122 protein-coding genes and 2 pseudogenes (2 of these 124 running past the window's edge) are annotated in these 115343 nt (G+C 47.2%); 94 read left to right on the forward strand and 30 right to left on the reverse strand.

The window, feature by feature from the left end; all coding sequences use genetic code 11:
- Both G9F50_RS01100 and G9F50_RS01105 read left to right on the forward strand, forming a co-directional pair.
- Window positions 1–994 carry the 3' portion of a purine/pyrimidine permease gene (locus G9F50_RS01100; protein ID WP_098081873.1) on the forward strand. 326 nt of this gene lie to the left of the window's left edge, so the window shows 994 of its 1320 coding nt (coding positions 327–1320); the start codon falls outside the window, past its left edge; it ends in the stop codon at window positions 992–994.
- Between the two features lie 63 nt (window positions 995–1057).
- On the forward strand, window positions 1058–1429 hold the full coding sequence (locus G9F50_RS01105) for a DUF423 domain-containing protein (protein WP_003150969.1): 372 nt from the start codon (window positions 1058–1060) through the stop codon (window positions 1427–1429).
- A 46-nt stretch (window positions 1430–1475) separates the two neighbouring features.
- Here the strand turns inward: G9F50_RS01105 and gerQ are convergent, their stop codons facing one another.
- Complete coding sequence (gene gerQ, locus G9F50_RS01110; RefSeq protein ID WP_007614539.1) at window positions 1476–2021, reverse strand: spore coat protein GerQ; 546 nt, start codon at window positions 2019–2021, stop codon at window positions 1476–1478.
- 280 nt (window positions 2022–2301) lie between these two features.
- Here gerQ and G9F50_RS01115 point away from each other — a divergent pair, with 280 nt between their 5' ends.
- From G9F50_RS01115 to G9F50_RS01190, 16 genes are all read left to right on the forward strand, one after another.
- Window positions 2302–3072 (forward strand): glycosyltransferase family 2 protein, encoded by a 771-nt coding sequence (locus tag G9F50_RS01115; RefSeq protein WP_003150972.1) that lies wholly within the window; start codon window positions 2302–2304, stop codon window positions 3070–3072.
- A 4-nt stretch (window positions 3073–3076) separates the two neighbouring features.
- Window positions 3077–4501, forward strand: coding sequence for a capsular polysaccharide export protein, LipB/KpsS family (locus tag G9F50_RS01120; protein WP_165406484.1), 1425 nt, complete (start codon window positions 3077–3079; stop codon window positions 4499–4501).
- Between the two features lie 22 nt (window positions 4502–4523).
- Window positions 4524–5693 carry a DegT/DnrJ/EryC1/StrS family aminotransferase gene (locus tag G9F50_RS01125; RefSeq protein ID WP_098081872.1) on the forward strand — a complete coding sequence of 390 codons (1170 nt, stop codon included), beginning with the start codon at window positions 4524–4526 and terminating at the stop codon, window positions 5691–5693.
- Window positions 5694–6557, forward strand: coding sequence for a GNAT family N-acetyltransferase (locus tag G9F50_RS01130; RefSeq protein WP_098081871.1), 864 nt, complete (start codon window positions 5694–5696; stop codon window positions 6555–6557).
- The gene (locus tag G9F50_RS01135; RefSeq protein WP_060562396.1) at window positions 6557–7678 is read left to right on the forward strand and encodes an N-acetylneuraminate synthase family protein; all 1122 of its coding nucleotides are present in this window, start codon (window positions 6557–6559) and stop codon (window positions 7676–7678) included. The genes G9F50_RS01130 and G9F50_RS01135 overlap by 1 nt, the downstream gene beginning before the upstream one ends.
- Entirely contained in the window at window positions 7671–8411 is a 741-nt protein-coding gene (locus G9F50_RS01140) for a cytidylyltransferase domain-containing protein (protein ID WP_165406485.1), read from the forward strand. The genes G9F50_RS01135 and G9F50_RS01140 overlap by 8 nt, the downstream gene beginning before the upstream one ends.
- Window position 8412: 1 nt before the next feature.
- Window positions 8413–9417: a PseG/SpsG family protein gene (locus G9F50_RS01145; protein ID WP_098081869.1), complete on the forward strand. Its 1005-nt coding sequence runs from the start codon at window positions 8413–8415 to the stop codon at window positions 9415–9417.
- 27 nt (window positions 9418–9444) lie between these two features.
- On the forward strand, window positions 9445–10182 hold the full coding sequence (locus tag G9F50_RS01150; RefSeq protein WP_060562399.1) for a sugar phosphate nucleotidyltransferase: 738 nt from the start codon (window positions 9445–9447) through the stop codon (window positions 10180–10182).
- A gap of 2 nt (window positions 10183–10184) precedes the next feature.
- A complete protein-coding gene (gene rfbB, locus G9F50_RS01155) occupies window positions 10185–11132 on the forward strand; it encodes a dTDP-glucose 4,6-dehydratase (protein ID WP_007407684.1) in 948 nt (315 codons plus the stop codon).
- Between the two features lie 20 nt (window positions 11133–11152).
- Window positions 11153–12001 (forward strand): dTDP-4-dehydrorhamnose reductase, encoded by an 849-nt coding sequence (rfbD, locus tag G9F50_RS01160; RefSeq protein WP_012118721.1) that lies wholly within the window; start codon window positions 11153–11155, stop codon window positions 11999–12001.
- The gene (locus tag G9F50_RS01165; RefSeq protein ID WP_003150986.1) at window positions 11998–12453 is read left to right on the forward strand and encodes a dTDP-4-dehydrorhamnose 3,5-epimerase family protein; all 456 of its coding nucleotides are present in this window, start codon (window positions 11998–12000) and stop codon (window positions 12451–12453) included. Before rfbD ends, G9F50_RS01165 begins: the two co-directional genes overlap by 4 nt.
- Before the next feature lie 215 nt (window positions 12454–12668).
- Window positions 12669–13130 (forward strand): biofilm surface layer hydrophobin BslB, encoded by a 462-nt coding sequence (gene bslB / locus G9F50_RS01170; RefSeq protein ID WP_060562400.1) that lies wholly within the window; start codon window positions 12669–12671, stop codon window positions 13128–13130.
- Window positions 13131–13315: 185 nt separating this feature from the next.
- A complete protein-coding gene (locus G9F50_RS01175) occupies window positions 13316–14602 on the forward strand; it encodes a Glu/Leu/Phe/Val family dehydrogenase (protein WP_060562401.1) in 1287 nt (428 codons plus the stop codon).
- A 207-nt stretch (window positions 14603–14809) separates the two neighbouring features.
- Window positions 14810–16357, forward strand: a complete 1548-nt coding sequence (gene pruA, locus G9F50_RS01180; RefSeq protein ID WP_015240796.1) for an L-glutamate gamma-semialdehyde dehydrogenase — start codon at window positions 14810–14812, stop codon at window positions 16355–16357.
- Window positions 16358–16428: 71 nt separating this feature from the next.
- Window positions 16429–18111 (forward strand): M20 family metallopeptidase, encoded by a 1683-nt coding sequence (locus tag G9F50_RS01185; protein WP_060562402.1) that lies wholly within the window; start codon window positions 16429–16431, stop codon window positions 18109–18111.
- Window positions 18112–18135: 24 nt separating this feature from the next.
- Entirely contained in the window at window positions 18136–19554 is a 1419-nt protein-coding gene (locus tag G9F50_RS01190; RefSeq protein ID WP_012118711.1) for an amino acid permease, read from the forward strand.
- A gap of 32 nt (window positions 19555–19586) precedes the next feature.
- Here G9F50_RS01190 and G9F50_RS01195 read toward each other — a convergent pair whose 3' ends face one another.
- Complete coding sequence (locus tag G9F50_RS01195) at window positions 19587–20789, reverse strand: multidrug effflux MFS transporter (protein ID WP_060562404.1); 1203 nt, start codon at window positions 20787–20789, stop codon at window positions 19587–19589.
- Between the two features lie 222 nt (window positions 20790–21011).
- Between G9F50_RS01195 and G9F50_RS01200 the strand changes: the two genes are divergently transcribed.
- The 7 genes from G9F50_RS01200 (at window position 21012) to G9F50_RS01230 (ending at window position 28309) form a co-directional block, all read left to right on the forward strand.
- Window positions 21012–22250: an MFS transporter gene (locus tag G9F50_RS01200; RefSeq protein WP_060562405.1), complete on the forward strand. Its 1239-nt coding sequence runs from the start codon at window positions 21012–21014 to the stop codon at window positions 22248–22250.
- A 160-nt stretch (window positions 22251–22410) separates the two neighbouring features.
- On the forward strand, window positions 22411–23025 hold the full coding sequence (locus G9F50_RS01205) for a bacilysin biosynthesis protein BacA (RefSeq protein WP_015418458.1): 615 nt from the start codon (window positions 22411–22413) through the stop codon (window positions 23023–23025).
- Window positions 23015–23725 (forward strand): 3-((4R)-4-hydroxycyclohexa-1,5-dien-1-yl)-2-oxopropanoate isomerase, encoded by a 711-nt coding sequence (bacB, locus tag G9F50_RS01210; RefSeq protein WP_003151000.1) that lies wholly within the window; start codon window positions 23015–23017, stop codon window positions 23723–23725. Before G9F50_RS01205 ends, bacB begins: the two co-directional genes overlap by 11 nt.
- Entirely contained in the window at window positions 23722–24483 is a 762-nt protein-coding gene (bacC, locus tag G9F50_RS01215; protein ID WP_060562406.1) for a dihydroanticapsin 7-dehydrogenase, read from the forward strand. The genes bacB and bacC overlap by 4 nt, the downstream gene beginning before the upstream one ends.
- A 17-nt stretch (window positions 24484–24500) precedes the next feature.
- The gene (gene bacD / locus G9F50_RS01220) at window positions 24501–25919 is read left to right on the forward strand and encodes an alanine--anticapsin ligase (protein ID WP_007407672.1); all 1419 of its coding nucleotides are present in this window, start codon (window positions 24501–24503) and stop codon (window positions 25917–25919) included.
- Entirely contained in the window at window positions 25916–27097 is a 1182-nt protein-coding gene (gene bacE / locus G9F50_RS01225) for a bacilysin exporter BacE (RefSeq protein WP_060562407.1), read from the forward strand. Before bacD ends, bacE begins: the two co-directional genes overlap by 4 nt.
- A 12-nt stretch (window positions 27098–27109) precedes the next feature.
- Window positions 27110–28309: a transaminase BacF gene (locus G9F50_RS01230; RefSeq protein ID WP_060562408.1), complete on the forward strand. Its 1200-nt coding sequence runs from the start codon at window positions 27110–27112 to the stop codon at window positions 28307–28309.
- A 16-nt stretch (window positions 28310–28325) separates the two neighbouring features.
- On the opposite strand, the gene bacG is transcribed toward G9F50_RS01230, so the two are convergent.
- Entirely contained in the window at window positions 28326–29105 is a 780-nt protein-coding gene (gene bacG, locus G9F50_RS01235) for an NADPH-dependent reductase BacG (protein ID WP_025649393.1), read from the reverse strand.
- A gap of 119 nt (window positions 29106–29224) precedes the next feature.
- A complete protein-coding gene (hemQ, locus tag G9F50_RS01240) occupies window positions 29225–29989 on the reverse strand; it encodes a hydrogen peroxide-dependent heme synthase (RefSeq protein ID WP_003151011.1) in 765 nt (254 codons plus the stop codon).
- 262 nt (window positions 29990–30251) lie between these two features.
- Here hemQ and pta point away from each other — a divergent pair, with 262 nt between their 5' ends.
- A complete protein-coding gene (gene pta, locus G9F50_RS01245; protein WP_003151012.1) occupies window positions 30252–31223 on the forward strand; it encodes a phosphate acetyltransferase in 972 nt (323 codons plus the stop codon).
- A gap of 36 nt (window positions 31224–31259) precedes the next feature.
- Here the strand turns inward: pta and G9F50_RS01250 are convergent, their stop codons facing one another.
- Entirely contained in the window at window positions 31260–32237 is a 978-nt protein-coding gene (locus G9F50_RS01250; RefSeq protein ID WP_060562409.1) for a YeiH family protein, read from the reverse strand.
- 115 nt (window positions 32238–32352) lie between these two features.
- Here G9F50_RS01250 and cysL point away from each other — a divergent pair, with 115 nt between their 5' ends.
- The 6 genes from cysL to G9F50_RS01280 all read left to right on the forward strand — a co-directional run bounded on the left by cysL (window position 32353) and on the right by G9F50_RS01280 (window position 37060).
- Window positions 32353–33252 (forward strand): cysJI operon transcriptional regulator CysL, encoded by a 900-nt coding sequence (gene cysL, locus G9F50_RS01255; RefSeq protein WP_007407666.1) that lies wholly within the window; start codon window positions 32353–32355, stop codon window positions 33250–33252.
- Between the two features lie 46 nt (window positions 33253–33298).
- Complete coding sequence (lipL, locus tag G9F50_RS01260) at window positions 33299–34162, forward strand: octanoyl-[GcvH]:protein N-octanoyltransferase (protein ID WP_007407665.1); 864 nt, start codon at window positions 33299–33301, stop codon at window positions 34160–34162.
- A gap of 153 nt (window positions 34163–34315) precedes the next feature.
- Window positions 34316–34495, forward strand: a complete 180-nt coding sequence (locus G9F50_RS01265) for a hypothetical protein (protein WP_003151018.1) — start codon at window positions 34316–34318, stop codon at window positions 34493–34495.
- 48 nt (window positions 34496–34543) lie between these two features.
- Complete coding sequence (locus G9F50_RS01270; protein WP_060562410.1) at window positions 34544–35467, forward strand: DUF6895 family protein; 924 nt, start codon at window positions 34544–34546, stop codon at window positions 35465–35467.
- Window positions 35436–36233 carry a hypothetical protein gene (locus G9F50_RS01275; RefSeq protein WP_060562411.1) on the forward strand — a complete coding sequence of 266 codons (798 nt, stop codon included), beginning with the start codon at window positions 35436–35438 and terminating at the stop codon, window positions 36231–36233. Before G9F50_RS01270 ends, G9F50_RS01275 begins: the two co-directional genes overlap by 32 nt.
- Window positions 36224–37060, forward strand: coding sequence for a hypothetical protein (locus G9F50_RS01280; protein WP_060562412.1), 837 nt, complete (start codon window positions 36224–36226; stop codon window positions 37058–37060). The genes G9F50_RS01275 and G9F50_RS01280 overlap by 10 nt, the downstream gene beginning before the upstream one ends.
- Here G9F50_RS01280 and G9F50_RS01285 read toward each other — a convergent pair.
- The 5 genes from G9F50_RS01285 to G9F50_RS01305 all read right to left on the reverse strand — a co-directional run bounded on the left by G9F50_RS01285 (window position 37050) and on the right by G9F50_RS01305 (window position 40922).
- Window positions 37050–38003: an ABC transporter permease gene (locus G9F50_RS01285; protein WP_015418450.1), complete on the reverse strand. Its 954-nt coding sequence runs from the start codon at window positions 38001–38003 to the stop codon at window positions 37050–37052. The two genes, G9F50_RS01280 and G9F50_RS01285, sit on opposite strands and share 11 nt — an antisense overlap.
- On the reverse strand, window positions 38000–38920 hold the full coding sequence (locus G9F50_RS01290; RefSeq protein ID WP_060562413.1) for an ATP-binding cassette domain-containing protein: 921 nt from the start codon (window positions 38918–38920) through the stop codon (window positions 38000–38002). Before G9F50_RS01290 ends, G9F50_RS01285 begins: the two co-directional genes overlap by 4 nt.
- A gap of 97 nt (window positions 38921–39017) precedes the next feature.
- Window positions 39018–39572 carry an HAAS signaling domain-containing protein gene (locus G9F50_RS01295; RefSeq protein WP_165406486.1) on the reverse strand — a complete coding sequence of 185 codons (555 nt, stop codon included), beginning with the start codon at window positions 39570–39572 and terminating at the stop codon, window positions 39018–39020.
- Window positions 39573–39887, reverse strand: a complete 315-nt coding sequence (locus tag G9F50_RS01300) for a PadR family transcriptional regulator (RefSeq protein WP_007614461.1) — start codon at window positions 39885–39887, stop codon at window positions 39573–39575.
- A 261-nt stretch (window positions 39888–40148) separates the two neighbouring features.
- Window positions 40149–40922 (reverse strand): RsfA family transcriptional regulator, encoded by a 774-nt coding sequence (locus G9F50_RS01305; RefSeq protein ID WP_060562414.1) that lies wholly within the window; start codon window positions 40920–40922, stop codon window positions 40149–40151.
- A gap of 202 nt (window positions 40923–41124) precedes the next feature.
- Here G9F50_RS01305 and G9F50_RS01310 point away from each other — a divergent pair, with 202 nt between their 5' ends.
- From G9F50_RS01310 to G9F50_RS01320, 3 genes are all read left to right on the forward strand, one after another.
- Window positions 41125–41349, forward strand: coding sequence for a YuzB family protein (locus G9F50_RS01310; RefSeq protein WP_003151034.1), 225 nt, complete (start codon window positions 41125–41127; stop codon window positions 41347–41349).
- A 159-nt stretch (window positions 41350–41508) separates the two neighbouring features.
- Window positions 41509–42810 carry an HD domain-containing protein gene (locus G9F50_RS01315; protein ID WP_003151035.1) on the forward strand — a complete coding sequence of 434 codons (1302 nt, stop codon included), beginning with the start codon at window positions 41509–41511 and terminating at the stop codon, window positions 42808–42810.
- A gap of 39 nt (window positions 42811–42849) precedes the next feature.
- Window positions 42850–43350 carry a YwgA family protein gene (locus G9F50_RS01320; protein WP_007407653.1) on the forward strand — a complete coding sequence of 167 codons (501 nt, stop codon included), beginning with the start codon at window positions 42850–42852 and terminating at the stop codon, window positions 43348–43350.
- A 64-nt stretch (window positions 43351–43414) separates the two neighbouring features.
- Here G9F50_RS01320 and G9F50_RS01325 read toward each other — a convergent pair whose 3' ends face one another.
- A complete protein-coding gene (locus G9F50_RS01325; RefSeq protein ID WP_032865071.1) occupies window positions 43415–44794 on the reverse strand; it encodes an amino acid permease in 1380 nt (459 codons plus the stop codon).
- 385 nt (window positions 44795–45179) lie between these two features.
- Between G9F50_RS01325 and G9F50_RS01330 the strand changes: the two genes are divergently transcribed.
- The gene (locus G9F50_RS01330; protein ID WP_007407650.1) at window positions 45180–45599 is read left to right on the forward strand and encodes a MarR family winged helix-turn-helix transcriptional regulator; all 420 of its coding nucleotides are present in this window, start codon (window positions 45180–45182) and stop codon (window positions 45597–45599) included.
- Window positions 45600–45636: 37 nt separating this feature from the next.
- Here G9F50_RS01330 and G9F50_RS01335 read toward each other — a convergent pair whose 3' ends face one another.
- Window positions 45637–45825 carry a 2-hydroxymuconate tautomerase gene (locus G9F50_RS01335; RefSeq protein WP_003151042.1) on the reverse strand — a complete coding sequence of 63 codons (189 nt, stop codon included), beginning with the start codon at window positions 45823–45825 and terminating at the stop codon, window positions 45637–45639.
- A 105-nt stretch (window positions 45826–45930) separates the two neighbouring features.
- Here G9F50_RS01335 and G9F50_RS01340 point away from each other — a divergent pair, with 105 nt between their 5' ends.
- From G9F50_RS01340 to G9F50_RS01350, 3 genes are all read left to right on the forward strand, one after another.
- On the forward strand, window positions 45931–46590 hold the full coding sequence (locus tag G9F50_RS01340) for a site-2 protease family protein (protein ID WP_060562415.1): 660 nt from the start codon (window positions 45931–45933) through the stop codon (window positions 46588–46590).
- A 12-nt stretch (window positions 46591–46602) separates the two neighbouring features.
- The gene (locus tag G9F50_RS01345) at window positions 46603–47121 is read left to right on the forward strand and encodes a YwhD family protein (protein WP_007614452.1); all 519 of its coding nucleotides are present in this window, start codon (window positions 46603–46605) and stop codon (window positions 47119–47121) included.
- A 142-nt stretch (window positions 47122–47263) separates the two neighbouring features.
- The gene (locus G9F50_RS01350) at window positions 47264–47695 is read left to right on the forward strand and encodes a hypothetical protein (RefSeq protein WP_060562416.1); all 432 of its coding nucleotides are present in this window, start codon (window positions 47264–47266) and stop codon (window positions 47693–47695) included.
- 24 nt (window positions 47696–47719) lie between these two features.
- Here G9F50_RS01350 and G9F50_RS01355 read toward each other — a convergent pair whose 3' ends face one another.
- Entirely contained in the window at window positions 47720–49792 is a 2073-nt protein-coding gene (locus G9F50_RS01355; protein WP_060562417.1) for a transglycosylase domain-containing protein, read from the reverse strand.
- A gap of 199 nt (window positions 49793–49991) precedes the next feature.
- On the opposite strand from G9F50_RS01355, the gene speE reads away from it, so the two are divergent.
- From speE to G9F50_RS01370, 3 genes are all read left to right on the forward strand, one after another.
- Window positions 49992–50822 carry a spermidine synthase gene (gene speE / locus G9F50_RS01360; protein WP_003151052.1) on the forward strand — a complete coding sequence of 277 codons (831 nt, stop codon included), beginning with the start codon at window positions 49992–49994 and terminating at the stop codon, window positions 50820–50822.
- A gap of 58 nt (window positions 50823–50880) precedes the next feature.
- Window positions 50881–51753, forward strand: coding sequence for an agmatinase (gene speB, locus G9F50_RS01365; RefSeq protein WP_007614448.1), 873 nt, complete (start codon window positions 50881–50883; stop codon window positions 51751–51753).
- Window positions 51754–51918: 165 nt separating this feature from the next.
- Complete coding sequence (locus G9F50_RS01370) at window positions 51919–52137, forward strand: helix-turn-helix transcriptional regulator (RefSeq protein ID WP_003151056.1); 219 nt, start codon at window positions 51919–51921, stop codon at window positions 52135–52137.
- Window positions 52138–52727: 590 nt separating this feature from the next.
- On the opposite strand, the gene G9F50_RS01380 is transcribed toward G9F50_RS01370, so the two are convergent.
- From G9F50_RS01380 to G9F50_RS01410, 7 genes are all read right to left on the reverse strand, one after another.
- Window positions 52728–53240: a stage II sporulation protein M gene (locus G9F50_RS01380; protein ID WP_031378560.1), complete on the reverse strand. Its 513-nt coding sequence runs from the start codon at window positions 53238–53240 to the stop codon at window positions 52728–52730.
- A gap of 43 nt (window positions 53241–53283) precedes the next feature.
- A complete protein-coding gene (locus G9F50_RS01385; RefSeq protein ID WP_007407643.1) occupies window positions 53284–53565 on the reverse strand; it encodes a hypothetical protein in 282 nt (93 codons plus the stop codon).
- A gap of 186 nt (window positions 53566–53751) precedes the next feature.
- Window positions 53752–53937, reverse strand: coding sequence for a DUF4177 domain-containing protein (locus G9F50_RS01390; protein WP_007407642.1), 186 nt, complete (start codon window positions 53935–53937; stop codon window positions 53752–53754).
- Between the two features lie 34 nt (window positions 53938–53971).
- Window positions 53972–54175 (reverse strand): hypothetical protein, encoded by a 204-nt coding sequence (locus tag G9F50_RS01395; protein WP_007407641.1) that lies wholly within the window; start codon window positions 54173–54175, stop codon window positions 53972–53974.
- Between the two features lie 13 nt (window positions 54176–54188).
- Entirely contained in the window at window positions 54189–54392 is a 204-nt protein-coding gene (locus G9F50_RS01400) for a helix-turn-helix transcriptional regulator (RefSeq protein WP_007407640.1), read from the reverse strand.
- Between the two features lie 197 nt (window positions 54393–54589).
- A complete protein-coding gene (locus tag G9F50_RS01405; protein ID WP_015240778.1) occupies window positions 54590–54709 on the reverse strand; it encodes a PhrC/PhrF family phosphatase-inhibitory pheromone in 120 nt (39 codons plus the stop codon).
- Entirely contained in the window at window positions 54693–55838 is a 1146-nt protein-coding gene (locus G9F50_RS01410) for a response regulator aspartate phosphatase (protein ID WP_007407638.1), read from the reverse strand. Before G9F50_RS01410 ends, G9F50_RS01405 begins: the two co-directional genes overlap by 17 nt.
- A gap of 230 nt (window positions 55839–56068) precedes the next feature.
- Between G9F50_RS01410 and G9F50_RS01415 the strand changes: the two genes are divergently transcribed.
- The gene (locus tag G9F50_RS01415; RefSeq protein WP_060562418.1) at window positions 56069–57424 is read left to right on the forward strand and encodes a YncE family protein; all 1356 of its coding nucleotides are present in this window, start codon (window positions 56069–56071) and stop codon (window positions 57422–57424) included.
- 39 nt (window positions 57425–57463) lie between these two features.
- On the forward strand, window positions 57464–58840 hold the full coding sequence (locus G9F50_RS01420) for a YncE family protein (RefSeq protein ID WP_060562419.1): 1377 nt from the start codon (window positions 57464–57466) through the stop codon (window positions 58838–58840).
- A gap of 6 nt (window positions 58841–58846) precedes the next feature.
- Here the strand turns inward: G9F50_RS01420 and G9F50_RS01425 are convergent.
- Window positions 58847–59359: pseudogene (locus G9F50_RS01425) on the reverse strand (bacteriocin biosynthesis protein AlbG); the annotation flags it as partial.
- Between the two features lie 153 nt (window positions 59360–59512).
- Between G9F50_RS01425 and G9F50_RS01430 the strand changes: the two are divergent.
- From G9F50_RS01430 to G9F50_RS01445, 4 genes are all read left to right on the forward strand, one after another.
- Entirely contained in the window at window positions 59513–59941 is a 429-nt protein-coding gene (locus tag G9F50_RS01430; protein ID WP_060562420.1) for a YwiB family protein, read from the forward strand.
- Complete coding sequence (gene argS, locus G9F50_RS01435; RefSeq protein WP_007407633.1) at window positions 59938–61608, forward strand: arginine--tRNA ligase; 1671 nt, start codon at window positions 59938–59940, stop codon at window positions 61606–61608. Before G9F50_RS01430 ends, argS begins: the two co-directional genes overlap by 4 nt.
- 133 nt (window positions 61609–61741) lie before the next feature.
- Complete coding sequence (gene narK, locus G9F50_RS01440; protein ID WP_007407632.1) at window positions 61742–62932, forward strand: nitrate transporter NarK; 1191 nt, start codon at window positions 61742–61744, stop codon at window positions 62930–62932.
- 97 nt (window positions 62933–63029) lie between these two features.
- Window positions 63030–63746, forward strand: a complete 717-nt coding sequence (locus tag G9F50_RS01445; RefSeq protein WP_007407631.1) for a fumarate/nitrate reduction transcriptional regulator Fnr — start codon at window positions 63030–63032, stop codon at window positions 63744–63746.
- Between the two features lie 32 nt (window positions 63747–63778).
- Here G9F50_RS01445 and G9F50_RS01450 read toward each other — a convergent pair whose 3' ends face one another.
- A complete protein-coding gene (locus tag G9F50_RS01450) occupies window positions 63779–64498 on the reverse strand; it encodes a YwiC-like family protein (protein ID WP_060562421.1) in 720 nt (239 codons plus the stop codon).
- 142 nt (window positions 64499–64640) lie between these two features.
- Here G9F50_RS01450 and G9F50_RS01455 point away from each other — a divergent pair, with 142 nt between their 5' ends.
- The 8 genes from G9F50_RS01455 (at window position 64641) to G9F50_RS01490 (ending at window position 75861) form a co-directional block, all read left to right on the forward strand.
- A complete protein-coding gene (locus G9F50_RS01455) occupies window positions 64641–65117 on the forward strand; it encodes a cyclic nucleotide-binding domain-containing protein (protein WP_007407629.1) in 477 nt (158 codons plus the stop codon).
- A gap of 178 nt (window positions 65118–65295) precedes the next feature.
- Window positions 65296–68982, forward strand: coding sequence for a nitrate reductase subunit alpha (locus G9F50_RS01460; RefSeq protein ID WP_060562422.1), 3687 nt, complete (start codon window positions 65296–65298; stop codon window positions 68980–68982).
- On the forward strand, window positions 68972–70435 hold the full coding sequence (gene narH / locus G9F50_RS01465; protein ID WP_060562423.1) for a nitrate reductase subunit beta: 1464 nt from the start codon (window positions 68972–68974) through the stop codon (window positions 70433–70435). The genes G9F50_RS01460 and narH overlap by 11 nt, the downstream gene beginning before the upstream one ends.
- Before the next feature lie 25 nt (window positions 70436–70460).
- The gene (narJ, locus tag G9F50_RS01470) at window positions 70461–71018 is read left to right on the forward strand and encodes a nitrate reductase molybdenum cofactor assembly chaperone (protein ID WP_060562424.1); all 558 of its coding nucleotides are present in this window, start codon (window positions 70461–70463) and stop codon (window positions 71016–71018) included.
- A complete protein-coding gene (narI, locus tag G9F50_RS01475) occupies window positions 71015–71686 on the forward strand; it encodes a respiratory nitrate reductase subunit gamma (RefSeq protein WP_060562425.1) in 672 nt (223 codons plus the stop codon). Before narJ ends, narI begins: the two co-directional genes overlap by 4 nt.
- Window positions 71687–71825: 139 nt before the next feature.
- Window positions 71826–72455, forward strand: coding sequence for a YitT family protein (locus G9F50_RS01480; RefSeq protein ID WP_060562426.1), 630 nt, complete (start codon window positions 71826–71828; stop codon window positions 72453–72455).
- 95 nt (window positions 72456–72550) lie between these two features.
- A complete protein-coding gene (gene cls / locus G9F50_RS01485) occupies window positions 72551–74053 on the forward strand; it encodes a cardiolipin synthase (protein WP_060562427.1) in 1503 nt (500 codons plus the stop codon).
- An 80-nt stretch (window positions 74054–74133) separates the two neighbouring features.
- Window positions 74134–75861 (forward strand): ABC transporter ATP-binding protein, encoded by a 1728-nt coding sequence (locus G9F50_RS01490; protein ID WP_060562428.1) that lies wholly within the window; start codon window positions 74134–74136, stop codon window positions 75859–75861.
- Window positions 75862–75929: 68 nt separating this feature from the next.
- Here G9F50_RS01490 and G9F50_RS01495 read toward each other — a convergent pair whose 3' ends face one another.
- From G9F50_RS01495 to cls (G9F50_RS01505), 3 genes are all read right to left on the reverse strand, one after another.
- Window positions 75930–76202, reverse strand: coding sequence for a hypothetical protein (locus G9F50_RS01495; protein WP_003151087.1), 273 nt, complete (start codon window positions 76200–76202; stop codon window positions 75930–75932).
- 68 nt (window positions 76203–76270) lie between these two features.
- Window positions 76271–77233: a UV DNA damage repair endonuclease UvsE gene (uvsE, locus tag G9F50_RS01500; RefSeq protein ID WP_060562429.1), complete on the reverse strand. Its 963-nt coding sequence runs from the start codon at window positions 77231–77233 to the stop codon at window positions 76271–76273.
- Window positions 77234–77245: 12 nt separating this feature from the next.
- Window positions 77246–78445 carry a cardiolipin synthase gene (gene cls / locus G9F50_RS01505; protein ID WP_020954350.1) on the reverse strand — a complete coding sequence of 400 codons (1200 nt, stop codon included), beginning with the start codon at window positions 78443–78445 and terminating at the stop codon, window positions 77246–77248.
- Window positions 78446–78583: 138 nt separating this feature from the next.
- On the opposite strand from cls (G9F50_RS01505), the gene G9F50_RS01510 reads away from it, so the two are divergent.
- The 3 genes from G9F50_RS01510 (at window position 78584) to pyrG (ending at window position 83295) form a co-directional block, all read left to right on the forward strand.
- A complete protein-coding gene (locus G9F50_RS01510; RefSeq protein WP_060562430.1) occupies window positions 78584–80692 on the forward strand; it encodes a (Fe-S)-binding protein in 2109 nt (702 codons plus the stop codon).
- 227 nt (window positions 80693–80919) lie between these two features.
- Window positions 80920–81447 carry a DNA-directed RNA polymerase subunit delta gene (rpoE, locus tag G9F50_RS01515; protein WP_007407616.1) on the forward strand — a complete coding sequence of 176 codons (528 nt, stop codon included), beginning with the start codon at window positions 80920–80922 and terminating at the stop codon, window positions 81445–81447.
- Window positions 81448–81687: 240 nt separating this feature from the next.
- Complete coding sequence (pyrG, locus tag G9F50_RS01520; RefSeq protein WP_003151098.1) at window positions 81688–83295, forward strand: glutamine hydrolyzing CTP synthase; 1608 nt, start codon at window positions 81688–81690, stop codon at window positions 83293–83295.
- Window positions 83296–83342: 47 nt separating this feature from the next.
- Here pyrG and G9F50_RS01525 read toward each other — a convergent pair whose 3' ends face one another.
- A complete protein-coding gene (locus G9F50_RS01525) occupies window positions 83343–83864 on the reverse strand; it encodes a DUF2529 domain-containing protein (protein ID WP_007407614.1) in 522 nt (173 codons plus the stop codon).
- Window positions 83865–84028: 164 nt separating this feature from the next.
- On the opposite strand from G9F50_RS01525, the gene spo0F reads away from it, so the two are divergent.
- From spo0F to G9F50_RS01575, 11 genes and pseudogenes are all read left to right on the forward strand, one after another.
- Window positions 84029–84403 (forward strand): sporulation initiation phosphotransferase Spo0F, encoded by a 375-nt coding sequence (gene spo0F / locus G9F50_RS01530; protein ID WP_012118670.1) that lies wholly within the window; start codon window positions 84029–84031, stop codon window positions 84401–84403.
- Between the two features lie 175 nt (window positions 84404–84578).
- The gene (locus G9F50_RS01535) at window positions 84579–85436 is read left to right on the forward strand and encodes a class II fructose-bisphosphate aldolase (protein ID WP_003151102.1); all 858 of its coding nucleotides are present in this window, start codon (window positions 84579–84581) and stop codon (window positions 85434–85436) included.
- Window positions 85437–85554: 118 nt separating this feature from the next.
- On the forward strand, window positions 85555–86193 hold the full coding sequence (fsa, locus tag G9F50_RS01540; RefSeq protein ID WP_007407613.1) for a fructose-6-phosphate aldolase: 639 nt from the start codon (window positions 85555–85557) through the stop codon (window positions 86191–86193).
- 310 nt (window positions 86194–86503) lie between these two features.
- Complete coding sequence (locus G9F50_RS01545) at window positions 86504–87793, forward strand: UDP-N-acetylglucosamine 1-carboxyvinyltransferase (RefSeq protein WP_060562431.1); 1290 nt, start codon at window positions 86504–86506, stop codon at window positions 87791–87793.
- Window positions 87794–87826: 33 nt separating this feature from the next.
- On the forward strand, window positions 87827–88792 hold the full coding sequence (gene glpX, locus G9F50_RS01550) for a class II fructose-bisphosphatase (protein ID WP_003151105.1): 966 nt from the start codon (window positions 87827–87829) through the stop codon (window positions 88790–88792).
- 201 nt (window positions 88793–88993) lie between these two features.
- Window positions 88994–89202 (forward strand): annotated as a pseudogene (locus tag G9F50_RS20745) (hypothetical protein).
- Entirely contained in the window at window positions 89199–90485 is a 1287-nt protein-coding gene (gene rho, locus G9F50_RS01555) for a transcription termination factor Rho (protein WP_003151107.1), read from the forward strand. Before G9F50_RS20745 ends, rho begins: the two are co-directional and overlap by 4 nt.
- A gap of 121 nt (window positions 90486–90606) precedes the next feature.
- Window positions 90607–90807, forward strand: coding sequence for a 50S ribosomal protein L31 (gene rpmE / locus G9F50_RS01560; protein ID WP_003151132.1), 201 nt, complete (start codon window positions 90607–90609; stop codon window positions 90805–90807).
- An 84-nt stretch (window positions 90808–90891) separates the two neighbouring features.
- A complete protein-coding gene (locus tag G9F50_RS01565; RefSeq protein ID WP_038464350.1) occupies window positions 90892–91482 on the forward strand; it encodes a thymidine kinase in 591 nt (196 codons plus the stop codon).
- 276 nt (window positions 91483–91758) lie between these two features.
- The gene (gene malS / locus G9F50_RS01570; protein ID WP_039253498.1) at window positions 91759–93456 is read left to right on the forward strand and encodes an oxaloacetate-decarboxylating malate dehydrogenase; all 1698 of its coding nucleotides are present in this window, start codon (window positions 91759–91761) and stop codon (window positions 93454–93456) included.
- An 85-nt stretch (window positions 93457–93541) separates the two neighbouring features.
- Window positions 93542–94498, forward strand: a complete 957-nt coding sequence (locus G9F50_RS01575; protein ID WP_060562433.1) for an AEC family transporter — start codon at window positions 93542–93544, stop codon at window positions 94496–94498.
- A 33-nt stretch (window positions 94499–94531) separates the two neighbouring features.
- On the opposite strand, the gene racA is transcribed toward G9F50_RS01575, so the two are convergent.
- Window positions 94532–95095 carry a chromosome-anchoring protein RacA gene (gene racA, locus G9F50_RS01580; RefSeq protein WP_021494805.1) on the reverse strand — a complete coding sequence of 188 codons (564 nt, stop codon included), beginning with the start codon at window positions 95093–95095 and terminating at the stop codon, window positions 94532–94534.
- A gap of 110 nt (window positions 95096–95205) precedes the next feature.
- The gene (gene gloA2 / locus G9F50_RS01585; RefSeq protein ID WP_007614387.1) at window positions 95206–95589 is read right to left on the reverse strand and encodes an SMU1112c/YaeR family gloxylase I-like metalloprotein; all 384 of its coding nucleotides are present in this window, start codon (window positions 95587–95589) and stop codon (window positions 95206–95208) included.
- A gap of 111 nt (window positions 95590–95700) precedes the next feature.
- Here gloA2 and prfA point away from each other — a divergent pair, with 111 nt between their 5' ends.
- From prfA to G9F50_RS01600, 3 genes are all read left to right on the forward strand, one after another.
- A complete protein-coding gene (gene prfA / locus G9F50_RS01590) occupies window positions 95701–96771 on the forward strand; it encodes a peptide chain release factor 1 (protein WP_003151139.1) in 1071 nt (356 codons plus the stop codon).
- A 1-nt stretch (window position 96772) separates the two neighbouring features.
- On the forward strand, window positions 96773–97633 hold the full coding sequence (prmC, locus tag G9F50_RS01595; RefSeq protein WP_060562434.1) for a peptide chain release factor N(5)-glutamine methyltransferase: 861 nt from the start codon (window positions 96773–96775) through the stop codon (window positions 97631–97633).
- A 70-nt stretch (window positions 97634–97703) separates the two neighbouring features.
- Window positions 97704–97982: a DUF5316 family protein gene (locus tag G9F50_RS01600; protein ID WP_060562578.1), complete on the forward strand. Its 279-nt coding sequence runs from the start codon at window positions 97704–97706 to the stop codon at window positions 97980–97982.
- Here G9F50_RS01600 and G9F50_RS01605 read toward each other — a convergent pair.
- A complete protein-coding gene (locus G9F50_RS01605; protein WP_003151143.1) occupies window positions 97969–98343 on the reverse strand; it encodes a UPF0715 family protein in 375 nt (124 codons plus the stop codon). The genes G9F50_RS01600 and G9F50_RS01605 overlap by 14 nt on opposite strands.
- Window positions 98344–98503: 160 nt before the next feature.
- Here G9F50_RS01605 and spoIIR point away from each other — a divergent pair, with 160 nt between their 5' ends.
- From spoIIR to G9F50_RS01695, 18 genes are all read left to right on the forward strand, one after another.
- A complete protein-coding gene (gene spoIIR, locus G9F50_RS01610; RefSeq protein WP_045209129.1) occupies window positions 98504–99184 on the forward strand; it encodes a stage II sporulation protein R in 681 nt (226 codons plus the stop codon).
- Between the two features lie 70 nt (window positions 99185–99254).
- Window positions 99255–99698, forward strand: a complete 444-nt coding sequence (locus G9F50_RS01615; RefSeq protein ID WP_060562435.1) for a GNAT family N-acetyltransferase — start codon at window positions 99255–99257, stop codon at window positions 99696–99698.
- A gap of 156 nt (window positions 99699–99854) precedes the next feature.
- Window positions 99855–100895, forward strand: a complete 1041-nt coding sequence (locus G9F50_RS01620) for an L-threonylcarbamoyladenylate synthase (protein ID WP_060562436.1) — start codon at window positions 99855–99857, stop codon at window positions 100893–100895.
- A gap of 67 nt (window positions 100896–100962) precedes the next feature.
- Window positions 100963–101520 (forward strand): manganese efflux pump MntP, encoded by a 558-nt coding sequence (locus G9F50_RS01625; protein ID WP_003151147.1) that lies wholly within the window; start codon window positions 100963–100965, stop codon window positions 101518–101520.
- A 73-nt stretch (window positions 101521–101593) separates the two neighbouring features.
- Window positions 101594–102049 (forward strand): low molecular weight protein arginine phosphatase, encoded by a 456-nt coding sequence (locus G9F50_RS01630; RefSeq protein WP_029325731.1) that lies wholly within the window; start codon window positions 101594–101596, stop codon window positions 102047–102049.
- Window positions 102050–102182: 133 nt separating this feature from the next.
- Window positions 102183–102632, forward strand: a complete 450-nt coding sequence (gene rpiB, locus G9F50_RS01635; protein WP_003151149.1) for a ribose 5-phosphate isomerase B — start codon at window positions 102183–102185, stop codon at window positions 102630–102632.
- 13 nt (window positions 102633–102645) lie between these two features.
- Window positions 102646–103188 carry a TIGR01440 family protein gene (locus G9F50_RS01640; protein ID WP_007407598.1) on the forward strand — a complete coding sequence of 181 codons (543 nt, stop codon included), beginning with the start codon at window positions 102646–102648 and terminating at the stop codon, window positions 103186–103188.
- Window positions 103189–103335: 147 nt separating this feature from the next.
- Window positions 103336–104583 carry a serine hydroxymethyltransferase gene (gene glyA, locus G9F50_RS01645; protein ID WP_015240756.1) on the forward strand — a complete coding sequence of 416 codons (1248 nt, stop codon included), beginning with the start codon at window positions 103336–103338 and terminating at the stop codon, window positions 104581–104583.
- Between the two features lie 134 nt (window positions 104584–104717).
- A complete protein-coding gene (upp, locus tag G9F50_RS01650) occupies window positions 104718–105347 on the forward strand; it encodes a uracil phosphoribosyltransferase (RefSeq protein ID WP_003151154.1) in 630 nt (209 codons plus the stop codon).
- Window positions 105348–105768: 421 nt separating this feature from the next.
- Entirely contained in the window at window positions 105769–106152 is a 384-nt protein-coding gene (gene atpI, locus G9F50_RS01655; protein ID WP_003151155.1) for an ATP synthase subunit I, read from the forward strand.
- A gap of 7 nt (window positions 106153–106159) precedes the next feature.
- On the forward strand, window positions 106160–106894 hold the full coding sequence (gene atpB, locus G9F50_RS01660) for a F0F1 ATP synthase subunit A (RefSeq protein WP_014419099.1): 735 nt from the start codon (window positions 106160–106162) through the stop codon (window positions 106892–106894).
- A 45-nt stretch (window positions 106895–106939) separates the two neighbouring features.
- A complete protein-coding gene (gene atpE / locus G9F50_RS01665; protein ID WP_003151167.1) occupies window positions 106940–107152 on the forward strand; it encodes a F0F1 ATP synthase subunit C in 213 nt (70 codons plus the stop codon).
- 142 nt (window positions 107153–107294) lie between these two features.
- Window positions 107295–107807: a F0F1 ATP synthase subunit B gene (atpF, locus tag G9F50_RS01670; RefSeq protein ID WP_003151168.1), complete on the forward strand. Its 513-nt coding sequence runs from the start codon at window positions 107295–107297 to the stop codon at window positions 107805–107807.
- A complete protein-coding gene (locus G9F50_RS01675) occupies window positions 107804–108349 on the forward strand; it encodes a F0F1 ATP synthase subunit delta (RefSeq protein ID WP_003151169.1) in 546 nt (181 codons plus the stop codon). The genes atpF and G9F50_RS01675 overlap by 4 nt, the downstream gene beginning before the upstream one ends.
- A gap of 16 nt (window positions 108350–108365) precedes the next feature.
- Window positions 108366–109874 (forward strand): F0F1 ATP synthase subunit alpha, encoded by a 1509-nt coding sequence (gene atpA / locus G9F50_RS01680; RefSeq protein ID WP_003151170.1) that lies wholly within the window; start codon window positions 108366–108368, stop codon window positions 109872–109874.
- 75 nt (window positions 109875–109949) lie between these two features.
- The gene (gene atpG / locus G9F50_RS01685; protein WP_003151172.1) at window positions 109950–110813 is read left to right on the forward strand and encodes an ATP synthase F1 subunit gamma; all 864 of its coding nucleotides are present in this window, start codon (window positions 109950–109952) and stop codon (window positions 110811–110813) included.
- Window positions 110814–110838: 25 nt separating this feature from the next.
- Complete coding sequence (gene atpD / locus G9F50_RS01690) at window positions 110839–112260, forward strand: F0F1 ATP synthase subunit beta (RefSeq protein WP_003151173.1); 1422 nt, start codon at window positions 110839–110841, stop codon at window positions 112258–112260.
- 23 nt (window positions 112261–112283) lie between these two features.
- Window positions 112284–112682 carry a F0F1 ATP synthase subunit epsilon gene (locus G9F50_RS01695; protein WP_003151176.1) on the forward strand — a complete coding sequence of 133 codons (399 nt, stop codon included), beginning with the start codon at window positions 112284–112286 and terminating at the stop codon, window positions 112680–112682.
- Window positions 112683–112726: 44 nt separating this feature from the next.
- Here the strand turns inward: G9F50_RS01695 and G9F50_RS01700 are convergent, their stop codons facing one another.
- A complete protein-coding gene (locus tag G9F50_RS01700) occupies window positions 112727–113197 on the reverse strand; it encodes a hypothetical protein (RefSeq protein WP_060562437.1) in 471 nt (156 codons plus the stop codon).
- Between the two features lie 172 nt (window positions 113198–113369).
- Between G9F50_RS01700 and G9F50_RS01705 the strand changes: the two genes are divergently transcribed.
- The 3 genes from G9F50_RS01705 to murA all read left to right on the forward strand — a co-directional run.
- Entirely contained in the window at window positions 113370–113600 is a 231-nt protein-coding gene (locus tag G9F50_RS01705) for a DUF1146 family protein (protein WP_007614366.1), read from the forward strand.
- Between the two features lie 141 nt (window positions 113601–113741).
- Window positions 113742–114482, forward strand: a complete 741-nt coding sequence (locus G9F50_RS01710) for a YwmB family TATA-box binding protein (protein WP_060562438.1) — start codon at window positions 113742–113744, stop codon at window positions 114480–114482.
- Window positions 114483–114515: 33 nt separating this feature from the next.
- Window positions 114516–115343, forward strand: the 5' portion of a protein-coding gene (gene murA, locus G9F50_RS01715; protein ID WP_007614362.1) for a UDP-N-acetylglucosamine 1-carboxyvinyltransferase. Its footprint extends 483 nt past the window's final position; the window shows 828 of its 1311 coding nt (coding positions 1–828); its start codon is at window positions 114516–114518; the stop codon falls past the right edge of the window.

Genomic DNA, 115343 nt, shown 5'->3' on the forward strand with positions numbered 1-115343 from the left:
GTTCAGCCTTTTTAAAGTGATTGAACGGCTGGCCGTGCTGTTTACGCCGGTTGTGACCGGTGTGTATCTGCTGCTGTTGGTCATGCAGCTGAGTCAGCCGATTGTGAAAGGCCTTTTGGGCATCGGCTATTTAAAAAACAGCGTCGACGGCCTTGTATTCGGGCTCGCCATGGTTGTGACGGCGGCGATGTTCATCATGTCCCGATCGAATGTTACGTTCTTAAGACAGTATGCGATTCTCCTTTCGCTTGCCGGCGGATGGATCTTATTCGCCGTCTTCGGCGCTGCCAAACCGATTCAAATACCGGACCGCGTGATTCAGCTGCCGGCTCTTTTTCCGTTTGGAAAACCCGTGTTTGACAGCGGCCTGATTATTACATCACTCTTCATTACCGTGCTTTTGATTGTCAACATGCTCGCGAGCATCCGGGTTGTAGAAGCGGCGGTGAAAAAATTCGGCGGCACCGTCGGGAAGCGGCGTGAGCGTCCGGCTGGGTTTGCGGCTTCGATCAGCCACCTTTTGAGCGGACTGTCAGGGGGCATTGCGCCTGTGCCGATTTCAGGGGCGGCCGGTTTTATTGAGACGACGAAGCTTCCTTCGAAAAAGCCGTTTCTTTTGGGAAGTGTATTTGTCGTGATCATCAGTATGATCCCGCTATTTATGAATGCGTTTGCGAGTCTGCCCTCACCGGTCGGCTTTGCGGTAAACTTCGTCGTTTTCTCCACAATGGCGGGTCTTGCCTTTACGGAGTTTGACTCTTATGAGAAAGCGGAGCAAAAACGAATCCGCTCCATTATCGGTCTGGCGCTCCTGACGGGGGTCGGCGTAATGTTTGTGCCGGAGAGCGCGTTATCGGGGATGCATCCGATCCTGATTTCGCTCTTAAGCAACGGTCTTGTGCTCGGGACGCTGCTGGCGATAGCGATTGACCGAATCCAGCTTATCAAAAAGAAAAAATCCGACAATCTCGTGTCATCGGACGGCGGACGTTGAATTTTGCCGATGTTGGGTTATGATTGAATTGGAAACTTTAAAGAAAAGGCGGGAGAAAAATAGATGAAAGTGTTTATTATTCTTGGTGCGATTAACGCTTTATTGGCCGTGGCGCTGGGCGCTTTCGGCGCGCATGGGCTTGAAGGGAAAATCCCCGATAAATATTTGCAGGTGTGGCACACAGGCGTGCAATATCATATGTATCACGCGCTCGGTCTTCTGGCTGTCGCGTTTTTGGCCGAAAAGCTTTCTGGCGCAGGCAGTGTTTCTGTTGCGGGCTGGCTGATGTTTGCGGGCATCGTTCTGTTTTCAGGAAGCCTGTACGTATTGAGCGTGACGCAGATTTCCATTCTCGGCGCGATTACACCGCTCGGCGGCGTGGCGTTTATCATCTCTTGGATTATGATTATCGTCGCGGCCGTCAAATATTTATAAAGAAAAAAAGCCAATCCTCTGTCAAGTGAGCGATTGGCTTTTTGATTTATCTCGGAGAATAAGAAGACATGGAGTACGGATAAGTATAAGCGATTTCCTCATCAAACGTGATGTAATCAAGGTAAATGGTCAGAAGCAGATAGCGGGTGCCCGTTTTCGGATCGCTGATGATGATATGGTCACGTCCCGCCGCCTGAATCACACCGCGGAAAATCTTTGAATTCCATTCTTTGCTGTTTTCAAATGTCATATAAATCGTCGCCGTTTTGCCCCGGTTCAACCGCAGAATATTTTCAATGTATGACTCTTCAATCGGCAGCATGCCGGGAACGTTTTGTGACGATGATGGACCTGACGGAATCTGAAAGCTGCCGCCGCCCTGCTGCTGCGGCTGGCCGGGGAACCCCCCGCCGAAGCTCTGCTGGCCTTGCTGCATCGGCATTGTCATTTGCTGCTGCATCGGCATCATTTGTGATCCTTGGCCCTGAGGCTGCGGATAAGGATTAGGCCCGAGCTGCGGCTGGTATCCTTGCATATCCATTCCCATCCCCATCCCCTGCATTTGCTGATATTGATTCTTTTTCGGTTTCATATTGTTCCTCCTTTGATGAAAACCTCTTGATGCTGAAACCTCCTGACAAGTATCAGACAGCCGACAGAGCGGCTGCTGTTTTTATCTATTCCACCATATGAGCCCAAAGAAAGATTTATGCGAAAAAAGAAAATACGCTCCAATGAGTCCGGACATCAGAGCCAGCTTTTTTTGTGCGCGCAATGCTGACTTTTCACATAATAGTCTGTATTCCTAGCGCATCTTCCGCATAAGGAACATATGATAGCGGTAGTTTCAGGTGCGAAAAGGGGGTGACGAGTTGCCTAAAGTGTCAGTGATCATGACGAGCTATAACAAAAGTGACTATGTGGCCCGCTCTATTAAAAGTATTCTGTCTCAGACGTTTACGGACTTTGAGCTGTTCATTATGGATGACAACTCAAATGAAGCGACATTGGCGGAAATACGTCCTTTTCTCACGGATGACCGCGTCCGGTTTTATCAAAGCGATGTATCGGGCGTCAAAGAAAGAACGGAAAAAACACGCTACGCCGCCTTGATTAATCAGGCAATAGAAATGGCGGAGGGCGAGTACGTGACGTATGCGACCGACGACAACACGTATGTGCCGGAACGGCTTGAGAAAATGGTGAAAGAGCTTGATGAAGACCCGGAAAAAGCCGTCGTGTATTCAAGTTCCAAAACCTATCATCTGAATCAGCGGAAAGAGACGGTGAAGGAGACGGCCAGGCCCGCCGAACGGATCGTGTGGAACGCGCCGTGCGCCATTGACCATTGTTCGGTCATGCACCGGTTTTCCGTGCTGGAACAGGTCAAATCGGCATTCGGTTCCTATTGGGATGAAAGCCCGGCGTTTTACCGGATTGGTGACGCCCGTTTCTTCTGGAGAGTGAATCATTTTTATCCGTTTTACCCGATTTCTGAGGAGCTTGATATCAATTATATTACCGATCAATCCATCCATTATCAGCTTTTCGCGGCGGAGAAAAACGAGTTTGTGAACAGCCTTCCGCAGCAGACCACGTGCCGGGAGCTGAGGGAATCATTAAAAAAGCTTGGAAAGGGGTGAGGGCTTGTCGGCATACTTAGCGAATTATTGGGTGCTGTACCGGCAGTATATTGACCTTTTTCAGTCACTTCGCTACAAAGACATCCCGCTCGCATTGATCAGTAATTTTTATCAATATATCAGTCCGGCGCTTCGGGAGAGCATGGAGCAGAACCCAGAGCTTTTCGGTCCGGCTGATCAGCATATTCCTGAAGCCGGTATACAGCCATATTATGATCAAAAAAGGCAAAACATTAAGAAAACAGATGAGAAACCGGTAAACGGAAAAGTCATTCTGCATTTCGATCATCTTCGGTTCACCGAGGGAAACTACCGGCAGTTTGATCCGGCAAAAACAGCGGTACTGGCCAGATGGAGTCTGCCTGACCATTACGGGCTGTCCGTTATCTGCAAATTGGAGCTGACGGGAATGGGGCAAAAAGGGAACCCCGTCCCTTATATTGAAAAAGCCCATTCCATTTTGAAAGAGCTTCACAGCCATCCCGCTTTCGGAAACAGAGAATTTCAGGAACGTTTGTATAAAGACATTCCGTTATTTATTGAAGCGATTGACGCCATTGATATTTTGTTTACGGCCGAAAAGATTTCCGCCGTTGTAGTCGGCACGACGGAGGATATTTACAGCCGTGTGCTGGCGCTGATGTCCGCGAAAAAAAACGCCGTCAGCATCTGTCTTCAGCACGGAGCGCTCATGGGAGATGAAGCGTTTCTGCCCGTATTTACGGACTATCAGGCCGTATTCGGGGCTTATGAAGCGGAGTGGTATAAAGCAAAAGGCTGCAGGGATGAACAAATCATCATCACGGGGCATCCCCGTTTCGACGAGATTTTCTCAAGAGAGCCGATAGATCAAGACACGTTTTACCGCAAACTTTCTTTTCTCCCGTCACAGCGGACGGTGCTGATCGCCACGCAGCCGTTTTCTGATGAATTTTATACGGGAGTGCTTGAAGAGCTTGCCGGCCAAAAGAACATGCAGCTCATTATTAAACCGCATCCGTGGGAAATCGGCAAAAACAAGCTGGATGCTTACAATCAGGTGCTGCGGAAATATAAAGCAGGCAAAATCATCAAAAAAGAGATGGAGCTGTATGATATTCTCCCGTATGTTGACGCTGCGGTGACACAGACATCAACGGTCGGTCTTGAAGCGATGCTGTTTCAAAAGCCCGTGCTGATCGGAAAATCAGCGGGAACCCGCAGATACCCTTATTATCACTCACTTGGAGAATTTGTCTTTGAGGACCCGCAGGCACTCGCTCAGGAATTAATCCGGATATGCGAAAGCCCCGCAGAATATCAAAAAGCGGAACAGGCGCGCCGTGCTTTTGTCGCCGCGAACTACCCGGTTCAGGATTCGCTTGCCGCTTTATGCCAAGTGCTTCAGGAAAAAACCGGAGTCAGCTTCAGACGGGTTGACCCTTCATAAAAAAGATAGGAGCGCAAAGAAAATGGTGCAAAAAAGATCAGCTTTTCTTCCCTATTCATTGCCCATGATCGGGAAGGACGAAATTCAGGAGGTTATTGATACGCTTGAATCGGGCTGGCTTTCAAGGGGACCGAAAGTAGAGGCGTTTGAAAAAGCCTTTGCCGCCTGGACGGGGGCAAAGCACGCGATCGCGCTGAACTCATGTACCGCCGCTTTGTTTTTGGCCCTGAAAGCGAAAGGGATCGGTCCCGGCGACGAGGTCATCACGTCTGCCGTGACGTTCAGTTCAACAGCCAATACAATCGTGCACACAGGCGCCGTTCCGGTGTTTGTTGACATCGATCCGCTTACGCTGAATGCGGACCCTGAAAAAATTGAGGCGGCCGTCACCCCGCGGACAAAGGCGATTGTACCCGTTCATTTCGCCGGCCAGTCGTGTGATATGGATCAGATTCTGGCCATTGCCGAAAAGCATCAGTTATTTGTCTTAGAGGATGCCGCACATGCCGTGTATACCACGTATAAACAGAAAATGATCGGATCAATCGGCGATGCGACGGCATTCAGCTTCTACGCGACAAAAAACCTGGCAACCGGTGAAGGCGGCATGCTGACGACGGACGATGACGGGCTTGCCGATCAGATCAGGGTGCTCAGCCTTCACGGCATGAGCAAAGGCGCGTGGAACCGCTATTCTTCAAACGGAAGCTGGTACTACGAGGTCGAAACGCCCGGCTATAAAATGAATATGTTTGATCTTCAGGCAGCGCTTGGGCTTCATCAGCTGAAACGGATTGACAGCATGCAGCAAAGAAGAGCCGACATTGCGAGCCGCTACCAGGACGCCTTCAGACACATGAAAGGGCTGACCATCCCGCATGTCAGTGATGACGGGCGGCATGCATGGCATCTGTATGTTCTTCAAATAGAGGAGCAGGAGGCCGGGGTCAGCCGGAACGATCTGATTTCCGCTTTAAAAGACCAATATAATATCGGCACAAGTGTTCATTTTATTCCGGTTCCGTTCCATCCGTATTATCAAAAAACGTACGGGTATAAGGAAACTGACTTTCCGGCCGCGGCAGCGTATTATCACCGCACCGTGTCACTCCCTCTTTATCCGTCAATGACAGATGACGACGTTGAATACGTCATTGCAGCCGTTACGGATATCGTCAAAGGGGCTGATTAGGTGTACAGACTGAGGGAAAATCTTGCGCAGGACATGATTCATACCTTCCTGCATCAGAAGGGCATCCAGCCGGAAGCCTATGAATCGTCGCTCTGTTTATTGGAAGAAAACAGCCTTCAAGGCGTGATTTTATATGAAAACTCTTCGTGGGAAAGTCAATTGTTTCGAAAAAATATCATCAATGTGAAGCTTGCAGCCGCAAACAGCGCCGGACAGCTCAAAAGGCTGTTTCAGGAATTTTACGCGGCAAGGCGGGCGGCAGGCACTGATTTTATATTTATTAAAATACCGGCTGAAGACATCGGCGCGATGCAGGTCGTTCAGCAGCTTCCGAACGCTTATTTTGTAGGGAGTCTGCTCAAGCTCGTCAGTCCTGTGCGTGTATATAACAGCTCGCCGCCGTTTGAGATTAGGGAAGCCGGACCCGGCGACACCGAAGCGATCAGCCGGCTGGCCCGCGACGCCTTTACAAAAAGCAGGTATTATCAAGACCCCCATCTCAGCTATGAAAGTGCAAACCGCCTGTTTGAAGAGTGGGCGCGGAATAACGCGGAAGGCAGAGCTTCGTTACAATTCGCCGCCACATATAAGGGAGAGACTGTGGGCTTTGTTCAGGGGCTGTCTAAAGGCGATGAATTCGTCCTTGATCTGATGGCGGTAAAGCCGGGCTTTGAAGGAAAAGGAGCGGGATTCCATTTAGCGGCGCACGTGATTGAACAATCATTGCGCTTTCAGCATAAGACTGTATCAGCGGGAACGCAGCTCCACAATGTAAGAGCCATCCGCCTGTATGAAAGAATGGGATTTAAAGCGGATGCGTCCTATTACTACTATCATGTGTGGCCCGGGAAGGAGGCGGACTGATGGCATCATGCCAAATCGGAACGAAGTCAATCGGCGAAGGTTCGCCCGTATTCATCATCGCCGAAGCCGGAATTAATCATGACGGAAAACTGAGCCAGGCGTTTGAATTGATAGATGCGGCCAGTGAGGCCGGCGCGGACGCGGTCAAGTTCCAAATGTTTCAGGCTGACAAAATGTATCAGAAAGACCCCGGCTTGTACAAAACCGCTGCGGGAAAAAACGTCTCTATTTTTTCTTTGGTGCAATCAATGGAAATGCCCGCTGAGTGGATCGAACCGCTGCTTGAATATTGTAAGAAAAAAGGCGTGCTGTTTTTAAGCACGGTCTGTGACGAAGGCTCTGCCGACTTACTGTATGCGACTTCCCCTTCAGCCTTTAAAATCGCCTCCTACGAGCTGAATCATCTGCCGTTATTGAAATATGTCGCGGGGCTGAAGACACCGATTATCTTTTCCACCGCGGGTGCTGATATTTCAGATATTCAGGAGGCTTATCAAACCATTACCGGCGAGGGGAACACAGAAATTGCGATCATGCATTGTGTGGCGAAATATCCCGCGCCGCCTGAATACAGCAATCTGAGCGTTATTCCCATGCTTGCCGCCGCATTCCCGGATGCAGTGATCGGTTTCTCCGATCACAGCGCCCATCCGTATGATGTGCCGTGCGCGGCTGTCAGGCTCGGAGCGAAACTGATTGAAAAGCATTTTACGATCGATAAAAACCTGCCCGGTGCTGATCACTCCTTCGCCCTCAATCCGGATGAATTAAAAGAAATGGTTGCGGCGATCCGCTCAGTTGAAGCGGAGCTGCGGCAGGGGCATCACGCTCCGGTGCCGGAAGTGCTGTCGGGAAGTTCCCATAAAACGACGACACCGATTGAAGGGGATATCAGAAGGTTCGCTTACAGAGGCATTTTTTCAACAGCGCCGATTCAAAAAGGCGAATGTTTTACGGCGGAAAACCTTGCCGTCCTTCGTCCCGGCCAAAAACCGCAGGGGCTTCATCCGAGATATTTTGAACTTTTAACTGACGGGACGCGTGCGGTCAGGGATATCCCCGCTGACACGGGCATCACTTGGGATGACCTTTTGACGAAAGGCAGCCCATATGATGACTGACATTTTGTTTATCATTCAGGCGCGGATGGGAAGCGGGCGTCTTCCCGGCAAAGTGCTGAAACCGATCGGCGGGTATACGATCCTCGATATGATTGTCAAAAGGGTTCGGCAAAGCGCGTATTATGATCAATCGCGGGATAATCTGATCGTCGCCGCGTCTGACAGCAAGACCGACGACATTCTGTCTGCGCACTGCCTCAGCAAGAACTACCGTGTGCACCGCGGCAGCGAGCAGCGCGTGCTTGACCGGTTTGCACAAGTCATCGAACGAGTAAAACCGGACATCGCAGTCAGACTGACGGGGGATAACCCGTTTGTCGACCCTTCGCTGCTTGATTTTCTGATTCAATCGCATTTAGATCAGCACGCAGACTACACGTATATCTGCGGTACACCGCTCGGCATCGGCGGCGAGGCGGTAAACGCGCGACTTTTAACGGAGATCAATGCCGACAAAACGCTGGCGGACAAATACCAGGAGCATGTCACGCTTTTAATAAGAGAATCTCCTGAGAAGTACCGGCTTCTCTTTCCTGAGCCTCCGCAGGAACTCCGGGCTCCTCACTTGCGGATGACCGTCGATACCGAAGAGGACTACAGGCTGGCCCGCGAGCTGTACGTAAAAGCGGGCTCGCGTCCTGATATTCCGGCAAAAGAATTGATCCATCTGCTGAATAGTGATCCGGAGCTCAGGGCCATTAATCAAATGATCCGGCAAAAAGAGGCTGATTAGCATGCGGGTTTTGATTTTCGCGGACGGAGGCCGTGACATCGGCATGGGGCACGCGGTCCGGATGAAGCTGCTTGCCGGTGCCATTAAGAACAATTGCTCAATAACGTTCTACACAAATAAAGAGGCTTCTTCTTATCTGTCTTCTGATCAATGGGAAGTGATCATCAAGCCTGACAAGGGACAGAAGGAATTTATTGTCCGGGAAATAAACAGGCAGGCTCCTGACCTTCTCATATTCGACCTGCTCGATATGCCGTGTGACTGGTTAGAGGAAGTCAAAAAGCATTCATTGGCACGCATCGTCTTATTTGAAGAAAAACGGGAACATGTCATTCATTTATGCGATGCCGTTATAAACGGCATTTACGGAGGGCTGAAAAGCCGGACGGTCCAAATGGGCAGCGCCGCGGTATATGAAGGCCCGGAATATATGATTCTTCATCCGGGTTTTGAAAAAGCAAAGCAGCTCTATCAGTTGAGAAAAGAATGCCGGACCATATTGGTCTCGTTAGGAGGAAGCGACCCGAAGAAGCTTGTCTTTAAAGTGATGGAAGCATGCCGCCGCATCCCCGATATTCAGCGAAAACGAGTGATCATCGTCATGGGCGGCGCCGCGCCTCATGCTGACGACGTGCGCGCGCATCTTACACAAATGCCTTATGCCGAGATGGTAAGGCAGACAAATGACATGGCCGCGCTTCTCACGAGGGCTGATATGGCCGTCGTGTCCGGCGGGATCACTTTATATGAAACCATTTGTACAGGTGTGCCCTGCATCGTACTTTCTCAAGTGGAGCATCAAACTGAGACGGCGGAAAAATTCGCCGCACGGGGGGCCGCCGTTCATCTCGGCCTTGGTGAATGCATATCAGCGGACGTTCTCGCGCGGCATATGTCTGACATGGCCGCTGATTATCCGATGCGGACCGGACTTCATCAAAACGGAAAGCCGCTGGTTGACGGCAGGGGCATCAAACGGGCGGCGGCGATTCTTTATGATTTGTGATAAAACCACACGTAAGGAAGTGTTCATGTGAAAGGTGTTATCTTAGCCGGAGGCACCGGCTCACGCCTTATGCCGCTGACAAAAGCGGTCAATAAGCATTTACTCCCTGTCGGTCCATATCCGATGATTTACTGGTCGGTCATGAAGCTGGAAGAAGCGGGGATTACGGATATCTTGCTGATTACGCAAAAAGAATATATTCCGCAATTTCATAAACTTCTCGAAACCGGAGAAGAGCTCGGCGTCTCAATCACATATCAGGTTCAGCCAGCCGCATCCGGCATTTCCGACGGTTTATCATACGCAAAGCGATTTACAGGTAGCGATCCGTTCGTTTTGCTTTTGGGAGATAATATTTTTGAAGATTCATTAAAACCTTATACGGAGCGTTTCGCAAAGCAGGGAAAAGGAGCGAAAGTGCTGCTGAAAGAAGTGGACGACCCGGAGCGCTTCGGCATCGCCGAGATTGATGAGGAAAACAAACGGATCAAGTCGATCATTGAAAAGCCGGAGCAGCCGCCGACCAGACTATGCGTCACAGGGATCTACATGTACGACGCAGAAGTGTTTTCCTATATTGAACAAATTTCCCCTTCAAAACGCGGCGAACTGGAAATTACGGATGTCAATAATTTATACATTGAACACAGTGAGCTGACGTATGATGTGTTAACGGGCTGGTGGGTGGATGCGGGTACGCATGAATCGCTCTACCTCGCCGGAAGCCTGGCGCATCAGGCATTACAGAAAGGACAGGAGCATTAATCATGCCAAAATCATATTTAATTACAGGGGGCGCCGGATTTATCGGCCTTACCTTTACAAAGATGATGCTGAAAGAAACGGACGCGCAGATTACCGTCCTGGATAATCTCACGTATGCAAGCAGGCCGCTTGAAATAGAAGCTTTAAAAAAGAACGGCCGTTTCCGTTTTATCAAAGGTGACATTTCTGAAAAAGAGGACATTGACAAAGTCTTTTCCCAAATGTATGACGCTGTCATTCATTTTGCGGCTGAATCCCATGTGGACAGAAGCATAAATCAGGCAGAGCCGTTTATCACAACAAATGTGATGGGCACATACCGACTGGCGGACGCGGTGTTACAGGGAAAAGCCGGCAGGCTGATTCACATTTCCACAGATGAGGTGTACGGAGATTTGGCGCCGGATGATCCCGCTTTTACGGAGACGACGCCGCTTTCTCCGAACAATCCGTATTCCGCCAGTAAGGCAAGCTCAGACCTGCTCGTCATGTCTTACGTGAGAACCCATAAGCTTCCTGCCATCATTACAAGATGCAGCAACAATTACGGGCCGTACCAGCATCACGAGAAAATGATTCCGACCATTATCAGGCATGCCGTAAACGGCACGCCGGTTCCGCTGTACGGCGACGGGATGCAGATCAGAGACTGGCTGTTTGCCGAAGATCATTGCCGCGCCATTAAGCTCGTGCTGGAAAAAGGAACACTCGGTGACATTTACAATATCGGCGGAGGAAATGAACGGACGAATAAAGAGCTTGCGTCATTTATCATGAAGGAGCTCGGTGTCGAGGAACGGTTTGCTCATGTCGAAGACAGAAAAGGGCATGACCGCCGTTACGCCATCAATGCTTCAAAGCTGAAAAATGAGCTGGGATGGCGGCAGGACGTCACATTTGAAGAAGGAATGAGAAGAACCATTCGCTGGTATACAGACAGCCAAGACTAATCGGAAAGAAGGGGATCCGATTGACGAAGGTATTAGTAACCGGAGCGGCCGGCCAGCTGGGGCGGGAGTTATGCCGCCAGCTGAAGCAGGAAGGGTATGAAGTGATCGCCTTGACAAAAGCGATGATGAACATATCCGACCAGCGTTCGGTGCGGCACTCGTTCAGCCATTACAAGCCGGATATCGTCGTCAATACGGCGGCATACACCTCCGTTGACAAATGTGAAACGGAGCTCGACAAAGCGTATTTAATAAACGGAATCGGCGCTTATTATGCCGCGCTTGAGGCTGAAAACACCGGCGCGAAATTCATTCACATCAGCACCGATTACGTCTTCAGCGGCAAAGGAACACGGCCATACCAGACCGATGATCCCGCAGATCCGGGCACGATTTATGGAAAAAGCAAAAAACTCGGCGAAGAACTGATCCGGTTAACGGGGAAAAACCACACCATTATCAGAACATCGTGGGTGTACGGCAGCGGCGGGCACAACTTTGTCAATACGATGCTGAAACTTGCGGATACACATGATCAGGTGCGTGTCGTTAACGATCAAGTCGGAGCGCCGACGTACACAAAAGATTTAGCCGAAACGGTGATCGGTCTGTTTGACAGGCCGCCGGGCTTATACCATGCCGCAAACAGCGGAGTGTGCAGCTGGTATGAATTTGCCAAGGCTATTTTTGAAGAAAGCGGCAGAACCGCCGCCGTGCTGCCCGTCACGACGGAGGAATACGGAAATGAGACGCCGCGCCCCGCTTACTCGGTGTTGAGTCTTGAGTCGATTGAACGGCAGGGGCTCGGGATGAGGCATTGGCGGGAAGCGCTGCATGATTATTTACAAAGGGAGGGACAGTGCAAGTGATCGAAGGCGTAAAAATCAAAAAGCTGATCAAACACAGCGATGACCGGGGTTTTTTCTCAGAACTCGTCCGTGACGATGAACATCTCTTAGAGCGTTTCGGGCAGGCTTCCTGGTCCAAAAGCTATCCCGGCGTCATTAAAGCATTTCACTATCATGAGAAACAGGATGACCTATGGTTTTTTCCGACGGGCCACGCCCAGGTCGTGCTGCATGACCTTCGCGAAGAGTCTGCAACCAAGGGAGAAACGGATGTCTACTACATGGGAGAAGACAATCCGATGCTCCTTCTCATTCCCAAAGGCGTCGCACACGGGTACAGAGTGCTGGGTGAAACCCCGCTGACCATTATTTATTTCACGACAATGTCCTACAATCCGGATCAGCCTGACGAAAAAAGAATCCCGTGGAATGATGACACCATCGGATTTGACTGGCAGACGGCTCACCGATAGCGCACAAGACGAAGACAGCGGATGTCTTCGTTTTTTGTGCTGATTCATCTCGTGAAAAATAAATGATTGAATATTCCAAAAAATAATTTACTTCCATGGATAAAGGTGGTAGATTATTCTCAGGAAAAGAGAAACCCAATTCGCGAATGGAACCATCAGACACGCTTTTCCGGCAGAGGACGCTCTGAATCCCATATGATCTGGAGGAATTCATGATGTTAAAAAGAAAATTATTTTCGGCCTTTCTCATCAGTGCTGCGGTATTTTCATCTGTGTTCTTGCCATCTTTTCATGCGAACGCCCAATCTGCCGTTATTGAAGCGAAAACCGTCAATAGTACGAAAGAATACGCGACGTCTGATATTGAAGTCACATACAAGCCGAATGCGCTGCTTGCCGTCGGCGCCGTTGAATTTCAATTTCCTGACGGGTTCAACGCCACTGTGAGAGACTCTGTAAACGGAAGAACACTGAAAGAAACGCAAATTCTCAACTACGGAAAAACGGTCAGACTTCCGCTTACCCTTGACTTATTGGGCGCGTCTGAATACAATCTCGTCCTAGTGCGTAAAAACCTTCCGCGCGCGGGCGCGTATACAATTAAAGGCGATTACGTAAACGGTTTGGGGGCCGGCAGTCTTTATGCCGAAACAAAGCTGGTTATTGACCCGCGTTAATCGGGGATGAAAGAGGCTGACCACAGCCTCTTTTTTTATACACAAAAACCTGGCATGAATCTTGCATATAAAAAAGGGCGTAACGACAATGTGAAAGGGATTGATGGGTTTTGGTGTAAAAGCGCTTACATTTTGTTCTGCCGGTAATTGAAGCTTACACGTAAAATACGATGAGGTGATAAAACATGTCAGCCAACCCGCTTTCTAAAAGCAATCAGAAAGATGAAGAAAAAGAAGTTCTTAATTTGTTCTTGTCAACACAATCGATCATAAAAGAGGCCCTGCGCAAACTGGGCTATCCTGACAATATGTATGAACTGATGAAAGAGCCGATGCGGCTTTTAACCGTCCGCATCCCTGTCAAAATGGACAATGGCTCAGTACAGGTTTTCACGGGCTACCGCTCACAGCATAATGACGCAGTCGGCCCGACAAAAGGGGGCGTGCGGTTTCATCCGGAAGTCAGTGAAGAAGAGGTTAAGGCGCTTTCCATCTGGATGACTTTAAAATGCGGCATCACAAATCTTCCTTACGGGGGCGGAAAAGGCGGCATCATCTGTGATCCGCGGACGATGTCATTCGGAGAGCTGGAACGGCTGAGCCGCGGATATGTGCGTGCGATCAGCCAGATCGTCGGTCCGACAAAGGATATTCCGGCTCCCGACGTATATACCAACTCGCAGATTATGGCATGGATGATGGACGAATACAGCCGCCTGAGAGAATTTGATTCACCGGGATTCATTACGGGCAAACCGATCGTTCTCGGCGGTTCACAGGGGCGGGAGACGGCGACCGCGCAAGGCGTCACGATTTGTATTGAGGAAGCCGTTAAGAAAAAAGGGATTCCATTGGAAAATGCGCGGATCATCATTCAGGGGTTCGGAAATGCGGGGAGCTTTCTCGCTAAATTTATGCATGACGCCGGCGCCAAGGTGATCGGCATCTCAGACGCCCACGGCGCTTTGTATGACCCTGACGGCCTTGACATTGATTACCTGCTGGATAAGCGGGACAGCTTCGGCACGGTGACGAATCTCTTCTCGGATGTCATAACGAACAGGGAGCTGCTGGAAAAGGACTGTGATATTCTCGTGCCCGCCGCAATCTCCAATCAGATTACGGCTGAAAACGCCCATCACATTAAAGCCTCAATCATTGTGGAGGCGGCGAACGGGCCGACAACGATAGACGCCACGAAAATCCTGAATGAAAGAGGCGTGCTTCTCGTGCCGGATATTTTGGCAAGCGCCGGCGGCGTGACGGTGTCTTATTTTGAATGGGTGCAAAATAATCAAGGCTTTTACTGGTCTGAGGAGGAAGTCGCCGGAAAACTGCGCAGCGTCATGGTGAATTCGTTTGAATCCATTTATCAGACAGCGCATATCCACAAAGTCGATATGCGTTTGGCCGCCTATATGACGGGCATCAGAAAGTCGGCTGAAGCGGCCCGGTTCCGCGGCTGGGTATAAGTGTTATCCGCAAAGAGATTTTGCATCAGTTATATAGCGGATCGCAAAATTTCTTTGCGTTTTCAGATTGCAGCTGACAGATTCGGACAAGCTTCGTCCGCTTTCGGCAAAGATTTTCTTATTTTTATCACAAATTGCTATGCTGGTATGCTTCTTGCATCATCATAAAGCGTGAGCACACATTACAAAATACGGGGAGGAATTCTAATGACAGTTTCATACGCACACGAACCATTTACAAATTTTCAGGAAGAGACAAATAAACAATCGTTTCAGGAAGCGCTGGCTTATGTGAATTCACAGCTCGGCAAGCATTACCCGCTTATCATCAACGGTGAAGCGATTGAAACGGATAAAAAGATCATTTCCGTCAATCCGGCAGATAAAAAAGAAGTGATCGGTTCTGTATCGGCCGCCGGAAAAGAACTTGCGGAAAAGGCCATGCAGGCTGCGCTGCAGGCATTTCAAACATGGAAAAAAGTACGGCCGGAACACCGCGCGAATGTGCTGTTTAAAGCGGCGGCGATCATCCGCAGAAGAAAGCACGAATTCTCCGCGTATCTAGTGAAAGAAGCGGGAAAACCGTGGAAGGAAGCGGATGCGGATACGGCGGAAGCGATCGACTTTTTAGAGTATTACGCCCGTCAGATGCTGAAACTGAAAGACGGTTCCCCTGTAAAGAGCCGTGACGGAGAATATAACCAGTATCACTATGAGCCGCTTGGGGTGGGAATCGTCATTTCTCCATTCAACTTCCCGCTTGCGATCATGGCGGGAACGGCGGCGGCAGCCATCGTAACAGGCAACACGATACTGCTGAAACCGGCGGATGCGGCGCCTGTCGTGGCGGCGAAATTCGTTGAAGTGATGAAAGAAGCGGGCCTGCCGGACGGCGTGCTCCAATTCATACCGGGCGACGGAGGAGAAATCGGCGACTATCTGGTTGAGCATCCGAAGACGAGATTTGTGTCGTTTACAGGCTCCCGCGCGGTCGGATGCCGCATCTATGAACGCGCCGCAAAAGTACAGCCGGGCCAAAAGTGGCTGAAACGGGTCATTGCCGAAATGGGAGGGAAAGATACGGTGCTTGTAGACAGAGATGCTGATCTTGATCTTGCCGCTTCCTCAATCGTGTATTCCGCCTTCGGATTCTCAGGCCAAAAATGTTCAGCCGGTTCCCGTGCGGTCATCCATCAGGACGTCTATGATGAAGTTGTTGAAAAAGCCGTCGCTTTAACAAAATCACTCACCGTCGGAAGTCCGGAAGATTTTGATACATACATGGGGCCAGTTATCCACGAAGCATCTTATAATAAAGTCATGAATTATATCGAAATCGGCAAAACAGAAGGAAAACTCCTGACGGGAGGCGAAGGTGATGATTCAAAAGGATACTTTATTCAGCCGACCATTTTTGCGGATGTTGATGAAAACGCCCGCCTGATGCAGGAGGAAATTTTCGGGCCGGTCGTCGCGATCTCAAAAGCCCGTGATTTCGACCATATGCTTGAGATTGCCAATAATACCGATTACGGACTGACGGGCGCTCTGTTATCGAAAACCCGCGCGCACATTGAACGCGCCCGCGAAGATTTTCACGTCGGGAATCTATACTTCAACCGCGGCTGTACGGGAGCGATTGTCGGATACCAGCCGTTCGGCGGCTTCAATATGTCAGGAACCGATTCAAAAGCCGGAGGACCTGACTATCTGATTCTTCATATGCAGGCAAAAACAACGTCTGAAGCCTATTAATCTTTCGGAAATAGCGCGATGAAAAAGAGAGTCGCGCTATTTTCTCTATATGAGGGTAAGGAGGATGGAACATGTATCAGCAGCTCAGCAAAATGCTTCCGGAGGAGAAAATAGAAGCCATTACGAAATCACTGGTGGCGTTAAACAGCATCAACGGCACATTGGGAGAAGGAAAAAAAGCCGACTATATCAAAGATATGATCAAGAGCTTTCCCTACTTTCAGGAGAATCCGTCACATGTGTGGGAGCAGGCGATTCCTGAGGACCCTTACGGCCGCAAAAATATTTTCGCATTTATTGAGGGAAACGGCGAAAGCCTGAATACGGTCATTTATCACGCTCATCTTGATACGGTCGGCATCGAGGATTTCGGCCCTTTAAAAGATATCGCTTTTGATTCCGACCGTCTCGCGGAGTATTTCTCAAACTATGAATTTGATCGGGATGTGCAGCGGGACGCCCGCTCAGGCGAGTGGATGTTCGGAAGGGGTTCGGTTGATATGCAGAGCGGTATTGCCGTTCATCTCGCCAATCTGCTTCACTTTTCTGAACGGCGCGATCAGCTGCCGGGCCATATTCTGTTCATGGCAAACCCCGATGAAGAAAGCCAGCATTCCGGCATTTTAACCGGCATTTCTGAATTAAAACGGCTGAAACAAGAAAAGCAGCTTCGTTATTTAGCAGCGATTAATAACGATTTTATCACCCCGCTGTATGAGGGTGACACGACAAGGTACATCTACACGGGCGCGGCAGGGAAGCTTTTGCCTTGCTTTGCGATTTACGGGCGGGAGGTGCATGTCGGTGATACGCTGTCCGGCATCGACCCGAATTTGATCGCGTCAGAAATCACCAGAAGAATTCACAACAATATTCATATGGCGGAAAACATTGAAGGGGAGCTTGTGCTTCCGCCGACCTGCCTGTACCAGCGTGACAACAAGGAAGCGTATAACGTGCAGACCGCCGTCAGCAGCTATGTCTATTTTAATTATTTTATTTACGAGAAAACCGCCAAAGAAGTCATGGATCAGCTGACCGCCGTGGCTGACGAAGCCTGCAAAGAGACAGAACGAAAATTATCTGATTATTACGACGAATACTGTGAGAGAACGAGCCTGCCGAAAAAAGAGATGTCATGGAACGTTCAAGTGTACAGTCTGGAAGATTACCTGAAAAGGCTGAGAAGCCGCGGGATAGACCCTGCACAGTGTATCGGGCAGGCATTTAAAACATATGAACATCTTGAACTGCGGATGAGATGCTTTAAAGCCGTCGAGGAACTGCAAAAACTCGATCCTGAGCAGGGAGCTAAAGTCATTATTTTCTATGCGCCGCCTTACCTTCCGCACAATTATCTGAAAGAAGAGAGCACACGGGACCGGCTTTTGCAGCATGTCATTCAAGAAGCGGTCGATAAAACAGCGGCGTCAACCGGAGAAACATTCGCCTTTAAAAAGTTTTTCCCTTATTTAGCGGACGGAAGCTTTTTATCGCTGCATGAAACAGACGAGGAGGTCTCCGCCTTTACCGATAATTTTCCGGGCTGGGATGTCATCGGGACGATTCCTTTTAAAGAAATCAGGGAATTGAATATTCCGTCGGTCAATATAGGGGTATACGGAAAGGACGGCCATAAATGGACGGAACGCGTGTACAAGCCGTACACATTCCATGTGCTGCCGGAACTCATTCAGCAGACGACAATGCACCTTTTGCACAGCTACCGATTAGACATACGCACAAATGGCTGACATAACGGAATAAGGGGGATGTATATGCAGGGAGATACCAATCAAACTGAATTGCAGCGCACGATGAAGGGCCGGCATTTGTTTATGATCGCTCTCGGCGGCGTGATCGGGACGGGGCTTTTTCTGGGCTCCGGTTTTACGATCAGTGAAGCGGGACCGATCGGCGCGATATTGGCTTATGTGATCGGCGGATTTTTAATGTATCTGGTGATGCTTTGTTTGGGGGAGCTCGCGGTCGCCATGCCGGTTGCAGGATCATTTCAGGCGTATGCGGCAAAGTTTCTCGGGCCGTCGACGGGTTTTACGATCGGATGGATGTACGCATTCAGCTGGGCCAATACAGTGGGGCTTGAACTGACGTCGGCGGGGATTTTAATGCAGCGGTGGTTTCCGGCCGTTCCGATTTGGGTGTGGTGCCTGGTATTCGGCGTCGTCATTTTTTCCATTAACGCGCTGTCTGCGCGGAGTTTTGCGGAAATGGAATTTTGGTTTTCCAGCATTAAGGTCATGGCCATTGTATTGTTTATTATTCTCGGCTGCGCTGCGGTATTCGGCTTTGTCGGTTTTAACGGCGGGCAGACGGCTCCGTATCTGTCAAACTTTACGACGGACAAAGGGCTTTTCCCGAACGGTGCCCAAGCCGTGCTGTTTACCCTTGTCATGGTGAATTTTTCATTCCAGGGTACCGAGCTGGTCGGAATCGCCTCGGGAGAAAGCGAAAATCCGGAAAAGACGCTTCCCCGCTCAATCCGAAACGTCATATGGCGGACGCTGTTTTTCTTCGTGCTGGCGATGTTTGTTCTCGTGTCCATTTTGCCGTACCAAACGGCAGGCGTCATCGAAAGCCCGTTTGTGGCTGTGCTGGATAAAATCGGCGTTCCCTATGCGGCTGATATCATGAACTTTGTCATTCTGACCGCCATGCTGTCGGTGGCGAATTCCGGGCTGTACGCTTCGTCCAGAATGATGTGGTCCCTATCAAAAACTAAGATGGGCCCCGCTTCCTTAACGAAACTGACGAAAAAAGGCGTGCCTCTGAAAGCTCTTTCCATCACCATCGCTATCTCCGGTTTATCCCTGCTGACAAGTGTATTCGCGGCTGAAACGGTGTATGTGTGGCTCATTTCCATCTCCGGTATGATTACCGTCGTCGCGTGGATGTCAATCTGCGCTTCACAATTCGTTTTCCGGAGACGCTTTCTCGCTGAAGGAGGAAATCTGAAAGACCTGGCATTTAAAACGCCTCTTTATCCGATCGTGCCGATTCTCGGATTTTCGGTTTACGGTCTTATCTTAATCAGTCTCATCTTTATCCCCGACCAGCGTATCGGTCTGTACTGCGGCGTCCCGCTGATGATCATCTGTTACGCGTATTATCACTTCGGTATCAAAAAACGCTTGAAGCGTGAGCCGGCTTCTTCGGAAAAAGGCGCTGCCGGATAAGAAAAAAAGCCCTCCGCAAAAAGCGGCGGGCTTTACTTTGTTTTTCGTTTGGCCGACAGCACATAGGATAGAACGGCACAGAACTGAAAACCGAAAATGCTGACGGCCATCGGCCAGGCATTTTCTTCTCCGGCAATACCGACCAGGGGAGCGGCAGCCGCACCGCCGATAAAGGGCAGGAGTCCGAGAAGAGCCGCAGCGCTTCCCGCGCCTTTCTCCTGTTTCTGCATAGCCAGAGAAAACCCCGTCGTCGTGACGATCCCGACAGAAGAAACAATGATGAATAAAGAAATGCAGACCGCCGTCAGGCCTAAACCAAACGCAAGTGATAAAAGCAAAGCGATGCTTCCGATGACGGCGATCAACAGCCCGGAGACAAACAGCTTCCGTTCATCATGTGTTTTGGCCATCCGTCCGGTGATTTGGGTTGCGCATATGATTCCCGCACCGTTTACGGCGAACAGCAGGCTGAACATTTGCGCCGATACGCCGTAGATGTTTTGCAGTACAAACGGCGACCCGGCAATATATGCGAACATGCCGGTCATCACAAATGCCTGGCTGAGCGCAAATCCCATAAACATCCGGTCGCCAAGCAGGCCCCGAAACGTCATCAGCGTCTCCCGGAGTCCGCCGCTTGTCCGCTTTTCCGGCGGGAGTGATTCAGGCAACGCGGTAAGCACGGCGGCAGAAATGATACAGCCGATCACCGCCAGCACGACAAATACGATTTTCCAGCCGGTGAACTGAAGGATAAATCCCCCTGTAATCGGCGCTAAAATCGGCGCCGCCCCATTGACGAGCATCAGTAATGAGAAAAAAGCCGTCAATTCTTTTCCGGAATACATATCGCGTGCGGACGCCCGTGCGATGACGATTCCGGCCGCCCCGGTGAATCCTTGAATAAACCTCATGACAATTAAAAACGAAACAGAAGGGCTGAAGGCGCATAATAAAGAAGACAGCGTATAAAGCAGCAATGACAGAATGAGCGGCTTCCGGCGCCCGATCATATCACTGAGCGGCCCGACAACGATCTGCCCGACCGCCAGCCCCAAAAGACAAAACGTCAGGCTCAGCTGCGCAAGTGACGCTGTCGTATGAAGATCGGCCGCCACTTCAGGCAAAGCGGGCAGATACATATCGAGCGAAAGCGGCCCGAATGAAGCGAGCGTTCCGAGAATCAGTACCATGCCGAGGCCTGCGCGGGCGGCCTTTGAATCAGCGTTATTCATTCCATGACCCCCATCTTAACAAATGATTCTATCACTATAGCATAACCGGACGGCGTATTTTATATCATTTATTGAATACAAACTAAATATTTTATTTAAAATCTGAATGTAAATAAAAACTTGGAATTAGTTTTCATGTGAAATGTAAAATGAAATATAAGGATGCTAAACTATAAAACAACAAAAGGTAGAAAAGTTTTACGGAAGAGGTGTTCAAAGAGAATGAACAGCAAACAAACCGATCACATCGAAACGAAACGCCGATTTCCGATATGTCTCGCGCTTGCTTTGACATTAGGCGTATTTGCCGCCGGTTCTGAAGAGCTGGTGATTTCTCCGCTGCTTCCGGATTTAGCGCGGGCTTTCAGCTCGGATGTCAGTGTGCTGGCGCTTTCCATCAGTATTTACGGATTGATGATTTTTATCGGTGCGCCGCTTCTCGTTCCGCTGGGAGATAAATATTCCCGGGAGCTCAGCCTGATGGCGGGGCTGCTTATATTTACGGCCGGCACGGTGATCTGCGCGCTGGCGCACAATCTCTTTTTCTTCTTTCTGGGCAGGGCGCTTTCCGGGCTTGCGGCGGGTGCGTTTGTGCCGACAGCTTATGCGGTGGTCGGCGACCGTGTACCTTATGCGTACCGCGGCAAGGTGATGGGTCTGATCGTGTCAAGCTGGTCGCTCGCTTTGATTTTCGGCGTTCCGATCGGCTCTTTTATCGGCGGTGTTTTGAATTGGCGGTGGACGTTTTGGATTTTCGCCATGATGTCTGTCCTCGTTGCTTCGCTCATTTTCATTGAGGCGCGCCGCAGCACGGCGGATGGGGATAAAATAGAAGAGGAAAACGGACGGCAGGCAGGCACTTTCCGGGATGCGCTGAAGGTGCCCCGTGTCCCTGTATACCTCACGATCACTTTTTGCAACATGATCGGTTTTTACGGCATGTATTCCTTTCTCGGCACCTATCTTCACCGCGTGCTGCCGGGGGGGAATACAGCTTCAGGGCTGCTGATCATGGTGTACGGAATCGGTTTTTCCATGAGCGTGTTCACCGGAAAAATCGCAGATAAGGCGGGGAAAATGCGCTCTTTGATCGCGGCATTGGCCGTGATCAGCATATGGCTTTCCTGTCTCGCCTATGCGCCGTCATCAATGCCGTTTTTGGTCATCGGGTTATTCGTCTGGGGATTGATGCAAAGCCTGACGGTGACCTTGCTCAGCACCATTTTAAGTGATTGCTCACAGAGCCGCCGGGGCAAAATCATGGCATTTTACAGTCTGGCGTCCAATTTGGCCGTCACCTTGGGTTCTGCTGTCATGGGTCCGGTCTATGTCGGATACGGATATGCAGCTGTCGGATTTATTTGTGCGGCCGTCACCCTCATCGGCTTTGTCCTCAGCGTTTTCGCATACAGAAGGTATGGGAAATATGAGCAACAGGCCGACCAATCATTGTATCGGTAAAATAAAGTTTCTATAATTTTACAAATGTTAATTTTAACACCCTATGTCATAGGGTGTTTTCTAATATATAGGAATAATTATCAATATTTTCAAATAATATTGACAGCTTGAACATCTATGGATAATATTTACTTAAAATTTAACAGATTGGTTGGTGCTCATGATTATATTGGATAATAGCATTCAAACGAAAAGCAAGGCTTATTCAATATCTAAACTGATTACGATCAACACGCTCGGTCCTGAAGGGACAAGCAGTGAGTACGCAGCAAAAAACTTCATCACCAATTTCACCCTTCTCCAAGGGGTGAACAGCAAATTATCACTGCATGATACATTTGAATCGTGCATTGAAAAAACGCTTCAAAGTCCGCTGGAATACACAATTGTGCCTCACGCGTATGACGGCATTAAGCACTTCTACATGAGACCGGATCTGCAGCTTCTGCAAATTTTCAGGTGCGACACCCCGATGTACGGCCTGGCTGTCCGGCCCGGTTTTGAATATACGGATGACATGCTTGATCAGACTGTCATCGTATCCCACCCGTCTCCTATCAATTTGATTAAGTATTTTACCCGTAAAGATGTCACGTTTGATCTGGTGAACTCAACGAGCGCAGCCGCGAAAAGAGTGAAGGACGGTTTGTCCGACATCGCGCTGACAAATGAGCTGGCCAGACAAAAGTACGGCCTTCACTTTGTCAAAACATTTAAAAGCATTCCCATGAGCTGGTCATTATTCGGAAAAGGAGAGATTCATGATGAAAACTGAACAAGATTTGCAGGAACTTTATTTCCCGACGCCTAAATTAATAGAATGGGATAACGGAGTAAGACAATATTCGTCCGTCAGAGGAGATACGGAAGTTCTGCTTTCTTACGTTCCGCCGCATACAAACGTGGAACCGCATCAGCATAAGGAAGTCCAAATCGGCCTTGTCGTTTCCGGCGAGCTGTCCATGACTGTCGGAGATGTCACAAGAAAGATGACAGCGCTGGAATCAGCCTATATCGCGCCTCCTAATGTGCCTCACGGCGCAAGAAATGAGACGGATCAAGAAGTGATCGCCATTGATATTAAACGCCTGAAAGCCGGTGAAACCTACACAAGCCCTGAAGATTATTTTTTGAATATTTTTAAAACGAGAGACTTATTGCCCGGTATGGAAGTCACGTTCTTCGTGGAAGACTGGGTGGAAATCATGCTTGCCAACATTCCGGGCAACGGGGGAGAAATGCCGTTCCATAAACACCGCAATGAACAGATCGGCATCTGCATCGGCGGCGGCTATGATATGACCATTGAAGGCTGCAAAGTGGATATGACATTCGGTACAGCTTATTTCTGCGATCCGAGAGAAGATCACGGCGCCATCAACAGATTTGAAAAAGATTCAAAATCAGTCAATATCTTTTTCCCTCCGCGCTATAACAGAGCAAAAGCGAAAAAATTAGAGGCGAAAGAGTCATGAACCTGACGGATAAAACCGTCCTCATCACAGGGGGCGCATCAGGCATCGGTTATGCCGCGGTTCAGGCGTTTCTGAATCAGCAGGCGAATGTGGTCGTCGCGGATATTGATGAGGCGCAGGGAGAAGCGATGATCAGGAAAGAAAACAATGACAGGCTGCATTTTGTGCAGACGGATATTACAGATGAGCCGGCATGTCAAAACGCCATCCGGTCAGCGGCGGACAAGTTCGGCGGATTGGACGTGTTAATCAATAACGCCGGCATCGAAATTGTCGCCCCGATTCATGAGATGGAGCTGAGCGATTGGAACAAGGTGCTCAACGTCAATCTGACGGGCATGTTTCTTATGAGCAAGCACGCGCTCAAGTATATGCTCAAAAGCGGCAAGGGCAACATCATTAACACGTGCTCCGTCGGAGGAGTCGTTGCATGGCCCGACATTCCCGCATATAACGCATCTAAAGGCGGCGTATTGCAGCTGACGCGTTCGATGGCCGTCGATTACGCCAAACACAACATCCGCGTCAATTGCGTGTGCCCGGGAATCATTGACACACCTTTGAATGAAAAGTCGTTCCTTGAAAACAACGAAGGCACGCTTGAAGAAATCAAAAAAGAAAAAGCGAAAGTCAATCCGCTGCTGAGACTCGGCAAGCCTGAAGAAATAGCGAATGTCTTGATGTTTCTCGCCTCGGATTTATCAAGCTATATGACCGGAAGCGCGATCACCGCAGACGGTGGATACACCGCACAATAGAGAAGGAGTGTTTACATATGGAGAGAAAAACAGTATTGGTTATCGCTGACCTTGGGGGATGCCCGCCGCATATGTTTTACAAAAGCGCAGCCGAAAAATACAACCTCGTCAGCTTTATTCCGAGACCTTTTGCAATTACAGCCTCTCATGCGGCATTAATTGAAAAATACTCGGTCGCGGTCATAAAAGATAAAGACTATTTTAAGAGTCTGGCTGATTTTGAGCATCCCGATTCGATTTACTGGGCTCATGAAGATCATGACAAACCTGAGGAAGAAGTAGTCGAAGAAATCGTCAAGGTGGCCGGCATGTTCGCGGTTGACGCCATTACGACCAACAATGAACTGTTTATCGCTCCGATGGCAAAAGCGTGTGAACGTCTCGGCCTGCGGGGAGCGGGCGTACAGGCCGCTGAAAATGCCAGAGATAAAAACAAAATGAGAGCCGCCTTCAACCGGGCCGGCGTCAAGTCTATCAAAAACAAACGGGTGACGACGCTGGAAGATTTCCGCGCCGCACTTCAGGAAATCGGAACGCCGCTCATTCTGAAGCCTACATATCTGGCGAGCTCCATCGGCGTGACGCTTATCAAAGAGAGGGAAACGGCCGAAGCCGAATTTAACAGAGTCAATGAATACCTGAAGTCGATCAACGTACCGAAAGCGGTCACGTTTGAAGCGCCGTTTATCGCGGAAGAATTTTTGCAGGGCGAGTATGACGACTGGTACGAAACAAGCGGTTATTCCGACTATATCAGCATAGAAGGCATCATGGCCGACGGAGAATACTTCCCTGTCGCAATTCATGATAAAACACCGCAAATCGGATTCACGGAGACATCGCATATTACGCCGTCCATCCTGGATGATGACGCGAAGCGGAAAATCGTCGAAGCAGCCAAAAAGGCGAATGAAGGACTCGGCCTCGAAAACTGCGCAACCCATACAGAGATTAAATTAATGAAAAACCGGGAAGCCGGACTGATTGAATCAGCGGCACGATTTGCGGGCTGGAACATGATTCCGAATATTAAAAAGGTCTTCGGCGTCGATATGGCGCAGCTGTTATTGGATGTTCTCTGTTTCGGAAAAGAAGCCGATCTGCCGAAAGGATTATTGGAGCAGGAGCCATGCTATGTCGCCGACTGCCACTTGTATCCTCAGCATTTCAAAGAGAACGGCCAGCTGCCTGAGACGGCTGTCGATTTCGTCATTGAAAGCATTGACATTCCCGACGGCGTCTTAAAGGGAGACACCGAAATCGTTTCTTTCTCGGCGGCCGAGGCGGGTACATCTGTGGATCTGCGGCTGTTCGAAGCGTTCAACAGCATTGCGGCGTTCGAGCTGAAAGGAAGCAATTCGGGTGACGTGGCCGAATCAATCAAACAAATTCAGCAGCAGGCGAAGCTGACTGCAAAGTATGCGTTACCGGTATGAAACAGCTGAAACCGAACTCTAAGTATTTGCTTTTCGGGCAGGCGCTTTCGTTTATGGGAGACTATTGCGTTCTCCCGGCTCTGCTCATTTTGTCTACATACTATCACGACTACTGGGTGACGTCCGGCGTCATCGCGGTCCGCAGTATTCCGATGGTGTTTCAGCCGTTTTTAGGCGTGCTCGTGGACCGGCTCGACAGGGTGAAAATCATGCTGTGGACGGATGTGATCAGAGGCGTCATCTTTTTGGGGCTGACATTTCTCCCGAAAGGCGAATATCCGCTGCTTTTTCTGGCGCTGCTGTTTGTTTCTTACGGAAGCGGCGTGTTTTTTAACCCGGCACGTCTCGCGGTCATGTCGTCTTTAGAAGCGGATATTAAAAATATCAACACTTTGTTTGCAAAAGCCACGACGATTTCGATTATTGTCGGCGCTGCAGCCGGCGGACTTTTTCTGTTAGGCGGTTCTGTGGAGCTTGCCGTCGCGTTTAACGGGGTGACCTATCTTGTCTCCGCGTTTTTCATCAGCCGCATTAAGCTTCAATACGTGCCGATTCAGTCAGAAAACGTAAGGGAAGCTTTTCAGTCGTTTAAAGAAGGCCTGAAGGAAATCAAAACAAATGCTTTTGTGTTAAACGCCATGTTCACGATGATTACGATGGCGCTTTTGTGGGGTGTCGTCTACAGCTATTTCCCGATTGTCAGCCGCTTTTTAGGCGACGGGGAAATAGGAAATTTCATCCTGACGTTCTGTATCGGCTTCGGCGGCTTTATCGGCGCCGCTCTTGTCAGCAAATGGGGCTTTAACAACAATAAAGGGCTGATGTATTTTACAGTGTTATCGATCGTCTCGCTTGCGCTGTTTTTGTTTACCCCGATTTTCGCCGTGTCAGTCATTGCCGCCATTCTTTTCTTTATCGCAATGGAATACGGTGAGGTGCTGGCGAAGGTCAAAGTTCAGGAGAACGCGGCGAACCAGATTCAGGGCCGGATTTTTTCGGTGGCGGAGGCCTCCATCGGATTGTGCATCGCCGTCGGTTCCATGCTGATCAACATTGTAGACGCGGCAGTCATCATGGCGTTTATCGTCCTTTTGGTCAGCGGGCTGTACCTGCATACAAAACTGGTCAATAAATCCTTTTCAGAACGGAATAACGAATCAGAGCAAATTCATTTATAAGGAGCCTTTCAGATGGAAATCATACCGTCCGACGTCATCAAGACACTTCCGAAACAGGAATTTTCGCTCGTTTTTCAAAAGGTAAAAGAGTTGGAGAAAACGGGAGCCCAGATCATTAATCTCGGGCAGGGGAATCCCGATCTCCCCACACCGCCGCATATCGTTGAAACATTGCGGGAGGCTGCGCTGAATCCTTCGTATCACGGATACGGCCCGTTCAGAGGCTATCCGTTTCTGAAAGAAGCCATCGCGGAATTTTATGAGAGAGAGTACGGGGTATCGGTCAATCCGGAGACAGAAGTCGCGCTGTTCGGCGGAGGGAAAGCTGGTTTGTACGTTTTGACGCAATGCCTGCTGAATCCCGGCGATATCGCCTTAGTCCCGAACCCCGGCTACCCTGAGTATTTATCGGGCATTACAATGGCCAGAGCGGAGCTGCATGAGATGCCGCTTCATCCGGAAAACGGCTATTTGCCGGATTTTGAGCGGATTGATCCCGCCATCCTGAAAAAAGCCAAGCTGATGTTTTTGAATTACCCGAATAACCCGACGGGCGCGACTGCGGATCAGGCGTTTTATGAAAAAGCGGCAGCGTTTGCAAAAAAACATGACATCCACCTTATTCACGATTTTGCATACGGCGCGTTCGAATTTGATCAGAACCCGGCCAGCTTTCTTCAGGCGAAAGAAGCGAAAACGGTCGGCGCGGAGCTTTATTCATTTTCGAAAACCTTCAATATGGCAGGCTGGAGAATGGCATTTGCCGTGGGGAATGAGAAAATCATTCAGGCGGTCAATGAGTTTCAGGATCACGTCTTCGTCGGCATGTTCGGCGGCCTTCAGCAGGCGGCAGCGGCGGCGCTGTCAGGAAATCCTGAGCATACGGAGCGTCTGAAGCGCACATATAAAGAACGGATTGATTTTTTCACGGCGTTATGTGAAAAGGAATTAGGCTGGAGCATTGAAAAACCGAAAGGGACTTTTTATGTCTGGGCTGAAATTCCGAATGAATTCGATTCTTCACACCAGTTTTCGGACTATCTGCTGGAGCATGCCCATGTTGTCGTGACGCCCGGCGAGATTTTCGGCAGCGGCGGAAAGCGTTATGTCAGAATATCAATGGTGGCAAAACAGGGCGATTTAAGGGAATTCGTGCTGCGGATTCAAAAGCTAGGTTTGTCCTTTCCTTCATTACAAGAAACATCCCGCTGAGAGCGGGATGTTTTTATTATATGCTTTTCATGCTGCCGCCGTCGGCTGACACTTGCTGCCCGGTAATATAAGAGGCTTCTTCAGAGGCAAGAAAGGCAGCCAGCGCCGCGGTTTCTTCCGCAGTTCCGACACGCTTCATCGGGACGCCTGAGGCAATCCGTTCTTCCGCTTCCGCTTTAGAAATGCCGTTTTGCTTCATGACATTCTTCACGAATTGGTGATAACGGTCTGTGGCGATAAATCCGGGATTCAGACAGTTGACAGTAATGTGAAAAGGCGCAAGCTGAATGGCGATGTTTTTGCTGGCATTAATTAAAGCGGCGTTCATCATGCTGTTGGTAAACATATTGGCGCCGGGTTCTTTCCATAGGTTTCCGACGATATTAATGATTCTGCCGAATTCGTGCTGTTTCATGATCGCTGCGGCCGTTTTCATAGAGTCGATATAGGCGATCGTTTTATTCGTAAAGGTATTTGTCATATCCTCTATATCGCAGTTTTCAAAGGTATCCGGCGAGCCGCCCGGAATGTTGTTGATCAATACATCAAGCCGTCCGCATTGTGATCTGATCTCTTCAAAAATGCCGGCTCTCGCCTTCTGGTCCGACATATCGCCGGCCAGAACGGTGACGCCCGCATCCGGATGTTTGGCGAGGATCTCTTCTTTTACGGATTCGATATTTTCGGGAACTCGTGAATTAATGACGGTATGAAAGCCATTGTCCGCCAGTTTCAGAGCGATCGCTTTGCCGATCCCCTGACTGGCTCCCATAATAAATGCGGTTCGTTTTGACAACTGTCTGCACCCCTTTACCAAAATGGAATCTCCTTTACATCGTAAAAAAAAATGATAAAAATAGCAAATTTTATTTAAATTCTGACAAAGAAAAAACCCGCCGGACAGGCGGGTGGGTGTTACACGTGCAAAAACTTCGGAAGCGTGTCGAGAGACAAGCGGTTTCCGACAAAAAATGAACCGAATTCGCCGTAGCGCGCGCTGACTTCATCAAAGCGCATTTCATAAACAAGTTTTTTGAACTGAAGCACATCATCGCTGAAGAGCGTGACGCCCCATTCGTAATCGTCAAAACCGACAGATCCCGTGATAATCTGTTTGACTTTGCCGGCATAGCTCCGTCCGATCAAGCCGTGGCTTCTCATCAGGTTTCTGCGTTCATCCATAGAAAGCATGTACCAGTTGTCATTGCCGCTTCTTCTTTTATCCATCGGATAGAAGCAGACGTATTTCGCTTCGGGCAGCTCAGGATACAGGCGGGCGCGGACATGCGGATTTTCATACGGATCGCCTTCTCCGCTTGCCAGGTAGTTGCTCAGCTCAACCACGGACACGTAAGAATAAGCCGGGATTGTAAATTCAGCAAGCTTTGATTTGTTAAATTCAAGCTCGATTTCGTTCAGCTCTTCCATTGTCGGGCGAAGAATCATCAGCATGAAATCAGCTTTCTGTCCGACGATGCTGTAGATGGTTTGCGAGCCTTTGCCTTCTTTTTGGGCGACGCCCCATTTTTCAAGCAGTCCCGTAAATTCGTGAATAATCGACAGGCGCTCATCGCTGGATAACATCTTCCATGACGTCCAGTCCATTGTGCGGAAATCGTGAAGCGCGTACCAGCCGTCAAGCGTTTGGGCGGCTTCGTTCGTTTTTTGCTGCTCACTCATGTATCTTCACTCCTATATCTTTTCATTACATTGATGCCTTCACTATATCACAGTTTAACCGTTTCGGCTGTGGAGAAACCTTGAATAATCCGAAGCCTTGTGTCAGAAACTAAGCCGTGAAACAAACCGTCAATTAAATTAGTTAGAAAAATAAGATTTCTTTTTGAAAGCGCTATAATAGAAGTTGGTTATTTGAATTTAGCTGGAAGAAGAGTATGCTGTAAAAGTAAGCGTTTTTTGTCAACATAGAGGAGGGAATATCGTGGCAGATTTATTTACAAAAGTACAAGAAAAAGTCGCAGGAAAAGATGTGAAAATCGTATTTCCTGAAGGGTTGGACGAACGTATCCTGGTTGCGGTCAACAACTTGGCGGGCAACAAGGTATTAAAGCCGATCGTGGTCGGCAATAAAGAAGACATTCAAGCAAAAGCGAAAGAATTAAATCTTACGCTTGACGGCGTGGACATTTTTGACCCGCATACATATGAAGGCATGGAAGAACTCGTTCAGGCTTTCGTAGAACGCCGCAAAGGCAAAGCGACGGAAGAACAGGCCCGCAAAGCTTTGCTGGACGAAAACTATTTCGGCACGATGCTTGTGTACAAAGGTCTCGCAGACGGACTTGTCAGCGGAGCTGCACATTCTACAGCCGATACGGTGCGCCCTGCACTGCAAATCATTAAAACAAAAGAAGGCGTGAAAAAAACATCAGGCGTCTTCATCATGGCCCGCGGTGACGAGCAGTATGTGTTCGCTGATTGTGCGATCAACATTGCTCCTGACAGCCAGGACCTTGCCGAAATCGCCATTGAAAGCGCCAATACGGCTCAAATGTTTGACATTGACCCGCGCGTTGCCATGCTCAGTTTCTCTACAAAAGGATCGGCGAAATCAGACGAGACGGACAAAGTGGCTGAAGCCGTGAAAATTGCGAAGGAAAAAGCGCCTGAGCTTACGCTTGACGGCGAATTCCAATTCGACGCTGCATTTGTGCCGTCTGTCGCGGAGAAAAAAGCGCCGGACTCCGACATTAAAGGAGACGCGAATGTATTTGTATTCCCAAGCCTTGAAGCAGGAAACATCGGCTACAAAATCGCTCAGCGCTTAGGCGGCTTTGAAGCGGTCGGACCGATTCTGCAAGGATTGAATATGCCTGTAAACGATCTTTCCAGAGGATGTAATGCGGAAGACGTCTACAATCTTGCGTTAATTACGGCTGCTCAAGCGCTGTAATCCGCAAAAGCCGGCCTTTACGAGGTCCGGCTTTTTTTATAGAAAGAATGTCACTGCGGCCCAGCCGAACAGGGACAAACAGAGAGAACCGATCAAGCCTGCTGCGAGCGCCCGCCAGCCGCTATGACGAAACGCCGATATATGGACTTTCAAACCGAGACCCGCCATCGCCATGCCGATTAAAACATAAGACACTTGAACAAGAAACGCGGAAAACGAAGCTGAAATAACGCCTGATGTATGGATGGCGCTCATTCCGAGAAATCCGAAGATAAACCAAGGGATGGGGAGCGAAGCGGCAGAAGCCGTCTTTGACTTTCCGCTGCGGCGCGCCCGCATTCCGAGCATGAATGCGGCCGGGATGAGCAGCGCGACCCGGGTCAGTTTGACGATCACCGCCATCTCGACTGCTGCTTTTCCTCCGGCGCTGCCGGCCGCCGCCGCATGCGCCACCTCGTGAAGCGTTGCCCCGCAAAAGGCTCCGTAAACCGCAGGAGAAAAGCCCAATCCATGATAAGCAAGAGAATATACAACAGTAAAAACGGTTCCTAATAACGAAACGGCGGCCGCGCTGATGGCGGCTGCATTTTCATTTGATCTGATCTGCGGCGCGATCGCGGCAATGGCAGCCGCCCCGCAGATCGCTGTGCCGCAGGCGGTCAGCGTGCTGAGTGTCTGATCTATACGGAACAGCCGGGACAGTCCGTATACAACGGCACCCGCAAACATCATACAGCAAACGGCAATTGCAAATACGTGCCAGCCCGCATGATAGATATCCGCCAGATTCAGTCTCATGCCAAGCAGGATGATGCCTGCTTTCAGCAAGTATTTGCTTGAGAACGCGATCCCCGGCTCTAATGCCGCCCGCTGTCCGAATACGGCGCGCCAGAGCATGCCGATCAGCATTGCAAGGACAAGCATTCCGAACATATGAAAAAACGGCAGGCGGCTGACATAGAAAGCCGCAAACGCAATTCCTGCGGTAACTGAAACACCTTTTACCATCTTCATCTCAGTCACTTCCCATTATCTTGATAACTCCACTTTACTGCGGTCTTAATCATTAGTAAAATATATTTATATGATCTAAACAATTAGGAAAAATAATAATTAGGGGCGATGCTTTTTGTATTATGGGGAACTGAAAACATTCATTGCCGTCGTGGAAGAAAAAAACTTTACAAAGGCGGCGCAGAAGCTGATGATTTCTCAGCCGAGCGTCAGCCTTCACATTAAAAACCTGGAGAAAGAATTTCAAACCGCCTTGCTGAACCGCTCTCCGAAGCACTTTACGACTACACCGACGGGGGACATTCTCTATCAGCGCGCCAAGCAGATGGTCTTTTTGTACGAACAGGCGAAATCCGAAATTTACGCCCATCATCATTATGTCAAAGGGAAGCTCAAAATCGCCGCGAGCTTTACCATCGGCGAATATATTCTGCCGCCGCTTCTCGCAAAGCTTCATAACGAGTATCCCGAGCTGAACCTGGACGTCATGATCGGAAACACGGAGGAGGTCAGCGAAGCGGTTCGGATGCTTCAAGCCGATATCGGATTAATTGAAGGGCATACGGGGAAAAACGAGCTGGACATTCAGCCGTTTATGGAGGATGAATTGTGCATTGCCGCACCGAACGGACACCCGCTCGCCGGCAGAAAAAACATCCCGGCTGCCGAATTGCAAAATCAAGCGTGGGTGACGAGGGAGAAGGGTTCGGGAACGAGGGAATATTTAGACCACGTCCTTCAATCAAACGGACTGCGGCCGAAATCCATGATGACGATCAGCAGCAACCAGGGCGTCAAAGAAGCCGTGATCAGCGGAATGGGTCTTTCCGTTCTGTCAAAAAGCGTGCTGCAAAAGGATCTGCTTCACGGCAGCATTTCCGTGCTTGAGATAAAAGGATTCTCCTTAAAACGGAAACTGTCTATCATCCAATCTTCCATTATGGAGAACACAAAAAACAAAGAAATCTTCATCGCTCTTTTGAAAAGCCAATTTCAATCATCACAAGCGGAGTGATATAATAAATGCATGGAAAGCCTATGACGAAAGGGATTTAATATAGATGGGAAAGCAACCGATTGATTTACTGATGCAGCCGAGCTGGAGAATCATTGACCAATCCAGCCTCGGCCCTTATTTTGATGCGAAGCAGTCATTCGCAATGGATGATACGCTGTGCGCCTCCGTAGGCAAAGGGGAATCGCCTGCGACGGCACGCTCTTGGGTGCACCACCGGACGATCGTGCTCGGCATTCAGGACACACGCCTGCCGTTTTTAGAGGACGGCGTGAAATTGCTGGAGGACGAAGGCTATCGTGTCATTGTCCGCAATTCCGGAGGCCTCGCCGTCGTACTGGACGAAGGCGTATTGAATATCTCGCTTATTTTTGAAGACGAGAAAAAAGGCATCGACATCGACAGAGGCTACGAGGCGATGACAGAGCTGGTGCGGCGGATGCTGCGTCCGCACCATGCCGAAATTGAAGCATATGAAATTAAAGGATCGTACTGTCCGGGCAGCTATGATCTTAGCATCGGCGGCCGAAAATTCGCGGGAATTTCACAAAGACGCCTGCGGGGCGGAACCGCGGTTCAGATTTACCTCTGCGCCGATAAAAGCGGAAGCGAACGCGCCGATCTGATCAGACGTTTCTATCAAGCCGCTTTAAAAGACAAAAGCAACGATACAAAAGGCGTATATCCCGATATCCGGCCCGAAACGATGGCTTCATTAAGCGAATTGCTGCAAACGGACATTACCGTGCAGGACTTAATGCTGGCGCTTTTGACTGAACTGAAGGAACTTAGCGGACGCCTGTATGCAGCCGGATTATCGCCGGAAGAGGAAATGGTATTTGAAAAAAATCTGACCCGAATGCTGGAACGGAATGAGAAGGTGTTCGGCACGCAGGAAAGCTTGGACTAAGTCCGGGCTTTTTTTGTTTTTTGGTAATTATATACTATTTAGTTATAGTGAAAAAGAATCGTTATATCAAAACTAGTTTACATTATATACCTTATTTGATTAATATATTTATGTAGGTTCCAAATAATTCTATAAACTGAAGGAGATGGAGATATGAACTTTAAAAAAATAAAAGAAGAAAAAAGAATCACGATCCCGACACATTTGTTAGCCGGAGATGCGGAACAATCAGGCAATTCTTTCGCTTGGAGCGGCTGGGTGCTTGTAGTGCCGAGCCAAGAAGACAATCAAAACCCGAATTTGAATTTCTCTGATTTAGCCGCTCAAAAGTAGGATAATCACTGTTTGGAGCCTACACATCTGAGACGAGGCGGTGAGAGTGTGACACAAGAGTATATAAGAGAAATCAAGCGGGGAGCACTGTCATGGATTGTTAAAAATATACATTATTTTGATATGAATCATAAAGTAGCGAATGATTTCAGGTGGCGCCTTAAAACATTTATAGAACTCATTTTTCTTACCAATTACCTGATCAGAAATCAGGCAGATGATAAGGAAGTTGCTGTTTTAACGGAGTTTATTACAGAAAGGCTCCGTAATGATCAGCTTGAAGAATTTATTCATTTTGATCCGGACGGTCTCGCCGGATTGGCTATTGCGGGTGAATTTCTTACCTTGACTGATCATCCGTCACGGGCTTCAGTGATATGGGAGCTGGAAAAATTCACGGCAGCGCGTTTTGATTGCAGCCTTGCTAAAGTTCCCTTTCGGAAAATGGATCTGAAGTACAGTCTGCAAAGAGCAGGCGTAACCTCAGAAATAACGGATTTTTCTGACTTATATCACTACACAGCAGCTGGTCAGGATATCCCAAATACATATATGACGGATCATGATGCGTACAGCATCACTCATACGATTTTTTATATAACAGACATGGGATGTTCTTCGCTTACGGATAAAGAGTATCATCTGCCGTCCTTAAAAGAAAAGGTCCTGAAATTTCTCGGGATCTATATCTGTCTTGAGAATTTAGATATTACCAGTGAATTATTGATGTGCAGCTCTTTTTTACATATCAACATGGATAAGGACAACCATAAACCGCTCTATGAAGCAGCCTGGAATAAAATCTATCAGGGCCGAATGAAAGAGGGGAATGTCCCGAGCATCACCTATCAACATAAATCCGGTTTGACAGGTGAACAGCGAAGAGAAGATGTGTTCAAACATTGCTATCATACAACACTTGTCGCCGCTGGTGCCGCGCATGCCTGTCTTAGAGCAGAAAGGAACGATTAACTTGAATAGATTAGCTGAAGAGACAGACCAATTTTTATTATCTTTTGCTGAACAATCGCTTCCGGATCAAAAGAGCATTCAGCTGTTTGCCGGCTTCTGCAAGTACTACAGGAAGACGAGCCATTCTTCCGCTGTAAAAGAACATACTGAAAGGATTGCCTCCGCTTTCGTTGATAAGTCATGCTGGGAAGATCTGTTTCACTGTAACACGGCCATTGTCAATGAGTTGATTTATATCTATTTAACGGCAAAAGCTTATAAAAAGAAGCAGGGAATGGATTCGGATGATCAGGTCATACGTCACGGATTGCAAAACGGCTATCTTATAAAAAAAGAATGGCCTTATTTTAAATACGCCGAATTCGTCGGTTTGCTGAGCGAGCTGGGAATGTCAACTGACCATGAAAAAGTGCGCTTTTACAAGAATTCGATGTTTCAGCCTTTGCTCCATGACGCATGGAAAAGAACAGCTGAAAACGAGCTGGAGTTTGTCGAGTACTGTCTTCTTCATTTGAATGAGGGAGAGCATCTGCTTCATCCCGGCTTGAAGGCGTCCATTCAAAAATGGCTTGTGTTTTGTCTCGGCAGCCGAAAAATGAAACAGCTGTGCAATATGTTATTTATCCAATCGTGTATCGATCCATTTTTTTATGGCTGTCAAGCGGCTCTTCATCATATAAATAACGAGAATCCATCCATTCATTGTGCTCCGGCTCTTCTGCCGGCGATTGAGATTCTGAATCTGGAGTGTGGAACATGCAGATAGTCAAGGAACATTTTAATATAAAAAAAACAGAAGAATGGCTGCTGGGTTTTTGGAAGAACATTCAGCTGCAGCCGGAAGAAATGGAAGCAGATGATCTCATGCACCTGTTTTGCGGTTTAGCGGCATGTCATCATGTTGAAAGCAGAAAGGATACAGAAGAAGTTATTCTATTCCTAGACCGTTATTTCGGAGAAAAAACACACGAATGCCATCCGGTCCTGTTCGCGTATGCGTATCATGTGTACCGCAGGATAGATGCCGCAAAAAGCATCTTTTTTCATAACGGACTTGAACAAATGGCCCGCGGTTTACAAGAGGAACTGAAATCAGAGTCCTCCTCTATGATCCTCATGGTGTTAGGGGCTTATTTTGGGGCGGTGACTCCGGAAGAACTGATCGTGTTCTTAGAAACCGGGATGAAACGTGAGGCCGATTTGCTCATGGCACCGGGCAGCATCCAGCAAGAACAGGCGGATGCCCTTTATGCCGTCACTTATTTGCAAATGAATGAATTGCAGCCTTTTCTCACGGAATGGTACAAAACATCAGACTTTGCTTTTTCAGGTGTAATGTTAGCCGAGTGCAGAAAGTATCACATTGACGCCGTTGCAAAATACACTGCCATTATGAAATTTCTCCAATTCGATGAGGCGCTTTTTATACGGGAAGGGCGGGAATTTCTACGCTTTCAGCAGCGAAGCAGCGGGAGCTTCGGTTATTTGAATCCGTTAGCGATGGACCAAGGGGCGGTCAGCGGCAAATTGCTGGACCGTCAGTATTTCCTGCCGTCCGCTCATTATGCCGCCGCCTCTCTGTCTATGCTGTAATGTCTCTCTTTTGAAAGACGGAAAAAGAAATCAATAAACATATAAGAAAGTAGATCGCTATAACCGTCACGGAATAGGGGATGTTTAACGTTGAAATCGCATCACCCGCACTTTTATTTACATAAGCAACGAGATTTAAATGCGGAAAGAGCGTAAATTTATACCACGTAAATTGGGCAAGCAAATCAGTTCCGCCCAATATACTGCCGGCAAACAGCAGTAAAATCGATAAGCAAAGGGAGAGCGCCTGGCTTTTGCACAATACTGACAAAGTGAACGCAATGGTGACAATGCTTATAATTGATATGAAACGCAAAAGCAGAATGATTCCGGATGCTTTGATTGAACTGATGGTATACAGACTGTCATTTAAATGAGTATAGACGAGCGGATATGAAGCATTGGAAAAACCGAATAACACGCCGCCGATCAGCAAACAGCTCACACAGTAAAATAAGTAAATCATACCGGTAAACAGAAGGGAGGCCAGAAATTTCGATGTTAAAATCCGCCATCTTCGGTTCGGGCTTGTAGCGATAAACTTAATCGTTCCAAGGGCAAACTCTTTAGAAACAATCCCGCTGACGGTTAAAATCGCGGTTAAGCTTACGAAAATCTCAAGCCCGTTTGAAGTAACCGTGCCGAAAAACCTCCAGCCGTTCCATTCATAGGGGTTGATGTTATGCTCCAAATAATAGTCTTTATTTTTAACATCAGCAGAATAATAAACGCCTGTCGTTTCAGCCGGTTTATCAATTTCTTCCTGTTTTTTTTCGGCGAGAAGCCGTTCTTTCCAATTGTTATCCGAGGAAGCATCTAACTCATGATTCATAATAAGGCCGGCCAGCAAAACGATGAGAAACAGGAAAAAAAGAGATAAAAGTGTGCCTTTTTTTCGGGTTATTTTTATGAATTCGTTCTGCGCCAGATGAAATATGCTCATACCGCGTCCTCCTGATCTGTAATCATCATGTATTTCTCTTCCAATGACAAAGTTCTTGCAGAAACGCGGGAAATCAGAATCTCTTTCTCTGCCAAAGATTTAATGACATACGGGATGGTATCTTCTTCCGCTTCCAATTCAATGATGCGGCTGTCTTTTTGCTGTACTTGAAGAATACCGTCCTGCTCTAATATTTCTTTCGCCCTTGCCGGATGATCGACTGTGACGGTAAACAGTTTTTTCTGAGAAAGGTCATGTCTGTTCTTCATGTCTTCAATTCCTAAAATCCGTCCCTTTTTAATATAGGCAACCCTATCGCAAATCTCCTCCATTTCCGACAATAAATGGCTTGATAATAAAATAGAAACCCCTTGCTTCGATAAATCGGAAAGAATGGTGCGCAATTCTTTCATTCCTTTAGGATCGAGGCCGTTCATCGGTTCATCCAGAATTAATAATCCGGGATTGTGAAGAAGAGAATAAGCGAGCCCCAAGCGCTGTTTCATGCCTAATGAGAAATGTTTCACTTTTTTGCGGGCAGCCTGCTCTAGTCCGACTTTTGCAAGGGTATTCATAAGGTCATCCGTTCGCAGCGAGGTGCTGCGCAGTTTAGTAAAATATTTTAGGTTTTGCAAAGCGGTCATATTCGGATACATATCCGGGCCTTCAATGATAACCCCGATATGTCTCATAAAATATTCAAAGTCGCTGTCCGGTCTGCCTCTGAATGAAATGGCTCCTTCTGTTTTTTTAATAAGCTGTACGATCATTCTGAAAATAGTGGTTTTCCCTGAGCCGTTCGGCCCTAAAAGGCCGAAAATCTCGCCTTTTCTCACATCGAAAGAAATTGACTGTACAATAGGGGTATGATTGATTGTTTTAGAGACATCTTTTAATATCAGGGCTGGTTCAGTCATGATATTTGCACACCTTCCTTATGATTTAGGGTAAAAGCCGTCAAAACCGAAGAACATGCTTCCGATCAGGCCGGCAGCGATTAAAATGAGAGCAATGCTATACCACATTTTTCGATTCAATGGTTTCCCTCCTTACAACGCTGACATTCCATTTGAAATAGCGCAAAAAGATGCGGAATATCAGTTTCGAAAGATCAAATCCGGCCATAAACACCGCCATACCCGCTCCAAGGACCATACATCCGTTAAAAATGGCTGTTATAATCGGCACTTTTACGAGGAGAAAGAATGATCCGGTCATCAGCATCAGGCCGATCGCCATCAAACTTAACACCGCAACAGAGGCAAAAAGAAACGGTGTCAGCATAAACATGAAGTTGAACATGCCCATCCCCAGCATCAGGCCGAATGCTTTGAAAAAGGAGCGCCATGTTTTCTGCTCCTCGGCATCACTGATGAAAATATCCGCTTTTAAGGCGCGCGCAAGTGTTTTGGGGTTTCCTAAATTGCCGGCGATTTGTTCATCGCTTTTTCCTTCAGCGCCGCCCATTTGGAATATTTCGCTAATATCGGCGAGTATCTCTTTTTGCTCAAGTTCCGGCAGATCTTTTATTTCCCGCCGGAGATGTTTTAAATATTGGTCTTTACACATTCATTTTCCCTCCTTAATGATGCTGTTCACTTTTTCGGACAGGTCAAGCCATTCCGATTTTAATGTTTGATGATAAAAGGCGCCTTCTTCTGTTACTTTGTAATATTTGCGTGATGGGCCTTGATCGGATGCTGCTGTATACGTTTTTAGGTAGTTATTTTTTGTGAGTCTTCGTAATATGGGGTAGATGGTGCCCTCCGATACAGGGAACGTTTCACTTATGATCTTGATTAATTCATAACCATATAAATCTTCATAAAGAAGCAGGGACAACACACAAAGTTCCAACGCTCCTTTTCGTAATTGGCTACTCATTTACTATCATTCCCATCATATCTAATAATTGTATTCTCTATACAGTGTATTGCACAGTAGCTAATCGATCAATAATTCCCAAGAACCATTTGGGATGAGGAATTGAATCTTTATGCTTATGTGCGGGCGGGGACCGAGATGCGCAGCCCTTGCGGGAAGAAGGCCTCCTGAACAATGTTTACATTAATATAGATCAGGATGCGCGTCATTGACAAATGGCAAAAACCCCTTTTTCCATGACAAGGAAAGGGGTTTTTTGAGTTATTCGGCCATTTTTTCTAAATTGCCGTTCCGGTCCATTTTGAAGGACGGAGAGGCATGTTCGTCGTCTTCAAATAAAACTAGTTTTCTGGCTCTGTTCATAATTTTTACCAAGGTTTCGTAGTCTTCCTGAATGGTTTTTTGATCTTTTTCAAGCTTTTCGACGGCCGCTTCCAGCTGCTCGGTTTTAGACTGAAGTTCTTGGTTTTCCCGTTTTAAACGGTCATTTTCCATTTGCAGGGCGGAAGTTTGCTTTCCGCCGCCTTCATAGCTCTGCAGAAATTGAATGACGTCTGCCATTGTGAGCTCCGCCTTTTGGCTCGGCTGCTGAGGCGCCAGCAAATGTGATAAACTAGCTAACTCTTCCTTGAAGCTTTCATCGACATAAGGCATATGTTCGCCGGACATGACGGCTTGCCGATCCTCTTTTGGCGCTTCCGTTTGAACCGTCTCTTCGGCTGCGGTTTCCTGCATGATGTCCGCATCCGGCGCAGGCGGCTGATATAATAGTTTCTTCTTGGCCGGCTGGCCGTTTCCGAGCGCGCGCATCCGCTGTTTCCGCTGTTTTTTGGCAAGCTGAAGCGCTTTTTCGTATTGATGGCGCACGACGGCATTCCACCTGAATCCGCACGCTGCCGACGTTCTGTTTAATTTATCGCCTACCTCTTCAAAGGCGTTCAGCTGCGTGCTTCCTTCCCGGACGTGCCGGAGCACGGTTTCCGCAAGCAGCAGGTCGTTTTCCTCCGACCAGGCGTCCTGTCTTTGTTTTGTCAATGTTCTCAACCCCCAATATCTTTGATGGTATTAGAATGTCCAGATTGGAAAATATTTATACAAATTGGCTGAAAGAATGAGAGATACGCAGAGCCTTGCAGGATAAGATGAATCCTTGTACAATGAGATGTGATGTGATTTTTTTCGTTTTTAAAATTAAGTTTTAACATAGAGGAACATTGAATGAAGGGAAGCGTACATCATGGCTAATGAATTCCGAGTGTGTGATGATTGCCAGGCCACCAATATTAAGACTTTGCTGCCGCGTTTGAAAGAAGCTGACCCGGATGCAAAAGTGGAGGTCGGATGTCAGTCATATTGCGGGCCCGGACGCAAAAAATCGTTTGCTTTCGTAAACAACCGCCCGCTGTCGGCGCCGACTGAGGACGAGCTGATTGAGAAAGTGAAAAAGAAGATCAAAAAGTAAATGTGTATTTTACGACAGCCTCGCCCGATGGGTCAGGCTTTTTTGCTTCAAAAAATCAATGACGGAAAACTGGAACAAAACGCCGGACAAATTCAAGGATGTTTTCAAATTACAGAGCCGATATAATAGAATCACGGCTAAAAAAAAGAGGGAATGACGATGGCGTATCCAAACGGAAAATTATCAGAAGAAAAAGTGTTTAAAGATCCCGTTCACCGCTATGTTCATGTGCGGGACAAGCTGATCTGGGATTTGATCGGCACCCGTGAATTTCAGCGGCTGCGCCGGATCAAACAGCTCGGTACGACGTATTTGACGTTTCACGGCGCGGAACACAGCCGTTTTAACCATTCTCTCGGCGTCTATGAGATTGTCAGACGAATGGTTGATGATGTTTTTAAAGGGCGTCCTGAATGGGATGACAATGAACGCGAACTCTGTCTCAGCGCCGCGCTTTTGCACGATTTGGGACATGGGCCGTTTTCGCATTCCTTTGAAAAGGTTTTTCATCTGGATCATGAAGACTATACGAGGGAAATCATTCTCGGCGACACCGAGGTGAATCAGGTTCTCAGAAAGGCGGGACCGGGATTTCCGCAGGATGTTGCCGAAGTCATTGCCAAAACATACAAAAACAAACAGGTGGTCAGCCTGATTTCGAGCCAGATCGATGCCGACAGGATGGATTACCTGCAGCGGGACGCATACTATACGGGCGTCAGCTACGGACATTTTGATATGGAACGGATTTTAAGGGTGATGCGTCCGCGAGAGGATCAGATCGTCATTAAGCAAAGCGGCATGCACGCTGTCGAAGACTATATTATGAGCCGCTATCAAATGTACTGGCAGGTGTATTTTCATCCCGTGACGAGAAGCGCTGAAGTCATTTTGACGAAAATTCTCCACCGTGCGAAGCAGCTCCATGAAGAAGGGTATATCTTCACTCATGCTCCCGTTCATTTTTATTCCATTTTTGAAGGGAAGCTGACGCTTGCGGATTATCTAAAGCTTGATGAAGCCATCATTTTATATTATTTCCAGGCTTGGGAGGAAGAAGAGGACCCGATTCTGTCCGACTTGTGCCGCCGCTTCATTAACCGCCAGCTGTTTCAATATGCCGAATTTAACCCCAATGAGGAAATGTCGGCTTATTTTGAACTGACCGCTCTGTTTAAAGAGGCGGGAATTGATCCCAATTACTATTTAGTGGTCGATTCTTCATCGGATCTGCCGTATGATTTTTACCGGCCGGGTGAAGAGGAAGAGCGTCTGCCGATTCACCTGTTAACGCAGAACGGCCAGATCAAAGAGCTGTCCAGGCAGTCCGCCATTGTCGAATCCATTTCGGGCAAACGCCGGACGGACCATAAGCTCTACTATCCGATGGACCTCATTTGCGACGATTCAGAAAACCCTGAAGCAAAATTAAAAATCCGGCAGCTGCTGGGACTGACATAGAAGGATTTTGGTAAAGAAGGAAAAGGAGATGTCGGGAATTTGTTGAAAGAACATGCAAAACTGATGAAGGTGTTCTCGGATTCTGGAGAAATCATCGGGCGGAAAAAGCTGCAGAAAATCATTTATATCGCGAAGAAAATGCAGTATCCTTTCTACGAAAAATATGATTTTCATTTTTACGGCCCGTATTCCGAAGAACTGACGCTTCGAATTGAAGAGCTGTGCAATCTTGGGTTTCTGGATGAGGTGAAGGAAAAAAAGGGCGGCTACTTTCAATACCGGTACTCGCTGACGGAGACGGGAGCCGAGTTTTTACATCATGCGGAGCTTACGATGCCGGATATGAAGAAGTACATCGACAGCGTCAACAGCCGCTCATCCCGGTTTCTGGAGCTGGTGTCTACGATTTTGTATTTTGACGGCCTTGAAGCTGAGGAAAAGAAAGAGAAAGTGTTTACGATAAAAAGCAAACAGAAATATACGGATGAAGAATATGATGAGGCGCTTCACTACATAGAAGAGCTGAAACACATTTGTTAAAGGCGATGGCTTTCGTCTTTTTTGATGAAAAAACCAGGCCGCGATAAAGCGGGCCTGGTTTTGTTTATTGTCTCAATTTGCTGTGCTTGTACGAATATAAAAAGTAAACGATCACGCCGATGATCAGCCAGACGGCAAAATAAAGCCACGTTTTCAGCGGCAGATTGACCATTAAAAACAAACAGCAGATAATGGCCAAAATCGGCAGTACGGGTACAAAAGGCACTTTAAATCCCCGAGGCAGATCCTTATGGGTGCGGCGCAGAATCAGCACGGACAGACTGACCATGGCGAATGTCAATAATGCGCCGATGTTTGAGAGATCTGACAGCTCTTTCAGATCAACAAAACCCGCGATGCAGGCGCTGATCAGTCCGATCAGCCACGTATTAAAGATCGGCGCTCCCGATTTCTTTCCGACAATGGTAAAGACTTTCGGCAGCATTCCGTCTCTTGCCATCGCAAAAGATATACGGGTCGCCGCATAGGTATGGGCGAGAACGACGGCCATCAGTCCGATCACCGCACCGGCAGCGATAACGCCCGCCACCGCGTTTTGTCCGACAGACTGCAGCACATAAGACATGGCTTCCGGCACATTAAGCTGTGAATACGGAACCATCCCCGTCATGACAAGACAGACGATGACGTATACCAATGTACAAATCACCAGTGAACCGATAATACCGATCGGCAGGTTGCGCTGCGGTTTTTTGACTTCTTCAGCCGAAGCGGAAATCGCGTCAAATCCGAGAAACGCAAAAAAGACGGCAGAAGCCCCCGTAATGACGCCTTTGATTCCAAAAGGCATAAAAGGATGCCAATTGCCCGGCTTTACAAAAAAGCTTCCTGTGATGATAAACAGCAAAACAATTCCGATTTTTACGAGAACCATTATATTATTAAAGGTTTTGCTCTCTTTGGAGCCGCGTGACAGAACGACGGCAATTAATAGAGTAATGATGATGGCAGGAAGGTTGACGATGCCCCCCTGGCTCGGCACGTGCAGCAGACTGTCCGGCAAAGGCATGCCGATTTCGGCTAACAGATTATTAAAATAACTTGACCAGCCGCTTGCCACCGCCGACGCCGTCACCATATAAACGGATAAGAGCGTCCAGCCCATTAAATGGCCGACAATTTCTCCCATGGTGGTATAAGAGTAAATATAGGCGCTTCCGTAAACCGGGAGAACAGAAGCGATTTCGGCGTAACATAATGCTGCAAGGCTGCAGACAACGGCTGCAATGATAAAAGAAAAGATTACGGAAGGTCCGGCGTTTTTCGCGGCCGTAATGCCTGTAAGAACCATGACGCCCGTCCCGATGACGGCGCCGATGCCCAGTAAAGTTAAATCAAATCCACCCATCGTTTTGGCAGTCTGCCTGTTTCTGCTTTGTTCAAGCAGCTGGGTGATGTCTTTTTTTTGTAGGATATTCCGCAACACGCATCCCTCCATCCAAAAGCAAAAGCCAAGAGGGGCTCTTTGGCTTTTACCCGTGTCACATCTTCTGTGTAATCGACAATCCTGTGTTCTGTTTCCCCGTCTGTTCCGTTTCTTTTCCAGTCATATTGTCTGCCGCATCCGATCAGATTATCCTTTCCGTCAAACGCAGTCACCCTTAATGATTTTACCTGAATCATGTCTATAAAACCAGCATTGCATAAAAGGGATGGGTGAAAAAGCAGGAGATAATAGTCTGTATAAGGCAGGATAAAAGTTGCGGGCTTTCCGGCCGAAATTTTGACTTTCCCCGCGAGGTATCAGTAAAATGTAATAAAAAACAATCAAATGATGATGGATGCATCTTGAAATGGGGAGTTTCTGCATGGAGCATGATATATTGCAAGCAAATGTACTGGATTACGCGCTCACGAAATATTTAAAGAGCACGAAAAAGCTTGATGAGGCGACAATTCCGAAGAGTATAAACAATATCAGAGGATTTATTCTTAGGATTATTTACCGGCACGGCACGTGCACGATTAAAGATATATTGCAGGAAGTCACATTATCGCCTTCCGCCACGACAACCGCTCTGAATCACTTAGAAAAAGAGGGTTTCGTGGAAAGGTCGAGAAATAACGAAGACCGGCGCACGGTATGGATGACGCTTTCCGAATCGGGAAAAATGGCGGCCATGCAAATGATTGAAAACCGGCAGATGCTCATTGACGAGCTGTTCGAAGCATTGACAGAGGAAGAAAAGAATACCTTTTTCAGCCTCGTTGAAAAAGTAATGAAATAAGCCGGCCTGACATAGCAGCGCCGGCCATTATCAAGGATTACTCCGTATCGCTGATCCGTTTGCCGGCGACGGCGTAATGATCCTTTCTCATTTCTTCAATCATGACAATGATCTTTTCTTCGGCTGCGCCTGTCGTTTCTTTTACGGCTTCTGTCACTTTTTCAACCAGATTCCGTTTTTGTTCATCTGTGCGGCCTTCAAGCATTTTAACGGTTACGAGCGGCATGGTGCTGATCCTCCTTTATCGTTTCCTCACTTTGGAAGAGAGGTCACTTATAGTATACTGAATGAAGGACAATCTTGCATTTTTTAAAAAAGGGGATTTTTACATTTGGACAGATTTTTATATTATCCGCTGGAGCTTATGCCCTATGTCGTGATTACGCTGATTGTGGCATTTACGATGCATGAACTGGCGCACGCGTATGTCGCGTATCGGTTCGGAGACGATACCGCGGCGAGACAGGGCAGATTAACGCTCAATCCGATTAAACATCTTGATGTTTTCGGAACGATTCTAATTTTGGTCGCGGGTTTCGGCTGGGCCCGTCCGGTGCCGGTGAACCGCCGCGCCTTTAAAAGACCGCGGCTGGCGGGAGTGCTGGTTTCCGTCGCCGGGCCTGTAAGCAACCTGTTTCTTGCCTTTATCGGTTTCTTTTTGCTAGTGTTGATGCATGCTTACGGAATGGAGCTGCTTTCTGCATTCAGCATGGGGCTTGACCGCTTTTTCTCTATTTGGATTCAGCTGAATCTCGCGCTGTGTTTATTCAACCTGCTGCCGCTTCCTCCGCTTGACGGCTACCGGATTATTGAGGATCTCGTGCCGCCGCGGGTGCGCGCCAAAATGACTCAGTTTGAGAGCTACGGGATTATCGTGTTTCTCGTGCTGTTTGTGACACCGGTCGGCTCCTATGTCGTGTGGCCGCTGTTAAGCGAGGGGAGAGACTGGATTCTCAAGGTATTTGCCATTATATTTCAACCGCTTTTGTAGGAGGGTATTTTCATGGAAGAAAAAAAGAAGAAAACAATCGGATTTAATATTATTAAAAGTGATCCGACTGACGGACATGGCGGTTTTGGCGCCGGGGCGCTGAGCCTTGACAATATTTCTCCGGTATTTGTCGATGTGGAAGAGAAGGAAGCCTTCGTTGATATCGGCGCCATGCATGCCCGCAGTGTCGTTGAAAAAGGCATCAAATTCCTGCCGAACAAAGATGAAGTGCCGAACGGAAAACCGTACTGGCTCGTGTGGGTCACCATCGACAGAAAAGAAGAAGGCCCTTATTACGCGGGTGTGACGGCTTGTGAAATGACCGTGGACAGAAGTATCCGCAGAGGCTATAAGTCATTGCCGGAGCATGTGAATTTAATGGATAAATCAATGAAGCGCTGCATTATCGTGGACAAAATGGACGCCAGCTCAAAGCAGGTGCTTGCTGAATTTCTGCAGAAACATGACCAAGGGCTCTGGGAACGTTCATCCGATGAATTGAAAACAGGTCTGCTTCCGAAAGAAAAATAATTGTGAACTTTTTGTGAACTTTATAAATATTTGCACTATTTTGCAATTGTACTGAGTAAACTGTTGATACAGAATCAGGACATGGAAAGTCCCGAGCCGAACCAAGACTCGGGGTTTTTCATGTTTACGCGGAGGTTTCATCATGTTCACCGTCTTTGAAATCGGGCCATGGGTCATTGAAGCAGATGCGGAGGAAACGAGAAAACAATATGAAAAATCATGGCCTGATCCCTGCGATTGCGGGAGCTGCCGGAACTTTTCCGAGGCGGTGAATCTCCTTCCCGCCGAGAAAACAAGATTGTTTACGCAGTTTGGGATTCGTCCGGCTGTCTGTCACGACTTGGGGGAGCATGGAAAGGAAAACGGCCTGCATCATTATGCGGGCAGCTATCCGATTGTCGGCAGGCTTAGGGAAGGCTGGCCGAAGTTTCATATCGAGAGGGCGGGAGAGATCCGCTTTTCGTTTTCATTGCCGAGTACAACATTTTTTATACCGAAGGGTTTTCCTGACCCTATTATCCATCTCGACTTTTCAATCTTGCTCCCGTGGGTGCTTGAGGAAGACGCGGATTAAAGCCCGGCGCGCAATGCACCGGGCTCAGTCTTTTTTGCCGAGCCACTTATCCCACCACTTTTTGCGCGGAGCTTCTTTGCGGGCGGGGGCGTGTTCCTTTTCTTTTTTAGAAGGTTCCGGTCCGTAGCACACATCCGCGGGCTCAGTGCCTGCGATGAAATACGTATAATGCTTTGCGGCGCAGCCGGGTCCCGAAGTGTAGCCGGAAGCGGGATCGATATAGACGCCCGTGACGCCCTTCGGCGGTTTAAGCGCTATTTCCGGTTCTCCTTCGAGCGCCTTCTCCATAAAGTCCGCCCAAATCGTCTTCGCATAGCTTTTTTCCTCTACTGAATCAATCGTGCTGCTTTTGTCATAGCCTGTCCATACACCGGCGGCAAGAGCCGGGTTAAAGCCGATCATCCAGCTGTCTGCGCTCGTCGTGCCTGATTTACCGCCATAGGTTCGTGTCAGCCGGTCAGAAATGGTGCGTCCCGTGACGGAAGTATAGCCGTTTAAATCCTGATCAAACATGCCCGTCATCATGCTCGCCGTCACAAAAGCGGCTTTCTTATCAAGCGTCTGCTGATGTCCGCGCGGCTGTTCATACAAGATGTTGCCGGCGGTATCCGTCACTTTTGTGATAAAGGAAGGGGTGATTTGTTTTCCTCCGTTTGCGAGCATCGCGTAGGCATTTACCATCTCAATCGGGCGCACGGGTTCAGTTCCGAGCGCCAGAGACGGAAGGGGCTTTAAATGTTCGCTGATGCCGAATTCCTTTGCCGCCGACACGAGCTTATTCATGCCGAGAAAGAGATGGGTCTTCACGGCATAAATGTTGTCTGATAACGCAAGCGCCTGAAGCAGCGTAATCGGTTTATTGGCGTAGTAGCCGTTGTAATTGCTTGGAGAATAAGTATCTCCGTTGTCGTCAATCTGGAACTCTGTGGCTTCACTTTTCATCAGCGTGACCGGTGTAAAGCCGCTTTGAATCGCTTTGTAGTACAAAAGCGGCTTGATCGTGGAAGCCGGCTGCCGTTTCGCCTGTGTCGCCCGGTCAAACGGGCTTTTTTCGTAGTCACGTCCGCCGAGAAGCGCAAGCACGCGCCCTGTTGCCGGATCAATCGCGGAAAAGCCGACCTGAATGTCAGAGCCGGTACGGATCGTATGTGCCACAGTGTTTTCCGCAATCCGCTGCATGCGCTTATCAAGCGTCGTATAAACACGCAATCCGCTCGTTGCCAGCTGTTCGCGCGTCATGCCGAGCTTTTTCTCGAGTTCTTTCATCGCATCATCGTAAAAATAAGGCGCCGTTTTCGCCGCGGTTCTGTTTTTCAGCGGCTGATAGGCAAGCGGCGTTTTCTTAAGCCTTTCCGCCTTTTCTTTTGAGATCATTTTTTGGCCGATCATCAGTCGGAGAATGATTTCCTGGCGCTGTTTGGCCTTCTTTTCGCTGACATATGGCGAATAGCCGGACGGGCCTTTCGGTATGCCCGCCAAAAGCACGGCTTCCGCATCGTTCAGATCTTTGGCGTGTTTGCCGAAATACAGGCGCGAGGCGGCTTCAATTCCATATGCGCCGTGGCCGTAATATATCGTATTTACATAACCTTCTAAAATCTCGTTTTTAGAATAGTTCTGTTCAAGGCGGATCGTGTAAAATGCTTCGTTCCATTTTCGTTTCCAAGTTTTATCGTGCTCAAGGTAGAGATTTCTCGCGTATTGCTGGGTGATGGTGCTTGCGCCCTGAACCTTGGCCATTGCCTTTATGTCAGCCAGCGCGGCGGCGGCCATCCGCCGGTAATCAAAACCGTGGTGATTGTAAAAGTTTTGATCCTCCACCGCTATGGCGGCCTGCACCGCTATCGGATTGATATCTTTTAACCGGACCCAGTAGCGCTTTTCCCCGAAATCGGTCTCACCCAGCTTTGAGCCGTCATTTGCATAAAGAATCGTAGACTGAGGAACCCGGACGGAGGGGGCCCCCTGCCATTTCGCTGCAAGAAGAACGGATGTGAAGCAGACGCCGGCCAGCATTCCGCCGATCAGTGTCAGAAAGATGCAGGCGCGGATGATTTTGAATGTGATTCTGAGCTGTTTTCCAGATACTTTATCCACTTTTGGGGACCCCCTTTTTCATGATTCTATTATTATGTGAAAAAAGGGGGTTTTTTAAACATATCAAACCGGACACTTCTTTACTTTTTCCCCTCCATCCTCTATACTTTTTCCTTAGGTGAAAATGAGATTTTAACCGGAATAAAAGCGTTACAGACGCTTACAATAAATGAAATAAGCCTTGAAAGGGAGATGACAATTGAGCGAGCTTTGGTATACGGAGAAGCAGACGAAGAATTTCGGCATTACATTAAAGGTGAAACAAACATTACATACGGAACAGACGGAATTTCAGCATCTGGAAATGGTGGAGACAGAAGAATTCGGCAACATGCTGTTCTTAGACGGAATGGTCATGACTTCTGAAAAAGACGAATTTGTCTATCATGAAATGGTTGCGCACGTCCCGTTATTTACGCACCCGAATCCGGAAAACGTCCTCGTTGTCGGCGGCGGAGACGGCGGTGTCATCAGAGAGATTCTGAAGCACCCAAGCGTAAAAAAAGCGACGCTTGTCGACATTGACGGCAAGGTTATTGAATACTCTAAAAAATTCCTTCCGTCCATTGCGGGCAAGCTTGATGATCCGCGCGTCGACGTGAGAGTCGATGACGGTTTCATGCACATCGCGAAATCAGAGAATGAGTATGACGTCATCATGGTTGATTCAACAGAACCGGTCGGACCGGCCGTCAATCTGTTCTCAAAAGGCTTCTATGCCGGAATTTCCAAGGCGTTAAAAGAAGACGGCATCTTCGTCGCGCAGACGGACAACCCGTGGTTTACACCGGAACTGATTACAAACGTACAGCGTGACGTGAAAGAAATCTTCCCGATCACCCGCCTGTATACGGCTAATATCCCGACGTACCCGAGCGGCTTGTGGACATTTACGATCGGTTCTAAAAAGTACGATCCGCTTGAAGTGGAGGACAGCCGTTTCTTTGACATCGACACGAAATATTACACGAAAGAGCTTCACAAAGCGGCATTTGTTCTTCCGAAATTTGTGAGCGACTTAATCAAATAAAAACGTACGGCGCAGGAGCGAATCTTGCGCTTTTTTACAGGAAAGCGAGGGTTTTATCATGAGGTTTGATGAAGCATATTCAGGAAAAGTATTTATCGCAAGCCGCCCCGACTGGAAAGAGGCGGACGCCATCCTTTACGGCATGCCGATGGATTGGACGGTCAGCTACCGTCCGGGTTCACGATTCGGCCCGGGGAGAATCCGCGAGGTGTCTATCGGTCTTGAAGAATACAGCCCGTATCTCGACCGTGACTTGGCTGATTTGAATTTCTTTGACGCCGGCGACATTCCGCTTCCGTTCGGCAATCCGCAAAGAAGCCTTGATATGATTGAAGAATACGTGGACAGCATTTTAGAAAAAGGAAAGTTCCCGCTCGGCATGGGAGGGGAGCACCTTGTATCATGGCCTGTCATAAAAGCCATGTATAAGAAATTTCCGGACCTTGCCATCATTCATTTTGACGCGCACACCGACCTGCGCACGGATTATGAAGGCGAACCGCTTTCCCACTCTACTCCGATCCGCAAAGCGGCCGAGCTCATCGGGCCGCAAAACGTATTTTCATTCGGCATCCGTTCCGGAATGAAGGAAGAATTTGAATGGGCGAAAGAAAACGGCATGCACATTTCTAAGTTTGAAGTGCTTGAGCCGCTGAAAAAAGTGCTGCCGCAGCTTGCGGGACGCCCTGTTTATGTCACGATCGATATCGACGTTCTTGATCCCGCTCATGCGCCGGGAACGGGCACGGTTGACGCAGGAGGCATCACGTCTAAAGAATTGCTCGCGTCCATCCATGAAATCGCGCGCTCAGAAGTCAACGTAAAAGGCGCTGACCTCGTAGAAGTTGCGCCGGTCTATGACCACTCAGAACAAACCGCAAACACGGCAAGCAAGATGATTCGTGAAATGCTGCTTGGGTTTGTGAAATAAAAGAATTTCCCCCGCTTGAAACATGCGGGGGATTTTTATATTGTATATAAACTACTTAGAAGTTAGTAAAAGCTATATTATTTTACTATTAATAATTGATGTTATTGATAAAAATTATATAATAGGGTATTATTTAGTAAATACATTTTTAGAAAGGAAGTTAGAATGAAAACAGCAGTAGAAAATGAATTGGAATTAAAAAAGATTGAAATTTCAGTAATTAAACTGATAATTGCTGAAAAACCTAATAAAGAGATCGCTAAGTCATTAAACTACTCGCAGCGTAATGTCGAATATATCATAGCCGGTCTCTGTAAAAAGTGGAATGTGAGTACTAGAGTCGGTATTGTTTCGGAAGCATATAAAAGGAATTGTATACAGTGAACGAAATGAAAGAAAAACCCCTATTGAGGGGGTTTATTTATATATGCTAAAAAAACATTCTATACAGGAATGCCGTAAAAATAAAAACTGAGATTGTCAGGTAGTTCAAATTTGTTCTCCATTTCAGAAGAATAAACAAAAGAAATAAGTATGCAATATTGAACAAATCAAAGATAGAAAAAATCAAATGATTACTTGTGAAAAATAAACTAGTGTTTGGATGTTCTGCGAAAATGTTTTTGAATGATATAAGAAAAAACTTAATTGCGACCGGGATGTTAGAAAACATAAATAGGGAATAAAAGGTTTTAATCTTAATTTGAGCGCCAAGAAAATTTATAATGAGAAATAATACAAATCCTTCAAAAATCACCCCGAACATTAAAAGAAACAGTGCGGCTATCGCGATGATATAATCTAAATGTTTTACTTGCTCAACAACTTGTATAGGGATGTTTTTGGGAATTAAACTTTTCATAAAAGGTAATAGGGAACTTAAATAAAAAGCTAACCCGATAATATAAAACAAAAATGAGGACAAAAAATTAATGTTTCGGTCCTTAAATGAAGATAATTCAATTTGCATAATCCTAAGAGACTCCTTTTATAAAGATAGGTGTAAGAAATGTTTCTAACATAGCTGCTATCATTAAACCGAGAAATATAATACCAATATATTTAAAAGTGAATTTTAAATTTATTTTGAGGAGTAATAAATCCAAAGTTAATTTCATTCCTACAGAAGCTGCAAGAAGCAATACCGGGACTTCAATTATTCCATGGGGTATAACAAGCAGTAAAAGGTTTAAATTGTCTTTGATGTTTCCTATGGCATTTCCTAAAATGAATCCATTAATAATTAAAACTGCAATCGTGCCAAGTGACAGCGTCAACGGGCCTAAAAAAACAAGCAGACTCGCTACTTTAATATTATTAAAGAAAATCTGAAAAAAATCCGGACGGATATTTCGATTTAGATTATTTACATTTGAAGCGGGATCTGTATAAAAATATGCTGTAAATAAAGCAATTAAAAATAAGATCAGACAGAGTATGTACAATTTGACTAAAACGTTCTTTTTAAACAAAGTATTTTCATCCAATCGTTTAAGGGACTGCCAGGGATATTGAATTTAATGTTTTATATTAAGCTGCTGCTGTACTTGCTGCAGCCAATTGTTCTAAAACGGCTAATGGCAAGCCTGCACCAAGAGATCCTAAAACAGTAATGATAGCCAGGACTGAACCCGTTGCAGTGATAGCACTGACAATCCAACTAGGAGCTATTATTCCAGCTCTGTTTAAAATATCGATGACATCCATGCTTAAATGATTATGTTTTATACTGAAAAGAGCGAGAACAATGATTCCTGATGCTACTAATGTAAAAATCGCTTTACTATTTTGTGTTTTTAAAAGTAGACTCATTTTTTCCTCCAATTTTTTCAATATCCCCAGCAAGTTAAATAATAAAATATATTGGAAGCTATTTGAATTGCGGATTTCCGAAAAAAATAGTTAAGAGGTGAAATCCGTTAAGGTATCTGCTGGCTTATTTCAGTACAAAGAAAGCCGGACCATATGTATGATCCGGCTTTCTTTGTACTGAAACATTTATACTTTTTTTTCAAGAATAATATCAAAATAATCGGCTGCCCCATAACCTGAAATAGGAGGAGCAAATATTTGAACCAGCTTCCATCCTTGCTGCGAATACTTTTCAATAATTTCTTTATAGTCTTCTTTAGGCTTTCCTTTCCATCGGTTTACTTCTACTTTTATAAACTTATATTCGTACATTGCTGTATAATCCTCCGGAAGTGTATTGGAATTGTTACCTTGTTTTTCGATTATGATAAACTTGAATCCATAAATAGAGCGCGCAGCCTATTAAAAGTATTGGAAATTGCCATCCTGTATTTCCGTTTTTAAAATAATCTATTAATGACCATATCAGTAAAGCGACAGTATAAAAACTAAATGCTATTCTGGCGGCTATACCCGATTGGTGTTTTTGCATCTCATCCATTTTCTTCATAAGAACCGCTCCCTTACTTTTTTTTGGCGTTATAGTTGAATACTTTATCTATTCCCGTATTTAATGCATGAGCTATCGAAAAAGCCAGACTTAAAGTCGGGTCATATTTATTATTTTCAATTGCATTGATGGTTTGCCTGGTCACATTGCAGAGCTTAGCCAGATCATTTTGTGAAATATCAGCTGCTGTTCTAAGTTTTTTAATATTGTTATCCACTAAAACCCTCCTTAAATATTTTTGTTTTTATTTTAAATTTTCAAATTTATATATATTTATTTTAAATAATATATGTATATGTGTCAAATACTTTTTACACATTTGAATTTTAAGGTATACTTTTTGTTTTTGCAAATTAGTTGTTTATATAAAAAACGGCTTGCAGTTTAACCTGCAAGCCTAAAAGTAATCATCATTTAAATCATTCCGCGCTGAGCAACTTCAAATTGATGTTTCGGTGCACTTGCGATGTCGGCTGAAACAAAAACAGTGCTTATTGCCAAGCAAGTAAGTGCTAATTTATACTTCAATTTCATACAACTTCACACCTCCTTGAATCTGCTGTCTTGTTTCTTCCACCTTTAAAAAATATGCGGAAGCCTTCTCGAAATTTTCTCTTTCATGATAATATTTTGCCACATCTAAGGCAAAATCTTCAAGATCAGCATACATCGATTTATCTCTGAGAAAGTCAAAACATTCCATGATTGCTTCTTCATCAGGCTCACCGACATATAAAGATTCTAAAAATTCATACTCGGCGATATATAGGGAATCTTCTGCCTCCTCTGCATAAGATACCCCTTTGTCATGATATTGTCTGGCTATGGCCATATTTCCGATTTTATAATGTATTTGTGTGATTAAGAAATAGGCTTGCGGGAGAGAAGTGATGATGTTCCCATCTTCAAAAACAGCTATTGCCCGTTTTATGTAGTCAATGGCTGGTTTGTAATTTTCTTGGCTGTTAAAACAAAGTCCGATATTATATAGAGTCCGGCCCATTAATTGAGGCTGCTGTTCTGCCTCTGCCATGGCATAAGCCTTTTTAAAATGCTGAATTGCTTCATCATATTGCTTTAAGTCAAGAAAGTTGGTAGCGAACAATGAATGGCACTGAAGCACCCTTATATTATATGCCTCCTGCTTATGATAAATTTTATAAGCCTGCCGGGCATAATCCATAGAAAAATAAGTCTGTTTCATATAATAATAGGACTCTGACATCTTAAAATAAAATTCAGCTTTCTCGATACAATCTTTGACAAAATCAAGCTTATATTCAGCTTTCTTAAAAAACTGAATCGCTGAAAGATATTCACGGCATTCCAGCTCATACATCCCCCGGAAAAAATTAAAATAATAATCAAGACGTCCGGTCAGCCGGGCCTGCTTTTTATCAATATCCGCGAGCAGATCCGATAGTCTCGGCTGTTCTTCTATCCGCTGCGATTCCAGCGGTTCGAGGTATTCGAGCATCAGATTATGGCGGAATTCCATGAGAGAATAGTATAGATGAAGATCCTGATCATCTTCCAGACCTGCAAGTTCTTCTTTGATTTCTCTCCGCAAGTACTCGGCGTCCGGGATGCTGAACCTTCGAATGTACATATACCATTCGTTGATTTTTTCTCCAACCGCTGAAGACGATAAAACACTCGCCACTATTCCGAATCCCTCCCTTCCACGTTATGTATATGACATATTTTATCATTTTCATTCGGAAGGATAGCGCAAAAATACCGCAATGTTTTCTTTCGTTAAAACCGCATGTCTGCGGATATCATTTCAAAAATCCACTATTATCCCCACAATTTGTACAAGCAAACAAATACACCTTCCCATATTCTGTTGTATCTGCGTGAGCAGTGTATGTCTGAAAAGGAAGTGAAGATATGAGAAATAACAAGCTTTCCTTTAAAGAAAAAGCAGGAGCCGCACAAGAAGAATGTTTATGTTTTTGCGAGGAAGAAGCAAGCCGTGAAGCGATGTTTCAAGCGCCGATTGAATTGCCTGAGGGGTTTGTCGTTGATCCGGCTGAAGCTGTTGCAAACGTGACGTGGAATGCAGACAGCCTTTCTTGTGTCATTGAACGCTGTTTCATTGAGACGGGGCCAGAGCCTGATGAAATCGGTGTTCAATTCGCAGTGCGCCTGCAGGGAACTGTTACGCTTCTCGTCAGTGTCTCACCAGTGCGAAATCAATATGGACAAGGGAACGGGTCTGTTTCTGTCATCCGCAATGCAGAGATTGACCAAGTCGTCTATTATTCCGATGAGCCTGATGATTGCCCGGATGTCAGTGACATTACGATCGAGAACCTTATTGTCGTTCCGCCATTCTATGGCAGTCCTTTATCGGTGACGGGCACGATTGTGTTTGTTCCTGAGCCGGAACCCGTTTATGCGTTTACAGCGAATCCAAATGATCAATCAGTTTCTGTGATTGATACAAACACTCATACTGTTGTGACAACGATTGCTCTACCGTACCGGCCGACAGGTATTGGAATAACTCCGGATAAAAGTGCTGTGTTTGTTTTGCACTTCAACAATAATGTGATTTCTGTCATCGATTATGACACTTTAACAGTGACAGCATCCATACTGCTGGATCAGCCGCCTGGATCGATAAAATGTATCCCAAATCATGAGTTTGCTTATGTTCTCGGCGATACTGCGATTTATGTGATTGGAATTGATACGTTAACTGTGGATAGGTCGATTCCTGTGGAAGGATTTGATTTTGCAATTGATCCCAATGGGTTATTCGCCTATGTTCTTGATTTTGGTTTAGTGCAAAAAGTGGACCTATTCACCGGTGAAGTCACAGGAACGATTGAACGAGAGCTTATCGTATCATCCATAGAAACAAATTGGCCGGAGCGGTATGCGTATGTCTTAGAACAAGAATTCTTATTCAATTATTTGACGGTTATTGACTTAAATACGTTTACGATCAGCATTACCCAAGAGCTGGAGCCTGATGGCCAATATGTAATGTTTACGAGTGGATCAGAGGTGTATTTACATGACAGCTTCACTGGCAATTTATATGCTGTCAGTCCGAATGGTGCAGGCGTTATAGGAAATGTTCCGCAATCGGCAAGAGACTTTGCGTTTACTCCGAATGGCGAATTTCTGTATGCTGCTCATTTTTTAGAGCAGAACATCACTGTTTACAACACGGATGATTATTCTGTGGAAACTGTGATATCTCTTGGGGTTTCACCGGGAGATATTGTGATTTAACCAACTGCATGCTGTACATTTCTAAAAGGACGTGAATTCATGAAAAAGAATGATCTGTCTGCTTTACAGGAAAATTGTTTCTGTTTTTGTGATGAGGAAATTAGCAGAGAAGCGCCGTTTCAAGTGCCGATTGACATTCCCGAGGGGTTCACCATTGATTCTGCCGAAGCAGCTGCGACGGTTACATGGAGTACTGATCATTTATTATGTATCAGTGAGCCTTGCTTAATCCAGACTGGGCCGGAACCAGAAGATATCGGTGTTCGATATGCCGTGAGAGTAAAAGGGACCGTTACGCTTCTTGTCAGTGTGTCGCCTGTACGAAATCAATATGGACAAGGGGACGGGTCTGTTTCTGTGATTCATACTGAAGAGATTGATCAAGTTGTTTATTATGCAGCGCAGTCTGGCCGCTGTCCTGATTTCAGTCAAATAACAGTGGAAGATCTTCTCATTGTACCGCCTTTCTACGGCAGTCCGCTTACGGTGGCCGGGACACTTGTTTTACCGCCACCGCCAGACCCTCAATCGTATGTATTTACAGCCAATTCAGGAGACAGCACGGTTTCGGTTATTGATTCAGATTTAAACACTGTTGTAAAAACAATCCCTTTTTCTGACGTGCCAACTAATCTAGGCGTTACTTTCGATAAAGCTTTCACGTATGTCCTCCATGGGAATACCAACCTTGTCTCAGTGCTAGATAATAAAACATTAACCATCATAAATACCATCACTGTTGGAGGAGGGCCGAGAAAGGTTGAATTTGATTCAACAGATGAGTTCGCGTACGTGATGGCCGCCGGATCTATATATATGATCAACATGGCCTCTCAATCGGTCATTGATGTCACTCCGATACCCGGTGCTTTAGACTTTGCTCTTGATCCGAATGGACAGTATGTCTATACCGCTAATGGAAGCAGTTGGTCGGTTGATAAACATGATGTAAATACTGGGCAGTTGGTAGAAAGTATCATAGATACATTTGAATTTCCCAGTTTCATTGCCACTCCTTACGCTGGAAATTTTGCGTATGTGTTGAATGGTGAACTGCTGCCGAAAGGTGTAACGGAGATCAGTTTGTCACCATTAAGCAGGGGAGGCGACTTCAACCGTTTATTTGAAACTCTGAGGACGATTGTATTTTCTCGCGATAGCACTAGGGCTTATTTTCTAGAGCCATATAGTGAACCGTTTCTCATTAATAACTTATACGTAGTTAATACGGCTGGACAGAGGATCATTGCAAACGTGTCTCTGCCCGGCGCCTTTGACCTCGCCGTAACACCTGATAATCAGGGCATTTATGCAGCACAGCCCGACGACAATACCGTAACCGTGTACCGCACAAGTGATTATACAGCCATGACGGTGATTCCGGTTGGGACCGGTCCGTCAGCGATTGCGATGTAGCTTATTTCACAGGTTGAGAGAAGCAGAGCTGCGATAAAAAAATCGTTTATAAATAAATGAGCCGATCTGCTGGATGGCAGCCAGGATGATTAAAAACAGCAGTTCACTTATGGTGAAACTGAGCATCCGCCAAACCCCGGCTCCTGTCAGCGCTCCCGCAAGCCCTTTTTTGAACAGGCTGACATGCTGGAAAAGCTGCAGCAAGTACGTCCGCATAAAATACAATAAATACAAAATCAGTAACACCGCGAGTCCCATTGATACGGCAAGGGGCGTGTGAAAGCGGAAAGGGACGGCTTTGACGATTTCGAACACGCAGCCGAATATGATGACTTAGCATAATACAGCAGCCATCACGTGTGTTTGGCGGACGTTTTTATAGCTGTCACGCAGCGCTTTGACATCGTTGGCATTTCTGCTGCACAATCTATGTTGCCGGAAGTCGCAGCAGCTTCGATGAGACTGTGTGAGTTTCTGAAAAGCTGCTGTCATGTTTTTTACGGATTGGGTGACATAGTGATATGATTTTCTCTTCTCATAAGGAACTGCTTTTTATGAGGTTTATCTTCAAATCTAATGAGCAATGATGGTAAGATAGAAGCAGTTGAAGTTTACAAGCTGAATGATTATACTATTCAAGTCAAAGTGGAATGATGAAAAGGACGTGTCAAAATGAAGCAAGAGACACCGATAACACTCCATGTGAAGTCTGTGATCGAGGATGACGGAAATGAGGAAGTCATCGAATTCCGTACTACCGGATTTTACTATGTAAAACAACAAAAAGTGTATCTATCTTATTATGAAGAACACGACCTAGGCAAAGTAAAAACGATTGTGAAGGTGAGCGAAGGCGAAGTCCTGATCATGAGGTCAGGCGCTGTTAAAATGAATCAGCGTTTCATAACGGGAGCTTCCACAATTGCGAAATATAAAATGTCATTTGGTGAGCTTGAGCTGGAAACAAGCACAAAATCGATTCAATCTGATCTCGGTGAAGAAAAAGGCCGAATCAGCATCGCATATGACATGCATGTCGGAGACGGGCAGCAGCATTTACATAATATGACGATCACGTATGAGGGAGGAACTCACGCATGAACATTGCGGAACAAATGAAGGACGTGCTGAAGGAAGAAATCAAAGCGGCCGTTCTGAAAGCGGGCCTGGCGGACGAAAGCCAGATTCCAAGCGTACTGTTAGAAACGCCGAAAGAAAAAACACACGGTGATTATTCCACAAACATGGCGATGCAGCTGGCAAGAATCGCAAAAAAAGCGCCGCGCCAAATCGCTGAGGAGATCGTGGCGTCATTTGATAAAGGCAAAGCTTCCATTGAAAAGATGGATATTGCGGGACCTGGCTTTATCAACTTTTACATGAACAACAGCTACTTAACAAAACTGATTCCGTCCGTGCTTGAAGCGGGTGAACATTACGGTGAGACAAACATCGGACAAGGCGAAAAGATTCAGGTCGAATTCGTATCAGCCAACCCGACGGGAGATCTTCACTTAGGCCATGCGCGCGGCGCGGCGGTAGGTGACGCGCTGTGCAGCGTTCTTTCTAAAGCGGGCTATGATGTGAGCCGCGAGTACTATATTAATGATGCGGGCAACCAGATTAACAACCTGGCGCTTTCCGTTGAAGTCCGTTATTTTGAAGCGCTCGGTCTCGAGAAACCGATGCCGGAAGACGGCTACCGCGGCGAGGATATTATCGCCATCGGGAAAAAGCTTGCCGAAGATTTCGGCGACCGTTTCGTACATGAAGAGGAGAGCGAACGTCAGGCGTTTTTCCGTGAATACGGCTTAAAGTACGAGCTTGATAAACTTCGCTCTGACCTGGAAAATTTCCGCGTACCGTTTGACGTATGGTATTCTGAAACGTCACTGTACGAAAACGGAAAAATTGATCAGGCGCTTGAGGCGCTTCGCGAAAAGGGCCATGTATACGAAGAGGACGGCGCGACATGGTTCCGCTCCACAACGTTCGGCGACGATAAAGACCGTGTGCTGATCAAAAAAGACGGCTCATACACTTATTTGCTGCCGGATATCGCATACCATAAAGACAAACTTGACCGCGGATTCGACAAGCTCATCAATGTATGGGGCGCGGATCACCACGGGTATATTCCGCGTATGAAAGCGGCAATTGAAGCGCTCGGTTACAAGAAAGGCACATTGGAAGTTGAGATCATTCAGCTCGTTCATTTATACAAAAACGGCGAAAAAATGAAGATGAGCAAACGTACGGGGAAAGCCGTAACGATGCGCGACTTGATTGAAGAAGTCGGCTTGGATGCCGTGCGTTATTTCTTCGCGATGCGCAGTGCTGATACGCACATGGATTTTGACTTGGATCTTGCCGTATCCACATCTAACGAAAACCCTGTGTATTATGCACAATACGCACATGCACGTATTTGCAGCATGCTTCGCCAAGGGGAGGAGCAGGGACTTAAACCGGCGGCAGATCTTGATTTCAGCCATATTCAATCAGAAAAAGAATATGACCTGCTGAAAACGATCGGCGGCTTCCCTGAGGCTGTGGCAGAAGCGGCGGAAAAACGCATTCCTCACCGTGTCACAAACTATATTTATGATCTGGCTTCCGCTCTGCACAGCTTCTACAATGCGGAGAAAGTCATCGATCCGGAAAATAAAGAGAAGAGCCGCGCGCGTCTCGCTTTAATGAAGGCGACGCAAATTACGCTGAACAATGCGCTTCAGCTGATCGGCGTATCCGCTCCGGAAAAAATGTAATGATGATCAAAGGACAAAGTCTTCGGGCTTTGTTCTTTTTTTGTATATAAAGCGTGTGATGTAATTCACAATCCCGCACACTGAGTTTTTGTATGATTAGACTGATATTGAATCAGTGAAAGGGGCAAGCCGAATGATCAATCGTCAACATATTCAATTATCGTTGCAGTCATTAAGCTTAGTGGCAGGGTTTATGGTGTGGGTGCTGATTTCATCGCTCATTTCTCAAATGACATCAGATATTCATTTAAGCAAAGGCGAAATTTCATTGGTGACGGCGATTCCCGTTATTCTCGGATCGCTTCTCCGTATTCCTTTAGGATATTTAACGAACAGGTACGGGGCGCGGCTGATGTTTATGATCAGCTTCATCCTGCTTTTGTTTCCTGTATTTTGGATCAGTATTGCGGATTCTTTATTTGATTTAATCGCGGGCGGCTTTTTCTTAGGAATCGGGGGAGCGGTATTCTCCATCGGAGTGACGTCCCTCCCGAAATATTATCCGAAAGAAAAGCACGGAGTCGTCAATGGGATTTACGGTGCCGGAAACATCGGGACCGCCGTTACTACCTTTGCGGCGCCGGTTATCGCTCAAGCCGCGGGATGGAAAGCAACCGTGCAGATGTATCTTGTTTTGCTGGCTGTTTTCGCATTACTGCACGTTTTGTTCGGCGACCGGCATGAGAAGAAAGTCAAAGTTTCCATAAAGACACAAATGAAAGCCGTTTACCGAAACCATGTGCTGTGGATGTTGAGCCTGTTTTATTTTATTACGTTCGGCGCCTTTGTCGCCTTTACCATCTATCTTCCGAATTTTTTGGTTGAGCATTTTGGGCTGAGCCCTGCGGACGCCGGTCTGCGGACGGCCGGCTTTATTGCGGTCTCTACGCTGCTCAGGCCTGTGGGAGGGTTTCTTGCAGATAAACTGAGCCCGCTCCGCATTCTGATGTTCGTTTTCGCAGGGCTTACGCTGTCAGGCGTCATGCTGTCATTCTCCCCGACGATCGGCCTTTATGCGTTCGGATCGCTGACGGTGGCAGTCTGCTCAGGGATTGGAAACGGGACGGTATTTAAACTGGTGCCTTTCTATTTTTCGAAGCAAGCGGGGATTGCCAACGGGATTGTGTCTGCCATGGGCGGACTGGGCGGTTTTTTCCCTCCGCTGATTCTGGCAAGTGTATTTCAGGCAACAGGCCAATACGCGATCGGGTTTATGGCGCTTTCAGAGGTCGCGTTAGCCAGCTTTGTTCTTGTGATCTGGATGTATTGGCAGGAAAGAATGAAAACACATACGGAGAGAAACAGTCAGAGCCTCAATTCATAATGATCCATTCACAAGATTGTTAGTTTTTTCTGGGTGAGTGCAAATCAAGTCACGTTACAATATACATACGCAACGTGACTTTCTTCGAGGTGAGCTCATGAATATTCTCTCTGTCCGAAAATCTGATAAAGAACTTCTTTCCCGCGAACTGCATGAATTGCTGGAATCGATCAGTACGAAAAGGAAAATGAAAAAACACACTTATTTGTTTCAAGAAGGAATGGATGCAAAAGAGCTTTATCTGATTCAGTCAGGACTCATTGAAATCGGCAAGCTGACATCTGACGGAAAAGACCTGACGCTTAGAATCTGCCAAAAAAACGATATTGTCGGGGAATTGACGCTATTCACAGATGAGCCGAGATATATGCTCAGTGCGAAAGTGTTAGAGGATGGCGAGGTGCTCGTCATTAATAAAAACAAGCTGGAGAAGGAATTGATCCAAAACGGTGTTTTGACGTTTGAATTTATGAAATGGATGAGCACCCATCTTCGAAAAATCCAGTCCAAGATCAGGGACCTGCTTCTTCACGGCAAAAAGGGGGCGCTCTATTCCACCCTTATCCGCTTATCAAACAGCTACGGGGTGGAACGAAGTGACGGGATTCTGATTAACATTGTGCTGACAAATCAGGATTTGGCCAAGTTTTGCGCGGCGGCAAGGGAGAGCGTCAACCGCATGCTGGGAGACCTCCGCAAACAAGGGGTTATTTCGATAGACGAAACCGGAAAAATTATTTTGCACAAGCGGGACTATTTACGATGCGAGATCGAGTGTGAAAATTGTCCGCTGGAGATCTGCAATATTGACTGAAAAAAAACAAGGGCAGCCGGTGTCCTTGTTTTTCAGCTTGTGATACATATACACATGACGGCGAAAAAGAAGCCGGCATTTACGATTTCCAGAATGCCGATCGTTTTCACCGGCCAGTCTCTTCCGTGAAAAAACCAGGCCCGCAGACTGCTTGGGATAAAAGCGAGAAACGCCCAGCCTGCCCCAAGAAGAGCCGATAAAAAGGGGAGCAAGAGGTGATATCCCCACGACCAGTATGCAAAGGTTCTGTTTTTTCTCTCCCGTATGACCGATTTCACATAAAAAGAACTCCCGACAAAAAATAAAGCGGATTGCAAGAATAGAAACCAAGCCCAGCCGTCAAGGGTTCCCGTTCCCAGCCAGCAGCTCGCAAGCCCGCCTGAACAAAAGAACAGAACACCCGCAATATCATTCGTGAGCGCCCGTTCGTTTTTTCGGCGGGCATAATGCGTATGTATGAGAAACAGCGGCAATAAAAAAACGCCGATCCAGACGAGCTGCGGCTTATGATAGACAGAAATGATCAAAAAGCAGCAGGCCGGAAAACCGTAATACCATATCCACTTTTGATAGGGCTGAAGCTGTTTCTTTTTCAAAGCGAGAGAAACGGGATAAACCGTCAAGTAAAGGAACAGCCAGCCCAGAAAGAGCGGAATATGCCAGAAAACCGGGCCTCCCTTGACCATGCCGAGTAAAAATGGAATCAGCAGCATCGCCCATGCGCCGTGCTGCTTCGGAATCATCGCCTTCATCGAAACCCTCCTTTTTATTTCATTATAAGTACAAACACTCTCCTGATAAGTGACTTTTATCATACAAGCTGTGAAATACATCACTGCCGCGCGGGCTCAATCGGGCTACACTAAAGCTATCCTTAGCACAGGAGGCTTTCCTATGAATCAGTGTGACTATTTATTATTTCTGAAACAACTTCCTATGTTTAATGAAGTGCCTCTGTCCATTGTCGAAACCTTGCTGAAAAACGGGACGTTTATCCGCGGCTCATCTGACCAATCTCCATCCTTTCTTCATTCACAATCCGTTTATATTGTATTAAAAGGCAATATCCGTTTTACGGACAGCAGGCTCCCTGAAGGGTCGCAAACCGTTGCGCTGTGGGAAAAAGGCGATGTGTTTCCGATTGATGAAAAAGGCGGGCTCTCTTTATCGCCTTTTATCTCAGTCAATGCCTCACCGGATATTCTGGTACTCCATATTCCATATTCCGTTTTTAAGCAAATGATGTCTTACCATCCGCGGCTGCAAATGAATTTTTTGGCGATGCTTCAGCAAAATGTCTTCTGTTCCTATCAGTTGTTTTTGCGGTATCTGCATACATCACGGGATGAAAACGCCGAACCCGGTTCTTAAACAGAACCGGTTTTTTTTGATGACGCCGGGCGTCCCCATATCGTTTGAAAATCCTTCCTGCTGCTCTGTGTGAACGTTTTGTGAAAAAAGCAGAGTGTGTGACATAGTTCACAAGGAAACGCGCCGTCTCTGTTTATAGTGTACATAGCATCACCTGACTCGGAAGGAGTGAACGATCATGAAGAAAAAGAAAATGAGTCCGTTGCTCAGGAGATTAAACTATTTTTCTCCTATCGAACATCATTCAAATAACCATAGCCAAACGACAAGCGAAGATCGTGATTGGGAGAATGTATACAGAAACAGATGGCAGTACGACAAAGTCGTTCGCTCCACCCACGGCGTCAACTGCACGGGTTCTTGCAGCTGGAATATTTATGTAAAAAACGGAATTGTCACGTGGGAAGGACAAAACTTGAATTATCCATCAACAGGCCCGGATATGCCTGATTTCGAACCGAGAGGCTGCCCGCGGGGGGCCAGTTTTTCTTGGTACATCTACAGCCCGCTCCGTGTGAAATATCCATATGTACGCGGTGTGCTGATCAATTTGTGGCGGGAAGCATTGCAGGCGCATCAAAATCCGCTGGATGCCTGGAAATCGATCGTTGAAAACCCTGAAAAAGCGAAGTCCTATAAACAGGCAAGAGGGAAAGGCGGCTTTGTCCGCGCGGAATGGCCGGAGGTGCTGAAGCTGATTTCAGCCTCTCTGCTGTATACAGTGATGAAATACGGGCCTGACCGGAATGTCGGTTTTTCTCCGATCCCGGCGATGTCCATGATCAGCCACGCATCAGGTTCGCGATTCATGTCGTTAATCGGCGGCCCAATGCTCAGTTTTTATGACTGGTATGCGGATCTTCCGCCGGCGTCCCCGCAAATTTGGGGCGACCAGACGGACGTTCCGGAGAGCAGTGATTGGTACAATTCAGGCTATATCATCACATGGGGCTCCAACGTTCCGTTAACGAGAACGCCTGATGCGCATTTTCTGGCGGAAGCCCGCTATAAAGGCGCTAAAGTCATTTCGATCAGTCCCGATTTTGCGGAATCCTCAAAGTTCGCAGATGACTGGCTGAGTATCCGCCAGGGGACTGACGGGGCGCTTGCGATGGCGATGGGTCACGTCATTTTGCAGGAATTTTACGTGAACCAAGAAACTGAACGTTTTATTGAGTACGCGAAACAATACACCGATTTTCCATTCTTCGTCATTCTTTCAAAAGAGAACGGCGTGTATACAGCCGGCCGGTTTCTGCATGCAAAAGACATCGGGCGGCAGACAAAAAATGATCAGTGGAAGCCGGCGGTCTGGAATGAACAGACAGGTGCGTTTGCCATACCGCAAGGCACAATGGGCTCCCGCTGGGACGGGCAGCAGAAATGGAATCTGCACATGATCGACGAAGACACCGGGGAACAGATTGAGCCCCGTCTCTCCGTGCTCGGAATAGAGGACGAAATCGGCTCAGTGCGCATTCCGTATTTTTCAGATGACGGAAACAAAGTGCTTGAGCGGGATCTTCCTATTAAAAAACTGGACCTGAACGGTGAAGAGACGTACGTCACGACCGTGTTTGACTTGATATTGGCCAACTACGGCGTGAACCGGGGCATCGGCGGACAATCAGCCGCATCCTATGATGATCCCCGTCCGTTCACACCTGCCTGGCAGGAACAGATCACGGGAATTAAAAGAGAAGCCGTTATACAGATTGCCAGGGAGTTTGCCCAAAATGCAATTGATACAGACGGCAGATCCATGATTATCGTAGGGGCGGGGATCAACCACTGGTTCAACTCCGACACGATTTACCGTGCGGTGTTAAATCTTGTTTTACTCGTAGGCGCCCAAGGCGTAAACGGCGGAGGCTGGGCCCATTACGTGGGGCAGGAAAAACTCCGTCCGGCTGAAGGGTGGCAGACGATTGCAACCGCAAAGGACTGGGAAGGCGTGCCTAAGCTGCAAAACGGCACCTCGTTTTTCTACTTTGCGACAGACCAGTGGCGTTATGAAGACCAGCCGATCAGTGACTTGGCTTCACCGATCGCTTCTTCATCCCGCTACAATCATCACGCCGATTACAATGTGCTGGCGGCGCGATTAGGGTGGCTTCCGTCTTACCCGACATTCAATCAAAACGGCATTGATCTGTACAAAGAAGCTGAGAAAGCGGGGGCGGCGACACCTGAAGACGTAGGTGCGTACGTGGCCTCACGGCTTCAAGAGAAAAAACTGAAATTCGCGATTGAAGACCCTGACAATGAAGTGAATTTCCCAAGGAATCTCTTCGTATGGCGGGCAAATCTGATCTCAAGCTCAGGGAAAGGGCATGAATATTTTCTCAAGCATCTGCTGGGGACGACGAACGGTCTGATGAATGACGACAGCGACAGCATCCGCCCTGAAGAAATCAAATGGCGGGAGCAGGCGCCGGAAGGCAAGCTCGACTTGTTAATCAATCTTGATTTTCGAATGGCGGGTACGGCGCTGTATTCCGATATCGTGCTGCCGGCGGCGACATGGTATGAAAAACACGATCTCAGCAGTACGGATATGCATCCGTTTATTCATCCATTTGCTCCGGCCATCTCGGCGCCGTGGGAATCGAAGTCAGACTGGGATATTTTTAAGGCGCTGTCAAAAGCCGTTTCCGATCTGGCGGAAGAAGTCGATATGGAGCCGGTGAAAGAGGTAGTCGCAACGCCGCTCCTCCACGACACGATGCAGGAATTGGCCCAGCCGTTCGGCAAAATCAATGACTGGAGCAAGGGTGAATGTGAAGCCATTCCGGGAAAAACGATGCCGAACATCCATGTCGTTGAACGGGATTACAAACACATTTTTCATAAAATGACCGCGCTTGGCCCTAATACGGCTTTAAAACCGAGCGGAACAAAAGGGATGAGCTGGTCGATTGCGGATGAATATGAATCACTCAAACAGAGACTGGGAGAAACCGATTCAAACAGCGTTGCCAAAGGATGCCCGAATATAAGTGAAGCGAAGCAGGCGGCGGAAGCGATTTTAACCCTGTCGTCCACCTCAAATGGAAAAGTCGCCGTGAAAGCATGGAAATCGCTTGAAAACATCACAAACCTGGAGCTGAAAGACCTGGCGGAAGAGCGCGAGGAAGAATGCTTTACGTTCGAGCAAATTACAGCCCAGCCGAAAACGGTCATCACCTCTCCGGCCTTTACCGGTTCAGAAAAAGGAGGGCGCAGGTACTCGCCGTTTACGACGAATGTGGAAAAATTAATTCCGTGGCGGACGCTGACCGGCAGACAATCCTATTATGTCGATCATGAACTGATGATGGAATTCGGTGAAACGATGGCGACATTTAAACCGATCCTCCAGCACCGCCCGTTCCTAAGCAAGCGGCCTGATCAAGAGGGCAAAGAGATCGTTCTTAATTATTTGACGCCGCATAATAAATGGTCCGTCCACAGCATGTATTTTGATTCTCTGCCGATGCTGACGCTGTTCCGCGGCGGGCCGACCGTGTGGATGAATAAAGATGATGCTGCGGACACGGATATCAAAGACAACGATTGGATTGAATGCTTCAACCGAAACGGTGTTGTCGTCGCGAGAGCGGTTTTGTCTCACCGAATTCCTAAAGGAATGGCGTTTATGCACCATGCCCAGGACCGCCACATCAATGTGCCCGGCACAAAACTGACGAATAACCGCGGAGGCACCCATAACAGCCCGACAAGGATTCACGTCAAGCCGACCCAGATGATCGGGGGCTATGCACAGCTGAGTTACGGCTTTAACTATTACGGTCCGACGGGGAATCAGCGCGACCTGAATGTCGTCATCCGCAAGCTGAAGGAGGTCGATTGGCTTGAAGATTAAAGCGCAAATCGGGATGGTCATGAACTTGGATAAATGCATCGGCTGCCACACGTGCAGCGTCACCTGCAAAAACACGTGGACAAACCGTTCCGGTGCGGAATATATGTACTTCAATAATGTAGAAACAAAGCCGGGCATCGGCTACCCGAAGCAATGGGAGGACCAGGACAAATATAAAGGCGGCTGGACGTTGAAAAAAGGAAAGCTTGAACTGAAATCAGGCCCGAAAACGAATCGGCTCGCAGGCCTTTTCTATAACCCGAACCAGCCGACGATTGATGACTACTATGAACCTTGGAACTATGATTATGAAACATTAACAAACAGCCCGCAGAAAAAACACCAGCCGGTAGCGCGCCCGAAATCGTCCTTAACGGGGGATTTTATGAATATCGAATGGGGTCCGAACTGGGAGGATGATCTCGCGGGCGGCCATATTACAGGGCTTGAAGATCCAAACGTGCAAAAAATGGAGGAATCGATCAAAACAGAATTCGATGAAGTCTTTATGATGTATCTGCCGCGTATTTGCGAACACTGCATCAATCCGGCGTGCGTGTCCTCCTGCCCGTCCGGCGCTATGTACAAACGTGAGGAGGACGGCATTGTGCTTGTTGATCAAAACGCATGCCGTTCATGGAGATATTGCGTCTCATCCTGTCCTTATAAAAAAGTCTATTTTAACTGGCAAACGAACAAAGCGGAAAAATGCACACTATGCTTTCCGCGCTTGGAGGCGGGGCTGCCGACTATCTGCTCTGAAACGTGTGTCGGCAGAATCCGCTATCTCGGCGTCATGCTGTATGACGCGGACAAAGTGGAGGAAGCGGCCTCTGTTGAAAATGAAAAGGATCTCTACCAATCCCAACTGGACGTTTTTCTTGATCCGAATGATCCTGAGATTGCCAAACTGGCAAAAGAACAAGGCATCCCGGCTGAATGGATAGAAGCGGCGCAGCAATCGCCGATCTATAAAATGATCATTGACTGGAAGATTGCGCTGCCGCTTCATCCAGAGTACCGCACGCTGCCAATGGTGTGGTACATTCCGCCGCTCAGTCCGATTATGAATCTTTTTGAAGGAAAAGGCAGCCGGCAAACGGCGGAAGCGATTTTTCCGGCTATCGACCAAATGAGAATTCCGATTGACTATTTGGCGCAGCTATTAACGGCCGGTGATACGGATCATATTCGTTCAACGTTAAAGAAAATGTCCGTCATGCGCCAGTATATGAGGGCGGTTCAGACGAATAAATCCATCGACCCGGCATTGGTCTCCAGTGTCGGCTTAACAGAACAGCAAATTGAAGACATGTATCGGCTGCTGGCAATCGCCAAATATGATGACCGTTTTGTGATCCCGAGCAGTCATCGAGAAGAAGTGTCAGATTTATATGCTGAACAAGGGAGCTGCGGCTTATCATTTTCAGGCGGCCCGGGCTCTTGTTTCTAATTTTTCATAAATGAGGTGTAATAACATGAACACCACAGACCGGCAAATGACGTTCTCCGCTCTTTCCGTTCTTCTCTCATATCCGGAGGAAGAGTGGAGAGCCGAGATTCCCGATTGGAAGGCTCTTATCCATGACATCACCAATCAGCAAATCCGGGAGAAATTGCTGCACTTTTTAGAGGCGGCAGCCGGCTTTTCTCCGCAAGCGCTGATTGAACACTATGTGTATACGTTCGATTTCGGAAAAAAAACGAATATGTACGTCACCTACTTTAACTCAGGCGAACAAAGGGAGCGCGGCATTGAATTGCTGCATTTAAAAAACACATACGAGCAATCCGGTTTCCTGCCGACAGAGAAAGAACTGCCTGATTACCTGCCGCTGATGCTGGAATTCGCCGCGGTTGCGGAGATTGAAGCGGCGAGAAGCGTGTTTGAAAAATACCTGTCCAATGTGAGGGAGCTGGCTTCCCGCCTCGAAAAAAATAACAGCATCTATGCTGAGCTGCTGCACGTGCTGCAGGCCGCACTGGAAAACATCGATGTGCGTGAAAGCATTGAAGAAGGGGCTGTTCAGGCATGAGCGGGCAGATCCTGTGGGGCGTTATGCCATACATTGTATTGACGATCTTTATCGGCGGGCATATTTACCGCTATCAGCATGACCAATTCGGCTGGACGGCGAAATCAAGCGAGCTGTTAGAAAAGAAAAAACTTGCCGCTGGCAGCACACTTTTTCATTGGGGACTGCTGTGCGTTGTCGGCGGACATGTCATGGGAATTCTGATCCCGGAAGGCGTGTATGCTTCCCTTGGCATTTCCGAGCATATGTATCACAAAATGGCGATCGGCGCAGGCCTGCCGGCGGGGATTGCTGCATGTGCCGGACTTGTCATCCTGACGTACAGAAGGCTGTTTGACAAAAGAATCCGCAAAACCAGCTCGCCATCGGATATCTTGACGCTTATTCTGCTGCTGTTCATGATGCTGTCGGGCGTTGCGGCCACATTTCTTAACATTGATTCGAAAGGCTTTGATTACAGGGCAACAGTCGGGCCGTGGTTCAGGGAAATTGTTTTGTTCCGGCCTGACGCTTCTTTGATGGAGAGTGTCCCGCTATGGTTTAAGTTTCATATCATCATAGGGTACGTCGTTTTTATCCTTTGGCCGTATACAAGATTGGTTCACGTGTTCAGCCTGCCCCTCAAGTATTTGACCCGCAGCTATGTTGTCTATCGGAAACGCACGTAAAAATCCCCCCTGCAAGAGGGGGATTTTTTATGGTGAAAAAATAAAAACATAAGATATTTTCTGCCAAGGTAATGGCTGGGCGGCCGGGATTCCTGTTATGTTTTATTTGGAAATAACAGCAACAAAAGGAGAGTGAAGAATGAAGCGGATTTTCCTCATTTTAGCCGCCTGTCTGATGACAAGCGCCGGCGTCCTGACACTCAGACATTCTCATGTATTAACCGGCGGAACAGCGGGACTGTCACTAAGCCTGTCATACTTGTTTCATTCCTCGTTTGCGATTATCTTCTTTCTGATCAATATCCCGTTTTATATATTTTCTCTCATCAGAATGGGAATCAAATTCACTCTATCTACCGTTTTTGCAGTCACAGCGCTGACTCTGTTTACAGGCGCGGATCACTGGCTGCCGCCGGTCTCTGTTTCACCGCTTGCCGGGGCGATTTGCGGCGGGGCGCTGATCGGGTTCGGCCTGTCGCTCATGTTTTATCATCAGGCATCGCTCGGCGGCGCCAATATCCTCGCTTTATTTCTGCAAAAGCGCTGCGGATGGAATCCGGGTGCCGTTAATTTCCTCTTCGATTTTGGCGTCGTGCTGGCCGGCATTTTTTCCGTCGGGTTGCTGAAAGGGCTCTTCTCCTTAGTGTCGATAGCCGTCACCGGTCTGATCATCGGCATCTTCAAAAATAAAATCAAAGGCAGCTGCTCGCTCAATCCGGCATTGCTTCAGAACATCACACCCGGCCAATCACAGGAAGCTTCATCATAAGCCTTTCCGCTCATGCGGAGAGGCTTTTTCATATGTTTACAAGCCGGAAAACAGAGGGTATACAGAGATATCGGATCAGATGGGAGAGAGTCGGGATGCTGAAAAGGAGACTGGAATTTTGCTTTTTATATATGATGCTTATCGGAGCATATGTCATATGGTTTTTTCCGGTTTCCAGGCTTGAGTTTTACGGAGGGGTGCTTTGCTATGCAAGCATTATTTTGTTCAGCATCTATTCGTTAATTCTTGAAAACCGCACCTCGCAGCACACGCTGTTATGGATTCATATTCTTGTGTTTTTTCCGATCGCCGGGTACTTATTTTACCTTTTTTCCGGCCAGCTTTATGAAAAAGGCAAGCTGTTCAGGTCGAAACGGACATACAACCGGGAAAAGCTGAGAACGATATTTGATATGGAACAAACTCCCGACCTGACCGGGCTGAAAGGAAATCAGAAGCGTTTCTTTCAATATTCAATCAAGGCGTCCCATATGAATATCAATACAAAAAGCAGGCTGAAGGTGCTCAAAAACGGGGACGAAACATTTCCGGAGCTGTTTGAGGCGCTCCGGGAGGCCGCGTCATTTATACATATTGAGTATTACATGTTCAAATCAGACATGCTCGGGCACAAGATGATGGACATTATGATGGAAAAGGCGCGTCAAGGTGTGGAAGTGCGATTTTTGTTCGACGCGGCCGGCAGCCTGAAGCTGGCCGGAAAAGATATTAAAAAACTGAAACGCGCGGGCGTGAACATCGTCCCGTTTCTGCCGCTGAAATACGGTTTTTTCAACCAAAAATTCAATTTCAGAAATCACCGCAAGATCGTCATCGTTGACGGGAAAGTCGGTTTTGTCGGCGGGCTGAATGTCGGCAAGGAGTATATCGGCAAAGACCAAGATGTTGGCTTTTGGCGGGACACACATATGAAAGTCGAAGGAGAAATCGTTCAGACGCTCCACAGCATTTTTATGCTTGATTGGGAATACGTTTCGGATGAGGTGCTGATTGATCAGAAAGCATATACCCGCCCGGTTGCGGCAGAAAGCGGCGGCGTCTATCAAGTCGTTCCGACAGGACCCGATATGAAGGAGCGGATGAGCGATCTGTATTATGCCCTGATAGCGGCGGCCGAATCGTCTGTATGGATCGCGACGCCTTATTTCGTGCCGAATGAGCCGATCCGCACAGCGCTAAAGGAGGCTGCTGCCAGAGGCGTCCGGGTGCGTGTCATGGTGCCGGAAACCAATGACGGATTTTTAACCCAGTACGCAACGAGATCGTATTTCCCCGAGCTTCTTCGCGAAGGAATCGAAGTCTATTCTTATCAAAAAGGCTTTATGCATCAAAAGGTGCTCATCACTGACGGAAACCTCGCCTCTGTCGGGACGGCGAATATGGACATGAGAAGCTTTCAGCTGAACTTTGAAGTCAATGTCTTTTTTACAGATCAAGAGGCGATCAAAGATCTTGAAGCGCATTATCTGGAGGATATGAAGGAGTCTGAAAAAATCAGCCCCGTCCGTTTCTATAAGCGCACATTATGGGAAAGAACGAAGGAATCCTTCGCACGGTTATTTTCCGGCGTTTTATAAAAAACGCTTTTAAAACTCCTTGTGTATAGTATAATTGAGAAATATTATCATTAAGAACGAGGCACAAGGAGGACGGAATCGTGCTGCGACAATTTTTTTCTTATTATAAACCGTACAAAAAGCTGTTTTTTCTCGACTTCTTTTCTGCCATCGCCGGCGGATTGATGGAGCTGAGTTTTCCTCTGATTGTCAATTACTTTATCGATACATTGCTTCCGGGGCGGGATTGGAGTCTGATTATTTTGACTTCCGCGGCTTTATTCGGGGTCTACGCCCTCAGCTCGGCGCTTCAGTATGTTGTGACGTATTGGGGCCATATGCTCGGCATTAACATTGAAACCGATATGCGGAAAAAGCTTTTCGACCATCTGCAAAAGCTTTCGTTCAAATTTTACGATAACAACAAAACGGGCAGTTTAATGTCCAAGCTCACCAATGATTTGATGTATATCGGAGAAACCGCCCACCACGGGCCTGAAGACCTGTTTATCGCGATCATGACGATTTTGGGCGCGTTCGGTGTGATGCTGTTTATTAACTGGCAGCTCGCGCTGTTGACCTTTATCATTATGCCGGTCGTCATATGGCTTGCTTTGTATTTCAATAAAAAAATGACCTCTGCGTTTACAAAACTGAACAAAGACGTCGGAGACTTCAGCGCGAGGGTTGAAAACAATATCGGCGGCATCCGTCTTGTTCAGGCTTTCAGCAATGAAGCGTTTGAAACGCAGCGGTTTGACGTGAACAATCAGCGTTTCCGCAAAACAAAGCTGACGTCTTATAAAATCATGGCGAAAAACGGCTCGATCAGTTACATGCTGACAAGATTCGTCACGCTGTTCGTCTTATTGTGCGGCACATGGTTCGTGATCCGCGGATCGTTATCTTACGGGGAATTCGTCGCTTTTGTGCTGCTGACGAACGTTCTGTTCCGTCCGATTGATAAAATCAACGCGATTATTGAGATGTATCCGAGAGGCATTGCCGGTTTTAAAAGCTTTATAGAAATACTGGAAACGGAGCCTGATATCAAGGACGCCCCGAACGCGAGACATGTGTCCGGTTTAAAAGGGAATATCCGTTATGATGGTGTGTCGTTCGGTTACGAAGAAAACAGTCCGGTTCTGTCGGGAATCAATTTGTCCATTCATGCTGGGGAGACAATCGCATTCGTCGGGCCTTCGGGAGCGGGAAAATCAACGCTGACAAGTCTGCTGCCGCGCTTTTATGAGCCGTCTGAAGGCGTGATTTCCATCGACGGAATCGATATTAAGGACATGACGCTGTCGTCATTGCGCGGACAAATCGGCGTCGTCCAGCAGGATGTCTTTCTGTTTTCCGGCACATTGCGGGAAAACATTGCTTACGGGCGGCTGGACGCGTCTGAGGAAGAAATCTGGCAGGCCGTCCGCCAGGCGCATTTAGAGGACTTGGTAAACGGGTATCCCGACGGTTTAAACACGGTGATCGGCGAGCGCGGCGTGAAGCTGTCAGGCGGGCAGAAGCAGCGGCTTTCCATCGCCAGAATGTTTTTGAAAAACCCGTCGATCTTAATTTTAGACGAGGCTACATCAGCCCTCGATACAGAAACGGAAGCCGCCATTCAAAAATCGCTGCAAGAGTTGTCTGAAGGACGCACAACGCTTGTGATCGCCCATCGGCTGGCTACGATTAAGGATGCGGACCGGATCGTCGTCGTCACGAAAGATGGCATCGCTGAACAAGGTCATCATAAGGAACTGCTGGCATCCGGCGGCATGTACCAGAGACTTCATCAGGCCCAATTCGGCGAGCTGATACATCAATAAAAGAAAAAGGATAGACGAGCGGGGGGCCGGGCAGCCTCCTGTCTATCCTTTTTTTATGTAGTCCGTATTTAATGGGCTTCTTTTTGCGCAGGTTCGATGATATGTTTGAAACGGTCAACAAGCTGCACCGCTTTCTTTCCTTCCACTACAATTAAATATTCTTGTTCTTTATGGGCCATTCTGAACGTTTCCAGCTCAATGATATCTTTGATTTTGCACATCGTTTTTTTAGAGTAGATATACAGCTCGTGGCCTCCCGTGTGGCAAAGCTGATAAAGCTGAAGCATGTTTCGTAAAGTGAACTTCTTAGCGGCTATTTTCAAAGATGTAATGTTTTTCATATGTTTTCTCCTCCGTCTGATGGTCTGTTATTTCGGAAATTCCCCATATAAACGGGTGATAAACCTGGTTATGCCTTCCACCTCAGCACTCCGCCCGCCAGGCGTTTGACTCCGCGGATGGCGCTTAATTCTTCGACGAGCCGGAGCAGCGCCCGGTCTTTCTCTTTCGCCTCAATCATAAAATCGATGTCCGTATCCCATTGTCTGAACCGCTCCAGCACCGGCAGAATAAAATTCGCATCCACATAGTCCGCATGACTGCGTATGGCTGATTCTGATTTTGGCGAGGAGAGATGGACCTTTGGCTTTAAGCCGATCCGCTGCCATGTTTTGATCATCCGCGGAAGAATGTCATCTAAATCAGCGTCATCGGTCGGATTGGCGTAAAAATGGTGATAATCAAACACAAACGGAATGCCTTCTTGTTCACATACACTGAGTGTTTCCTCGGACGTATATGTTTTATCATCGTTTTCTAAAGTCATCCGCTGTTTGATGACATCGGGAAGTTCTTTCAGATTCACGCGGAAACGGCCAAGCGCGCTTTGTTTGTCACCGTAAGCGCCTCCGACATGGATGTTGATGACGGAACGGTCCGCGATGCCCATTGCGTCCAGCATGTCATAATGATAGGCCATATCCTTGACCGCATTTGCGGTAATCTCCTGTTTCGGGCTTGTAAAAAGCGTGAATTGGTTCGGATGAAAGCTCGTTCTGAGATCATATTTTCTGACCAGCCCGCCGATCTCACGAAACTCCTGGCGAAACGGCGTGACAAAATCCCACAGCACATCCGGATGGGTGGCGAGCGGCACAATCGAGCTTGAGAACCTGTACAGCGGGATGCCGTGGCTGATCACATAGTGGATGGTGCGCAGTGTATTGGTAAGATTTGCTTTCGTCACAGAAAGCAGGGCGTCTTTCCGCTCACTGCGGGAAAGCTTGGTATAGCGCGCATATGTTAAGGTTTTTGCGGGGGACGCGTCCCAAAGGCACATGGCGTTTGCGACGAATCCGAATCTGAACAGCATATGGTTTCCCCTTTATAAAAAGTAAGATATGGCCTTTCCCAGCCATTCTGCAGGAAGCTGTCTGACGGAGCGCTGTTTCACTTTTTCTAATGTGAGAAGCTCGGATTTTTCAATGTCCTGCTTTATGGTTGAAAGCACTTCCTTTGTAAAGGCTTCATCATGAATGATGACATTCACCTCTTCATTCCAGAACAGGCTCCGTTTATCAAAATTCGGCGTGCCGATAATGCTGATGCGGTCATCAATAATGAAAGCTTTGACATGATAAAAGCCTTGATAATACCGATAGATGAGGCAGCCGGCCTTCAGAAGCTCGGGATAATAGGTAAAAGCTGTTTCCCGAACGAGCGGGTGGTCTGACTTCATCGGCACGATCAAGATGACTTTGACGCCTTTTCGGCAGGCTGAAATAAGCGCTTCCTGAAGCTTTTTGCTCGGTACATAATAAGGCGTGCCGATAATGATTTTTTTCTCCGCCTTACGGATGCAGTTTTCATAATGCGATTCAAGCGAAAAACCGTCAGACGCATATGTCCTATGAGAGATATTCCCTTCGGATAATGCGGGATAAACCCCGGGTGATCCGGGTGCTTTTCCGGTGTTTCGTTTCAGATCGCTTACAAAAAGAGTCTGAAGATCCGCCGTGCCTTCGCCTGTCATCCGCAGGTGATAATCCTCCCAGTTTCCGAACTTCGCTTTTTTGCCGAGGTACTCTTCAGCGATATTAAAACCGCCGACATAGCCGATTTTGCCGTCAATGACGGTCACTTTCCGGTGGTTCCGTTTTTGAAGCCTGAAAAATAGAAACGGAAATGCCGGTTTATTTAGAAAATGAACGTGAACGCCGGCTTTTTTCATCGTTTGAATGGAAGGCTTTTTCACTTGGCGGCTGCCCGCCCAATCGAGCAGCAGATATACGGAGACGCCGGCCTGGGCCTTTTCCTTCAATAAATGAAACATCTCATGGCTGACTTGGTCGTTCTTCATAATAAAAAACATCATATGAATAGAAGAGACGGCTTGGCGGATATCAGCCGTCATCTGCCGCACAAGCTCGCTGCCGCAGTGAATGAGTGTGATATCACTCTTTTTCGGGTCAAAAACGGGCTCATACGCCTGTTTTTTGTACGCCGCCCGGCCAAGCAGCATATCTAGCAGCATAAGTGCGATCAATATGATAAAAATGACAAGCAACACAAAAATGACCTTCATACCGACGCTCCTTTCCGAAGTATTCGTAGTGTGCCCTGAGAATGTGAATTTAATTATTGACTGAACACTCATTCATTATTTATGATAAAGTAAAGATATGACAATGAAGAGGGGTATCAGAACAAAGGGGGAGACAAGATGAACGCATTTCTCATGGTAAACGCGCTGCTGTTTTCAGCTGTAACCGCTTACGCCGTTTATTTATTCGTTTACCTGATCAGAACGAGGATCGCTTATATTAAGCTCGGCCAAAGGGAAGAATTTGATAAACGCCTGAAAGAACGTCTTCAGAAGATATGGGTGAATGTGTTCGGACAGAAAAAACTGCTGAAAGATAAAAAGAGCGGCATCATCCACGTTCTGTTTTTTTACGGTTTTATACTCGTTCAGTTCGGCGCAATTGATTTTATTCTGAAAGGGCTGCTTCCTGACCGTCATCTGCCGTTCGGTCCGGTTTATCCGGCGTTTACCTTTTTTCAGGAAATCGTCACGTTTCTGATTTTAATCGCCGTAGTCTGGGCGTTTTACCGGCGCTACATTGAAAAACTCGTCAGACTGAAACGCGGGTTTAAAGCGGGGCTTGTCCTGCTGTTTATCGGCGGACTGATGGTGACGGTGCTTCTCGGGAACGCCATGAACCTTTTATGGCACGATCATTCTCTGTCTTGGACGGAACCGATCGCTTCCTCCATTGCGTTTGTGCTCGGCGGTCTTTCAGCGCCGGCGGCCGCCGCCGTGTTTTATGTTTCATGGTGGCTTCATCTGTTGTTTTTGCTCAGCTTTTTAGTGTACGTGCCGCAATCAAAGCATGCGCACTTAATTGCGGGTCCGGCGAATGTGTTCCTCAGCAGGCTGGATTCAAAAGGAAAGCTGGAAAAAATCGATTTCACCGATGAGACGAAAGAAAGCTACGGCGTCGGAAAGATTGAAGACTTCCGCCGCTCTCAGCTTGTCGACCTTTACGCCTGCGTCGAATGCGGCCGCTGTACAAATATGTGTCCGGCCTCCGGTACGGGCAAGATGCTCTCGCCGATGGACCTCATTTTAAAACTCAGAGACCATTTGACGGAAAAAGGCGCTGCCGTGACGTCAAAATCTCCGTGGGTGCCCGCGCCCGTTTTTCAGCACACGAAAGCGAATCAGCTCGCCGCGGCTTCCTCAGGGGGAGGATCGCGTGAAGCGGCCGCAGCCATTGATTACAACCCGAGCTTAATCGGCGAGGTCATCACGGAAGAGGAGATTTGGGCGTGCACCACTTGCCGCAACTGTGAAGATCAATGTCCGGTCATGAATGAACACGTTGATAAAATTATCGATCTGCGCCGCTATCTTGTGCTTACGGAAGGGAAGATGGACAGCGACGCGCAGCGGGCCATGACAAGCATTGAAAGACAGGGAAATCCGTGGGGCTTAAACCGGAAAGAGCGGGAGAACTGGCGGGAGCAGGCCGATACAGAGATTCCGACAGTGAAAGAAATGAAAAAACAAGACAAAGAGTTCGACTATTTGTTTTGGGTAGGCTCAATGGGTTCCTACGATAACAGGAGCCAAAAGATTGCCGTCTCATTTGCAAAGCTGCTTAATGAAGCGGGCGTATCCTTTGCGATTCTCGGCAATAAGGAAAAAAACTCAGGCGATACGCCGCGCCGTTTGGGCAACGAGTTTCTGTTCCAAGAGCTGGCGGAACACAACATCGGCGAATTTGAAAAACACGGGATCAAAAAAATCGTCACGATTGATCCGCACGCCTATAATATGTTCAAAAATGAATATCCTGATTTCGGATTCCGGGCCGAAGTCTATCATCATACTGAATTATTAGCCGAGCTTGTGTCACAGGGGAAACTAAAACCGCTTCACCCGGTGAATGAAACGATTACCTTCCATGACTCGTGCTATTTAGGAAGATACAATGAAGTGTATGAGCCGCCGAGAGCGATCTTAAAAGCCATTCCGGGCGTTCAATTGAAGGAAATGGAGCGCAGCCGCGAAAACGGGATGTGCTGCGGCGCCGGGGGAGGGCTCATGTGGATGGAAGAAGAAACGGGAGCGAGAATCAACACGGCCCGGACTGAGCAGGCGCTTTCTGTCAGCCCGACGGTCATCAGCTCCGGCTGTCCTTACTGTCTGACCATGCTCGGTGACGGTACGAAAGCGAAAGAAGCCGAAGACGCGATCGGCACTTATGATGTCAGTGAATTGCTCGCCATGTCTGTATTCGGCGCTGAAAAACAAGAGTCTTTATAGAAAGAAGCGGGCCGCCGGCGCATATGCCGGCGGCTTTGTTTTCGCACATCAGCCCATTTATGAAGGGACAGCTCTAAAATTTCTTAAATTACGCTGTTTAGGGTAGCATATTCTGTTTTAATTTGTTTATAATGAGAGGTATGGTTTATGAACAAAACAATACAAATTCGTTCTTATTATAGGATAGAAACAGATACATATAAGTAATAGAAAGGGAGTGTCCGACCTTGAGTATCAAACAATATTCTCAGGAACAGCTGAAGCAGATGGCTTTAGTTGAAATCGCTCACGAAATTTTCTCAGAACATAAAAAACCGGTTCCGTTCCAGGAGCTGCTGAATGAAATGATCTCCTTGCTCGGTGTTACGAAAGAGGAACTGGGTGACCGTATCGCCCAATTTTATACAGACCTGAACATTGACGGCCGCTTTATTGCTCTGTCAGACCAGACGTGGGGGCTTCGCAGCTGGTATCCGTACGATCAGCTGGACGAAGAAACACAGCCGACTGTAAAAGCGAAAAAGAAAAAAGCGAAAAAAGTCGTTGAGGAAGATCTCGACCTTGATGAATTCGAGGAAGTTGACGAAGATGACATCGATCTCGATGAAATAGAAGAAGATATTGACCTTGAAGCAGACAGCTTTGACGACGAAGATATCGATGAAGAAGATGACGACGAGCTTGAGATCGAAGACGAGATGATTGAAGAAGATGAGGAAGATTATGATGATGAGGAAGAGGATCGCAAAGACTGATTTTATATCAGCAAAACGATCTTGACTTTCATTGTCGAACTATGTAGTATGTATTTTGGGCTCTTCAAAAAGAAGAGAATTCATAAGAGTGCTACGCTCCCTTTCAAGAAATTGAAAGGGAGCTTTCTTATTTTCATCTCCCAAATTCTTTTACACATCATTTGTTTTTAGTGAAATGATTTTCTATAAAACGGCACATTTTAAGGAATGTAGCGCAGACCGAAGAGAGGAGCAAACGAAATGACGAAATATATTTTTGTAACCGGGGGAGTTGTATCATCACTCGGAAAAGGAATTGTGGCTGCATCACTTGGCCGCCTGTTGAAAAACAGAGGCATGAGTGTCACCATCCAAAAATTTGACCCTTATATCAACGTTGACCCGGGAACGATGAGCCCGTACCAGCACGGTGAGGTATTCGTTACCGATGACGGCGCTGAGACTGACCTTGACTTAGGGCATTATGAGCGGTTCATTGACATTAATCTGAACAGATTCAGCAACGTGACGACCGGTAAAATCTATTCTGCCGTATTGAAAAAAGAGCGCCGCGGGGACTACCTCGGCGGAACGGTTCAGGTCATTCCGCACATCACAAATGAACTGAAAGACCGCGTGTACCGTGCAGGCAAAGAAACAAACGCAGATGTAGTCATTACTGAGATCGGCGGAACAGTGGGAGATATCGAATCCCTTCCATTCCTTGAAGCCATCCGTCAAATGAAAAGCGACATCGGCCATGAAAACGTGATGTACATTCACTGTACGCTTGTTCCGTACATCAAAGCGGCGGGCGAGCTGAAAACAAAACCGACGCAGCACAGCGTAAAAGAGCTGAGAAGCCTCGGTATTCAGCCTAATATCATCGTCGTGCGCACGGAAATGCCGATTTCTCAAGATATGAAAGATAAAATCGCGCTCTTCTGCGATATTGACACGAAAGCGGTCATCGAGTGCGAAGATGCGGACAACCTTTACTCCATCCCGCTTAACCTTCAGGAGCAGGGACTCGATAAGCTTGTCTGCGATCATATGAAATTAGAATGCAAAGACCCGGATATGACGGAATGGAAAGACCTTGTCACGAAAGTGAAAAACTTGTCTAAAACCATTACAATCAGCCTCGTCGGTAAATACGTCGAGCTTCAGGACGCTTACATTTCAGTCGTTGAATCACTGCGCCACGCCGGCTATGCGTTTGACGCTGATGTGAAGATCAAATGGATTAACGCCGAAGAAGTGACAGAAAGCAATATTCAAGAGCTGACTGGCGGCACAGACGGAATCATCGTGCCCGGCGGTTTCGGAGACCGCGGCGTAGAAGGGAAAATCATCGCCGCCAAGTATGCGCGTGAGAATAAAATTCCGTTCTTCGGCATCTGCCTCGGTATGCAGATTGCATCCATTGAATATGCGCGAAACGTATTAGGTCTGGAAGGGGCTCACTCTGCGGAGATTGATCCGTCCACTCCTTATCCGATCATCGACCTTCTGCCGGAACAAAAAGATGTCGAGGATCTTGGAGGAACGCTTCGTCTCGGACTGTACCCTTGTAAGCTTCAGGAAGACACGAAAGCCTTCGAGGCGTATGCGGATGAAGTGGTATATGAACGCCACCGCCACCGTTATGAATTCAACAACGAATACAGACAGCAAATGGAAGAGAACGGTTTTGTGTTCTCAGGCACAAGCCCTGACGGCCGTCTTGTGGAAATCATCGAGCTGAAAGACCATCCTTGGTATGTCGCTTGCCAGTTCCACCCTGAGTTCAAATCAAGACCGACAAGACCTCAGCCTTTATTCAAAGACTTTATCGGCGCTTCCGTACAAGCTGCAGAACAGAAGTAATAAAAAAAGACTTGCCTCCTTTAAAAGCGGCAAGTCTTTTTTCTGCATCAGGCATATTCCTGCATCATTTCCTTTAACGTAAAGGACAGTGCGTGATAGACATACAGGCCTGTCATTAATGAAGGAAAGCCGTATCTTGTCCCGTCTTCATCAGGCAGAAGCGGCATTTTTAATTTGCTGTCAATATGAACATCACAAAATTCCTCAATCCCGGTTTGATCTTTGATGACAGGAGATACGCCAACGAGGCCGATCCCTTTTTCATAAAGCTTTTGAGCCAGCGCCTGTTCTTCAGCCGTGCCCGGACCTGAACAAAACATCAGCACCCTGTCGCTTTCTGTAATCGAATCAGCTGTATCCGGAAACGCTTTGACGGAAGGCATCGGTTCTGAGCCGAGTTCCGCCTCGCACAAAATGCCCTGCATCTCATTTGCGCCGTATAAATAAATGGTATGACCGCTGACGGCTGCCTGCGCCAGCAGGCGCGCGCCGTCTTCTATTGCTTCGGATTCCTTATCCTGAATGCGGGAAAAAATGCCTGCAAGCTGTGTCGTAAATATCTTTAACATGAGTGAAACCTCCTTTACACATACAAGAACAGTATACAACAAAAGAGAAAATGCTCAGAAAATGTCGGAAAGTAGACTATTATAATTAAAGGAAATGTGAAAATCAAACAGAATACATAAACAACTGCTTCCTTTTGACGAAAATGATAATATTGGGGTGTAAAATGATGAATGAAAAGATTTTAATCGTAGATGACCAATACGGTATACGCATATTGCTCAATGAAGTGTTTCATAAAGAAGGGTACCAGACGTTTCAGGCCGCCAACGGCATACAGGCGCTGGACATCGTAACGAAAGAACGGCCCGATCTCGTGCTTTTAGATATGAAAATCCCCGGCATGGACGGAATCGAAATTCTCAAGCGCATGAAGATGATTGACGAATCCATCCGCGTCATTATCATGACCGCTTACGGAGAACTCGATATGATTAAGGAATCAAAAGAGCTCGGAGCGCTGACCCATTTTGCGAAACCTTTTGACATTGATGAGATCAGAGACGCGGTGAAAAAATATTTACCTCTAAAATCGAATTAATAAAATTAGAAACAATTATGTCATTGTGTTGCCGATTTGTCGAAAAGTTGGTATCCTAGAGATGGAGAAAAAGCGATCTGTTGTTTTACATATGACAGGTTTTTATGGTCATGCTATAGGTGGAAAGCTTTTTTCGAGAAGAAGCAAATCAGGCTACATAAGGAGGACTTTCGACATGCCTTTAGTTTCAATGACGGAAATGTTGAATACAGCTAAAGAAAAAGGATATGCTGTTGGACAATTTAACTTAAATAACCTTGAGTTCACTCAAGCTATTTTACAAGCAGCAGAAGAGGAAAAATCCCCGGTTATTCTTGGTGTTTCAGAAGGCGCGGGACGCTACATGGGCGGCTTCAAAACAGTGGTTGCCATGGTTAAAGCTCTTATGGAAGAATACAAAGTGACAGTTCCTGTCGCCATTCACTTAGACCACGGTTCAAGCTTTGAATCTTGTGCGAAAGCGATTCATGCAGGTTTCACTTCTGTAATGATCGACGCATCTCACCACCCGTTTGAGGAAAACGTAGCAACTACAGCTAAAGTGGTTGAGCTTGCTCATTTCCATGGCGTTTCAGTTGAAGCTGAGCTTGGAACTGTAGGCGGACAGGAAGATGACGTGATCGCTGAAGGCGTAATCTATGCTGACCCTAAAGAGTGTCAAGAACTTGTAGAGCGCACTGGCATCGACTGCCTTGCACCTGCACTGGGTTCTGTTCACGGCCCTTACAAAGGCGAACCGAACCTCGGTTTCAAAGAAATGGAAGATATCGGCAAATCAACCGGCCTTCCATTAGTACTTCACGGCGGTACAGGAATTCCGACTGCCGACATTAAAAAATCAATCTCACTTGGTACGGCTAAAATCAACGTAAACACTGAAAACCAAATTTCTTCTGCAAAAGCTGTCCGCGAAACATTGGCAGCTAAGCCGAACGAATACGATCCTCGTAAATATCTTGGACCTGCTCGTGAAGCGATCAAAGAAACGGTTATCGGCAAAATGCGTGAGTTCGGTTCTTCAAACCAAGCTTAATCCAATGTAACATCCATAAACCGCCTGACAGCATTGACAGGCGGTTTTATGTCTTACCTTTAGAAAGCGCAATCATGTTTTACAGTTCTGAAAATTTATTACTGGGGAGGCTTTCCTTATGTTATTTTTCATTGATACAGCAAACATTGACGAGATTAAAGAAGCTTATGAACTTGGCGTTCTTGCCGGAGTTACGACAAACCCTAGTTTAGTGGCGAAAGAAGCTGACGTGTCTTTCCATGACAGACTTCGTGAGATTACGGAAGTCGTGAGCGGATCAGTAAGCGCGGAAGTCATTTCCCTGAATGCTGAAGAAATGATTGAAGAAGGTAAAGAACTTGCGAAAATCGCACCGAATATCACGGTGAAAATCCCGATGACGTCTGAAGGGTTAAAAGCCGTAAAAGCGCTGAGCGACCTGAACATTAAAACAAACGTAACGCTCATTTTCAGCGCCAACCAAGCGCTTTTGGCGGCAAGAGCCGGGGCGACTTATGTATCTCCGTTCTTAGGCCGTCTGGATGACATCGGCCATAACGGTCTTGAACTGATTTCAGAAATAAGACAGATTTTTGACATTCATGACATTGATACACAAATCATCGCAGCTTCCATCCGTCATGCGCAGCACGTGACTGAAGCCGCTTTACGCGGTGCGCATATCGGTACGATGCCGCTGAAAGTCATTCACCAGCTGGCGAAACATCCGTTAACGGATAAAGGCATCGAGCAATTCTTGGCAGACTGGAATAAATAAGGGTGAAAAGGGCGGCAAACCGGTTGCATCCGTTTGCCGCACCCTTATGTTTTCCTGTTTGGCAGCGGGCCTTCAGTATCAAAGTGAAGAGTGTGTTTCCCTGGAATATGAACCCGGCGGGCCTCTGTGCATCCTGTGTTAAAAAATGCCCCGCAAAGCTTCGCTATTTTCTTCCTGTTATTTTATAATGTCCTTGTATTCTTTCTCTTCGAATTGGCTACATTTTGGACAAGAGCTTTATTTGCAGAGACAGAATAAAATGCCATTTTATTTACGCTCCGCAGCTATCTTCTTATGGAAGGAGACTATCATGGAAAAGTTGAATATTGCCGGCGGCGATCCGTTAAACGGAACCGTACATATCAGCGGCGCGAAAAACAGCGCCGTCGCATTGATACCCGCAACCATTCTGGCAAATTCCGAAGTAACGATCGAAGGGCTTCCGGAGATCTCAGATATTGAAACGCTGCGTGACCTGCTGAAAGAAATCGGCGGAAACGTCCATTTTGAAAAAGGAGAAATGGTCGTCGACCCTTCCCCGATGATCAGCATGCCGCTTCCCAACGGCAAAGTGAAAAAACTCCGCGCTTCCTATTACTTAATGGGCGCGATGCTGGGCCGCTTCAAACAGGCGGTCATCGGACTGCCGGGCGGATGCCATCTCGGGCCGCGGCCGATTGACCAGCACATCAAAGGATTTGAAGCGCTTGGGGCGGAAGTCACCAATGAACAAGGCGCGATTTATCTGCGCGCCGAAAGGCTGAGAGGCGCACGGATTTATTTAGATGTCGTCAGCGTCGGAGCGACGATCAATATCATGCTTGCCGCTGTACTGGCTGAAGGTAAAACCGTGATAGAAAACGCCGCCAAGGAACCTGAGATTATTGATGTTGCCACATTGCTCACCAGCATGGGCGCAAAGATCAAAGGCGCGGGAACCAATGTAATCAGAATCGACGGCGTAAAAGAGCTGCACGGATGCAGGCATACGATCATTCCGGACAGAATTGAGGCGGGCACTTTTATGCTCGCCGGCGCCGCGATGGGGAAAGAAGTCATTATTGATAATGTCATACCGACTCACCTGGAGTCTTTAACGGCGAAGCTCAGGGAAATGGGTTTTCACATTGAGACGAGTGACGATCAGCTTCTTATGCTCGGCGGGCAGAAGCAGATAAAACCGGTCGACGTAAAAACGCTTGTTTACCCGGGATTCCCGACTGATCTTCAGCAGCCGATGACATCTCTGTTAACGAGAGCCAGCGGCACGAGCGTCGTAACCGACACCATCTACTCGGCCCGATTTAAACATATAGATGAGCTGAGACGGATGGGGGCCAACATGAAAGTGGAAGGCAGGTCGGCCATTATCACCGGTCCGGCCGAGCTTCAGGGCGCAAAAGTAAAGGCGAGCGATCTGCGTGCAGGCGCTTGTCTGGTCGTCGCCGGGCTCATGGCTGACGGCGTAACCGAAATTACCGGTCTCGAGCATTTAGACCGCGGCTACAGCAATCTTGAGAAAAAACTTGAAGGTCTGGGCGCCACAATCTGGCGGCAAAGACTGACGGACGAAGAGATAGAACAGCTCCAAAATTCATAGAAATGCGGACTTTTGAGAGGAGATCGTGTTGAAATGGAAAGAAGCTTATCGATGGAATTGGTTCGAGTCACTGAAGCGGCGGCTTTAGCATCTGCCAGATGGATGGGCCGCGGGAAAAAAGATGAAGCTGATGATGCGGCGACAAGCGCAATGCGTGACGTGTTTGACACGGTGCCGATGAAAGGCACGGTCGTGATCGGGGAAGGCGAGATGGATGAAGCGCCGATGCTTTACATCGGCGAAAAACTCGGAAACGGATACGGCCCGCGCGTCGATGTCGCCGTCGATCCTCTTGAAGGCACAAACATCGTAGCGAGCGGCGGCTGGAATGCGCTGACGGTGATCGCGGTGGCCGACCATGGAACACTGCTGAACGCCCCGGATATGTATATGGAAAAAATCGCGGTCGGTCCTGAAGCGGTAGGATGCATTGATATCGAAGCGCCTGTCATTGATAACTTAAAAGCCGTTGCGAAAGCGAAAAACAAAGACATTGAAGATGTCGTGGCAACCATTTTAAATCGTGACAGACACGAAAAAATCATCTCTGAATTGCGTGAGGCGGGCGCCAGAATCAAACTGATCAACGACGGTGATGTCGCGGGCGCCATCAATACGGCCTTTGACCATACGGGAGTAGACATTCTCTTCGGTTCAGGCGGGGCTCCTGAAGGCGTGCTGTCTGCCGTTGCGTTAAAAGCGCTCGGCGGCGAAATCATCGGCAGGCTTCTGCCGCAAAGTGCGGAAGAGCAGGCCCGCTGTGAGCGAATGGGCCTTGATGTATCCAAAGTGCTCCGGATGGAGGACCTTGTGAGAGGGGATGACGCCATTTTTGCCGCAACGGGCGTCACGGACGGAGAGCTGCTGAAAGGCGTTCAGTTCAAAGGCTCCGTCGGCACGACTGAAAGTCTGGTCATCCGGGCGAAATCAGGAACGGTCCGATTCGTTGACGGAAGACACAGCCTGAAGAAAAAACCAAATCTTGTGATCCGGCCATAAATAGAGAAAAGCGGGACGGAAAGTCCCGCTTTTCTTTTGCAATAAAGAGTCAACCCTATCATTTATATGTCAAAGCATTATTTAAGTTGAATAATTTTTTGAAATGAGGTAAAAATAAAGAGTGCTGCGATTTTTCTGTGTCATTCCTTCTTTTGAGTACTGGGAAATTTTCAAATTCTACCGCATACAGACGATATAAATATTGATCTTCTCAAGTTTTTGTCCTCGCTTCCTTCAAAACTCATTAAGACATTCCTTTTTTAAAAAAGCGCCGATCATGGGTGGAAGTGTTACCGATAGAAGTTCCTGAACGTTTTATAAAAGAATGTGCTTTGGCGGAATCATGCGAAGCAGCCGATTTGAATGAAAACAGCAATACATTGACTATGAAAAGCGTGGTGTTTTTATGAAAGACGTATCTATTTCCTCTTTGGAAAATATGAAATTAAAAGAACTATATGAACTGGCCAGACATTATAAAATCTCCTACTACAGCAAACTGACTAAAAAAGAATTAATCTTTGCCATTCTGAAAGCCAACGCCGAGCAGGAGGATCTTCTGTTTATGGAAGGCGTGCTCGAAATCATCCAATCGGAAGGATTCGGCTTCCTCAGACCGATTAATTACTCGCCAAGCTCAGAAGACATCTACATTTCTGCTTCCCAGATCCGCCGCTTTGATTTAAGAAACGGTGACAAAGTATCCGGCAAGGTGCGTCCGCCGAAAGAAAACGAACGCTATTACGGACTTTTGCACGTTGAAGCGGTAAATGGAGATGATCCGGAATCTGCGAAAGAGCGCGTCCATTTTCCTGCGCTTACTCCGCTTTATCCGGACCGCCAAATGGTGCTTGAGACGAAACCGAATTATCTCTCAACAAGAATTCTTGATATGATGGCTCCCGTCGGTTTCGGCCAGCGCGGTCTGATCGTGGCGCCGCCGAAAGCCGGTAAAACCATGCTGTTAAAAGAAATCGCTAACAGCATTACGACAAATCAGCCTGACGCTGAATTGATCGTTCTCTTAATTGATGAAAGACCGGAAGAAGTAACGGATATTGAACGTTCCGTAGCGGGCGATGTCGTCAGCTCGACGTTCGATGAAGTGCCGGAAAATCACATTAAGGTAGCGGAGCTTGTGCTTGAACGGGCGATGCGTCTCGTTGAACACAAAAAAGATGTTATCATTCTGATGGACAGCATTACCCGCCTGGCACGGGCCTACAACCTCGTTATCCCGCCAAGCGGACGTACGCTTTCCGGCGGGATTGACCCGGCTGCGTTCCATCGTCCGAAGCGCTTTTTCGGTGCCGCGAGAAACATTGAAGAGGGCGGCAGCCTGACCATTTTGGCGACGGCGCTCGTAGACACGGGCTCCCGGATGGATGACGTCATCTATGAAGAGTTTAAAGGAACGGGCAACATGGAGCTTCACCTTGACCGTTCTCTTGCGGAAAGACGGATTTTCCCGGCGATCGATATCCGCCGCTCCGGCACACGGAAGGAAGAGCTGCTCGTGCCGAAAGAGCATCTTGACCGTCTATGGGCGATCCGCAAATCGATGTCTGATTCTCCGGACTTCGCAGAGAAGTTTATGAGAAAAATGAAAAAAACAAAAACGAATCAGGAATTCTTCGATTTGATCAACCAAGAATGGAAGCAGGCAAACCTTTCATCATCAGCCCGCCGCTGATAAAAAATGTATTTGCAAATGCAGTAAATGACTGATATAATTCTCTCATATGCGTTCCGGATTACTCCGGAATAATAACTCTGTTTCCACACGGGATTCAGGGCGGAAGGAGATGGATACAATGAAAGCAGGAATTCATCCTAATTTCAAAAAAGCAACAGTTAAATGCGCTTGCGGAAATGAATTTGAAACAGGCTCAGTAAAAGAAGAGGTACGCGTTGAGATTTGCTCTGAATGCCACCCATTCTACACTGGACGTCAAAAATTCGCTTCTGCTGATGGTCGTGTTGATCGCTTTAACAAAAAATACGGTCTTAAGTAATAATAGATTTTACAGGCAGGCAAGAATTGCTTCTTGCCTGTTTTTTATGTCCATAAACAGGAAAAAAAGGGGAGCGGATAGCCTATGTACATAATGAAGCAAAGCGGATGGCTTGAGCTGATATGCGGCAGCATGTTCTCTGGGAAATCAGAAGAGCTGATCCGCAGAGTGAAAAGAGCGACATATGCGAAGCAGGAGGTCAAGGTGTTCAAACCTGCCATTGATAATCGCTACAGTGAGGAGGCCGTCGTTTCTCACAACGGCACATCCATGACAAGCCACGTCATCTCGTCTTCGGCTGAAATATGGGATCATATCAGTGAAAGCACCGACGTCATCGCGGTAGATGAAGTGCAGTTTTTCGGCGAATCGATCATCGGCGACTTATCCTCGCTTGCGGATAAAGGCTATCGTGTCATCGCGGCCGGACTTGATATGGATTTCCGGGGAGAGCCTTTCGGTGTGGTGCCGAATCTGATGGCGGTTGCCGAATCGGTGACGAAGCTGCAGGCGGTCTGCTCTGTTTGCGGGTCGCCGGCAAGCCGTACGCAGCGTTTGATTGACGGGAAGCCCGCTTCCTATGATGATCCGGTCATTTTAGTCGGCGCGTCGGAGTCATACGAAGCGAGATGCAGACACCATCACGAAGTGCCGAAAAAACAGACTGATAAATAACCCTTTTCATGAAAACATCGGTAAAAAATCCGGTGTTTTTTTGACGGTTTTTCAAAAATTGTAGTTAATTAACTTAAAAAAGAGTATGAAAAAATTAAGTAATTTTCATCTCTTGAATTTTCATTTTTACAGGCATAAAATGACTAAGTAATGTAAATAGTTATGAGACATTGTTCGAATAATTGTCAAAAAAAGATATAGCAGATCGCGATCACACTAGCCAAAATGGGTAATTACTTAACTTTGTTAACTATTTGAAGAAAGAAGGAGATTTTCTTGAATAATATTAAAGTAACGAAGGAAGGCAACTTAGAAACTACTTTAAGAGGAAAAGAAGTTCTATCTATCCCTACTTTAAATAAAGGTGTTGCGTTTTCAGCAGAAGAAAGAAAAAGCCTTGGATTAGACGGGCTGCTTCCTCCGACCATTCTGTCTCTTGATGAGCAGGCAAAACGCGCATACGAGCAGTTTCAAGCTCAGCCGGACCGCCTTCGCCAAAACGTGTATTTGAATGATTTGCAAAACCGTAACGAAGTTCTTTTCTTTAAATTGCTTCAAAACCATCTTCGTGAAATGCTGCCGGTTGTTTACACACCGACTGTCGGTGAAGCGATTCAAGAATACAGCCATGAGTACAGAAGACCTCAAGGGATTTACCTTTCTATCGACAATGTAGAAGGAATCGAAGAGGCATTTGAAAACCTTCATGCCACTGCCGGAGATATTGATCTGATCGTTGCGACAGACTCAGAAAGCATCCTCGGAATCGGTGACTGGGGTGTAGGCGGTATCAACATCGCCATCGGTAAATTAGCCGTATACACAGCGGCTGCCGGTATTGACCCAAGCCGTGTTATTCCTGTCGTTCTTGACGTCGGTACGAACAATGAAAAACTTCTGAACGATCCTTTATACATCGGTAACCGCCATGAACGTATCCAAGGCGAACGTTATGAAGCTTTCATTGACGCTTATGTAAAAGCTGCGCTTAAATATTTCCCTAAAGCTCTTCTTCACTGGGAAGACCTTGGAAACAAAAACGCGCGCAATATCATGAAGAAATACAACCATGAAATTCTTACATTCAACGATGACATTCAAGGAACAGGCGCGATTACGCTTGCAGGTGTGCTTGCGGCTATGAAGAAAACAGGCGCGTCTATTAAAGACCAGCGTGTGGTTGTCTTCGGTGCGGGATCTGCCGGAATCGGAATCGCTGACCAAATCCGCGACACTATGGTGCTTGCCGGTCTTTCTGAAGAAGAAGCCAACAAAGCGTTCTACACAATGGACTACAGAGGCTTGTTAATTGAAGGTATGGAAAACATTCTTGATTTCCAAGAGCCGTACCTGCGCACAGCTGAAGAAATTAAAGATTGGAAACGCGATGAAAACGGACAAATTCCTTTCATTGAAGTGATCCGTCAAGCGAAACCGACAATCTTAATCGGTACATCAGGCCAAAGCGGCGCGTTCAGTGAAGAAATCGTCAAAGAAATGGCAAAACACGTTGAGCGTCCGGTCATCATGCCGATGTCTAACCCGACACCGCTTGCTGAAGCTGTTCCTAGCGATCTTTTCAAATGGACTGACGGCAAAGTGCTTGTGGCGACAGGAAGCCCGTTTGAGAATGTAGAGTACAATGGCGTTTCTCATGAAATCGGACAATCTAACAACGCATTTGCGTTCCCTGGACTTGGTCTCGGTTCAATCGTTGTAGAAGCGAAAGTGATTACTCCTGCAATGTTTGCGGCAACTGCTGACGCAATCGCAGAAAGCGTTGATTTTGAAACACCGGGTGCAGGCCTTCTGCCGAGCATGAGCGACTTACAAGAAGTTTCAATTAAAGTTGCGATCGCCGTAGCGGAAACTGCCATTAAAGAAGGCGTGGCAAACCGCATTCCTGAGAATGTAGAACAAGCCGTTCTTGATGCAATGTGGAAACCGCAATATAAACAAGTTATCGCTAAATAATTTTACGATTAATTTTACAGTCCGAGGGAAAGCTTTTATGTAAAGGCTAAAGTATACGGACATTAAGGATTTGGAGGAGAACATTTTGAGCTTCTTAGATATTTTAATCCTCCTGGCGCCGATCTTTTTCGTGATCGTGCTGGGATGGTTCGCAGGTCGCTTCGGAAGTTATGACGCGAAGTCAGCAAAAGGGGTAAGCACCTTAGTTACGAAGTACGCGCTTCCGGCGCATTTTATCGCAAGTATTTTAACCACTTCAAGAAGTGCGTTTTTATCACAGGTTCCTTTGATGGTCGCTTTGATCATTGGGATTGTCGGATTCTTTATCGTCATTCTGTTGGTTTGCAAATTTATCTTCAAGTATGATTTAACGAATTCATCTGTATTTTCTTTAAACTCTGCACAGCCGACATTTGCTTTTATGGGTATTCCCGTACTAGGAAGCTTATTCGGAGCAAGCGAAGTAGCGATTCCTATCGCCGTTACGGGTATCGTGGTTAACGCCATCCTTGACCCGCTTGCGATCATTATCGCTACTGTCGGTGAGTCATCTAAGAAAAAAGACACTGAAAACGAGAACTTCTGGAAAATGACTGGTAAGTCTATTCTTCACGGTCTTTCCGAACCGCTTGCGGCTGCACCGCTTATCAGTATCATTCTGGTACTCTGCGGTGTAACACTCCCTGGCTTGGGAGAAAAAATGCTTGATCAGCTCGGAAGCACAACGTCAGGTGTTGCGCTCTTCGCCGTCGGTGTAACTGTCGGTATCCGCAACATTAAGCTCAGTCTGCCGGCTTTCGGTATCTCTTTGTTAAAAGTTGCCGTTCAGCCTGCGCTGATGTACTTGATCGCTCTTGCAGTCGGACTTCCGGCTGACCAGATCACGAAAGCGGTATTGCTCGTTGCATTCCCTGGATCTGCGGTAGCGGCGATGATTGCCACACGTTTCGAAAAACAAGAGGAAGAAACTGCGTCCGCGTTTGTAATCAGTGCGATTTTATCTCTAATCTCACTGCCGATCATCATTGCGCTGACTGCATAATGAAAAGCTCCCTGTTTCAGGGAGCTTTTTTGATTAGAATTGAAATTTAAAAGGCGAAAATCTTGTTTTTTTTCTGGGTTTCTTATGTTCTGAAGAAGCGGCTGTTTCTGAGAGGGGAGCTGTCTGGGCAAGTTCCTGGATGCGGGAGGCCAATGTCTGCAATTCGGAATTGAGGTCGTCAATTTCCCGTCTGTGCTGAAGAAGCTGATAAGACACCCCTTCATCCGCCTTTTGTTTCAGCTGGCGTTCAAGCTCCTCTATCCTTGAAAGCAGATGGTTCTCACCTTGTTTCTCTTTCGTGAGAATGTCCAGTTTGCGCTCCAGCTCTGCCAATCTTTGTTCAGCGCCGCCATTGATTTTCGGACGCTGCAAAATGAAGCCCGTCCGTTTTTTCGGCTGCCGGGGCACTTGAACATCCAGAAGGGCAGTGCCTTCAGAAATTTGCCGTTTGACCGATTTCAGCACATCAAGATCCTCAGGTGTAAAGGAATAATGTCCGAGCTCATTCCGTTCAGCCGGAAGATTCAGCTGCTTGACCCACCTTTGCACCGTTTTTGCGGAGACGCCGAGCTCTTTCGCGGCCATGTTTGTATTCATGATCACATACCTCCTTTTTGCTAGGTATTCGACCATGAGGCGGCGTTCCCTTCATGTTAGACAAAACAAGAAGGAATTCGCCAAAGAAAGCGGCATTTCTTCAAAAAACGTTACGCTTCATACAATTCAAGCGGAAGCTTGTCGGGATCGAAGAAAAAGGTAAACCGTTTCCCCGTCAGCGGATCGGTTCTGATCGGTTCTGTGCCGACGCCCTTTTCCTTTAACTCCCTGACGGCTGCTTCAAGATCGTTTACGGTGAAGGCGAGATGCCGGAGACCCGCGGCTTCCGGTCTGGTCGGCCGTTCGGGCGGATCGGGAAAGGAAAACAATTCAATCGCGTACGCGCCGTCCAGCGCCAGATCAAGTTTATAAGATCCGCGATCCTTTCGGTATGTTTCTTTTATAATGCCGAAACCGAGAATCTCGGTGTAAAAAGCTTTCGACTTTTCATAATCAGAGCATATGATTGCTATATGGTGGATGGATTTCAGCATATCCGCCCCTCCTTTTTTGCTTCAGTATAACAGAGGCGAATTGCTTTTGACTGGCGATAAGCCCTATACTATAATGAGAATGTTACGCACAGGAAAACAGAGGTGAAGACCGTGTTAGACCGTTTACAGTCAATTGAACAACGATACGAAAAATTAAATGAGCTTTTAAGTGATCCGGAAGTGGTCAACGATCCGAAAAAGCTTAGAGAATATTCGAAAGAGCAATCTGATATACAAGAAACCGTTGAAGTCTATAGACAATACAGAGACGCATCAGAACAGCTTGCCGATGCGAAAGCGATGCTTGAGGAAAAGCTTGATGCCGATATGAGAGAAATGGTGAAGGAAGAAATCTCCGAACTGCAGGGAGAGACGGAAACCTTATCAGAGCGTTTGAAAGTGCTCCTCATCCCGAAAGACCCGAACGATGACAAAAACGTAATCATGGAGATCCGCGGAGCAGCGGGAGGAGAAGAAGCCGCGCTGTTTGCGGGAAATCTCTACAGAATGTACTCCCGTTACGCCGAAATCCAAGGCTGGAAGACTGAAGTCATGGAAGCAAACGTGACCGGAACGGGCGGTTACAAAGAAATCATCTTTATGATTACGGGAAAAGGCGCATACTCCAAGCTGAAGTATGAAAATGGCGCGCACCGCGTACAGCGTGTTCCGGAAACGGAATCAGGCGGCCGTATTCATACATCCACGGCGACGGTGGCGTGTCTTCCTGAAGCGGAAGAAGTAGAAGTGGACATCCACGAAAAAGACATCCGCGTCGATACATTCGCATCAAGCGGACCGGGCGGACAAAGCGTAAACACGACGATGTCAGCCGTACGCCTGACGCATTTACCGACCGGTGTCGTCGTATCCTGTCAGGATGAAAAATCTCAGATTAAAAACAAAGAAAAAGCGATGAAGGTGCTCCGCGCCAGAATCTATGACAAATTCCAGCAGGAAGCTCAGGCTGAATATGATCAGACCCGCAAATCAGCCGTCGGTTCAGGCGACCGTTCCGAGCGTATCCGCACATACAATTTCCCGCAAAACCGTGTGACGGATCACCGCATCGGCCTGACGATTCAAAAGCTGGATCAAATCCTGGAAGGCAAGCTTGATGAAGTGGTTGAAGCGTTAATCGTAGAAGACCAGTCAAGCAAGCTCCAGCAGGCGGAAAATTAAGATGAAGACCGTTTTTGAAGCCCTAAGCTGGGCTTCTTCTTATTTAACCGAAGCGGGAAGAGAAAAAAACGCGGCCGAGCTGCTGCTGTTAAATGATACCGGAATGGATCGGAGCAAACTTCTCGCAAGTCTGCAGGAGACCGTCGGCGAGGACGAGCTTTATCGATTCAGACGGCACGTGGAGATGCATAAAGAAGGTATTCCGATTCAATATATTATCGGGAAAGAACAGTTTTACGGCAGGGAATTTTTTGTGAATGACGATGTTCTCATTCCGCGTCCGGAGACGGAAGAAGTCGTCTTTCATCTGCTGGACAGACAGAAGCGGGCATTTTCCGAGGCAGAACGCCTGAACGTCATTGATATCGGTACGGGGAGCGGAGCCATTGCGGTGACGCTCGCCCTTGAATGCGGACATTTTTCAGTATCGGCTTCGGATATTTCAAAAGAAGCGCTGCAGGTGGCGGAAAGAAATGCGCAAAACCTCGGAGCGGACGTGTGTTTTTTGCAGGGAGATCTGTTAACTCCTTTTATTTCATCAGGAAAAAAAGCGGATATAATTGTTTCCAATCCGCCGTATATTTCTGAAGAAGAAATGGCGGATTTGTCGGATATCGTCCGTTTCCATGAGCCGCTTCATGCTCTTACGGACGGCGGTGACGGTTTGAAATTCTACAAGCGGTTTATGGAGGAGCTGCCTCTTGTCATGAAAGATAAAGCGCTTGTCGTCTTTGAAATCGGATATAATCAGGGAAAAGCCGTGAAAGACCTGTTCCGTCATTCCTTTCCGAATGCGGAAGTGGAAGTCGTAAGGGACATCAATGGAAAAGACAGAACCGTATCCGCGGTCATCACATCATGAAAAAAGCCCGCCGGTGACGCACACGGCGGGCTTTTGTTACAATGGAAAGAAAATGAAAGGGGCATCCGCCTTGAAAAAAGCGTTCGCCTTCGGATGTATACTCGCCGCCGCAGCTTATGCGGCGGGGTTTGTTCTGCCGTTTGGCATTGATATCATTTTCGGCGCCGTTACGGCTGTTCTTATCGTCACAGCGGTCATCGTTTCCGGGTTGGCCGTAAGCGGAGCGGAGCAGCGGGCCAATTATCATTCTGAAACAGAAGAAGGACGGCACGCCCGTTTAAAGATGGCCGCCGTTTTCTTTTGCACCGCTCTCCCTTCAGCCGGCTGTCTGCTGATTACGCTTCTGTAGCCGGATTTTGTCTTTGCAGCAATACGGAATCCCATACCCAATAGACGACGGCTGTTAAAACCGCAAAGATATAAAAGGCTGAATTAGAAAACAGAGATTGGCCTGACGGCTGCAAAAGACCGAAGATGATCCCGTTTGCAATGAATGACACCCCTAAATAATAAAGAAAATACAGCGGATGAAATCTCTTCGGCTTTTTATTCAGAAAGTATTGAAGCGGCAGCGCAAAAATCAAATAAGGAAACAAAAAATAAAACGCCATCGAAATGAAAGCCGCGATAATGAATTGATGAACATACAAAATAGAATAAATGACAGACATACATGCCGCCGACAGCAGCACGGTGTAATTATATTTCATCTGAAAACCTCCTATCAAAATAATATCGTACCATATTTTGAATCTGTCAATGCAGATTATCAGCTTGCTAGATTTTTTTCTTCCCGCCGGTTTAAACCTTTTCCGTCATGTCCATAATGGGACTAGATAAAAAAAGCACGGAGAGGAACGGTGGGGACCGATGAAACAGACAATGATGATCTGCATATATATTTTTCTTTTATTATCAGGAGCGCTTGCGGGTTTGACAAAAGAAGAAACGGCGCGGGCATCAGCCAATGAGCCCGTTGTCATACCGGATGAAGCGATCCGGCTCAGAATTTTGGCCAACAGTGATAACGATGAGGATCAAAAGCTCAAGCGCCAGATCAGAGATGCTGTAAACAAGCAAATCACGGACTGGGTGAAAGATATCACTTCCATTGAAGAAGCGCGGCGGCTCATTCGTTCGAAGCTTCCTGAAATTAAAGAAATCGCCAAACAAACGATGAAAGAAAAGGGTGCGCATCAATCCGTTTCAGTTCAATTCAATAAAATCTCGTTTCCGACAAAGCTGTACGGCAATATGGTCTATCCGGCCGGAAAATATGAAGCGATTTTAATTACACTCGGCAATGGCGAGGGCGCCAACTGGTGGTGCGTCTTGTTTCCGCCGCTGTGCTTCCTTGATTTCTCAAACGGCGAAGCGGTGAAAGATCAGGAAGACGGCGGACAGAAGCAGGAAGAAACGCAGAAACAGACTAAAAAAGTGCTGGATGACGTAAAAGCAAAGGCTGATAAAGCGAAGAAAGAAAATAAAGACGACGATGATACAGAAGTGAAGTTTTTCCTCGTCGATTGGATTTCAGATCTATTTTCCTGAAGCAAAAGGCATAAATCCGGATTCGAATCATAGATTGGAAGAAAGAGTTGATCGAAACGGAGGGAAATATATGTTTTATCAGCTGAGAGTGGCAAGAGATCAAGATACGGAGGCGCTGGAGGCCTTTTTGAAAAAGGCTGATACGGCACATGCGGAAATCGATCAGCAGATCAGCCGGTTTATCGTACTGGAAGACAGCGAAAAAAAGATTGCCGCCTGTCTCGGGATCGAAAAATTCAGAGGCGGAAAAGGGCTTCTCCGTTCACTCGTCATGTCGGACAGGCTGAATCAAAGCCATATCGTTACACTGTTTCAAAGTATGGATGTGCTGTGCAAAAAACATGAGATTCAAGATGTCTACTTAGTCGCCAATCAGCCCTCATCTGCTGAGTTTCTGAATGTAATGGGATTTGAAGCGTGCGCCGATGCGCCTGATGAACTGTATACGTCCGAACATTTCCGCAACTCGTTATGCACAGAAGGTTCGTTTTTAATGGTGAAAATCTCTGCCTGATCTAACTTATACACAAGGTTATCCACTTATTAAAAAGTGTTGTCCACAGTTTGTGGATAACGCTTGTTTTATTAAAGGACATCTTTTATACTTTCAAAAGGAATACACGAGAGAAAATAAAGTTTTACCGCTTTAAAATAAGGAGTTTGGTTATACATGAAAACAAGAAGATGGTTTGTGGATTGTTCCGCAGAATTATCCACAACCGATCCCCAGATTACACAAGCCGCGGAATTGCTGCGGCAGAATGAGGTTGTGGCTTTTCCGACAGAAACCGTTTACGGACTGGGCGCTAACGCTGAAAATACGGAAGCCGTAACGAAAATATATGAGGCGAAAGGAAGGCCGAGCGATAATCCGCTGATTGTGCATATATCCCACATCAGCCAGCTTGATCGTTTTATCAGCCATATTCCTGAGACGGCGAAAAAGCTGATGAAGCTATTCTGGCCGGGGGCGCTGACCCTTGTCCTGCCGTGTAAGCCCGGTGTGCTGTCACCCCGTGTCACCGCGGGACTTGAGACGGTAGCGGTCAGAATGCCTGATCATCCGGTGGCATTAGCCCTCATCAGCTCGGCCGGACTGCCGATCGCCGCGCCGAGCGCCAATTTATCAGGAAAACCGAGCCCGACGAAGGCCGAGCATGTAGCCCATGATTTAAACGGCCGCATTGCCGGTATTGTGGACGGCGGCGCGACGGGAATCGGAGTGGAATCAACCGTTCTGTCCTGTACGGGGAAACAGCCCGTGCTGCTTCGTCCGGGCGGCGTGACAAAAGAGCAGATTGAATCCGCCGCCGGTCCGATTCTTGTGGATAAAGGGCTGACCGAAGAAGATGAGATTCCTATTTCTCCCGGTATGAAATATACACATTACGCGCCTTCTGCGCCGATGGCTATTGCCGACGGCGGCGCCCGGAGAATTCAAGAACTGGCAGACGCATATAAAAGCCGGGGGAAACGAATCGGCATTCTGACAACAGAAGAGAACGCCGATAGTTACCAGGCTGATTATATCAAGGTCTGCGGCAGACGCGCCGACCTTGAAACAGTGGCGTCCGCCTTATACGATGCGCTCCGCAGCTTTGATGAAGCGGAAGTGGACATGATTATTTCTGAGTCCTTTCCGGATACCGGAGTGGGGCTCGCCGTTATGAACAGGCTGATGAAAGCCGCAGGCGGCACCGTTATCCATTAACTTGTTCTACCCCTTATCGGACATGCATAAGCTAAACAAGCGGGCACGTCCAAGGGGGTTTTTATTCATGTCGAATCTATTCATCGGGGAACTTGTCTCCTTAAGCATCATGGCATTTGCTTTGGGGACGGATGCCTTTTCCGTCGGGCTCGGAATGGGAATGATTCAGCTGAAGAAAAAACAGATTTTTCATATAGGGGTTGTCATCGGGCTGTTTCATGTCATGATGCCGCTTGTGGGAATGGCGGCCGGGCATCTGCTGTCCGGTTTTCTGGGGATGCTCGCCGTTTACATCGGCGGATCTCTTCTTTTCATTTTAGGGGTGCAGATGATGATCGCCGCGTTTAAACAATCGGACGGGCCGCTCATATCTCCGGCAGGCTCGGGACTGTTGCTGTTTGCGGTCGGTGTCAGTCTGGACAGCTTTTCTGTCGGGCTCAGTCTCGGGATGAACGGCTCCAATCCGTTTCTGGCCGTTACGCTGTTCGGGGTCTTCAGCACTGTTTTAACATGGGCGGGCCTTTTGGCGGGAAGAAAGGTGCAGTCGTGGCTCGGCTCCTACAGCGAAGCGCTTGGCGGAGCCATTTTGATCGGATTCGGGCTGAAACTGCTTTTACCGATATAAGATACGTAAAAAAAGAAACGAAGATGCCGTTTCTTTTTTCTTCATTTATAATAGGCAGTAAGAGGTGACGGACATGAAAATAATCTTTGTTTGTACAGGCAATACGTGCCGCAGTCCCATGGCTGAGGCTCTTTTTAAATCCATAGCAGAAACGAAAGGGCTGGATGTCAGCGTAAGCTCGGCCGGCGTATTCGCGTCTCCGCACGGAAAAGCGTCGGCTCATGCCGTAGAAGCGCTGTTTGAAAAACGGATCGCCCTCAATCACAGTTCATCTCCCTTATCGGAAGAACATATCGAGACGGCCGATCTGGTGCTGGCGATGACCGAACAGCACAAACAGCTGATTGAAGGCCGATATCAAAACAGTCAGGGCAAAGTTTTTACCATTAAAGAATACGTGACGGGGGAAAGCGGCGATATCTCTGACCCGTTCGGCGGTCCGCTTGATGTTTATAAACAGACGCGGGACGAACTGGAGGAGCTGCTGACCCTTTTGGCTGATCAATTGCTTGACGGGAAAAGCAAGTAATCTGTCAGAAAATCTGCAAACAGGTCATTTGCAAAACGAATGTGAAAGAGTAGAATGAAATCAACGGATTTCGTAATAAAAAGGACAAGCACACTGGGCTGTCTTCGCCCAGCCACACCTAGGAGGTAAATGAATGAAAGTAGCTATTGCGTCAGATCACGGCGGCGTCCATATCCGCGAAGAAATAAAAAGTCTTTTGGATGAATTGCAGATTGAATACATTGATATGGGCTGTGAATGCGGCGCCGGCTCTGTCGATTATTCAGACTACGCTTTTCCGGTAGCGGAAAAAGTGGTGAACGGCGAAGCTGACAGGGGAATTTTAATTTGCGGCACAGGCATCGGCATGAGCATCTCCGCAAATAAGGTAAAGGGCATACGCTGTGCGCTTGCCCATGACACCTTCAGCGCAAAAGCGACGCGTGAACACAATGACACGAATGTTCTTGCGATGGGCGAACGCGTCATCGGCCCGGGACTGGCGCGCGAAATCGCAAAAGTCTGGCTGACGACTGAATTTACGGGCGGCCGCCACGAACGGCGGATCGGCAAAATCGCAGATTACGAAGAAAAAAATCTGTAAGAGGTGCTGGACAATGGAAGAGATGAAGCAAAAATGGACGGACATGCTGACTGAGTTTCAAGAGCAGGCAGGACTGACGGACGGCAGTCTGCTGGTGATCGGGTGCAGTACAAGTGAAGCCGCCGGAAGCCGGATCGGCACCGCCGGAAGCGGGGATTGGGCTGAATTGATATACGGCGGACTTAACCGGTTTAAAGAAAAAACGGGTGTGCATCTTGCTTTTCAATGCTGCGAGCATTTAAACAGGGCGCTTGTCATTGAAGCGGAAACGGCCGAGCGGTTCAGGCTCCCCATTGTTTCAGCCGTCCCCGTCCCGAAAGCGGGCGGAGCGATGGCCTCTTATGCATACCGGCAGATGCGTTCTCCAGTGCTCGCTGAATCGATTCAGGCTGACGCCGGGATTGACATCGGTGATACGTTCATCGGCATGCATCTGAAACCCGTTGCCGTCCCTGTCCGGATATCGAGCCGTGAGCTTGGAGAAGCACATGTGACGATGGCTCGGACAAGACCGAAGCTGATAGGCGGAATTCGCGCCGTTTATGAATGCGAATGATGAAAATGCTTTTCCTGTATAATGTTCGTGTTTTCTAATTAAATTTTGTGATTTTTTTAAATAAGCTGTTACATTCACCTGAAAAACCATGTACAATAAGGGTGGTAAAAATAAAGAACAGGAAACGGATAGGAGAGGATCTCGCTGATGAAACATTTACCTGTACAAGATAAACAAGTGTTTAACGCCATCAAAGATGAGCGTAAGCGTCAACAGACTAAGATCGAATTAATTGCTTCTGAAAACTTCGTGACGGAAGCGGTAATGGAAGCACAAGGCTCTGTTTTAACAAACAAATATGCTGAAGGCTACCCCGGCAAACGCTACTACGGCGGCTGTGAGCATGTTGATGTCGTTGAGGACATCGCCCGCGACCGCGCGAAAGAGATTTTCGGAGCTGAGCATGTAAACGTTCAGCCGCACTCAGGCGCTCAGGCGAACATGGCTGTTTACTTCACGATTTTAGAGCACGGCGACACGGTGCTCGGGATGAACCTCTCCCACGGCGGCCACTTAACACACGGAAGCCCGGTTAATTTCAGCGGCGTTCAATACAACTTTGTAGAATACGGTGTCGATAAAGACACGCAATATATAGATTATGAAGATGTGCGTGAAAAAGCGCTGGCGCATAAGCCGAAACTCATCGTAGCCGGAGCGAGCGCATACCCCCGCACGATCGACTTTAAAAAATTCCGCGAAATCGCTGATGAAGTCGGCGCTTACTTCATGGTAGACATGGCGCATATCGCGGGTCTTGTCGCAGCCGGCCTTCATCCGAATCCGGTTCCTTACGCTGACTTTGTAACGACAACGACTCACAAAACACTTCGCGGACCCCGCGGAGGAATGATCCTTTGCCGTGAAGAGTTCGGCAAAAAGATTGATAAATCCATTTTCCCGGGAATCCAAGGCGGACCGCTTATGCATGTCATCGCGGCCAAAGCCGTTTCTTTCGGAGAAGTGCTTGAAGATGATTTCAAAACATATGCGCAAAATGTTATCTCGAACGCGAAGCGCCTGGCTGAGTCTCTGAACAAAGAGGGCATTCAGCTCGTATCAGGCGGAACGGATAACCACCTTGTGCTTGTCGACCTCCGTTCTCTCGGTCTGACCGGAAAAGTCGCTGAACACGTTCTTGATGAAATCGGCATTACATCTAATAAAAACGCGATCCCTTACGATCCGGAAAAACCGTTCGTCACAAGCGGAATCCGTCTCGGTACGGCAGCTGTGACAAGCCGCGGCTTTGACGGTGACGCGCTTGAAGAAGTCGGCGCCATCATCGGCCTCGCGCTGAAACATCATGAAGACGAAGCAAAACTTGAAGAAGCGAGACAGCGCGTATCTGCCTTGACTGAGAAGTTTCCTTTATATAAAGAACTAGGCTATTAATAAGGAAGAAACCCGCCGGAACCTTAACCCGGCGGGTTTTTTTATGATTTTCTTGAAACTGTTTGTCTTTTTCTGTAGAATCAATAGAAGTGTGAAAAAGTCACTCGGACAACAAAAAAGGAGCTGAACACAGTATGGGAAAGGTTTACGTATTTGATCATCCTTTAATCCAGCATAAGCTGACATATATTCGGAATGAAAATACAGGCACAAAGGATTTCAGAGACCTTGTGGACGAAGTCGCCTCACTGATGGCGTTTGAAATTACACGTGATCTTCCTCTTAAAGAAGTGGAAGTGAAAACACCTGTTCAAACAGCGACATCCAAAGTGATTTCAGGGAAGAAACTCGGTATCGTGCCGATCCTGAGAGCGGGTCTCGGAATGGTTGACGGCATGCTGAAATTAATCCCGGCCGCTAAAGTGGGACATGTCGGATTATACCGTGATCCGGAAACCTTAAAACCGGTGGAATACTATGTCAAGCTTCCTTCTGATGTAGAAGAACGCGAATTTATTGTCGTGGATCCGATGCTTGCTACGGGAGGTTCTGCGGTGGAAGCGATAAACAGCCTGAAAAAGCGCGGCGCGAGAAACATTCGTTTTATGTGTCTTGTAGCGGCTCCGGAAGGCGTGGAAGAGCTGCAGAAACATCACTCTGACGTTGATATTTATATCGCCGCCCTTGATGAAAAACTGAATGAAAAAGGTTATATCGTTCCGGGCCTCGGTGACGCGGGTGACAGACTGTACGGAACCAAATAAATCGGAAAACCTCATTCAGGGGTTTTCTTTTTTTATCCAGATATTTGCTGAATGGGCAGAGTTCATACATTTATAGGTGAAATTGTGAACATTCTGTGTATGCTTCCGGTATAAAAAGTTTTTTAACTTTAAACAGATTGACACATGTTAGGGGCTATTGTATGCTAAACGAGGGTATTATGAGAAGGTTTTCATTCCTTTCATTTCTAGTATCCATCCTCATTTTAAATCCTCCAAAAAAACCCGTTATATGAGGATTTATCTAAGCGAATGAAACAGCATCCCGTGGCACCAGGAGGATGAGTGGTTTTTTCGAACAGGCCGTTTTGCGGGACAAAAAAAGGCCTTCTGCAAAGGGTTAACCGCATGTTTTGCCGTATCCAGGAATTATATTACATTTTCATCAGGAGACAGATAGTTGATGGACGATCCCAATCTTACATTCAGCAGACAACGGAGATATGTATTTGTGATCTTAGCAATCTATTTGCTGGGATATGGTCTTACGGCGTATAAAACTGTTTTTCTAGGCCTCTTTTTGGGAACTGTTTTCAGTTTGTTTAATTTGTGGCTCTTGACCAGAAGAATGAATGCTTTTGACAAGGCCGTGGCGAAAGGAAAGTCCATACGATCACTCGGGAGCGCAGCGCGTTGGTGCAATGCGATACTTGCGATGGCTGTCGCCTTTAAATATCCCGATAAAGTCAGTGTGGCAAGTGTGATTATTGGATTAATGACAATTTATCCCGTCATTATGATAGATTCCATTATTCAGCTCAAACGTTCATCAATGGAAGAGAGGTGAAAACCCATTGAATCACGATTACAGAACTATTGATTTGTTTGGTCTTACTTTTAATCTGACAAACATTCTGATGATTACTGTGGCAAGTGTGATTGTGCTGCTGATTGCGATTCTCACTACGAGAACGCTGTCCATCCGTCCGGGAAAAGCCCAGAACTTCATGGAATGGATTGTTGATTTTGTCCGCAATATTATAGGCAGTACAATGGATTTAAAAACAGGGGCTAACTTCTTGGCGCTTGGTGTAACCTTGCTGATGTACATATTTGTATCAAATATGCTGGGGCTGCCGTTTTCTGTAACGGTCGGACACGAGCTTTGGTGGAAATCACCGACGGCCGATCCGGCTATTACTCTGACTCTAGCCGTTATGGTTGTGTCGTTAACGCACTATTACGGCGTGAAAATGAAAGGTTTGAAGGAATACTCTAAGGATTACCTCAGACCGGTTCCGCTTATGTTCCCGATGAAGATCATTGAGGAGTTTGCGAATACGCTGACACTCGGACTTCGTCTTTACGGTAACATTTTCGCCGGGGAAATTCTTCTTGGCCTGCTTGCAAATCTGGCGACGAATTTCTACTCTAACAGCTTCTTTCTCGGTTTGGTCGGCACAGTCGGAGCCATTCTTCCGATGCTTGCATGGCAGGCGTTCAGCTTGTTCATCGGTACCATCCAGGCATTTATCTTTACGATGCTGACGATGGTGTACATGTCACACAAAATCAGTCATGATCATTAAAATCATATATCCATTCGGATAACATTTTAAAGGAGGAACTTTTTCATGAATTTAATAGCAGCTGCAATTGCAATCGGTTTAGGTGCACTTGGTGCAGGTATTGGTAACGGTCTGATCGTTTCACGTACGGTAGAGGGAATCGCCCGTCAGCCGGAAGCAGGAAAAGAACTTAGAACTCTTATGTTCATGGGTATCGCATTGGTTGAGGCCCTTCCGATTATCGCTGTCGTTATCGCGTTCTTAGCGTTCTTTGGCTAAGCAAAAAAGCCTTATATGAACTAAAAATGGCGAAGATCACTCTAAGAGAACCTTCGCCATTGCTTTATGTCTGATAAGCACGCCGTCCCGAAACGGCTTTTTATCAGCAGAGAAAACCTGCAGAAGGGAGTTGCCGTAGTAGATGTCTCAATTACCTCTTGAATTAGGACTGTCGTTTAACGGCGGAGATATCCTATTCCAATTGTTAGCTATGTTAGTTTTATTAGCGCTTCTCAAGAAATTCGCTCTTGGACCGCTATTAAATATAATGAAACAGCGTGAAGATCATATCGCCGGCGAAATTACGTCCGCTGAAGAAAGAAATAAAGAAGCGCAGAAGCTGATTGAAGAGCAGCGCGTTCTTTTAAAAGAAGCGAAACAGGAATCACAATCACTCATTGAAAATGCGAAAAAACTGGGTGAAAAGCAGAAGGAAGACATTATCCAGGCTGCACGCGCCGAGTCTGAAAGATTGAAAGAAGCGGCGAGAACCGAAATTGTCAAAGAAAAAGAACAAGCGGTTTCCGCACTTCGCGAGCAAGTCGCATCACTTTCTGTCTTAATCGCATCGAAAGTGATTGAAAAAGAGCTTGATGAACAAGCCCAGGAACAACTGATTCAGGACTATCTTAAAGAGGTAGGAGAAAGCCGATGAGTGGATCTGCTGTCTCTAAACGATACGCGTCAGCGCTTTTCGACATTGCCGTTGAGACTTCTCAAATCAATGAAATCGAAGAAGAGCTTACCGTACTAAAAGAAGTGTTCCGGAACGAAGCCGGATTACAGGAAGTGTTAAGCCATCCGAAGGTATCGGCCGCTAAGAAAAAAGAGCTGATTCAGCAATCGTTCGGCGCACTGTCTGAGTCTGTGCTGCATACGATTTTTCTTCTGATTGACCGCCGCCGGTCTTCGATTGTGCCTGATCTCACAGACGAGTTTATCAAACTTGCCAATCAGGCCCGTCAGACAGAGGACGCGGTTGTTTATTCAGTAAAACCGCTGTCAGAAGCGGAAATGTTATCATTGTCTCAAGTGTTTGCAAAAAAAGCCGGAATCGCTTCGCTCAGAATCAGAAATGAAGTGCAGACGGATTTAATAGGCGGCATTAAAGTCCGCATTGGAAACCGGATTTATGACGGAAGCGTAAGCGGAAAGCTTGAGCGCATGGAACGTCAACTTGCCGGAGGAAATCGATAGAAGGGGTGAAACCTAAGTGAGCATCAAAGCTGAAGAGATTAGCACGCTGATAAAGCAGCAAATTCAAAATTACCAATCTGAAATTGAAGTTCATGACGTAGGTACAGTCATCCAAGTCGGAGACGGTATTGCGCGTGTGCACGGCCTTGACAATTGTATGGCCGGTGAACTTGTTGAGTTTTCAAACGGCGTTTTGGGTATGGCTCAAAACCTTGAAGAATCCAACGTAGGTATCGTTATCTTAGGACCTTACAGAGATATCCGTGAAGGTGATGAGGTCAAAAGAACGGGCCGCATCATGGAAGTTCCTGTAGGTGAAGAATTAATCGGACGTATCGTCAACCCGCTCGGACAGCCGGTAGACGGACTGGGTCCGATTCTGACAAGCAAAACACGTCCGATCGAAAGCCAGGCTCCAGGCGTAATGGACCGTAAATCGGTACATGAGCCGCTGCAAACGGGTATCAAAGCGATCGACGCGTTAATTCCGATCGGCCGCGGACAGCGTGAGCTGATTATCGGTGACCGTCAGACAGGTAAAACATCTGTTGCGATTGATACAATCTTAAACCAAAAAGATCAAGACATGATCTGTGTGTACGTAGCGATCGGCCAGAAAGAATCTACAGTGCGCGGCGTAGTGGAAACACTTCGTAAGCATGGCGCGCTTGATTACACGATTGTCGTGACAGCGTCCGCTTCACAGCCGGCTCCGCTTCTGTACCTTGCACCGTATGCAGGGGTGACAATGGGTGAAGAATTCATGTACAACGGCAAGCACGTTCTCGTCGTATATGATGATTTATCCAAACAAGCGGCCGCTTACCGTGAGCTGTCATTGCTTCTTCGCCGTCCGCCGGGCCGTGAAGCATTCCCTGGGGATGTATTCTATCTTCACTCCCGTCTGCTTGAGCGCGCAGCTAAGCTGAGTGACGCAAAAGGCGCAGGATCAATTACGGCGCTGCCGTTCGTCGAAACACAAGCAGGAGATATCTCCGCTTATATCCCGACAAACGTCATTTCCATTACTGACGGACAGATTTTCCTTCAATCCGACCTATTCTTCTCAGGCGTGCGTCCTGCGATCAATGCCGGATTATCCGTATCCCGTGTCGGCGGATCAGCCCAAATCAAAGCGATGAAAAAGGTAGCGGGAACTTTGCGTCTTGACCTGGCTTCATACCGTGAACTTGAAGCGTTCGCCCAATTCGGATCTGATCTTGACCAGGCGACTCAGGCGAAACTGAACCGCGGTGCGCGTACAGTTGAAGTGCTGAAGCAAGACTTGAATAAACCGCTTCCGGTTGAAAAACAGGTAGCCATTCTTTATGCGCTGACAAAAGGATATCTTGATGATATTCCGGTTGCGGATATCAGACGTTTTGAAGAAGAGTACTACATGTACCTTGATCAAAACCATAAAGATCTGCTTGACGGCATTGCGAAAACAGGAAACCTTCCTGCTGATGAAGACTTCAAAGCTGCAATCGAAGGCTTCAAACGCACATTTGCACCAAGCAACTAACCCTTAGAAGATGAGAGAAAAAGGTTCTCTTTTTCTCTCTTTTTACGCAAATGAAGAATAAAGGTGGTGAAATCTTTGGCCTCATTACGCGATATTAAGTCAAGGATCACGTCAACGAAAAAAACAAGCCAGATTACAAAAGCCATGCAGATGGTATCCGCTGCGAAGCTGAACCGTGCGGAAACCAACGCGAAGTCATTTGCTCCGTATATGGATAAGATCCAGGAGGTTGTGTTTAACGTCGGAAAAGGCGCGAAAAACGCGAAACACCCGATGCTTGTCTCAAGAGAAGTGAAAAAGACGGCGTATCTCGTCATTACGTCTGACCGCGGGCTTGCGGGTGCGTTTAACAGTTCGGTTTTGCGAAACGCTTACCGCACCATTCAAGAACGCCATCAGTCTAAAGATGAATACACGGTGATTGCAATCGGCAGAGTCGGCCGCGATTTCTTCAAAAAACGGGAAATGCCGATTTTGTCTGAGTTAGTGGGGCTTGGCGACGAGGTCACTTTTGCTCAGATTAAAGATTTGACCCGTCAGACGGTTCAAATGTTTATCGACGGCGCTTTTGATGAACTGCATTTGGTGTATAACCATTTCGTCAGTGCGATTTCACAGGAAGTGACGGAGAAAAAAGTGCTGCCTTTAACGGATTTCGGAACGAGCGGCGGGAAGCGCACGGCTTCATACGAGTTCGAACCGGATGAAGAAGAGGTGCTCGAAGTGCTGCTTCCTCAATATGCGGAAAGCTTAATTTACGGCGCGCTTCTTGACAGTAAAGCAAGTGAACACGCTGCGAGAATGACAGCAATGAAAAATGCGACTGATAATGCGAAAGAACTCATTGATTCACTTTCGCTTTCATATAACCGCGCGCGTCAAGCGGCGATTACACAAGAAATTACCGAAATTGTCGGCGGTGCAGCCGCTTTAGAATAGAAAGATTTTGTCAGGAGGGATAGCGATGAAGAAAGGACGCGTAAGTCAGGTGCTTGGACCGGTTGTCGACGTACGTTTCGAGGACGGCCACTTGCCTGCGATTTATAATGCGATTAAAGTTTCACAGCCAGCTACAGGCGAAAATGAAGTAGGCATCGACCTAACGCTAGAGGTTGCTCTTCATTTAGGCGATGATACAGTCCGTACAATTGCCATGGCATCAACGGACGGAATTCAGCGCGGAATGGAAGCTGTTGATACAGGTGCGCCAATTTCCGTTCCTGTCGGTGATGTGACTCTCGGACGCGTATTTAACGTACTGGGAGATAAAATTGATTTAAATGAACCGCTGCCTGCGGATGCTCAAAAGGACCCGATCCACAGATCAGCTCCTTCATTCGATGAGCTTTCAACTGAGGTTGAAATTCTTGAAACGGGAATTAAGGTTGTTGACCTGCTCGCTCCTTACATCAAGGGCGGTAAAATCGGATTGTTCGGCGGCGCCGGCGTAGGTAAAACCGTATTAATCCAGGAATTAATCAACAACATCGCGCAAGAGCACGGCGGTATTTCCGTATTCGCCGGTGTAGGAGAGCGTACTCGTGAAGGGAACGACCTTTTCTACGAAATGAGCGATTCAGGCGTTATCAAGAAAACAGCCATGGTCTTCGGACAAATGAACGAGCCGCCGGGCGCACGTATGCGTGTAGCACTGACGGGGCTTACAATGGCTGAGCATTTCCGTGATAAACAAGGACAGGACGTACTGTTCTTTATCGATAACATTTTCCGTTTCACACAAGCGGGTTCAGAGGTTTCCGCGCTTCTCGGCCGTATGCCTTCTGCGGTTGGTTATCAGCCGACGCTTGCGACAGAAATGGGTCAGCTTCAAGAGCGTATTACGTCTACAAACGTTGGTTCAGTTACATCTATCCAGGCGATCTACGTGCCTGCCGATGACTACACTGACCCGGCTCCGGCGACAACGTTCGCTCACTTGGATGCGACGACTAACCTTGAGCGTAAATTAACTGAAATGGGTATCTACCCTGCGGTTGATCCGCTGGCTTCCACTTCCCGCGCGCTTGCTCCGGAAATTGTCGGAGAAGAGCATTATGCGGTGGCGCGTGAAGTCCAGTCAACGCTTCAGCGTTACAAAGAACTTCAGGATATTATCGCGATTCTCGGTATGGACGAATTAGGTGAAGAAGACAAGCTTGTCGTTCACCGCGCACGCCGTATCCAGTTCTTCCTTTCTCAAAACTTCCACGTAGCTGAGCAGTTTACGGGACAAAAGGGTTCTTACGTGCCTGTTAAAGAAACGGTACGAGGCTTTAAAGAAATCCTTTCCGGTAAATATGACCATCTTCCGGAAGATGCATTCCGTCTTGTGGGACGCATTGAAGAAGTCATTGAGAATGCAAAAGAGATGGGTGTAGAAGTTTAATCTGGTCCTAGGAGGGTAAAAGCATGAAGACCGTTAAAGTCAATATCGTTACTCCCGACGGCCCAGTATATGATGCTGATATTGAAATGGTAAGTGTAAGAGCCGAGAGCGGTGATCTCGGTATCTTGCCTGGCCATATTCCGACCGTGGCTCCGCTTAAAATCGGCGCTGTCCGCCTTAAAAAAGACGGACAGACCGAATTGGCGGCTGTCAGCGGCGGATTTTTAGAAGTCCGTCCTGATCAGGTCACTATCCTTGCACAAGCCGCTGAAACAGCGGAAAGCATTGATAAAGAGCGCGCCCTTGCTGCGAAAAAGCGGGCGGAAGACCGTTTGAACAAACGATCAGATGATACTGACATTCGTCGGGCTGAGCTTGCGCTACAGCGGGCTGTAAACAGATTGGATGTTGCAGGAAACTAAAAAAGAATCCTTCTCGGCTGTCTGAGAAGGATTCTTTTTCTATATTAACGCATAAGAGATTCATAGACGCCGATAAGCGGATGATCCTCTTCTTTTTGCAAATATAAATGTTCGCAGCAGTTGTCGGTGTGCCACGTTTTGTTTCCTCTCCGCACACCCGTCGTATAGGCGCCGTCCGTATACGGATAAGGTTTGACGACCCATGCGGCATCGTCATGGTGTCTGATGGCGCAATCGATGACATACACACTGAGCATTTTCTCAAATTCGTCAATCGGCAGGTTCCAATCCGCCAAAAGCAGCTCTTGTATGCTGCGGAAGTAAAGAGCTTCCACCTCCAGCAGGCTGCCGCGTGAATAATCAAGAGAAATGTTGAAAAACTGACATAATTCTTTCAGTTCCTCTGTTTGAGACTGTCTATAATCATAGTAGAATGCTATCGCTTCCCACTCGTGGTCAAATACGGGAAGTGTTTCTCCATACTGCTTTTCCGGATGAAAAAAGGAATGATTCATATTCCCATCTCCTTTCCAAAAAAGTATATCATGCCGGAGAACGGACATTTAAGCGGGGATTGGCCCTAATTTTGGATAAAAATTCTGATGTAAAAATGATCATCTTTCTCTCTTCTTCTTATATAATAAGAGAGGATATGAGGGGCGGAAAAAATGAAAGGAGATGGGATTTGTGAATGTATTGGGGCAGCAGGCCGCAATCAGCATCCTAGTTCACCTGGTATGCATTGCGGTGACATGGTGGGCGCTTCAGGCCGTCAACTTTGATCCGCTGATCCGAAAAGGAAAAATAGTGCAGGCGAGGCTGCTGATCATTCTTCTTACCATTGCGATCGGTACGGCAGTCGCTGACTTCTTTTTAGATTATCTTACCTATTCGAAACAGCTTCCATACTTATTTTAAGATGTTTCGTCTGTTGAAATGAAGGGAATCGCTGGGTGAGCAACCAATTTTTCTTCACCCGCTTGGCGAGTTTTGACGAAGTTTTCCATGTATCGCTTTCCCCGGCTCCGGCAAAAATGGGAGTAAGGGGGAGAGATCGGTATGAAGAAAAAAAGAGCAGGCCGCATCATCTTATTTTTTGTTTTTTTAAGCGCCTTAATAGCGGTATTTCATTCCATTCATGCAAGTGAGCTGTCTCCGCTTGCCCAGATTGCCGAAGGAATGGAGCGGCAGCATGTCACTGTAGATGAATGGACGCTTCATGCGAAAAAAAATCTGAACCTGTCACTGAGTGAATTTGATGACAAGGTAAAAGAACTGAAGACGCAGTATCCGCAATATCACTGGAAAACCGCGCGGGAAGATAAAATCGTAAAGGCCGTCGGCACGTATTCTGACAAAAAAAATCACACAACTTTTAAACTGCAGCTCGTCACTACCCTCAAAAACCAGAACCCAACTTCGTATTTATTATATGAGCAAATGAGCCCGGAGCAACCGGAAAACTGGAATGATACATATGAACAGTTTGAACGGCAGGCACATGACATATTTCAAAATAAAGTATTTATTTTTACTTGTCTAAAGGGTCATTTAAATGATAATATGAGTATTGTTTTGCAAAAAAAAGCAGAACAGCTCATGAAAGAATTTGAAGCAAGTCCAGTTGAACATGTAGTTGAGCCTCATTTCGTTTCTGTTTCTGCATTTACATATAAGTGGACAGATTACATCATGACATCGAAACATAAGATGAATGTGCAAGTTGCGCTTAGAAGTGCGGGAATGGGCGAAAAACATACCGTTACGGTTGGCACACCAATCGTGACGACTGAATATTAATATAGAGAATATAGGGACGCGGAGGGGAATACCTTGGAAAAAATCATCGTCCGCGGCGGTCAGAAGTTAAACGGCACAGTGAAAGTTGAAGGAGCAAAAAATGCCGTTTTACCAGTTATCGCTGCATCTTTATTAGCAAGTGAAGAAAAAAGCGTAATATGTGATGTACCTACGCTCTCCGATGTATATACAATCAACGAAGTGTTGCGTCATTTAGGAGCAGATGTGCATTTTGAGAATAATGAAGTTACCGTAAACGCTTCTTACGCTTTAGAAACAGAAGCACCTTTTGAATATGTGCGCAAAATGCGCGCGTCAGTGCTTGTTATGGGCCCTCTGTTAGCCCGTACGGGTCATTCAAGAGTAGCGCTTCCGGGCGGCTGCGCAATCGGCTCAAGACCGATTGATCAGCATTTAAAAGGCTTTGAAGCAATGGGTGCAAAAATCAAAGTAGGCAACGGCTTTATTGAAGCAGAAGTGGAAGGCCGTCTGCAGGGCGCAAAAATCTATTTAGATTTCCCAAGTGTGGGTGCGACAGAAAACTTGATTATGGCAGCTGCTTTAGCTGAAGGAACAACAACGCTTGAAAACGTGGCAAAAGAGCCTGAAATCGTTGACTTAGCGAACTATATCAATGCGATGGGCGGAAAAATCCGCGGAGCCGGCACAGGCACCATTAAAATTGAAGGTGTCGAGAAGCTTCACGGCGTAAGACACAACATCATTCCTGACCGTATTGAAGCGGGTACTTTCATGGTGGCTGCGGCTATCACGGAAGGAAATGTATTAGTCAAAGGTGCGGTTCCTGAGCATCTTACGTCTTTAATTGCGAAGATGGAAGAAATGGGAGTCAAAATTACG

Source organism: Bacillus sp. EKM206B (assembly GCF_011066015.1).
Classification (GTDB): domain Bacteria; phylum Bacillota; class Bacilli; order Bacillales; family Bacillaceae; genus Bacillus; species Bacillus velezensis.

Excerpts from the sequence above, each read along its gene's own strand:
- G9F50_RS01265 (WP_003151018.1), top strand. The coding sequence starts at position 34,316 with ATGAACTTTAAAAAAATAAAAGAAGAAAAAAGAATCACGATCCCGACA.
- hemQ (WP_003151011.1), bottom strand. The coding sequence starts at position 29,989 with ATGAGTGAGCAGCAAAAAACGAACGAAGCCGCCCAAACGCTTGACGGC.
- G9F50_RS01675 (WP_003151169.1), top strand. The coding sequence starts at position 107,804 with ATGAGTGGATCTGCTGTCTCTAAACGATACGCGTCAGCGCTTTTCGAC.
- fsa (WP_007407613.1), top strand. The coding sequence starts at position 85,555 with ATGTTATTTTTCATTGATACAGCAAACATTGACGAGATTAAAGAAGCT.
- bacE (WP_060562407.1), top strand. The coding sequence starts at position 25,916 with ATGAAACAGCTGAAACCGAACTCTAAGTATTTGCTTTTCGGGCAGGCG.
- G9F50_RS01370 (WP_003151056.1), top strand. The coding sequence starts at position 51,919 with ATGAAAACAGCAGTAGAAAATGAATTGGAATTAAAAAAGATTGAAATT.
- G9F50_RS01105 (WP_003150969.1), top strand. The coding sequence starts at position 1,058 with ATGAAAGTGTTTATTATTCTTGGTGCGATTAACGCTTTATTGGCCGTG.
- G9F50_RS01280 (WP_060562412.1), top strand. The coding sequence starts at position 36,224 with ATGCAGATAGTCAAGGAACATTTTAATATAAAAAAAACAGAAGAATGG.
- atpD (WP_003151173.1), top strand. The coding sequence starts at position 110,839 with ATGAAGAAAGGACGCGTAAGTCAGGTGCTTGGACCGGTTGTCGACGTA.
- upp (WP_003151154.1), top strand. The coding sequence starts at position 104,718 with ATGGGAAAGGTTTACGTATTTGATCATCCTTTAATCCAGCATAAGCTG.
- rpmE (WP_003151132.1), top strand. The coding sequence starts at position 90,607 with ATGAAAGCAGGAATTCATCCTAATTTCAAAAAAGCAACAGTTAAATGC.
- prmC (WP_060562434.1), top strand. The coding sequence starts at position 96,773 with ATGAAGACCGTTTTTGAAGCCCTAAGCTGGGCTTCTTCTTATTTAACC.
- G9F50_RS01605 (WP_003151143.1), bottom strand. The coding sequence starts at position 98,343 with ATGAAATATAATTACACCGTGCTGCTGTCGGCGGCATGTATGTCTGTC.
- G9F50_RS01385 (WP_007407643.1), bottom strand. The coding sequence starts at position 53,565 with ATGAGTCTACTTTTAAAAACACAAAATAGTAAAGCGATTTTTACATTA.
- G9F50_RS01350 (WP_060562416.1), top strand. The coding sequence starts at position 47,264 with ATGTTCACCGTCTTTGAAATCGGGCCATGGGTCATTGAAGCAGATGCG.
- G9F50_RS01290 (WP_060562413.1), bottom strand. The coding sequence starts at position 38,920 with ATGACTGAACCAGCCCTGATATTAAAAGATGTCTCTAAAACAATCAAT.
- G9F50_RS01315 (WP_003151035.1), top strand. The coding sequence starts at position 41,509 with ATGGCGTATCCAAACGGAAAATTATCAGAAGAAAAAGTGTTTAAAGAT.
- cls (WP_020954350.1), bottom strand. The coding sequence starts at position 78,445 with ATGAAGGTCATTTTTGTGTTGCTTGTCATTTTTATCATATTGATCGCA.
- G9F50_RS01620 (WP_060562436.1), top strand. The coding sequence starts at position 99,855 with ATGAAAACAAGAAGATGGTTTGTGGATTGTTCCGCAGAATTATCCACA.
- G9F50_RS01420 (WP_060562419.1), top strand. The coding sequence starts at position 57,464 with ATGAAAAAGAATGATCTGTCTGCTTTACAGGAAAATTGTTTCTGTTTT.
- G9F50_RS01700 (WP_060562437.1), bottom strand. The coding sequence starts at position 113,197 with ATGAATCATTCCTTTTTTCATCCGGAAAAGCAGTATGGAGAAACACTT.
- G9F50_RS01615 (WP_060562435.1), top strand. The coding sequence starts at position 99,255 with ATGTTTTATCAGCTGAGAGTGGCAAGAGATCAAGATACGGAGGCGCTG.
- racA (WP_021494805.1), bottom strand. The coding sequence starts at position 95,095 with ATGAATACAAACATGGCCGCGAAAGAGCTCGGCGTCTCCGCAAAAACG.
- rfbB (WP_007407684.1), top strand. The coding sequence starts at position 10,185 with ATGCCAAAATCATATTTAATTACAGGGGGCGCCGGATTTATCGGCCTT.
- G9F50_RS01200 (WP_060562405.1), top strand. The coding sequence starts at position 21,012 with ATGAACAGCAAACAAACCGATCACATCGAAACGAAACGCCGATTTCCG.
- bacC (WP_060562406.1), top strand. The coding sequence starts at position 23,722 with ATGAACCTGACGGATAAAACCGTCCTCATCACAGGGGGCGCATCAGGC.
- G9F50_RS01405 (WP_015240778.1), bottom strand. The coding sequence starts at position 54,709 with ATGAAATTGAAGTATAAATTAGCACTTACTTGCTTGGCAATAAGCACT.
- gloA2 (WP_007614387.1), bottom strand. The coding sequence starts at position 95,589 with ATGCTGAAATCCATCCACCATATAGCAATCATATGCTCTGATTATGAA.
- G9F50_RS01445 (WP_007407631.1), top strand. The coding sequence starts at position 63,030 with ATGAATATTCTCTCTGTCCGAAAATCTGATAAAGAACTTCTTTCCCGC.
- atpE (WP_003151167.1), top strand. The coding sequence starts at position 106,940 with ATGAATTTAATAGCAGCTGCAATTGCAATCGGTTTAGGTGCACTTGGT.
- G9F50_RS01390 (WP_007407642.1), bottom strand. The coding sequence starts at position 53,937 with ATGTACGAATATAAGTTTATAAAAGTAGAAGTAAACCGATGGAAAGGA.
- G9F50_RS01455 (WP_007407629.1), top strand. The coding sequence starts at position 64,641 with ATGAATCAGTGTGACTATTTATTATTTCTGAAACAACTTCCTATGTTT.
- cls (WP_060562427.1), top strand. The coding sequence starts at position 72,551 with ATGCTGAAAAGGAGACTGGAATTTTGCTTTTTATATATGATGCTTATC.
- argS (WP_007407633.1), top strand. The coding sequence starts at position 59,938 with ATGAACATTGCGGAACAAATGAAGGACGTGCTGAAGGAAGAAATCAAA.
- gerQ (WP_007614539.1), bottom strand. The coding sequence starts at position 2,021 with ATGAAACCGAAAAAGAATCAATATCAGCAAATGCAGGGGATGGGGATG.
- atpF (WP_003151168.1), top strand. The coding sequence starts at position 107,295 with ATGTCTCAATTACCTCTTGAATTAGGACTGTCGTTTAACGGCGGAGAT.
- G9F50_RS01625 (WP_003151147.1), top strand. The coding sequence starts at position 100,963 with ATGTCGAATCTATTCATCGGGGAACTTGTCTCCTTAAGCATCATGGCA.
- G9F50_RS01630 (WP_029325731.1), top strand. The coding sequence starts at position 101,594 with ATGAAAATAATCTTTGTTTGTACAGGCAATACGTGCCGCAGTCCCATG.
- G9F50_RS01495 (WP_003151087.1), bottom strand. The coding sequence starts at position 76,202 with ATGAAAAACATTACATCTTTGAAAATAGCCGCTAAGAAGTTCACTTTA.
- G9F50_RS01565 (WP_038464350.1), top strand. The coding sequence starts at position 90,892 with ATGTACATAATGAAGCAAAGCGGATGGCTTGAGCTGATATGCGGCAGC.
- G9F50_RS01135 (WP_060562396.1), top strand. The coding sequence starts at position 6,557 with ATGGCATCATGCCAAATCGGAACGAAGTCAATCGGCGAAGGTTCGCCC.
- rpiB (WP_003151149.1), top strand. The coding sequence starts at position 102,183 with ATGAAAGTAGCTATTGCGTCAGATCACGGCGGCGTCCATATCCGCGAA.
- G9F50_RS01205 (WP_015418458.1), top strand. The coding sequence starts at position 22,411 with ATGATTATATTGGATAATAGCATTCAAACGAAAAGCAAGGCTTATTCA.
- G9F50_RS01125 (WP_098081872.1), top strand. The coding sequence starts at position 4,524 with ATGGTGCAAAAAAGATCAGCTTTTCTTCCCTATTCATTGCCCATGATC.
- G9F50_RS01335 (WP_003151042.1), bottom strand. The coding sequence starts at position 45,825 with ATGCCGCTCGTAACCGTTAAAATGCTTGAAGGCCGCACAGATGAACAA.
- uvsE (WP_060562429.1), bottom strand. The coding sequence starts at position 77,233 with ATGCTGTTCAGATTCGGATTCGTCGCAAACGCCATGTGCCTTTGGGAC.
- G9F50_RS01295 (WP_165406486.1), bottom strand. The coding sequence starts at position 39,572 with ATGTGTAAAGACCAATATTTAAAACATCTCCGGCGGGAAATAAAAGAT.
- G9F50_RS01695 (WP_003151176.1), top strand. The coding sequence starts at position 112,284 with ATGAAGACCGTTAAAGTCAATATCGTTACTCCCGACGGCCCAGTATAT.
- bacD (WP_007407672.1), top strand. The coding sequence starts at position 24,501 with ATGGAGAGAAAAACAGTATTGGTTATCGCTGACCTTGGGGGATGCCCG.
- lipL (WP_007407665.1), top strand. The coding sequence starts at position 33,299 with ATGGGAAAGCAACCGATTGATTTACTGATGCAGCCGAGCTGGAGAATC.
- G9F50_RS01230 (WP_060562408.1), top strand. The coding sequence starts at position 27,110 with ATGGAAATCATACCGTCCGACGTCATCAAGACACTTCCGAAACAGGAA.
- G9F50_RS01145 (WP_098081869.1), top strand. The coding sequence starts at position 8,413 with ATGCGGGTTTTGATTTTCGCGGACGGAGGCCGTGACATCGGCATGGGG.
- G9F50_RS01250 (WP_060562409.1), bottom strand. The coding sequence starts at position 32,237 with ATGAAGATGGTAAAAGGTGTTTCAGTTACCGCAGGAATTGCGTTTGCG.
- G9F50_RS01330 (WP_007407650.1), top strand. The coding sequence starts at position 45,180 with ATGGAGCATGATATATTGCAAGCAAATGTACTGGATTACGCGCTCACG.
- G9F50_RS01300 (WP_007614461.1), bottom strand. The coding sequence starts at position 39,887 with ATGAGTAGCCAATTACGAAAAGGAGCGTTGGAACTTTGTGTGTTGTCC.
- bacB (WP_003151000.1), top strand. The coding sequence starts at position 23,015 with ATGAAAACTGAACAAGATTTGCAGGAACTTTATTTCCCGACGCCTAAA.
- G9F50_RS01480 (WP_060562426.1), top strand. The coding sequence starts at position 71,826 with ATGAAGCGGATTTTCCTCATTTTAGCCGCCTGTCTGATGACAAGCGCC.
- G9F50_RS01395 (WP_007407641.1), bottom strand. The coding sequence starts at position 54,175 with ATGAAGAAAATGGATGAGATGCAAAAACACCAATCGGGTATAGCCGCC.
- G9F50_RS01710 (WP_060562438.1), top strand. The coding sequence starts at position 113,742 with ATGAAGAAAAAAAGAGCAGGCCGCATCATCTTATTTTTTGTTTTTTTA.
- G9F50_RS01285 (WP_015418450.1), bottom strand. The coding sequence starts at position 38,003 with ATGAGCATATTTCATCTGGCGCAGAACGAATTCATAAAAATAACCCGA.
- rho (WP_003151107.1), top strand. The coding sequence starts at position 89,199 with ATGAAAGACGTATCTATTTCCTCTTTGGAAAATATGAAATTAAAAGAA.
- G9F50_RS01545 (WP_060562431.1), top strand. The coding sequence starts at position 86,504 with ATGGAAAAGTTGAATATTGCCGGCGGCGATCCGTTAAACGGAACCGTA.
- G9F50_RS01190 (WP_012118711.1), top strand. The coding sequence starts at position 18,136 with ATGCAGGGAGATACCAATCAAACTGAATTGCAGCGCACGATGAAGGGC.
- glpX (WP_003151105.1), top strand. The coding sequence starts at position 87,827 with ATGGAAAGAAGCTTATCGATGGAATTGGTTCGAGTCACTGAAGCGGCG.
- G9F50_RS01525 (WP_007407614.1), bottom strand. The coding sequence starts at position 83,864 with ATGTTAAAGATATTTACGACACAGCTTGCAGGCATTTTTTCCCGCATT.
- G9F50_RS01535 (WP_003151102.1), top strand. The coding sequence starts at position 84,579 with ATGCCTTTAGTTTCAATGACGGAAATGTTGAATACAGCTAAAGAAAAA.
- atpI (WP_003151155.1), top strand. The coding sequence starts at position 105,769 with ATGGACGATCCCAATCTTACATTCAGCAGACAACGGAGATATGTATTT.
- glyA (WP_015240756.1), top strand. The coding sequence starts at position 103,336 with ATGAAACATTTACCTGTACAAGATAAACAAGTGTTTAACGCCATCAAA.
- pruA (WP_015240796.1), top strand. The coding sequence starts at position 14,810 with ATGACAGTTTCATACGCACACGAACCATTTACAAATTTTCAGGAAGAG.
- G9F50_RS01640 (WP_007407598.1), top strand. The coding sequence starts at position 102,646 with ATGGAAGAGATGAAGCAAAAATGGACGGACATGCTGACTGAGTTTCAA.
- G9F50_RS01175 (WP_060562401.1), top strand. The coding sequence starts at position 13,316 with ATGTCAGCCAACCCGCTTTCTAAAAGCAATCAGAAAGATGAAGAAAAA.
- G9F50_RS01345 (WP_007614452.1), top strand. The coding sequence starts at position 46,603 with ATGGAAGAAAAAAAGAAGAAAACAATCGGATTTAATATTATTAAAAGT.
- G9F50_RS01275 (WP_060562411.1), top strand. The coding sequence starts at position 35,436 with ATGCCTGTCTTAGAGCAGAAAGGAACGATTAACTTGAATAGATTAGCT.
- G9F50_RS01430 (WP_060562420.1), top strand. The coding sequence starts at position 59,513 with ATGAAGCAAGAGACACCGATAACACTCCATGTGAAGTCTGTGATCGAG.
- G9F50_RS01510 (WP_060562430.1), top strand. The coding sequence starts at position 78,584 with ATGAACGCATTTCTCATGGTAAACGCGCTGCTGTTTTCAGCTGTAACC.
- spo0F (WP_012118670.1), top strand. The coding sequence starts at position 84,029 with ATGATGAATGAAAAGATTTTAATCGTAGATGACCAATACGGTATACGC.
- pyrG (WP_003151098.1), top strand. The coding sequence starts at position 81,688 with ATGACGAAATATATTTTTGTAACCGGGGGAGTTGTATCATCACTCGGA.
- bslB (WP_060562400.1), top strand. The coding sequence starts at position 12,669 with ATGTTAAAAAGAAAATTATTTTCGGCCTTTCTCATCAGTGCTGCGGTA.
- spoIIR (WP_045209129.1), top strand. The coding sequence starts at position 98,504 with ATGAAACAGACAATGATGATCTGCATATATATTTTTCTTTTATTATCA.
- speB (WP_007614448.1), top strand. The coding sequence starts at position 50,881 with ATGAGGTTTGATGAAGCATATTCAGGAAAAGTATTTATCGCAAGCCGC.
- G9F50_RS01140 (WP_165406485.1), top strand. The coding sequence starts at position 7,671 with ATGACTGACATTTTGTTTATCATTCAGGCGCGGATGGGAAGCGGGCGT.
- G9F50_RS01310 (WP_003151034.1), top strand. The coding sequence starts at position 41,125 with ATGGCTAATGAATTCCGAGTGTGTGATGATTGCCAGGCCACCAATATT.
- G9F50_RS01195 (WP_060562404.1), bottom strand. The coding sequence starts at position 20,789 with ATGAATAACGCTGATTCAAAGGCCGCCCGCGCAGGCCTCGGCATGGTA.
- G9F50_RS01450 (WP_060562421.1), bottom strand. The coding sequence starts at position 64,498 with ATGAAGGCGATGATTCCGAAGCAGCACGGCGCATGGGCGATGCTGCTG.
- narJ (WP_060562424.1), top strand. The coding sequence starts at position 70,461 with ATGAACACCACAGACCGGCAAATGACGTTCTCCGCTCTTTCCGTTCTT.
- G9F50_RS01415 (WP_060562418.1), top strand. The coding sequence starts at position 56,069 with ATGAGAAATAACAAGCTTTCCTTTAAAGAAAAAGCAGGAGCCGCACAA.
- G9F50_RS01460 (WP_060562422.1), top strand. The coding sequence starts at position 65,296 with ATGAAGAAAAAGAAAATGAGTCCGTTGCTCAGGAGATTAAACTATTTT.
- G9F50_RS01185 (WP_060562402.1), top strand. The coding sequence starts at position 16,429 with ATGTATCAGCAGCTCAGCAAAATGCTTCCGGAGGAGAAAATAGAAGCC.
- narI (WP_060562425.1), top strand. The coding sequence starts at position 71,015 with ATGAGCGGGCAGATCCTGTGGGGCGTTATGCCATACATTGTATTGACG.
- narK (WP_007407632.1), top strand. The coding sequence starts at position 61,742 with ATGATCAATCGTCAACATATTCAATTATCGTTGCAGTCATTAAGCTTA.